The organism is Pseudaquidulcibacter saccharophilus, assembly GCF_019455445.1.
GTDB lineage: Bacteria > Pseudomonadota > Alphaproteobacteria > Caulobacterales > Aquidulcibacteraceae > Pseudaquidulcibacter > Pseudaquidulcibacter saccharophilus.
This window is the reverse complement of the sequence record NZ_JAHWUS010000005.1, coordinates 1-106791: the sequence shown is the minus strand read 5'-3', so window position 1 is coordinate 106791 and position 106791 is coordinate 1. Positions and strand designations below refer to the sequence as shown.

The following is a 106791-nucleotide window of genomic DNA, read 5'->3' as shown; positions in this document are numbered from 1 at the left end:
TTGAAGAATTCAGCGAGCTTGCGTCAAAGCATCCAAATTTTACTTATATCCCTGCGCTTTCAGATGCGGAAGGTGATGAAAGTTGGAATGGTGCAAAGGGCTTTGTCCATGATGCGGCGAAGGCACACTTTAATGATTTGTTTGCGGGACAAACCGCCTACCTTTGTGGTCCGCCACCAATGATAGATGCCTGCATCACCGCATTAATGCGTGGTCGCCTTTTTGAGCGCGACATCTTCACCGAGAAATTCTTAACTCAAAATGATGCCGCGCAATCAAAATCACCATTGTTCAAAAGGATTTAAAATGAGTGAGCAAAGATTCAATATAGATGTTGAAAATATCAATGCTGAATTTTGCGGCTCTTCAACCGGTTATGCCGATGAGCGAGTTCTAGTTTCTTTAGAGCGCGCCCAGGGGTTTGGTAAATTAAAAAACCTTCCAAAACGTCTTCCTGTCGGTTGTCGGCGGGGTGGATGCGGAATATGTCGCGCCCGCATTTTGGAGGGCAATTATAAGCGCGACCCCATGAGCAGGGAGTATGTGACACTAGAGGATGAGAAAGAAGGTCTTGTTCTTTTGTGCGCAATCTATCCGCTTTCAGACTTAAAAGTGCGCCTTGAACCCAAGTGCGTAAAAAACGTGGAAGCGAATAGCCAGTCTTTAGAAATTTAAAGGAGGAAAAAATGGCTTTAACTGGGGTATTAAGACCGGGATTTATTCAGCTTCGAGTGCTGGATATGGCGGCATCTGTTGAATATTATACAAAACGTATTGGCTTTCATGTTGTGACAAAGGGTGAAGATGGTCGCGTATATTTAAAAGCGGCGGATGAATTTGATCATCACTCATTGGTTTTGCGTCAGGCCGATACTGCTGGTCTTGATTTATATGCGTTCAAAGTTCGTAAAGATGAAGACCTTGATAGCTTTAAAAAACGCATCGAAGATTATGGCATTGAAGTTGATGATGTGCGCGCAGGTGAACAGCCTGGTATAGGCCGCCGTATCAGTTTTGTAATCGAATCTGGTCACCGTATTGAGCTTTATGCACAGGCTGAAATGTCTGAGCCAAAACCACTTATCCATAACCCTGATGTTTGGTCGGTTGAGCCGCATGGTATGCGTGCGCGCCGTATGGATCACGCATTGCTTTATGGTCCAAATATCGAAAAAGTTTTGAATTTCTTTGTAAAAGTTCTTGATTTTGAATGTGCTGAACGCGTTGATATGCCAGATGGCCTTTTGGCAATTTGGTTGACCGCGGGCATGAAGGCGCATGACATCGCATTTGTGAACCATCCAGAACCAGGCAAATTCCACCACGTGGCATTTGAACTTGAAGACTGGAAAGACGTTGGCAATGCGGCAGATATTATCACCCGCTACAATATTTCTATTGATATTGGCCCAACCCGTCACGGTATCACACGTGGTCAAACAATTTATTTCTTTGACCCATCTGGCAACCGCTGTGAAGTGTTTGCAGGTGGTTACACTTATTATCCAGATCACCCAACCCGTACTTGGGATGAAAAAGAAATCGGACGCGGAATTTTCTATTATGAGCGCCAGCTTAATGACGCTTTCTTGTCCGTAGTTACATAATTCACTAACCGCGCAGTCAGCAATGACCTGCCCGTTGAGGCTGACCGCGTACTCCCCCAAAATATAAATTTATCAAATAAAATAAGAATATGAGAGGAAAACCAAATGGCAATGACAGGTGTTTTAAGACCCGGATTCATTCAAATTCGCGTGATGGATATGGAAGCTGCAAAAGAACATTACATCAAAAGAATTGGCCTTCATCAAGTGATGGAAGGTGATGACGGTCGCGTATATCTTAAAGCTGCTGATGAATTTGACCATCACTCTATTGTGCTTCGCAAGGCCGATGATGCGGGTTGTGATTTGATGGCATTCAAAGTCTTGGACGAAGAGACTTTGGACGGCTTCAAAAAGCGCATCGAAGATTATGGCATCGAAGTTGACGAAGTTCGTGCCGGCGAACAGCCAGGTATTGGCCGTCGCATCAGCTTTGTAATTACCTCAGGTCATCGCATCGAGCTTTACTCAAATTGCGATCAATCTGATCCAAAACCAGGTATTTTCAATTCTCATATTTGGTCGGTCGAGCCACACGGTATGCGCGCACGCCGTTTTGACCATGCTTTATTCTATGGCCCAGATATTGATGGGGTTTTGGACTTTTTTACCAAAGTTCTTGATTTCAAATTGGCCGAGAAGGTTCAAATGCCGGACGGTTTGCTTGGCATCTGGCTAACTTGTGGCATGAAGGCGCATGATATCGCATTCGTAAAACATCCTGAACCAGGCAAGTTCCATCACGTTTCGTTCGAGCTTGAAAACTGGAATGATGTTGGTCGTGCTGCTGATATCATTACTAATTTCAACATCTCAATTGATATTGGCCCAACCCGTCACGGCATTACTTATGGTCAAACAATTTATTTCTTTGACCCATCTGGCAACCGTAACGAGGTATTTGCCGGCGGCTATACTTATTATCCAGACCTACCAACCCGTGCATGGGATGAGCGCGATGTTGGCAAGGCAATCTTCTATTATGAGCGTCAGTTAAATGAGGCGTTCTTGAGTGTTGTAACCTAAAGGAAATCAATATGGCTTTGTCTTTTGTACGAAATAATATCACGCTTGATACGGCAAATTTACTTGCCACGGCAGCAATCGAACACGCCCGCGAAATCGGTGCTAAAATGGTGGTTGCCGTTGTCGATACCGGCGGGCATTTGGTGGCCCTAAAGCGTGATGACAATGCTTTTGCGGCATCGGTTTCGATTGCAACAGACAAGGCCATAACTGGCGCAACATTTGGTCTTTCAACAGATGATTTATGCAACGCTTTGAAATCAAGCCCTACGGCACTTGATGGGATTTCACGCCGACCAAATACCATAATGTTTGGCGGCGGTTATCCAATAATTTTAAACGGCGAAGTCATTGGAGGTATCGGGGTTTCCGGTGGCTCTGAAGACCAAGACCGTGAATGTGCGCAAAAAGCGCTCGAAAAACTAAACTAAATTTGTGTGAAACCAATATCTGAAATAAACAGGAGAAAAAAATGACTGTCCACCAATCCAAACCCTTTGAAAGCCTAAGCATTGATAAGGCAAGACGGGATGCGGCGCATTTCATCAATGGTGAATTCACACAAGGAACGACGGGCAAGTCATGGACGAATTATTGCCCAATGGATAATAGCGTTATTGGGCAAGTCCCAGAAGGTGGTCGTGCGGAAATTGATGCCGCGGTAAAAGCGGCGCGTGAGGCTTTGGACGGACCATGGGGGCAAATGTCGGTTGTTGAGCGTACAAATTTGCTTGCCGAGGTTGCCGACGAAATTAACCGCCGCTTCAATGATTTTTTAGAAGCCGAATGCCTTGATACAGGCAAGCCAATGTCAATGGCGTCACATATTGATATTCCACGTGGTGCAGCAAATTTCAAGATGTTTACGGATGTTGCCAAAACCGTCGCAACCGAATGTTTTACAACGCCAACACCAGATGGCACCGGTGCTTTAAATTATGGCCTTCGTCGTCCGCGCGGCGTGATTGCGGTCATTAGCCCGTGGAATTTGCCATTATTGCTTATGACTTGGAAAGTTGGCCCTGCATTGGCGCTTGGTAATACTGTCGTGGTTAAACCATCAGAAGAAACCCCATTAACTGCAACACTACTTGGTGAAGTAATGCAAAAAGTTGGTGTTCCAAAGGGTGTTTATAATGTGGTTCATGGCTTTGGCCCGGATTCAGCTGGGGCATTTCTTACCGAACATAAAGGCGTAAACGGCATTACCTTCACAGGTGAAACCCGTACTGGTGAAGCAATTATGCGCGCTGCTGCTGGTGGCATCCGCCCGGTTTCAATGGAGTTGGGTGGAAAAAATCCGGCACTTGTTTTTGCTGATTGTGACATGGAAAAAGCCATCGAAGGCACAATGCGTTCTGTTTTTGCAAATTGTGGTCAAGTTTGCTTGGGTACAGAACGTGTATATGTTGAGCGTCCAATTTTTGATGAATTTGTAAAACGTCTAAAAGCTGGTGCTGAAAACCTTAAACTTGGTCGCCCAGATGACCCTACAACAAATCTTGGACCGTTGATTTCGCAAGAGCACAAACAAAAAGTTCTTTCTTATTACAAAAAGGCGGTTGATGAAGGGGCAAATGTTATAACTGGCGGCGGTGTTCCTGATATGGGTGACATGAATGATGGCGCATGGGTTGAACCAACAATCTGGACTGGTCTTGCTGACGATGCTGCTTGTGTTCAACAAGAAATCTTTGGGCCTTGTTGCCATATCCGCCCATTCGATACCGAAGAAGAGGCAATCAAACTTGCCAATTCAACAGATTATGGCCTTGCCGCAGCGGTTTGGACAGAAAATTCATCACGTGCGCACCGTGTAGCAAGCAAAATGGATGTTGGCATCTGTTGGGTAAATTCATGGTTCTTGCGTGATTTACGCACCGCATTTGGTGGCGCAAAGGCATCGGGCATTGGTCGTGAAGGCGGTGTCCACTCACTCGAATTCTATACTGAAATTACAAATATCTGCCTAAAATTATAGGATATAACATGAGCAAAGAAGAAAATATCAAAAAAGCTGCGGATCTCCTCTATGCAGCATCCACATCAGGACAGGCATGCGATCCTATCCGTACCCTGATTGATGAAGGCGACCTCGATGCCGCCTATAAAATTCAGGAAATTAATACCAAGCGCGGTCTTGATGCCGGTCGTCGTTTGGTCGGTCGTAAAATTGGACTAACCTCCAAAGCGGTGCAGAACCAACTTGGCGTTGGTCAGCCTGATTACGGCATGTTATTCGCCGATATGGCGCGTACTGAGGCTGAAGAAGTCAAGCTCTCCGACATTCTTCAGCCAAAGGTCGAAGCAGAAATTGCATTTGTATTAGGTAAGGATTTAGACAATCCCAATGCCACAATGGCAGAGGTTTTTCAGGCGATTGATTATGCTGTTGCGGCGATTGAAATCGTTGGTTCGCGTGTGAAAAATTGGGATATTAAAATTACCGATACAATTGCCGATAATGCTTCAAGCGGTCTTTATGTTCTAGGTTCAAGCCCTAAGAAACTATCTGATTTTGATCCACGTCTTTGCGGAATGGTGATGGAAAATAAGGGTGAGCCGGTATCGGTTGGTGCGGGTGCTGCATGTCTTGGTTCACCATTGAATGCGACATTGTGGTTGGCGCAAGTGATGGCAAAAGTTGGTTATCCAATGCGGGCAGGTGACACAATTTTATCTGGTGCCTTGGGGCCAATGGTTGCGGTTAAACCGGGTGATGTTTTTGACGTTAAAATTAACGGTTTAGGTCGCGTGTCGGCATTCTTCTCTGAATAAAGGATTGTATCATGAGCAAAAAAATAAAATGTGCGATTATCGGTTCGGGGAATATAGGAACTGACTTGATGATAAAAGTAATGCGCAATTCCCAAAATCTGGAAATGGGCGCAATGGTTGGGATTGACCCAAATTCAGATGGTCTTGCACGTGCAGCACGTCTTGGGGTTCCTATCACACACGAAGGTATTGATGGCCTACGTAAAATGCCAAACTATGATGAAATTGGCGTGGTATTTGATGCAACATCTGCAAAGGCACATATTTACAATAATGACCTTTTGCAAAAAGACGGCAAAAAGGTGATTGACCTTACGCCGGCTGCGGTTGGCCCATTCACAATTCCAGCAATCAATGGTGATGAACATATTGATGCGCCAAATGTGAATATGGTTACTTGCGGTGGTCAGGCAACAATACCGATGGTTTATGCCGTTAAGCGCGTTTCAAAGCGTGTACCATATGCGGAAATTGTGGCATCTATTTCATCGAAATCTGCGGGTCCTGGCACGCGTGCAAATATTGACGAATTTACCGAAACCACGTCATTGGCAATTGAAAAATTGGGCGGTGCAGAGCGTGGTAAAGCGGTAATTATTCTTAACCCTGCTGAACCACCACTTATTATGCGCGATACAATTTTCGTATTGTCACAAGGTGCAAGCCAAGAGGATATTGAAAAATCCGTGCTTGAGATGGTCAAAGACGTGCAGAAATATGTCCCTGGCTATCGCTTGAAACAAAAAGTTCAGTTTGAAGTTATCGGCGACAATAACCCAGTTCGTATTCCAAAAATCGGTTATTCAACAGGTCTTAAAACCACAATCATGTTAGAGGTCGAGGGCGCGGCACACTATCTCCCTGCATATGCCGGCAACCTTGATATTATGACCTCGGCGGCACTTACATCCGCTGATCATTGGGCAGCAAAACAACTTTCAAAAGAGGTGGCGTAATGGCTAGACCTAATCCAAATAAATTATATATCCAAGACGTGACTTTGCGTGATGGGATGCATTCATTGCGCCATCAATTTTCAATCGAAAATGTTAAAGCAATCGCCAAAGCATTGGATGATGCCAAGGTCGATTCAATCGAAATTAGCCATGGTGATGGTATCACGGGATCGACATTTAACTATGGCTTTGGTTCACACGACGATGTGGAATGGATTGCCGCAGTTGCCGAAGTTTGCAGCCATGCCCAGCCAGCAATTTTGCTTTTGCCAGGTATTGCAACCGTACATGACCTAAAAGAAGCACATGCAGCAGGCGCAAAAAGTGTTCGTATTGCAACCCATTGCACCGAGGCAGATGTTTCAAAACAACATATCGAGGCGGCACGAAATATCGGTATGGATACCGTCGGCTTCTTGATGATGAGCCATATGATCGATATTCCAAAACAAATCGAACAAGCGAAATTGATGGAATCTTATGGTGCAGAGTGTGTTTATGTCACTGATTCCGCGGGTGCAATGTTGCCGAAAGATTATTTTGAACGTGTAAAGGCGGTTCGCGAAGCGCTTAAACCTGAAACCGAAATCGGCGTTCATACCCACCACAATTTAACAATGGGTGTTGCCAATGCCGTTGCAGGTATTGAAGCCGGCGCGGTTCGTGTTGATGCTTCATTATCTGGTCTTGGTGCAGGTGCAGGTAATGCCCCACTCGAGGCATTGATTGCTGTCCTTGATAAAATGGGAATTGATACGGGGTGCGATCTTTTCAAACTTATGGATGCTGCCGATGATTTGGTGCGCCCATTACAAGATAGACCAGTAAGGGTTGATCGTGAATCTTTATCTCTTGGTTATGCTGGGGTTTATTCATCATTCCTTCGTCACGCAGAAAATGCGTCAAAAACCTATAATGTTGATACACGCACCATCCTTGCAGAGCTTGGCAAGAGAAAAATGGTTGGCGGTCAAGAAGATATGATTATTGACGTCGCATTGGATATTCTGAAACAACGTGGAGTGGACGCATGAGCCTGATTACTGATTTAGCATTATTTGTTGATAATGCCGCGCGAACTGCGACCGCAATTCCGCAATTAACTGATTCAAACCCTAATATTACTATGGATGATGCCTATGCGATTCAGGCATTGTCAATTGCCCAACGTCGTGCGCGTGGTGAAACTCGTGCCGGATATAAAATGGGTCTTACTTCGCGTGCAAAAATGGTGCAGGTCGGTGTTGATGAGCCGATTTGGGGTAGATTAACCAACCAAATGCGTGAAGTAGAAGGCGCGGTTTTATCAAAGAAAAAATACGTTCACCCGCGCGCAGAGCCAGAGGTCGCGTATCTTTTAAAGCGCCCTCTTGAAGGCAAGGTTTCAGCGCTTGAGGCACTAGATGCCGTTGAGGCGGTTGCACCAGCAATCGAAATTATTGACAGCCGTTATGCAAATTTCAAATTTGCCTTACCAGATGTAATTGCCGATAATTCATCATCATCTGGCTTCTATATTGGCAATTGGCATTCAAAAGCCACCGATGTTTCAAATCTTGGAATATTGTTAGAAGTAAATGGCCGCGCAGTGCAAATTGGCTCTACTGCCGCGATTTTGGGTAACCCTATTCGTTCGCTTGTTATGGCTGCTGACATGGTTTCCCGCTCTGGTGAGCGCCTAGAGGCTGGTGATATTATTCTTGCGGGTGGTGCAACCGCGGCCCACGCCCTTAGTGTCGGTGAGCATATTCGCGCAACATTTGAAAAAATGGGGCAGGTTGAATTTGTAGTGGGGGAATAAATGCCAATTATTAATATTATGCTAGTCGAGGGTAGAACCCAAGATCAAAAGCAAAAACTTGTAAGTGCGATCACTGATGCTGTTCACGAAAGCATTGGCGCACCAAAAGAGGCGGTTCGTATCATTATCAATGAAACTCCCGCCAATCATTTCGCCATTGGTGGCGAATTTAAATTCGCTAAAAAACAAGAATAGCGGATTACTTAGAGGAGGAAAGAGAATGAAAAAGATAAAGATAGCAGCGGTAGCGTTGCTTGCGGCAATGAGCTTTGCAGGAACAGCACAGGCTGGCTCAGAATTATTCCCAGGGATTTCAACCGGTATCCCATTGGGTGCGCCGTTGCCAGAAGGCGTTTGGGGCGTTGGTATCGGTACAACAGGAACCCGTGACTTGGGTGGTGGCGTTGATTTAAAAGTTAATGCAGCTGCGCCTTGGATTATATGGTCAACTCCTTGGAAAGTTGCGGGCGGTACATTGGTTCTCGATACCGTTACCCCTTATGTCAATGCCAGTGTTAATGGCAATGGTGTTGCATCTGGCTGGGCCAATACGTTTCTTGATGCACAAGTAAAATGGAATTTAGGCGATGGCTGGTTTGGCGGTTTCCAAGCTGGTGCATATTTGCCAAGTTCTTCTGATGTTGGTCGTGACTGGTCATCATTCCAAGGGATTGGTGCGATTTCATATCTTGGACAAGGTTATGACCTATCTGCAACTTTGGTTTATGGTACAGGTAAAGACAGTGCAGGTGCACCAGATTGGATGAACCTTGATTTAACTGCGACCAAGGCATTTGGAAAATGGGAATTGGGTGCAGTTGGTTTCATGTCACAAGATTTAAACAATGCGGCAGGCTTTAAACAAAGCCAGACAGCAATTGGTCCATTGGTTGGCTATGATTTTGGTGCCTTTAAGGTTCAAGCAAAATATACCCAAACAGTATCTGAAAAGAACTATGGCGGTGATGACAAGCGCTTCTGGCTTACCGTCATCAAACCTCTTTGGATGCCTAAAAAGTAAAGCAAACATACTTTTAAAGTAATTTACAATGAATATGGCGGGGTTATTTTACCCCGTCAAATTTCAATAGGGCATTATCATGCAAAACAAATTCAAATCCGCAATTCGTTCCAATATTCAATATGGCTTATGGCTGGCGTTGGCCGATCAATATAGTGCGGAAATATCTGCTGGTGCGGGGTTTGACTTTCTCTTGCTTGATGGTGAACATTCGCCAATAGATTTGCGGACTATTTTAGGACAATTACAGGCAATTGCCGCCTATGATATTGCGCCAATTGTGCGCCCACCAAAGGATGATGCGGTCTTAATCAAACAATTGCTTGATATTGGTGTAACAAATCTTTTGATTCCAATGGTTGATACACCTGAACAAGCACGAAATATTGTTGCTGCTACACGTTATCCACCACAAGGTATTCGTGGTGTTGGTGCCGGTATTGCGCGCGCTGCAAGATGGGGAAGTGACCCACAATATTTAATGCAGGCAAATGATAATATCTGCCTCATATTACAAATTGAAACCGTAAAAGGGCTTGAAAACCTTGAAGAAATTGCCGCAACAGAAGGCGTTGATGGTATTTTCTTTGGTGCAGTTGATTTATCAGCATCCATGGGGCTTTTGGGGCAACCAAATCATCCTGACGTAAAAAATGCGATTTTAAACGGCATAAAGTCGGTTAAAAATATTGGTAAATTTGCGGGCTTCCTCTCTGCTGATAATTTTGTTTCAAAAGAATATATTGCGTCAGGGGCAAATTTTGCGGCAATTGGTGTTGATACGCTTTTGCTTTCCAATGCCGCACGCAAGCTTGTTAGCGAATTTAAAAATCCTGATAATGAATTTACCGAAGGGGCATATTAATGGAAAAGTCACCTGAAATTGGTCGTGAAATTATTACCAAGTCCCATAAAAATAATGTCTTGGATTTTGGTGCTGGCGAAAATGTGATTTTTATTCATGGTTCTGGCCCAGGGGTTTCTGCATGGGCGAATTGGCGGCTTGTGATTCCTGAATTAAAAGATAAATATAGAATTATTGCCCCTGATATGGCTGGCTTTGGTTTTACAGAGCGTAAAGCGGGTGAAGTTTATAATCGTGAAAATTGGACTAACCAACTTGTCGAAATAATGGATGAAATGTGTGTCGAAAAAGCACATTTTGTCGGCAACTCATTTGGCGGCGCAATGGCGTTAGCGATGGCAATAGAACATCCAGAGCGCGTTGGTAAAATCGTGCTTATGGGAAGCGTTGGGGTTTCATTTCCAATTTCAAAAGGTCTTGATGATGTCTGGGGTTACGAGCCATCAATAGAAAATATGCGTAAATTGCTTGATATTTTTGCGTATGACCGTGGCTTGGTAAACGATGAATTAGCACGCCTTCGCTATGAGGCATCAATTCGCCCAGGTTTCCAAGAAAGCTTTTCATCAATGTTTCCGGCACCTCGTCAAAGATGGGTTGATGCACTAGCGTTTGATGATGAAAAGATAAAACACATCCCGCACGAAACATTGGTAATACATGGGCGTGATGATTTGGTTATTCCGCTTGAAAACTCAATACGTTTGAATCAATTAATTGATAAATCGCAATTGCATGTTTTTGGGCGTTGCGGGCATTGGACGCAAATTGAGAAAACCAAAGAGTTTTGCGAATTATTACGCGACTTTTTCGGTTAAAAATCAACTTCGTTGATTTTTATTGCTTTGGGCGTAATTTCAAATTCCATAAAACCATTTTTGCATCCACGTGCGCGGTATGATGCTGCCGATGGGGCGGTGATAAACAATGTGTCATGAATTTTTTGTGCCGCAGGTTTATGTAAATGCCCGCTTAGAACGAGATCTATTTTTGCCTGCCTGATTGCGAGAAGTGCAGCCTTTGCACCAAAAACCTTGTATTTGATTGGCGCATCTAAAACCCTATTAATTGGATGATGGGCAACAAGGATAATTTTTGATTTTGCATGCGTTTTACGAATTTGTAGTATCTTATTAATCTGCGATTTCGAAATTGCACCATTTGCCCAATTATTATCCGGCAGTATGACGCGCGCCGTATTAAGCCCGATAATAACCACATCATTATCAATTAAAATTGGCTCTAAATCTTGGTTGATGTGCCGCTTATATAGTTTGTACGGCTGTGTTATGCGCCTGAAAACTTCCCATTGGGGCATGTCATGATTGCCGGGTACAAAGAATTTCTTAATTGGAATTGATGCGAAATATTTTTCGGCGGCAATAAATTCATTTTGGTAGCCATTTTGTGTGATGTCACCGCTAATGATTAATAAATCAGGTGCAGATTTGATAATTTTGTCGCGTAATATCTCTAAAGTATTCTCGTTTGCCGCACCAAAATGTATATCTGATAGATGAATTATTCGCATTAATTACCCTTTGCCAGCGATTATAACATTTAAATTTGGTGTGGCACATAAGTTATATGTTTGTCTTGTAAGAATAAAAATAAAAAATCCATAAAGACGCATCTTTGAGTAGTTGATTAGTTTGACCTAAAGGTTAATAGTTGGTCACTGTTGAATTAATGGGCCGTGAAATGAAAGAAAAACGCAATACTATATTGATTGTCGATGATGAACCACAAATCCGCAAAATGTTGGACTTGTTCCTTACAGAAAGTGGGTTCAAAGTTATTGAGTGCGAAACCGGAAAACAAGCGGTACGTATGACGGCGTCAATAAAACCAGATTTAATTTTACTTGATCTTGGTTTGCCAGACATTGAGGGTAAAGAGGCATTGGAAACCTTCCGCCAATGGACCAATGCACCGGTTATTGTAGTTACTGCACGACCGGAAGAGGAAGAAGCCGTTGAATTGCTTGACGCCGGTGCCGATGACTATGTTACCAAGCCTTTCAATGTTGAGGTTTTGCTCGCGCGTGTGCGCGCGGCGTTGCGTAAAGCAGCCATCAAAGAAGTTGGCGATAGTGAAATTAAAAATGGTCCGATAAAAATTGATTTGGTTCGACATGAAGTTTTCTATGGTGATAATCTTGTTTCGCTAACCCCAAAAGAATATGATTTATTACGATTATTTATTACTAATCGCGGCAAAATGCTTACTCACCGAAATATTTTGAAAGATGTTTGGGGCTCTGCGCATACTGATAACGTTCAGTATTTACGCGTTTATATTGGGCAATTGCGTAACAAACTTGGTGCTTATGGCGATGTATCAGAACTAATAGTATCAGAATCAGGTATTGGCTATCGCATGGAAGTATTGAACGATTAATTTTTATCCATTTTTAATTTTATTACGAGTTTTAAATAATCGTAATTAAATCTAAAAAAAAATATTCTCCTATCAAATATTAGGAGTTTAAGATGCTAAACTGGATTATAACATTTTTCATTCTTGCGATTGTTGCCGGATTTTTCGGGTTTGGTGGTCTTGCTGGTTCGTTCGCCGCAGTTGCCAAATTTCTAACAGCGGTTTTTGTAGTGCTGTTTGTGGTATCACTGGTTTACCGAATGATTACAGGTAAAAGTTCTGGGGCACCGCTCTAACAATTTCATAATGATAAAATCTAAAATAAAAAGCACGGAATTTTCCGTGCTTTTTGTTATTTGAATAGCATTTCAAAAATGGCTCCACCTTTAGGGTGGTTTGATGCCGATATTTCAATATCAAGCAATTTACCAATTTCGCGTGCAATTGAAAGCCCAAGTCCCGTGCCAGTATTTTTTTTATCTGCTTGCTTAATGCGGGAATATTTTTCAAATATTTCGCCGAAACTTTCAAGCGGAATACCAACACCATAATCACGAATTACAAGAATTGATTTTCCATCTTTATTTTCATACCAAATATCAATTTTTACATTTTCGCCATCATTGCCGTCTGCAGAGTGGATTACGGCATTTTCTATAATTATATCAATCATTCGCGCCAAAAGTTTCAAATCAGAATTGATAATTGTATCATTATCAATATTCAAAAGATTGATTGATGCTTTGTGTTTGAGACGCCCAGCAAGCAATAATGCGTCTTCGATGGCTTCTTTTACATATATCTGTTCAATACGTTTAGTAACCAGCCCTAGTTCAAGTTTCGATAATTCAAGTATATTTGAAACATACCGATCTAAGCGGTGGCTTTCTTTTAATGAAGTTTCGATTAAAATATTACGTTTTTCTTCCGATAATTTGGTGTGCATCATGCTAAGCACTTCTAAAGAACCAATAATCGATGCCAAAGGTGTTTTTAAATCGTGCGAAAATGATGAAAACATTCGCCGTGTTAAATCATTATTATCGGACATTTTATTGCTTTCCAAGTTTTATGCGAAGGGTTTCAGGATCAATTGGCTTTGCAATAAAATCATCCATACCGCAAATTAAACAATTATCACGGTCACCAGCAAGACCATGGGCAGTTACCCCGTAAATTAAATTTTTGAAGCCTTTTTGTGCTTCAATAGCGCGAATTTTTTTTGTAGCTTCAAAGCCATCAATGCCGTCCATTTCAATATCCATTAATATGGCATGAAAGGGCTTTGAGCTGTTGGCCACCACATCGATTGCATCTTCGCCGGAATTCACTGCTTGGGTTGAATAGCCAAATTCTGCCAAAAGCATTTCGGCAACCATTACATTGGGAAGATAATCCTCAACAATTAAGACTGTGCCTTTATCATTTGTGTGATTATCTGCATCATCATTTATGGATTCAATATTCGCTTTATTTTTATCTATTTCAAGCGGTAGTGTGAGGGTGAAAATCGTGCCTTTTCCCAGCTTGCTTTCAACATTTAAATCGCCACCCATAAATTGCGCCAATGACCTTGAAATTGTAAGACCAAGCCCAGTGCCGCCATAGCGTCTTGTGATTGAGGCATTGGCTTGGGTGAATTTGTCAAAAATTTTCTCAAGATTTTCAGGTTCTATGCCGCTACCGCTATCTTGGAATTTAAGAGTGATGCCCTCTTCTGATGGCAAGCCGATAATTTTTATAAACCCATTTTCAGTGAATTTTATGGCATTCGAAACCATGTTGTTAACAATCTGCATTATACGAAACTTGTCGCCACAGAATGTTTGGGTTCCCAGTTTATTTTCAAGTATTAAATCAAGGCCCTTGCCACTTATCTGTGCGCCAAAAGAGTTCTCAATATTATCGAAAATTTCCGTAAATTGAAATAGAACCTCTTCAAGCTCGATTTTTTTATCCTCAATTTTAGTTATATCGAGGAGGTCATCAATTAGACGCCGCAATGCCTGTGAATTATTTTCAATAGTTTTTAGAATACGTTGTATTTCAGGGTCATCAAGTTTTTTAATCAAAGCATAGGTAAGACCGCTGATAACATTTAGAGGGGTACGTATTTCGTGGCTAATACTTGCCAAAAAAACTGTTTTTGCTTGATTGGCCGCTTCTGCAGCAATCATAGCTTTTTCAAGTTCGCCGCGCTGTCTTTCATTTTCTTTTTGCAGACGGTATTTAGTAAATGCCGAAGACATGATTTGTGGCAATAGTTCAAGATAAATTTGCGACACGTCCTTTACAGCATAATCGGCCGCACCAATTTGCAATGCCTCAATGGCAAGCCTTTCATCGCCACCAGCGGTGAGAAGGATTACGGGGATTTGGTTGCCATTCTCCAAAAATTCACGGATAAAATCAAGACCATCTTGACCTGGTAAATGATAATCAACCAAGATCAAATCAAACTCATTTTCACAAATTATCGCTTTTGCCGCTTCTGCGCTTTCTGCAATGGTTACTTCAAGATTATTACGGGCAAGTCGCTTTTGTAAAAGGCGGGCGAGGCCCTCATCATCTTCAATATAAAGAATTGATTTTAATGGTGAATTAGGCATTAACTTTTAATCGTGCTTTATGTTTGGTAGTTTAACAATTGCCAATAACAAACCAAGTTTTTGAATTGCTTCTGAGAAATTATCATATTCAACTGGCTTGGTTACATAAGCATTACAACCAAGCTCATAACATTTATCTACTTCGCGCGGGTTGTCCGTGGTGGTGAGAATTACAACCGGAATTTTATCTGTTCTGGTGTCTGATTTTAGCCGTTTTAAGATTTCGTAACCGTCAACCTCAGGCAGGTTCAAATCCAAAAGCACGAGTAATTTATCGGCATCCATATTGCTATCTTCATTAAAGAAGAAATCAAGCGCTTTTTGCCCATTGTCAAAATGCTGGATTTTATTGCAAATCCCTGCGCGTGCTAGATTCTTTTTGATAAGGTGGGCATGCCCCATATCATCTTCAATCATAATAATTTCAAATGCGGTTGCAGTACTGCTTAACATTTTCGCCTCTATATTATTTAAGTCTCAATTGCTTCAGGCGTTGTATCGCTTGAAGAAGTAATGAGTTTCTTTGGAATTGTGAAAATAAAATTTGTGCCTTCACCAACTTTGGAGGTGAAATCAATGTCACCTCCAAGGCGACGGATTGTTGCACGGACATATGCCATGCCAAGGCCTTCACCACGCACTTGGCCAACGTTTCTTGCGCGGCGGAAAAGTTCAAAAATTTTGCCCTTGTCGGCATCGTCAATACCGCGTCCATTGTCTTTTATTGAAAAACGATATTCGGAAGGGCCAGTGGTGCATGATATTTCAATTTTTGATGTAATATCATCGCGACGATATTTAATTGCATTTTCGATTAAATTGCCAAATATCTGGGTAAGTGCAACTTTATCAGAAACTACTATTGGCAAATCATGGACACTTAATTCAATGTTGTTTTCTTTGATTTCAAAACCCAAACTATCAACACAGGTTTCAACAAGTTGCTTTACATCAATTTTTTCTAACTTAATTTCATAGCGACCAATACGCGCCAAATCCAATAATGCCTTGGTAAGGTTATCCATTCTATCAACTGATGAGATAATGAAATTAACGCTCTCACCAATGTCTTTATGGATGATTTCATTGATTTGCTGTTGGTGATTTTTATCAATCTTGTCTGTGATTTTTTCTATCTCTTTATCAAGATCTTTTATCGAGAATTGTAATTCTTTTGAAAAGCCTTTGAGATTAACAAGTGGTGAGCGCAAATCATGAGATGTAACATAGGTAAAGGTTTCAAGTTCGGCATTAAGATGTTCAAGCTCTATTTCACGTTTCTTTTGCTCATCTATATTTACATTAATGCCAACAATTTTTGTAACGCGGTCGCTTGCATCTCTTAATGAGAATGTGCGCGACATATGCCAAACATATTCGCCATTGGCGCGCATAAGTCGTAATTCTGTTTGGTAAGAATTTCTTTCACCGGCAATCATCGCAGTTATTTGTTCGGCAAATTTTGGCATATCGTCAGGGTGAATATGGTGTGAATATTGTTCGGCATCTACACCACTTGCATGAAAATCATATCCCAATGCATTTTGATGGGCTTGTGAAAGAAAGATATTCCTAGTGTCAATATCATATTCAAATACGCCATCATTTACCGCATCAAGAACTGTGCGATATAAGTTTTCACTTTTCTTAATTCGCTCTTCCGCATGCATTAATGCCCGTTCTCGGCGTAAAATAAACATAAAGGCCCCAACGCAAAGGCCAAAGAACATAATGTTCCCAAAAATAATGGCGATTGAATAGTTGCGTGACAGTTTGTTATTTTCAATATAAGTTTTTTCAATCTCGGATAATTTGTTATTTATTCGGTTGCCTATCTGATCACGAAGCATATCCATTGATTGTTTTTGTTGAATTAAATCAGCTGCAGATGGAATGGCATCACGATAATTGTTTTTATTTTTAACCTGTGCATCGAGTAGGCTGGCGTAATTGATTATTGAATCTTCCCAATGTTCAATTTGTTGATATTCGCCAGGAATTTCTTTTGCTTTTTGTTTCGCAAGATCAAGGTCGTTTGTAAGTTTTGCATTTGCCGTTGTATATGGCTCTAGTAATGCTTGTGAGCCTGTAATTTGAAAACCGCGAACCCCAGTTTCCATATTTAATAGGTCAACATAAAGGCGGCGATATGCACGAGTAAGCTCGTATTCTTTTACCAGTTTATCGTCTGCGCTTTTGACCTTGTTAAAGGCGCCAGATAAAAAAAGCGAAAACCCAAAGAAAGACATGAAAAGCACAGTAATCATCAGCAATTGGTAATAAACCCTGCTTTGACTGTTATATTTCACGACTTTTAATGGTTTTCCCATTTTTACCTTATCTAATAAAATTGGTGTAATTGAACTTTTAGGTTCAATTACACCATAAACTTTAATTTATTCGTTTATTTTTTTGGTTTTGCTTCGTCCGCGGCGTGGGTAACTGCATTTCCTACGGCCGTCACATCTTTGCCAACACCTTTCACGGTATTACATGCAGAGCAAAGCATTAGGGCAGGAAAAGCGATAAAGATTACAAGTTTTTTCATTTTAACACCTATTTAGAAGACGCTTGATTGGGCGATAATAACCCGCGAAGGAAACTATGGGCAACATTTTGAATTTGATCGCCAATAGGAACCTGAAAGTTAAAGATATGCGCAATATTGTTTGATGTTTCAAGCCAAATATTTCGCATTAAAAGCACGGCAATCACCATCATTAAGATTACTGGTATAATTATCGCTGATATCGCCACATAAACCGGCGCACCATTGTGGATTAGGGTTAGGTAAATATAACTAAAGCCAAAGCCCATCAATCCAATGAACATCAAGATTGCAAACATCCCGAACAGAATAATTTTAGCAAGGTTACCGACAATATTTTTCAAATATGGCGACGATTGTGACAATCGTCCATTATTTAAAAGCAATTCAATGATTTGTGCTAGTTTAAACATATTCTGTTCCAGAGGTTTATGTTAAAGTTTAATTTGGTTTGCGGGTTAATAATGCGCCAATTACTACGCCAACACCTAGAGCAATCAATGAAGATTCAACGGGTTTGGCTTTAATTTGGCTTTCAACTTTTTTTGCATTATCTTTTGCTTGAACAGATGCATTGTCGAACCATGCACGCATTTGTTCGCCCAGTTTATTTGCGCCATCAGCAAGATCAGTCACGACATTATTATCATCAGTAACTTTTTCTTCTGCGTCATCGATAGCTTTTTTGACTTTGCTTCTAAGTCTTTTTGCGCCTTTTTCAATGTCGTGTTTTGCTAAGGCGGCTGTGCCTTTTGCGGCAAGTTCGGTTGCGGTTGAGAACATCACATAACTCCTTATTTTTGTTATATTCAAAACTTAGAGTGTCTGAACTAAGTATAAAATACCGCGCGCATGGCAAAAAATAAAAAAGTCGTAAAGATACTGTCTTTAAATAGGGGCGGGTGGGTTGTTATAACAAAAAAACTTGTTTATTTTACATCTTTTGGGCGGAGCAAAATGGCTGATAAGAATAAATTTAACTGGGAAGACCCATTTCTATTTGAACAACAATTAACTGATGAAGAAAAAATGATACGCGACAGTGCGAATGCATATTGCCAATCGGCTTTGCAACCGCGTGTTCGTGATGCTTTTCGTAAAGAATATACCGATCCGGCAATTTTTACTGAAATGGGTGAGCTAGGCTTGCTTGGCGTAACTGTTCCCGAAGAATACGGCGGTGTTGGCGCTTCTTATGTTTCTTATGGCTTGGTTGCACGTGAAGTAGAGCGTGTGGATTCTGGCTATCGCTCTATGATGTCGGTGCAATCTTCATTGGTTATGTATCCGATTTATGCTTATGGCTCTGAAGAGCAGCGTAAGAAATATCTGCCAAAACTTGCAACTGGTGAATATATCGGATGCTTTGGTTTAACTGAACCAGATGCAGGTTCTGACCCAGGTGGTATGAAAACCAAGGCGACCAAGGTTGATGGCGGTTACGTGATTAATGGCGCTAAAATGTGGATTTCAAATTCACCTATCGCCGATGTTTTTGTGGTTTGGGCAAAATCTGATGCCCATGATGGCAAAATTCGTGGTTTTATCCTTGAAAAAGGTATGAAGGGTTTAAGCGCACCAAAAATTGAAGGTAAATTATCACTTCGTGCATCTATTACCGGTGAAATCGTAATGGATAATGTTGAAGTACCTGAAGATGCGCTTTTGCCAAATGCAGAAGGTCTATCAGGGCCATTTGGCTGCCTTAACCGTGCGCGTTATGGCATTGCATGGGGTGTAATGGGTGCTGCTGAAGCTTGTTGGCACGCGGCGCGTCAATACGGCCTAGATCGCAAGCAATTTAATCGCCCATTGGCAAATAACCAGCTTTATCAAGCAAAACTAACTGAGATGATGACTGAAATTACCTTGGGTCTTCAGGCATGTTTGCGTGTTGGTCGTTTATTTGATGAACATAATATGGCGCCAGAAATGATTTCACTTATCAAGCGCAACAATTGTGGAAAGGCGTTAAATATCGCCCGCATGGCACGTGATATGCATGGCGGAAACGGCATCTCTGATGAATTCCCAGTTATGCGTCACATGGTAAACCTTGAAACCGTAAACACTTACGAAGGTGCTTATGATGTTCACACCCTTATTTTGGGACGTGCACAAACAGGCTTACAGGCATTTTTCTGATAATTTTCAAAGTATAAACAATTGTTGCTTTTAAAAAGCCCTGCAAATAAGCAGGGCTTTTTGTTTTAAATTCACAACAAATTACAATCTTTGATGTTTTATTTATGCAAATTAAACACATACGGCATAGGGTTTAGCTGTTTGTGGTATTTTGATGCGGCGTAAATATTTTATCTTATTGTTTTTACTAGGTGCTGCTTCGGCATTTTTGCTAAGTCAGCCGATAATTTATATCGCCTTATATTATGTTCTAATCGGAATATTTGTAAACCCGTTATTAATAGCAATTCCGTTTCTTTTTTCTATACTCTTGGGCGGCGTGTTGGCGTCATACATACTGCCTGACAGATTCAGTGAAGATGAAAAAGTGTTCGCTGGGGCTTTAATGACTTTTGGGCTATTAGTTACTTTGTCGCTGGTTTTGAATATAAAAATTGATTGGGATGCGAAAATTTCAACCAAAAGCGACATGAACCTAATTGAAAAAGGTGTAAAAATTAAAAACATTGCCGTTGTTAGTTACAATAGCCGAATTAGTAAAAAGGATGAAAGTTGTGACGGAAATTGTATTCGCGCTTTATTAAATCATCAGGTTGAAAAATATATTATCGCGCCAAGTCTTGAAGATGCAAATGCGGATGCCATAGGTTATTATTTTGAAAAACGTCAAAACTGCCCAGCAATTAATTATAGCATAGACTATGATGATAGGTATGCTGGCACATATGCATTGGCACAGGCTGCGGCGGGGAACTGCATAATTTCATATGAAACAAATTTGCGAGAAGCTGATTTCGTAATTGAAAAACTTGATAGCAGTACCATAGATCGAAAAGAAATAAGGCGTGTCTCGGCATTTACGCAAAGTGCTGGCAAATTAGAAAAAATTTATCAACAAAGCTTTCTTATTCAAGATATGGTCCTGTCTTTGGCTTTGTTCCAGATATTAGCGGTATGACAAGTGCGTCAACCGAACTATGGAAAATTCGTACAAAAATAGGCTCAATTGCGCAGGATGATTTAAGGGTTGAATTCAAAGATCTATTGGCGAAAAAACTTGGGCTTAATCTTGAATTAGATACTGCTGATATAGACGATTTACTTGATGCAAGTATAAAAAAGGTAATTGAAGGTAAGGTCGAAAACGCACTCGCGCAGCAATTAATTAATGATTATTTTTCGACATCTTTTCGCAAAGACAAGCTAAAAAATGCGGAGTTTCAGAATTTGCGCGTGAAATTATTAATAAAATCTCTATCTGATATGAATTACCTTATTCCTCTAGATGCATATACGATTATGAAGGGAAAAAAGGATCTAAGTTCGGAAACTTTACAGGCTATCGGAGATGCAATTTTCACAAGATTAGAAAACTATTATGACCGTGATTTTCGTATTAATAAAATGAGCGATGATGAACGTAAGCAATTTGATGCACTCGATAGTATAATTCATAATCTTCCGCCCAATGTTATTAAAAACCATGTTGCCGATTATAAGAAGATTATAAAAAATCGGGAATTACGCAAAAGCTTGGATTATTCTATGCAAAACATTGGTGATTTCGGCGATGACGGAAAAGAAATGATTTTCTATATTCTTGAGGATATTGCAATATTTGCCGAGGATCCGAAAAATAAGTATTTAGTTGATTCTCATAATTCGGTTTTGGAGAATGTTGGCTATGCCTTTTGCAAATTGGCAAAATTAGGTGATTTTGAGACAAGAACGAAATTTGAAAAATTTGCCGATTATCATTTATCAATGCAGGATAGCGTTGGTGTAGGTTTGTTGCGAAACGACAAATATAAAATCGGGATGGTAAAACTTGGAATGAATGAAGGGGATTTTAAGACACTTTTCAGAATCAAGGATGAACCTGGTAAAAATAAAAGGTTTTCTGATTTTAATGAAACTTATGAACAAGCTCAAAAAAACAATTGTGATTAAATCAAATTAATTTTCTAAAGACATAAAAAATTATGTCAATTTTTACGAAGCGGCGTATAATCAAGACATGGGACGGATTTAGTAAATTATAGCCAAAAAGGGGTGTATGATGTTAAATTCAAAAACTGGCATAAAGGTTTCTTTTGGCGGTGCAGTTGCACTGTTATTGACCGCTTCATTTGCGTATGCAAAGACCTATGACGGTTACTGCTATCAACCTGTAAATCCTAGTGACAATACAAAAACTAAAGGCACGATTATTGGAGCAGTTGCCGGCGCGGCATTGGGTAATGCAGTTTCTAAAAAAGGTAATAAAACCGGCGGCACGCTAATTGGTGCTGCGGTGGGTGGTGTTGCCGGAAGCCAAATTGGTGGCGTGGTAAAGAAAAGCAAAACCAAATGTTTGGAAGATAAATATTATATTTTATCGACATCTATGTATGCGAAACCTGCACCGGATGGCTATAAAATTGTTTATTACAAAACCCGCCCAACCAATATGGTCTATATTAGGCGCTAGCCACAGCTTGGTGCGGTTGCAATAAAGTTAGCGCACCTTTTTGAATGGTGAACTTGATTGGCGTTGGAAGTTCAATCAAGTCACCATCAATTGAAACCATTTCACGCCTTGATTTGGTGTTTAGGATAATTTGTTTGCCTTCCCATTTTTTAAGGCCTTCATCCTTTAACCAGTTTCCCAATAATAATTTTCCCAAAAAGCGTAGATGATCCCAAATATTCTGGGTTTTTGTGGCATAAATTGCTAATAAGCCATCGTTCAAAGAGCCGCGTTTAAAATTATCAAAGCTTGCACCTTCGGTTTCGGTAAATTTATTATTAGAAATTACGATTGCGGGGGAGCGAAATTTATATTTTCGGCCATCAACATTTAGATAAATTCGTTTTCTACTTAGTCGTTGGAATTCGCTTAATGTGTGCAAGAATAATTGTGGAAACATAATTATATTTGGAATTTCGCGATTTTCCTCACGAACTTGTGATGCTGATGGCATTGTTCCAATACTTGCCGCACAAAGATATAATTCATTATTTACAAAAGATGCATCAACAATTGCCTCATCATAACCTTGTTTATATGAGGCCAATGTTTCTTCTAATTGGGTTGGTATCCCAAGGTCACGTGCCAAAAGATTCATCGTTCCAAATGGAATAATCCCAAAAGCTTTCTTACGCGGCAATAATTTTGCCGCACTATAACGAATGGTCCCATCCCCACCACCAATTAATAATGGTAAGGGGGATGGGATAAGTTTTTCGAGGTTTTTATCCATATCCGTTCCTTCACAGAGGATTAATTCCCCATATTCAAGGCCGGAATTTTCTATCATTACTTTAAGATTTTCAGCACCCAAATTTTGTGCGGTTCCCGAAGCAATGTTCAGAATAATGTCGTATTTTGGCATTCATTCACTTATGTTTAATGTCTGTGGTTACCATGTCCATGTTTATGCTTTACATAATACATGCCCTGTGGACGGTCATAAAAATATGCAACACGGTAGCCTTTTGGTGGCGGAGGCGGCGCATAATATCCGCTATTATAAATATAATAACGGTTTGACATGCAATTGGCACGATTGGTTTCTTTTACCTGTGCCCCGACTTGGGAGCCAACAACACCGCCAACAACGGCACCTAATATTGAGCCTTCAGTTTTGTTACCATGCCCCGCTACATTAGAGCCAATTACAGCACCAGCAACCGCACCAATTACAGTGCCTTTTGTGCGCGTATTTGAATTTTTTTGATAGCAATAACCATCATAAGAACGTGCAGCCGCGGTTTGTGGCGCAAAGGCCGTGGCAATCGTGACAACAGTCAACGCAATCGCGCCACCTAATGAAGCCTGTCTTTTAATTCTTTCGCTAAACATATCGAATTCCTTTCAAACTGTTTTGCCACTTTCAAATTTTTTATTGCAAATTTTTAGTGGCAAAGTTTAGGTTTTATGGTTTTCGTCCCTAGTGAGAAGTTATTATCAATAGGATATGGCTTCTATATGGTGCTTAACCTAAAAAATAAAAAAGGAATAAATATTTCGTGTTCTAGATTCCAAGTCCAATAGGGCATGAAACGCCAGTACCACCAAGCCCGCAATAACCATCTGGATTTTTTGCCAGATATTGTTGGTGATATGTTTCGGCATAATAGAATGTGATGTCTTCTTTGATTTCTGTTGTAATCTGGCCAAGACCATGACGGGTTAATGCAACCTGATATTCTTCAAGTGCTTTTTGTGCGATGATTTTTTGCCCGTCTGTGGTTGGGTAAATGCCGCTTCTGTATTGTGTGCCAATGTCACCACCTTGGCGCATGCCTTGTGTGGGGTCATGGTTTTCAAAAAATACCTTCAATAATTCATTTAATGAAACTATTTTCGGATTATATACAACCATCACAAGTTCGGCATGTGCTGTGCCGCCTGTGCAAACTTCTTCATAGGTTGGGTTAGGGGTAAGGCCCGCACCGTAACCAACGGCGGTTACATAAACCCCGTCTTGTTGCCATAGTTTGCGCTCTGCACCCCAAAAGCATCCCATGCCAAGATATATGGTTTCTAGGCCTTCTGGAAATGGCGCAAAAATTGATTTTCCATTTACAAAATGGGTTGGTTCAACTGATAATGGGTTTGAGCGTCCGGCAAGTGCCTGTCCGGGTTCTGGCAATGATGTTTTGTTAAATAGCATTTTACCCTCGTATTTTTGTTGGCGTTTTTATTTTGGTTCGCAATGGGGATTTTCTTTTTAAAGTCGTTTTGGCCTTTAATGCCGATTTGGCTTTAATAGTTTTAGGTTTTTTATTTAATGTTGATTTTGCTTTTTTAAAGGGTGGGGCATCTTCTTCGCCTAAAGATTTTTTGCGGATTTGTTTTAATTTCAAGCCTTGGCGTAATGATAATGGTGCATTCATTGCACCCAAATCAGGATCATTGAATGCTTTGCCGTATTTTTCTAGGCGCTCATCAATGGATGATAAAAATTCCCCCTCCCATTCCGTAAGCTCGATATTATTGGAGGCAGACTGTTTCTTTACGCGGTTAATGTAAGACCGCGCACGTTTAATAAGTTTTTCGTCTTTTTTATAAAGCCCGTCTTCCATAGTAATAGTTTAGCGAATAAAATTATTATTGGAATATAGGCAAACACCACAATATATTTAGGATAAATATAATTTCACCCCGTAATGATACGGGGTGAAAATAATGCAATTTATTATATTTCACCAAGTGCGTGAAGATATAAATCAAGCATCATTTCTTCTTCGGCAACCGCTTTGGCGTCTTTTTTGCGACGTGCGATTACTTTGCGCAATGCCTTGGTGTCAAAACCAAGTGCCTTAGCATCGGCATAAACTTCTTTGAGTTGTTCTGCGATTTCGCTTTTTTCCGCCTCAAGATTTTCGATTTTAGAAACATAAAGTTTCAATTTCTCTTTTGATGACATATCAAGAGATTGTGGGGCGACAATATCGCTTTCTTCAAAACTCATGCTGGAATTCTCCTAAAATAATATCTGTGCGAATTGCACATTTTCTTGCCGGCTTGCAAGCTTTGGCAACAGATAATTTACATTATTACACCTTTGGTAAGCGTTTCAATGCGAAAGATGCCGCGCGTGGCCTCATCATAGTTCGGGTTATAATATGCCGAATTTTTATATGCGTTTAAGGCGTTTTTATAATCACCACGTTCTTCATAAATTGCACCTAATCCCGCCCATGCCGCAAAGTGTCGTGGTTCAAGCGCAACTGTTTTTTGTAAATCAACAAAAGCATCATCTTTTAATTCAAGTTGATATTCAACATTGGCTTTTTGGTTAAAGCCTTCGGCGAACATTGGCGCGCTTTGCGTTATTGTTTGCAGGGTTTCATAAGCGGTCTGTAAATCACCATTTTGATTATCTGTCATGGCCTCAACCATCAATAAATCAATTGATGGTGAACCAGATTTAGTGATTTCGGCAAAAAGCTGCATTTCAGCAGCCTCGGCATTTGTGGCATTGTCTGCGGCGCGCATTTGGGCGAATAAATCATCTACTGCTTGTTTGTGCTGTAAATCATTGTCAACTTTTAAAATCGTTGATTTTTCCCCGAAAAACATAAGACACAGCAACGATAGCCCTAAAAATAACAAGGGTCTGGAATATTTTGGCATGAAACCTTTTGTTTTAAGGTTTAGTTTCATCGTTTTACCGTTGTTTTGGCCTATAATTATGTATCTTGCCATTTCCAATATTGAATTAATAGCAACATTTAGTTATTAGGCATACAGGAAAAACACATGACAAATTCAACGCCAAAAACACTTTACGATAAAATCTGGGATAATCACTTTGTTTCTGCGACCGAAAACGGTGACGCATTGCTATTCATTGATCTTCACCTGATTCATGAAGTGACAACCCCACAGGCGTTTGCTGGCTTGCGTGCAAATAATCGCCCGGTTGCGCACCCTGAATTGACATTGGCAACAGCAGATCACAATACCCCAACAGAAAATCAAGAAGCGGGTATTGAAGGTGTTACCGACCCTGAAGCTAAATTGCAGCTTGAAACCCTTACCAAAAACGTTGCCGAATATGGCATTGAATATTTCCCGATGGGCGATATTAATAACGGCATAGTTCACGTTGTTGGCCCTGAACAGGGGCGCACACAACCGGGTATGACTATTGTTTGTGGTGATAGCCATACCTCAACCCACGGTGCATTTGCGGCATTGGCGCATGGTATTGGCACTTCTGAGGTTGAGCATGTTCTTGCGACCCAGACCCTTCGGGCGCGCAAAATGAAAAATATGGCAATCCGCGTAACCGGCGAATTGCAAAAAGGTGTAACTGCCAAAGATGTTGCACTCGCGATTATTGCCAAAATCGGCACTGCTGGCGGTACGGGTTCGGTCGTTGAATTTATGGGCGATGCGATTACAAGCCTTTCAATGGAAGGCCGCATGACGCTTTGCAATATGGCGATTGAGGCGGGCGCACGTGCCGGCCTTGTTGCGGCGGATGAAAAGACTTTTGAATATCTTCGCGGCAGACCATCTTCACCAAAAGCTGGACAATGGGATTTGGCGGTTAATCATTGGAAAAACATGCATTCCGATGAGGGCGCGCATTTTGATATTATTGTTGAACTTGATGGCAGCAAAATTAAGCCAATGGTTACATGGGGTACAAACCCAGAGCAGGCGATTGCGATTGATGAAATTGTCCCTACTGGTGAAAATCTTTCCGAGGGTGCCAAAGAAACATTTGATCGCGCAATTGAATATGTAAAACTTGAACGCGGGCAAAAAATCGAAGGTGTGAAGATTGACCGCGTATTTATCGGCTCTTGTACTAATTCGCGTATCGAAGATTTGCGCGAGGCTGCGGCAATTGCAAAGGGTCGTAAAGTTTCGGATGGCGTGCGGGCAATGGTTGTTCCGGGTTCTGGTCTGGTGAAATATCAGGCAGAAGAAGAAGGCTTGGACGAAATCTTTACCGCCGCAGGGTTTGAATGGCGTGAACCTGGTTGTTCAATGTGCCTTGGCATGAACCCCGATAAATTGAAAGCTGGCGAACGTTGTGCGTCAACCTCAAACCGTAATTTTGAAGGTCGTCAGGGCAGGGGGTCAATGACCCACCTTTGCTCACCAACAATGGCGGCATGGGCGGCGATTAAAGGCGAACTTTACGATTATCGTAAAGAGGGCTAATTCATATACTAAATGCTTTTAATAATACCGACTCATAATATCTTCTAACCAATAGAGGTGTTAAGTGGTCGAAAATTCCTTTGCAGGTCAGTGGATATCATCTTTTAATTTAAATGAAGATAGATATATGCTGGAGTTGGATTTAGTTAATGGCACACTTGAAGGTTATGGATATATGTTCCAAGCCGCAAATGGATTGCCAACATTTGTTTCTGAGCTAAAAAATATCAAAAATGAAAAAAATATTCATCAAAAATTTTCACTAAGGCCCATTGTCCTTAATCCAAACACGGGGTTGCCATTTAATTCCAATTCAGACGCTAAACTATTGTATCCTGATGCCTATTTGCCAGACGAGCTTGAAGGGACATTAATTTTTCTAAATGAGAATGATAGTATTCAAACACTGATGTTTTCTTATTTGCAAGCTGATAATAAGGTTGAATTTGTTATTAAGAGGAAACCTTTAGGACTTAATAAATCAAATATAAAAAGCAGAGATGATATTAAAAATTGGGATGAATTTAAACAATATGCGTTTTCAAGAGAAGCTGATGGAAAGATATTTCGAGGACAATCATCGGATTGGAAACTAAAAACTTCTTTTCACAGAACAAATCGCACTGACTTATGGAAATATATGGTAAAAGATATTCCACAGTTAGCAATACATTTTAGTTCTAACACTAATTTTTTATATGAAGTAACTAACTCAACACATTTAGCTGCCATTTTAAGTACAGCGCAACATCATGGTTACCCAACTCCACTATTAGATTGGACATTATCTCCATTTATCGCGGCATATTTTGCATTTTGTAATATCCAAGAAGAAGATTTTCGAGAACAAGATAATAAAGAAAGTAGCATAAGGATTTTTATTTTTAATATTCAAGAATGGCAAAATGAATTGCCTCAATTTTCAGATTTAAAAATAAGAAATCCGCATTTTTCGATTACTCAACTACAATCTTTTAATAATCCTAGATTTTTGGCACAGCAGTCTGTCTTAAGCCTTTGTAATATGGTTGATATAGAAGAGTATTTGCTATACCAAAATACTAATTTTGGTATAGATTTTATTGAGGCGATTGATCTTCCAAAGTCGCAATACAGAGAAATTCTTAGAGATTTAGAAAAAATAGGTGTTTCTTATGGGGCATTGTTTCCTGGATTAGATGGTGTATGCGGTACACTGAAACAGAAAAATTTCGAATATTAATATTCAATTTTGTATGGATTGTATAAAATTTCAATCATTGCATACGTAATTTTATGCTATATCTTTTTGTGGTAATCAAATTTGGAAAGTACCATGAGAAAATTACCTGCAAAATATAATTTCTTGCTTATGCCGTTTATCGTTACCTTCTTTATGACTTGTATCGTAAGCGCGGTTTCGATTTTAAAAAGCTATGGCTTTGGTGATGAGTTTATGGGTAAATGGATTACCGCATGGATGACGTCGTGGATTGTTGCATTTCCTGCGCTTTTGGTGATTTTGCCAAATGTTAAAAAGCTATTGGAAGTAATTACCGAATAAACCGCGACCAAAAGCACCCTTTAATTAGCGTTTTTATAAGCTATAAAGGCGGAAACGATTGGGTGCGATATGTTAAAATGCTTGGGCGCGATTGGAATATTGGTGATCGTTGGTGGCTGTTGTGAGCGTCCGACATATTATGCCGAAAATAACCCCGCAAAAACTGCTGCTGTAAAGGCAATGTGCGCCGTTGAGCAATCATCAGTTATTGAATTATGGAAATATCAATGCCGCAATCCAAAATTGTCGCGCGATGAATTATTGAAGCATGCTTCGGCAAACCTTCGCGAATATTCAAATCGTTATCAGCCGGCGATTACGCTATCTAATATCGAGATGGACGAAAACTGCACTAAGATTATTCAAAAACATGGTGGCTATTATGATTACGGCAAATCATTGGGCATCAAGGCCGAAAATTATTGCCTTGAACAAGGTGGCCTTAAATGGGGCAACCAAAAAACAATTTCATCGACTTGCCCAATTGGAAAGCCAATCGGGTTTTAATGGGCTTGCAAAGTTTTATTGTTTGCGATATTAAAATAACGTAACCCATTCAATCATATATTGGGTTTCCGTAAGCGTTTACGTTAATCAACGCATAACCTGTATGTTGCGGGCTATGCATTGGTTTGACCTGTAACTAATTTCTTACGGAGTAAAAATGAAAAAACTACCATCAAAATATGCGCCATTAATCATGCCATTAATCTTGTCATGCCTTATGACATGCGTTGTTAGTATGATTAGTCTTTTACGTGCAAATGGCTTTAACCAAAATGTATTTGACTATTGGTGTTCTGCATGGATGCTTTCTTGGGTAATTGCATTCCCCGTGCTTTTAGTAATTTTGCCAATAGTTAGAAAAATTGTCTCATTAATTGTTGAATAATAAAAAAGCCCCCTAAAAGGGGGCTTTGAATTATTTGTTTTTTGAAATGTAGTCTTGGTAGCGTTCAACACCTTCCAAGATAAGGTTCTTTGCAAAATCACGGTCTTTCCAACCTTGGATTTTGGTCCATTTGCCTGGCTCAAGATCTTTATAATGCGCAAAGAAGTGTTCGATTTGTGACAAAAGAATTGGTGGAACATCGGTATAGTTCTGTGTTTTGTCGTGGAATGCGGTAAGATCTGGAACTGGAACGCCAAGAATCTTCTCGTCGATACCTGCTTGGTCTTCCATCAAAAGAACGCCGATTGGACGAACGCGCAATACGCAACCAGGGATTAGCGGGCGACGGCCAACGCAAAGCATGTCAACTGGGTCACCGTCACCTGATAAAGTGTGCGGAATGAAACCATAATTAGTTGGATAGCGCATTGGAGTATAAAGGAAGCGATCAACAAACATCGCACCAGAATCTTTGTCAATTTCATATTTAATAGGTTCACCACCCATTGGAACTTCGATAATGACGTTTACATCATTCGGGACATCTCTGCCGACCGGAATTTTACTGATATCCATTGTATTTCCTTTTACCTGATAGTCTGCGGCGGGCAAAAACCTGCCGGTGCTTATTGTGCGTTTGCGAAAAGAGGCTTTAGGACAAAATTTTGATAATGCAAGCCCTATTTTAGGCTATGTGCGATTATTCCGCGATGATATGATGCTTCCGCTCGGCTTCTTCGCGTAAACCTTGCACTTTATCCTCTTCTGTAACGGTTGAAATACCCTTAAAGAACTTTCTAATCCAGTGGTCAAAATCATCGACTATGGTATAAACCGCCGGCACGAAAATCAAACTAAGCGCTGTTGAAAGCGTTAAGCCACCAATAACCGCAATCGCCATACCTTGGCGGAAAGCACCTGGCCCCGCAGATGTGAGCGCGTTTGGCATCATGCCTGCAATCATTGCAATCGAAGTCATAATAATTGGACGCGAACGTTTTAATGCGGCATCAATCAATGCTTCATAGCGTGGCATACCCTTGTTTATTGATTCAACCGCAAAATCCACCAATAGAATAGAGTTCTTGGTCGCAATACCAATAAGCATCAATAGGCCAATAAAGGATGTGATTGATAATGGTGCTTGTACCAAGAACAGCCCCAAGAATGCACCCGCAGGAGCAAGCAAGATAACCGATACAATGGTAATTGGTTGCAAGAAGTCTTTGAACAACAGCACCAACACACAATATACCAAGAATACGCCGAGTAGAATTGCGCCAAGGAATTGTGACATCATATCCGCCAAATCTTCGGCATCGCCACTATCTTTAATGCTTACACCTGGGCCTGGATTTTTATACCAGTCCTGCTTTTTGATTTTTTCAAACGCAGGGCCAAGCTGCATTTGGGCGCCGTTTTCATCGGTACCAAGACCAGCGGAGATTGTTACAACCCGTTGACGGTTTTCACGTTCAACGCGTGCTTGCCCGCCGCCATATTCAACATCTGCAACCGCGCTTAATGGTACGGATGCACCAGTTCCTGTGGCAACACGTAATGATTTGATGGATTCAATGTCGGCACGGTTTTCACGTGCAAGACGAACAAGAATTGGAATTTGACGGTCACCAGCATTGAATTTTGGCAAATTAGTCTGCACGTCACCATCTGTGGCAAGCCTAATGGCGGAGGCAATTGTCGCAACATTTACCCCAAGGCGTGCCGCCTCTTCACGGCGTGGAATGATATGAAGTTCAGGTTTGGTAAGGTCAGCAGATGATTTCAAATCCACTGCCCATTTAAATTTGCGCATTTCACCCATGATGCGTTTTGAGGCCGCCTCAAGTGCTTTGGGGTCGTTTGAAACGAGGCTGATTGAAACACCGCCGCCGCCAAAGCCGCCGCCAAACTGACTACGAATTCCTGGGATTTGTGAAATTTTTGAGCGCAATGCTGCTTCGTATTGTTTCTTTGTTACAGAGCGATCTTTACGATCAGTCATTGTGACGAAGAAACGACTTCCAGTTAGGTCGCCACGCGTTGATTGAACAACGTGTTTTGTGCCTTCTTGATCAAGGATGATTGCCGAAACTTCACGTGCCTTTTTATCAGCCTCCATCGGAGTTAGGCCGGGTGGCAAGTCAATTGAAATTTGTGTCAGTCCGTCATCAAGATCTGGCATAAAGGTTTTAGGTGTCATTGCCGCAGAAACAAGTGATACAAGCATGATTGCCATGCCGATACCAAAAGTTTTCCAACGGTTCGCCAGCGCCCATTTCAGAGTGTTGAGATACCATGTGCCAACCTTGCTTTCTTTATGTTCCTTTTCCTGTGGAACCATAAGATATGCCGCCATCAATGGCGTAATCAAACGTGCCACGGCAAGGGAACATAAAACGGCAACCGCAACGGTAATACCAAAGCTTTTGAAGAATTGCCCAACAATACCTGTCATGAAGCTAACTGGAACGAAAACAGCAACGATTGTTGAGGTGGTCGCAACCACAGCAAGGCCAATTTCATCTGCTGCTTCTAGTGCTGCAGGGTAAGGGCGTTTACCCATATCAATGTGGCGTTCAATGTTTTCAATTTCCACAATCGCATCGTCAACTAGGATACCAGCAACTAGGCCAAGTGCTAAAAGGGTAATACCGTTTAGTGTGAAGCCCATTAGCTGCATGACATAAAATGTCGGAATGGTTGATAATGGAATTGCCATTGCGGCAAGGAATGTTGCCCGCCCTTCTTTTCGCAATAATGCGAATATAGCAATCAAAAGCGTTAATAGTGCTAATACTGCTACTTCACCAACATGAATATGGAATAGCTTATCAAGTGCGAAAGACAGGGTAAATAATATTGCCCCAGTGATAACGGTAAAGGATATAATTACCCTCCACCCACCAAGGAATACCGAAACCACAAGCGTCGCTAATAATGCACCCTCTAACAATGATTGTAGTGATGAATCATAATCAGATTGAATGTATTCAGCAGGCGTATAGGCCGTTGAAATTTTAATGTCTGGGTGCGCTTTTTCAATTTCCGCAATTTTATCCATCACCGCATGATAGGTTTTTAGACCAGATGCAGATTTGGCACGCAATACTTGGAACATAATAACCGGTGAGTCATTATAACGCGCAATACCAGTAATATCTGATGCCCCATCACGAACATCGGCAATATCATCGAGGCGTAAAACACGGCCATTGCTTAGGGTTATTGGTGTTTTGCGTAATTCCTCAACCGAGCCAGCAGAACCAAGTGTACGGATTGATTGTTGTCCCGCACCAGTTTCCGCAACGCCCCCTGGGCTATCTATGTTCTGCGAACGCAAGGCACGTGAAACATCAGATACAGAGCCACCAAATGCATTAAGTTTATTGGGGTCAATGTCCACTGTGATTTGGCGGGTTGCGCCACCGAAACGGTTTACCTGACCAACGCCTTTAACACTTAATAATTGGCGTGAAATTTCATTGTCGATAAACCATGAAATATCTTCATCCGCCATTGTTGGTGCACGCAATGCGAAGATACCAACCGGGTCTTGGCTGTTAAAATCTACGCGTGATACGGTAGGCTCATAGATATCGGCAGGTAAATCAGAACGAATTTGCGCCACCGCAGCGCGCGCATCATCAACCGCTTTTGAAATATCGGTTCCAATTTGTAATTCCACAAAGGTGCTTGAATGGCTTGTTTGTGCGGTAGAGGTCATTTTTTTAACGCCCTCTATGCCGGTTAAAGCACCTTCAACCTTTTGTGTAATTTGGTTTTCAATTTCCGAAGGTGCTGCACCTGGCATTGAAATGTCCACACTAAAAGCAGGATAATCAATATCAGGGTTAGAGTTAATCGGTAATTTGAAAAACGCGCCCATGCCAAGAATAGTGAAGATAAAAAACAACACTATTGGCACAATCGGATTTTTAATTGCCCATGATGAAATATTGCGCATCTTTCAATTCCTTATTAATGGGCAGGCTGCGGCTTTTGTTGTGGTTTAGTTGCGGCAGGAGGGGCAAGCTTGTTGCCCTTGATATCAGTTTTAATTGGGTTGATTTTCTCATTTTCCGCAAGGAAAGATGCACCAGATGTTACAACCCAGCTTCCAGTTGGTGGACCGGTGATTAGTTCAACCAAATCGCCTTGACGTGCACCAAGAACAACTTTTTGTTTAGTTACACTTCCGTCTGGGCGCATAACAAATACTGATGAGCCTTCGCTATCGTACAAAATTGCTGATGATGGGATTGCATTCACCATTTTACTTTGTGCGCTGGCTTCACCAGTTAAAAACATTCCGGCACGCACGCTTGGTGATGTTTCAAGCGTGAATTTTGCGATACCTGTGCGTTTAGTTGGGTCAATTTGTGCCGGCATTTGACGCAATGTGCCAAAAACAGACGAGCCATCAGGCGCTTTGAATTGCGCAGCCATGCCAGCAGCAAGCCCGCCAATTTCGCTTTCCGCGATTTCGGCCCAAACCTCTAACGCGCCATTTGCAACGACAGTAAACATGGGGTTGGCAGAGCTTCCGGCAATGTCACCAACTTGGACATTGCGCGCGGTTACAAGACCCGCAACTGGTGATGAAATAATACCGTTATTTTGCATTGAATCCGATTTTGCTTTTTGTGCAACAGCAACTTCAAGGTCGGATTTAGCAGAGCTTACACGGGCTTGTGCTTGTTTAACGGTTTGACGTCGTGCTTCTAAAATGGCGGTTACGTCACCACGTTGGTTATCGAGGCGGGTTTTTGCTTGTTCATAAGCAGCTTTGCGGCGATCAATTTCTTCTTGTGATAAAGATCCAACTTTTTGAACTGCAAGCGCGCGGTCATATTGTGATTTTGCCTCATTAAACGAGATTTGCGCTTGCTCAAAAGATAGATTGGTTTCTTTTGGCCCGTTGATTGTGCGGTTCATAGTTTCATTTGCATTGGAAAGTGAAACTTCTGCCTCTGCTAGCGCCGTTTTTGCGCGACGAACCTGTGCTGCTAATAATTCGGAATCCGCGGCTACTTGGCGGCCGTCGAGGCGTGCCAAGGGTTGCCCAGCAGAAACATATTGTCCGGCATCAGCAAGAAGTTGAATAACCCTTGCGCCAGAAGAAGTTGGGTAAATACGTGCCTCGTTTTGGGCTTGTACTTGTCCCGCAATTACCACTTTTGGGCTAAGGTCGATTTGCGTTACCGGCGAAATGTTAACGGATTGGTTCGCGCGGCCTGGCCCTTTTTTCTCGGGTTCATTTTTCTTGTTCTTTGAACATGATGCAACACCCACCATGCTAAGTGCAATCATAACTGACGCGGCGACCTTTAAATATTTCTTATTCATCAAACTGCCCCCCCGGAAAACGGGTATTTTTAAAATCTACTATGCAAATTGGTTTCCCAAAATTATTTGAGACGTAATCTTTAGCTTCAGAAGTCAAATAGCGGCAGAATAAATTGCCAATCCATTTAACAGCTGTTTCTGATTTAAAATCACTATCAAAAGCCATCCTAAGCACCATACCATCGACAATGGCCATTAATATTGCTGCAAGCTCAAGAGTGTCTTGATCTTCATCAATTGCGCCTTGGTTTTTGCCAAGCTCGAGCAATTGTGCGAACAATTCTTGATATTCGATATATGCAATCGAGGCCGCATTGGCGAATTGAATATTGCGCATAGCCTCGGAAATTGATTCAGCGCATAATGCGCCTTGATCTTTTGAAAAGTTAGTTGCCGCAATTTCAGTCAATAGGCCGTGAATTGCATCCAAAAAATTGCTTCCATTTTTAACGTCTTCGGTTTTGGTGCGTAATGAATCAATTGCTTGGAAATTGGTTTCTTCGCTCATGGCGACGATGATTTCTTCTTTAGAAGAGAAATAACGATACAATGCGCCAGGCGACATTTCTGCACGCGCGCAAATTTCTGCCATCGATGTAGCATGAAAACCTTTTTGCTCAAAACAAAAGCGGGCGGCATCAAGAATTTGCCGTCTTCTGTTTTCTACTCTTTGTGGGTTGACTGTGCGCAAAATCACCTCTATTAAAAAAGCGAACGTTCGTTCTCTTATTAATAGGCGGAATATTAATATTGGAAGGATTGGTCAAGAGGAAAAAAACAAAATGTCTGAATTTTGTCACTTTCATGGTAATTAACACCGCGAACTGATAAAATCACATTAAGTTTTTGCAACAATTTGGGTAATTTAAAAATAAATCACAAGTCATATAATAAGGCTTATTGTTTAACGGTGTATATGATGTTTTCGTCTTTTAGGCATAAGTTTGCGTTAACCGCATCATTAATGGGCATTTTATCTCTTGGCGCATGCACGACCGATACGATAAAGGCAAATAAGGTTGTTAGTAAGGGTATAAAAGATAAAGGCGTTCATATTGCCGAATTCCGCGAAGATTTGACGGTACCTTCCGATTCCACTGTTGAATGGTGGCAAAAGTTTTCTGATGCAACGCTTGATAAACTTGTGCAAGACGCACGTGGTGAGAGCATTTCGGTACAAATTGCTGAGTCCCGCCTTAAACAGGCGCGTTCGCAAGGCGTTGCAACCGTTGCCGGCTATGCGCCACAGATTACTTTGTCTGATAAGGTTACTGGCTCAAAAGATGTAAAGGGTAGTGCTGATAAAACCAATACAGCAATTAATACTGCTAGCCTTGGCGCGTCTTGGGAGTTACCATTATTTGGTCGATTGAAAAATTCGATGGCTGGTGCAAAGGCAAACCGTGTTAATGCCGAACTTGGATTGGAGGCGGCAAAGATTGCAATGGTCTCTGATATTGCTGCCGCATATTTTGATTTACGTGCCTCACAAATTGCATTGTCGTATCTTGAAGATGATGCAGCGCGCGCCAAGACCCTGCTTGATATTTCTACGGAGCGCTATCGTGTCGGGTTGATTTCAAAAACTGATTTGGCGCTGACGCAATCGCAATATGCGTCTATTGCATCCCAAATTCCTGATGCCAAAATTCGACTTCGTGCCGCGCTTGATCGTATAACAATTTTGCGTGGCCTTAATCCTGGTGAACTTGATAGCTTCTTGGCACTAAAGGACGGTGACGGGTTTTTGTTTAAATCAAATGTTCCAAATGTTGTAAGTGTGCCGGCTGATTTTGTACGCCGTCGTCTTGACGTTCGTCAGGCAGAGCAACAGGCGATTTTGCAGGCCGCTAATGTTGGAATTAATCAGGCTGATTTGTATCCGCGCGTAACGCTTGGCGGTGCAATTTCGATTGCGTCATCTGCGGTTGGTAATCCGATGCCAGTTGATGTTACTACAAATTCTTATTTTCCATCAGTAAGCCTTCCTCTGTTTGACTTTGGTCAAAGGTGGGCGTCTGTTAAAGTTGCTGGGCAACAATTCCGCCAATCAATGCTTACCTATAAACTTACTGTCCTAAATGCCCTTGCCGAGGGACAGCAAGCCTTGTTGAATTATAATGAAGGTTCAGTTCGACTGGCCGCTAGTATGGATAATGAGCAGGCGGCAATGGTTCGCCTACGCGCGGCCGAAAAATCTTATGAAGTTGGTCTTATTTCGATGAAAGAGCGTATCGATGCCGAGCGGGATTATTCAAGTGCGCGTCAGCAAAGACTTGCTTCACAGGCAAAATATTCTGACACTGCAATCGGTATTTATCGCACCTTTGCCGGAAGCCCAGAAGTAGTGAAATAAAAACATAGTTTTCCCCGATATTTTGCAGCATTTGAGCCAAAGAATATTGAACTTGTGACAAAATTGGGTCTATTAATCAAAGATTAATTTTAAACAACGCGCAGGTGCGCGGGGCGGAGATATTTATGCGTCTTACTATTGAACGCGGTGCATTACTTAACGCATTGGGTCATGTCACAAATGTGGTTGAAAGACGGACAACGGTTCCGATTTTATCAAATGTTTTAATCGAGGCGCGTGATGGGGTTGCAACTTTTGCTGCCACCGACCTTGATATCGAGGTTATAGACGGTGCAAATGCCGATGTTGAACAAGTGGGTTCTTTAACAGTTCCTGCGCACACTCTTTATGACATCGTGCGTAAACTTCCAGAGGGATCACAAGTAAAGCTTGAACTTGCCAATGATAGTGGCCGTATTTCAATTACATCTGGTCGTTCAAAATACTATCTTCCAGTGTTACCGGCATCTGATTTCCCATCGCTTGGCGTTGGCGATTTTGATAAAACATTTGAAATTGAACTGCCTGCCTTGTCACGTTTAATCGATAAGACAAAGTTTGCGATTTCAACCGAAGAAACTCGTTATTATTTGAACGGTATTTATTTTCATGGTGCGACTGGTGATTCTGGTCCTTGTTTGCGTGCCGTGGCAACCGATGGTCACCGTTTGGCGCAGTCTGATTACCCAATGCCAGAGGGTGCAAATGATATGGCGGGCATTATTATCCCGCGTAAAACTATCCTTGAGCTTCGTCGCCTCCTTGAAAGCGAAGAAGAAGTGGTTGAAATTGCAACTTCGGAATCAAAAATTCGCTTCTCGCTTGGTCGGGCTACCTTAACCTCAAAAGTTATTGATGGTACTTTCCCTGATTATGAACGGGTTATCCCAAAAGAAAATCCGCATGTGATGACTGTTGATAATTCTGAATTTGCGCGCGCGGTTGACCGTGTAGCGACCATGGCGGTTGAGCGTTTGCGCCCAATCAAACTTGCGTTATCGCACGATAATTTAACACTAACATTCTCTAACCCAGAGGCTGGTGAAGCCCGTGAAGAGGTTGAGGTGCAATACGATGCACCTGAAATCGAAATCGGTTTTAATGCGAAATATCTTCTTGATATTGCAGGACAGGTTAGCAATCAGGCATTGTTCTATTTCCGTGATTCTGCTTCGCCAACCTTGGTCAAAGACGCAACGGATCCAAACTCACTTTACGTGCTTATGCCTTTACGGGTGTAGTTTTGAGTGCGGCGGATTTTTATGGTCTTAAACGGCTAATACTTACACAATTCCGCAATCACGCCCGTCTTGAAATAAGTCCAAAAGCAAGTGCTATTGCCCTTATCGGTCCGAATGGAACTGGTAAAACCAATATTTTAGAGGCAATTTCAACGCTTGGCCCTAATAAGGGTATGCGCGGCGCGGATTTATCTGAAATGTCGCGTATGGGCGATGATGGCGGCGCGTTTGCGGTTTCCGGTCTTCTGGGTGACGGTGGCGATGAACATCGCCTTGGTGTGGGCCATGAAAGTGAAAGCAATCGCAAAATAACGCGCCTTGATGGTCGTGAAATTCCCGCGAAGCAAACGCTTGATATATTGCGTATGATATGGCTTACACCGCAAATGGATAGGCTTTTTGCCGCCACCCAAAGCGAAAAGCGTAAATTCCTCGATCGTATTGTGGTTTCCTTCATGCCAGAAGTCTCGGCGCAGCTTGGTGCATATGAAAAACTAATGCGTGAAAGACAAAAATTATTAGAAGAAAATGTTCGCGATAAGGTTTGGCTAAAAACCCTTGAAGAGCAGGCGGCATCGGCGGCAATTGCGATTGCGGCGGCACGGATTGAAACCCTTGCGGCATTACAAAATGAAATTCTAAACCGACCAGATGGGGAGTTTCCAAAATCGCAATTAATTCTGCGTGGCGATATTGAAGAGCAGGTTTCACAAGGTGAAAGCCACATCAAAATCGAAAGCGCCATTGCAGAAAAATTACATGCAAATCGCGCAATTGATTCGGGTGCAAAACGTGCAGTTTTTGGGGTTCATAAATCCGAATTTTCGGCAATTCACATCCCGACCCAAATGGAAGCGCAAAATTGTTCAACTGGCGAACAAAAAGCCTTGATAATCGGGCTTATTCTCGCGCAAGCTCGACTGGTATCATTGGGTCTAAATAATAGTGAAAATGCTTGTTTTAAGCGCCCTAACGTGATACTCCTTCTGGATGAAGCACAGGCGCATTTTGATTCTAAACGGCGCGAAGCCTTGGCGCGTGAAACACTTGCTCTTAATGGGCAAATTTGGCTAACCGGAACGGATAAATATCTCTTTGAAGCATTTGACAAAAGTGGCGAATATTATTCTATTTCACCATCAAGAGCTGAACAAATAAACATTTAAAAATAAGAAGAAAATTGGAAAAATAATGAGTGAAAATCAGACTGAAACAACTGAAGTCACAAACGAATATGGTGCGGATTCAATCAAGGTTTTAAAAGGCCTTGATGCGGTAAGAAAACGCCCTGGTATGTATATCGGTGACACTGATGACGGTTCGGGTTTGCATCACATGCTTTATGAGGCGGTGGATAACGCAATTGACGAAACATTGGCGGGTCATGCAACCCATTGTATCGTTACATTGTTTGCCGATGGTTCGGCACAGGTTGAGGATGACGGGCGTGGTATTCCAACCGACATCCACAAAGAAGAGGGTGTTTCTGCGGCTGAGGTTATCATGACCCAGCTTCATGCGGGTGGTAAGTTTGACCAAAACTCATACAAGGTTTCTGGTGGTTTGCACGGCGTGGGTATTTCGGTTGTTAACGCACTATCAAACTGGCTTGATTTGACTATTTGGCGCGATGATAAAGAGCATTTTATCCGTTTTGAAGAATCTGAAACTGCAGCCCCGTTAAAAGTTGTGGGTGACGCGCCGGGAAAACGCGGAACCCGTGTTCGCTTTTTGCCAAGCCCAACAATTTTCACAAAGACCGAATTTTCCCGCGATACATTATTGGCGCGTTTGCGTGAACTCGCATTCTTGAACTCTGGCGTAAAAGTTATTTTTCATGACTTGCGTGGGCCAGAACCATTTGAGCAATTATTCTATTACGATGGCGGTTTAAAAGAATTTGTTCGTTATATCGACCGCGATAAACAAAGCCTTTTGGGTGGTGAGCCGATTTATGTTTCAGGCGAGCGTGATGGTATCGGCGTTGAAGTAGCACTGCAATGGAACGATGGCTATTACGAAAATGTTGGTTGTTTCACCAACAATATTCCGCAACGTGATGGCGGCACGCATTTGGCGGGCTTCCGTGCGGCATTAACCCGCGTAATCAATACTTATTTTGAAAAATCCGGCATCTCCAAAAAAGAAAAAGTCGGTATTGTTGGCGATGATGCACGCGAAGGTTTGACTTGTGTGCTTTCTGTAAAAGTGCCTGATCCAAAATTCTCATCACAAACCAAGGATAAACTAGTTTCATCCGAAGTTCGCCCTGTTGTTGAGGGTGTGGTTGGGCAAATACTTGGTGATTGGTTTGAAGAAAACCCTGATGGCGCGCGCTCCATCATGACCAAAATCATTCAGGCCGCAGCAGCACGTGAAGCGGCGCGCAAGGCACGTTCTTTGGTTCGCAAAAATGCGATGGATATTTCATCACTTCCTGGCAAACTTGCCGATTGCCAAGAACGTGACCCCGCAAAATCAGAACTATTCATAGTGGAAGGGGATTCCGCGGGTGGTTCTGCAAAACAGGGGCGCGACCGCGCCAATCAGGCGGTATTGCCACTTCGTGGTAAAATTTTGAACGTTGAACGTGCGCGCTTTGACAAAATGTTATCCTCCCAAGAGGTTGGCACATTAATCACCGCTCTTGGTACCGGTATCGGGCGTGATACACCGGAAAATGGCGGCTTTAATATCGATAAACTCCGTTATCATAAAATCATTATCATGACCGATGCGGACGTGGACGGTGCGCACATCCGCACCCTTCTTTTGACCTTCTTCTTTAGGCATATGCACGAATTGATTGATAATGGTCATATCTATATTGCCCAACCGCCGCTTTATAAGGCTGCAAAAGGTCGTTCTGAAACTTATTTGAAAGATCAATCTGCACTTGAAGAATACCTTATCAGTGAGGGAACGAACGAAGCTTCATTCAAAACTGGTGGCGGTGAAGTTCGCCTTGGTGCAGACTTGCTTGGCGTTGTAAAAGAGGCCGAACATTTTGAGGCCAATCTTGCACGTTTAACTGCACGTGTGCCGGCATTTGCTATTGAACAAGCGGCACTTGCGGGCGCTTTGACAATTGATATCACCCAAGAGATTGCCGATAATGCGGCAAAACGCCTAAATAGTCTTGCCCATGAATGGGAAGATAATTGGCATGCCGAAATTACCGAAGGCGGCCTTAAATTCCTACGTGAAGTTCGCGGCGTTACCGAGGCTATTTTGCTTGATAATGCTCTTCTTGCGTCCATTGATGCTAAACGTCTTTCTGAACGTGCCAAAGCGTTTGAAAACACTTTTGACAATGTCGGTGAATTTAAACGCCGTGATTTCATCGCCCAAATTTATGGCCCAAGTGATCTTCTTGAAGCGATTCGTTCGCAGGGTCGTAAAGGTATCTCTATCCAGCGTTATAAGGGCTTGGGCGAAATGAATGCGGAACAATTGTGGGAAACCACATTGGATAAAAATGCCCGCTCATTGCTTCAGGTTCGTGTGGAACATCACGATGCCGCCGATTCCATGTTTACCCGCCTTATGGGTGAATTGGTTGAACCGCGCCGTGAGTTTATTCAGGAATTTGCGCTGGAGGCGGATATTGATGCTTAATCAAAATCCCACCCTCGGCACTTCGTGCCTCACTCAGGATTTTGGGAATAAGGAAAAATAAAATCGGAAAGCGTGGTTTCCGATTTTATTTTGCAGATAATTTTAAAAGGCTTGGGGAAACCCAAGCCTTAACTGTTTCATGGGGGAGGGGTGCGAATTAATAATTCACCGCACTCAAATACAAGCCATCGGGTGGGGAGACTTGTCCGCATTTTGTGCGGTCTTTTGCATCTAATGCCGCCACCAAATCATCCAATGTCCATGCGCCGCGCCCAACCTCAACCAATGTGCCAACCATTGAACGTACTTGGCGGTGCAAGAAGCTTTGTGCCTTGAGATAACAATGGATTTGCTCACCATATGGGGTTTTCACACGTTTGATGTCAAAAATATCAAGGGTTTTAATCGGGCTTTTGGCCTGACATTCGGCATCCCGAAAAGTGCTGAAATCATGATTGCCAACAAGCAATTGCGCGCCTTTGTGCATTTTTTCAACATCAAGCGGCATTGGAACGCGCCATGCCAACCCCTTATTAACCGTCAAAAATGCACGGCGATTTTGGATTATATAAATATATTCGCGTGATTTTGCGCTAAACCGTGCGTCAAAATCATCGGGCATAGTTTCGGCTTTGGTAACGGATACCGCGCCCAAATTCCGAAGGTGCGCGTTTAATGCCTCAAGCAGCCTAAAATCAACCCAATCTTTTTGGGCATTGAACGATGCAACTTGTCCAAGTGCATGAACCCCCGCATCGGTGCGACCGGCAACGGAAACGCGGGTTTCAACCCCATCAATTTTGAAAATTGCGGTTTCAAGTGCATCCTGCACCCCGCATTTTTCGGGCTGCGATTGCCAGCCGCAAAAACCGCCACCATTATATTCAAGGGTTAATTTCCACTTAGTCAAAGCGTGTGCCCCTGTTTATAGCTTGGCTTTTTTGGAAATCCGTGGCGGATTGTGCGGGTTTGCCTTCGCGTTGCAGGCGTTTGATTTTTATTGCACCATCGCCACAGGCAATGGTTAAATTGTCATCCAAAACCTCGCCGGCATTGCCGTTACCAGTGGCAACTTCACTGTCAAGAATTTTAAAGCGCACCCCGTCCACCATTGTCCATGCTGCGGGAAGGGGGCTGAAACCACGGATTTTACAATCAATTTCATGGGCGGGTTTTGACCAATCAATTTGTGCTTCTTCCTTGGTAATCTTTTTGGCATAGGTTACGCCGTCTTCCGGTTGCGCAATTGGCTGTAAGCCGTTTGGAATTTCTACAAGCGTTTTTAAAACCAATTCCGCACCGATTTGCGAACATTTTTCAGATAAGCTGCCATAGGTTTCGGTGTCTGGGATTTCAAAATCCTGGCGCATATAGATTGCGCCGGTATCAAGCCCTTCATCCATCGCCATAATTTGCACGCTTGTTACCTTGTCGCCCGCCTCAATCGTGCGCTGCAACGGGGCGGCCCCACGCCAACGTGGCAAAAGTGAAGGGTGAATGTTCAAACAACCATATTTTGGCGCCACAAGGATTTCTTTTGGTAATAAAAGACCATATGCAACCACAATAGCAATATCGAGGTTTAGATCACGGAATTTTTGTTGTTCTTCTTCGCTTTTGAGGCTTTTGGGTGTGCGCACCTCAATGCCATTTTCTTCTGCCAAAGCATGGACAAGGGTCGGTTGTAGCTTTTGCCCGCGTCCCTTTGGGCGCGGCGGCTGGGAATAGACACAAACCACTTCATGCTCTGATGCAATTAATGCCTTGAGCGCGGGAATGGCAAAATCGGGTGAACCTAAAAACGCAATTTTCATGATTTGGCTTTTAGAATATTCTTGCAAGGCTGTGAAGTGGTTTGTCTTTCATGCTGTTTTTGTTCCCATTTAGATAATATTTGTCAATGTTTTTGCAATTTGTAACAATTGGTTTGGGCTATAAAACAATTATAAATCAATTGCTTGTGCATTTTTTTATGGTGCTTTTTGTAAGAATCCAAAAAATGTTGACATTTGTTGACATGCTGAAATCAAATGAACAGCCGCCAAAAAACCTGACATTTCCTGACATCACAAAGCCGCACTCACCAAAAACGTCATGAATATTAATGCCGTTTATTAACGCGGGGATAAGACCGCAAGCATTGCGCCCATCTCCTTCCCCAATATTGGGGAAGGGACGCGAAGCGTACGGAAGGGGGCTGCTTGCATAATATTTATTAGCGCGAAAAATCCGCTATTTAATCACCGTCTCGACCACTTCGGGCACGATTTCATTTTCAATAAAGCCCATTTCATCAATTTCGCAGCGAACAACATCGCCTGCTTTTAGGTAAAACGGCGGGTTACGCCCCATTCCCACGCCCGATGGTGTGCCAGTGAATAATAAATCCCCTGGCAACAAGGTCATTGCCTTGGTTAAATGTTCAATCATATCAGGGATTTTAAAGACCATATCTTTGATTTTGCCATCCTGCATCTTTTGACCATTTACAAAACAACGTAGCCCAAGCGCGTCCAAATCATTTACTTCATCTGGGGTTAAAACATATGGGCCAATTGGTGCATGGGTATCAAAACCTTTGCCCATATTCCACGTTTGCGAAGCCTTTTGCCAATCGCGCACCGAAAAGTCACAGCCAACCATATAGCCAAACACAACCTCCTGCGCCCGCTCTTTTGGAACATGTTTACAGGTTTTGCCGATAATAACCACCAACTCAACCTCATAATCCAGCATGTCCGAAACCACTGGCTTATTAACATTGCCATATGGTGAATTGATAGATGTTGGTTGTTTGGCAAACCAGATCTGGGTGGTTGGCACGTCCGAAGCCATTTCTTTGGCATGCTCGGCATAATTTTTTCCCATACCAAATACACGTGGTGGGTTGGGAATGGGGGCAAGGATTTTAACGTCCGCAATGGCAAGGGTTTTCGTGAATTCTTTTGCTTTTGCGGCATATTCAATTGATGAAAAATCAATATATTCGCTTGTTATTTTGACATTGTCGCCATCAATAACGCCAACATATTTTTTGTTTTCAAATTCAAAAACGCTAATTTTTGCCATTATGCTTAAATCCTTTTGGTCATAATCATGCTTACCGCTTTTTGTGGAACTTGTTGCCCAGATGTATCGATAAGGCCGAGTTTAATCGGAAGATTTGTATGCTTATCAATAAATATATATTTTGCCTGCTTGTCCAACATAAATTCATTGCCCCATTCCATCAATGCCAAAAATGCCTTGAATAGGCCGCGCCCCTTTTTTGTTAGGTGGTATGAATATCGTACCCGCGTGTTTAATTCACGATATGGGCGTTTTTCCATTATATTATTATCAACTAAAAGTGTGAGACGTTTTGAAAGTACGGATTTGGGGATTTGTAAATCTTGACGCAAATCTTCAAAGCGGATGACGTTAAAAAGCGCTTCACGCAAGATAAGCAATATCCATTTATCGCCCAAAATTTCTGCGGCAAGGCCAATGCCACATTGGTTATAATCAACCCTTGCACGACGCCTAACATTTGTACCATCTGAGTTTATCATACGAACCTAGCTGCCAAAATACCAGATAATTGTCAATATTTTTGTAAAAAATAGCAAAATATAGCGATTTAAGAAAATTATTCTATTGTAACGAAGGTATCATGGTTTTAAAGCGCGAATTCTGATAAAACTAAAATCGGGGATAAAAATGAAAAAACATCATCCAAATTATCGCAATTTTTTATCATGCACTATTGCTTTGGCGGTGTTTGCGGTTGCGAGCCACGCATATGCCGATGATGTTTTAAATGTTGATGAGCAAATCATTGTTATAGGCAAAGGCAAATCCGAAAAAATGCCACTTGCCGTTTCGGTCTATAATCAACAAAAACTTGAAGATAATAGCATACATCATCTTTCAGAATTGGTACAAATCACACCGTTTTTGCAATTACCGCAATCTGAATCGGCGTCATCAGTAACCGCCCGCATACGTGGTATCGGCACACAGGGGACGAATGTTGGCCTAGAGCCAAGCGTAGGCGTTATGATTGACAATGTATCGCGTGCGCGCACTTCGGTGGCGTTTGGTGATTTGGGCGAATTAGAACGGGTCGAAATCCTGCGTGGTCCACAAAGCACGATTACCGGACGCAATACCACAACGGGTCTTATTGCCATAAAAACCAAAGAACCAACCCAGACCACAGAAACTTGGGGTGAGTTTACAAAGGGTAATTATAATGCCACTGGGCTTCAAGCGGGCATTTCGGGCGGCATAAGCGAAAATATTGCCGCGAGTTTGTTTGGTGTGGTGCGTAACCGCGATGGATATTTCACGGTAAATGCGGGGCAACTCAATGAACGCAAGGATAATGATGTTAATTATTGGCTTTTGCGTTCGCAGGCGGTTTACAAACCAAATGATGCTTTGAAAGCACGCCTTATTTTCGATATATCTGAACGTAATGAGGCATGTTGTAATGCCTTTGTTTACGTCCCCGATAGTCGGGCACCGGTTAACACAACCACCATTCTAAACCGAATTGCGGCCAATGCCTTATCACCAAATAATACGCAAAATGAATATAGCGCCAGTGCGGATCGCTATTTTGACCAGATTGTGCATGACCGTGGTATAAGCCTTGATATTGATTATAATTTTGCCGGCAAGCACCTTAAATCCGTTTCATCATATCGCTATTTCCAATTTGCCTATGCCCAAGATGGTGAATGGTCGGGGGCGGATATTTTGTATCGTGATTTGTCAGAACGCCCTGGCAATAAAATAAAAGAATTTACCCAAGAAGTTTCTCTTGATGGCGAAAATGGCAAATTAAATTGGAAAGTTGGCGCGTTTTATAGCCATGAACAAACCAATTCGCACAATGTTTTCCGTTATGGCAAGGATTATGAAACCTATATTGGCGCATTGTTTTCGGGGGCGGGTGCTTTAACTAATCCGGTTTCTGGCTTTGCGCAAAACCTTCGTAATATTATATCTTCGGCAACGGGTGGTGTGTTTAATGCCAATTCCCAAGCCATGACATTGGGCGGCGGTTGGTCGGATTATTTTGAACAAAATGCCGATGCGCTTGCGCTTTATAGCCATAATATCTATGCAATTAATGATGAAGTTAACCTAACCCTTGGTTTGCGTTATAATCACCTTGAAAAAGATTTTTCCGCCAAATATGAAACCACGGGGTCGGCGGGATGTAAGGCAATCGAACAAGTTTACGGTTTTGACCCATCGGCAATTGCGCCGGCAAATCTTGCGGGTGTGGTTGGGACTGTTTGTGTGCCGTGGGCGCGTTCAGCACTTGATGGCTTAGATCATAAACAAAAATTCAATGATGACCAGTTTTCAGGCGTTCTTAGTATTGATTACCGCCCGAATGAAAAGGTTTTTGTCTATGCCACCTATGCCCATGGTCACAAGGCCGGTGGCTTTAACCTTGATCGTGTGATGTCTGATAATAAGGGATCGATTGTTTCGGGGGCGGTGGGTGCGCAGACAATTCGCGCGCCTGATACTTCATTCCCTGCCGAAGTGGTTGATAATTATGAAATTGGCATGAAAAATAATTGGCTTGGCGGCAATTTAAAAACCGCCTTGGCGATTTTCAAGGCCGATTATTCCGACTTCCAATTAAATACCTATAACGGTATTTCGCAAATTGTTGCCTCTGTACCAAAGGTTTATTCAAAGGGTGCGGAGTTTGAAATCGGCTATAAAACCCCAATCAAGGGTTTGCGTTATGATGGCGGGCTTGCCTATTATGACACCAAATATATGGATAATTTAGGGAACCCTGCTGATTTCTCGACTTTTCTTGGGCAAAACCTCAATCTTTATTTGATTGCCGGGCAGCAATTGACAGCTTCACCAAAATGGACGGCGACAAATAATGTTACCTATGAAAATGTGATTGCAGGGCATGATTACCGCATCAATTTCAATCATCGCCACACGTCTTCATTCAATGGTGGTTCAAACCTTGATGGTCGCAAAGTAACTCGTGAACTTGATTTATATAATGCGAGTATAACTTTAACGCTTCGCAGTGGGTTGGATTTGATGCTTTGGGGTAATAATCTATCTGATGAGCATTACGCGCAAATATATTTTGATGGCCCATTGCAAGGTGCAAGCCCGTTAATGTCAAAAAGCGGCACGGTGCGGGCGATTACATCGCAAATTGATGGTTTCCCAGCAGAGCCAAGAATGTACGGCGCAACAATTAGGTGGAAATATTAGGCTTTGTCAAAGCGGGCGGTAAAGTCTTTGATTAGTTCTGCGGCCTCATTGCCCAAAAGACCAACTTCGACAATAATACCCGCATCTTGCATTTTTTTGATGCCATTGCCGGCGGTGCGGGGGTCGGGGTCTTGCATGGCAATGATTACACGCGCGGGTTTGATATCAAGCATTACATCCGAACAATTTGGACCACGTTCGGAAATATGGGCGCAGGGTTCAAGCGTGACATAGACATCACACCCTTCGATACCATCAAAGCTTTCAAATGCGGTTTCGACCGCCTTATATTCCGCATGTGGTCGCCCGCTGTCTGCGGTTCTTTCGCAGGCAATAATTTTGCCGTCTAAAACAATCACGCAACCAACATTGGGGTTGGGGCCAGTTAGCCCAGCGCCGTCTTTGGCAACCCCAAGGGCGAGACGCATATAAAATTCATCCATTATATGCGCCATTTTTCACCTATTTAATTGCTGGTAATGGGTTTGCACGCGCTTCATCAAGATATTTCGCGCTGATTGGTTTTAAATTATCGTCCAAATCAATCAAAAGCGGGTTGCCGGTTGGAATTTCCACCTTCATGATTTCTTCTTCATCAAGACCAAAAAGGTTTTTAACAATTGCCCGCAGGCTGTTGCCATGCGCCGCAATTACAACGTTACCTCCTTTAAGCGCCGGTGCGATATCTGATTCCCAAAACGGGGTTACACGTTCCAATGTTGTTTTAAGGCTTTCGGTATCTGGAAGCTCATTTGCAGGAACATCTTTATAACGTAAGTCTTGTGATGGGTGGTTTGGATCATCTTTTGCAAGCGGTGGCGGCGCAATATCATATGAGCGGCGCCAAATGCGAACCTGTTCATCGCCATGTTTTTTTGCGGTTTCGGTTTTATCAAGGCCAGTAAGACCACCATAGTGACGCTCATTAAGGCGCCAAGATTTGGTTTCCGGTAAATAGCATCTGCCCATTGCCGTTAATGCAAGCCAAAGTGTGCGAATTGCGCGGGTTTGGAATGATGTAAAGGCTTGTGAAAATTCTATGCCAGTTGCTTTCAAAAGTTCGCCTGATTTAGTTGCTTGTTTTTCACCTTCTTCAGTAAGGTTGACATCAACCCAACCTGTGAAGCGGTTTTCAAGATTCCATTGTGATTGTCCATGACGAATTAATGCAAGTTTTGGCATGTTTTTCCCCGAGTTTTATAGATAGAAGCCATCTGATACCCTTAAAATGTAATAAAAACGAGTGCAGATATATTTTAATTGCAGTAAATTGCAGTCACAAAAAATAGCCAAAAAGGATAATATTTCCAAATATCGATGTATATTTGCACAAAAATTCGTCATTTAGGGGTCTGTATTGTGCAAATAGATTAAAAACAGCCTTGTATTGCGTTTTTGGATGCTGCACTTGCAAAAAATCATTTGCTTATTTTGCGCCTGCGAAGTATATATAGGTCATGACGCTTCGGCGTCTTTAGCCCTTTTCGGGCGTTTCCTCCCTTGTAACTTTATTTGCCCCGCTATCATGCGGGGCTTTTTTTGCTTAAATTTCTTGCATGAATGAAATTATTGCCTTGGCTATAAGGGCAGAAACGCTATCAAATTGGGGCGATTTCGCATATTTATCAGGCAGCATGTATAATTTGCGATTAATCTCAATTTGCACGGCCTGAATATTGTCTTTTGGCTTTCCATAGGTTTTGGTAATGTAGCCGCCAGAATAAATATGATTTTTGCGAACTTTTAGCCCTTGTTTGGTAAAATGACGTACAAGAGTGTCACTTAAAAGTGGGCTTATGGATGCGCCAAAGCAATCACCGATAATTATATCAATATCATCTTTGCCCAAGGCTTTTTGTGGCATTGAATGGCAATCGATAAGAATTGCCTTGCCAAATTTTGCTTTTATTCGCGCCAATTCATTAGATATTGCCTCGTGATAAGGCTTGTAAACAGAATTGATTCTATTGCGCGCTTCGGCAATGTGTAGTTTTTCCTTATAAATTGGCATGTCGGCGGCAATAAGGCGCGGAATAACACCATAACCGTTTTTAGTGTTCAAGCATGGGTTAAGGTTTAAATTATCTTTGAACAACAAATTATCAAAAGAATCGGGTGCGCGGTTTAAATCAACATATGCCCGCGCATAGTTTGCATTTATGTATGAAATTCCAGTTTTATCTGCAAATGAATATATTTCATCAACGAATGGATCTTCAAAATTCTGCAATATTTCAGTGTCATATTGCGATTGTTCTGTAAATTCTCGTGGATAAAAATGACCCGAATGCGGGCTTGAAAGCAAAAGCGGCATCGTTAATTGTGCCGGAAAATGGCACAAAAACGGCGGTTGACTATCTAAATATTCACTTGTGTTCATGTTTATAATGTAATTTGCTCTTGCTTTAATTGTTTTTGAAATTGGTTTTTTAGAATTTGTCAACTTTAGCCGTGCTATATAGCGCGCACTAGGTTTTATTTCAGGGGATATAAGTGGCAAAAATATTATTGGCAGAAGATGATGACAGCCTTCGCACCTTTCTTGCAAATGCTTTGGTAAAAGCTGGGCATGATGTTAGCGACTATCCCGATGGCGATCAGGCGTTTGATGCGCTTCAAGCGGTAAATTATGATTTATTGCTAACGGATATTGTAATGCCAGGTATTGATGGTGTCGAGCTTGCACGCAAGGCCAATGAGATAAATAATAATATCAAAATCGTGTTCATTACCGGTTTTGCGGCCGTTGCATTAAACCCTGCTAATCAGGCACCGCAACAAGCAAAAGTTTTATCAAAACCATTCCACCTTCGTGATCTTGTAAACGAAGTTGAAAAGGTTATGGCTGCTTAATCTCACAAACTCTGCTTGCGCTAAGTGATATTGATAATTAGTATTTTCTAATTATTGAATGTGTTAGAGAGGCATTTATGCAAATCAAAAATCTTTTTATTGCCGCTGCGCTGATTGGTGCGCCTTTGTTGTCGTCATGCGCGCCGCAAGAAATGGTGCAAGCACAAAGCATAAAAACAATTGATGCCGCAAGCGCAAATACGCTTATTGCCAATAATGCAAAAGTTACGATCATTGATGTAAGAACCCCCGAAGAGTTTGCGGGTGGGCATGTTCCGAATGCGGTAAATATTGATTTTAAATCGCCGGAGTTTGCCCAAAATCTGAAACGCTTGCCAAAAGAGAAACCATATATTGTTTATTGCCGCACGGGGCACAGAAGTGGTTTATCAATGGATGCGTTCAAACAATTGGGCTTTAAAGATGTTTATAATGTTGCCGGCGGTATTACCGCGTGGCAAGGTGCGGGAATGCCCAAATAGATAAAAGCCGCCGAACCATAAGGCGAGGCGGCGTAAAGCTTTAAAATCAGAAACTTATTGTATGCCGAAATTAATGAATAAAATTAATGAATACTGGCGCTAAAGGCGACAATTGCCATCAAAAATGTGAAAAATGCGGCTGCAACAATGCTCTTGCGTGAAAGACTGGTTTTGTACGTCATTTTAAACCCTAAAGACTTTGTCGCGCGGAAAATTTTTTCACTTGAGACAATTTTTACCTGAGATTCTTATTTATACTAAAGTCTCATATAGATATTCATTGTGCGCCGCAACAAAAATGAGCGGTTTTATTTATTCGCTTTTGCAATGCTGCATTGCATTAACACGCTATCTAGCCATTTGTTAAACTTGAAACCTACCTTGGGCAAAAGGCCAACATGGTAAAAACCACAAGATTTATGAAGCGCAATTGATGCCGTATTTGCGCTGTCACCAATAACCGCAATAATCTCGGTAAAGCCGCGGGTTTCACATTCATTGACTAATGATTTCAAAAGTGCTTTGCCAACCCCAATGCCTTGATTTGTTTTGCTGACATATATGCTATTCTCAACGCAGAATCTGTACCCAATGCGCGGGCGATAATGCCCAGCATAGGCATAGCCTAAAACCTCGTCACCCTTTACCGCGACAAGATATGGAAAATTTTCTGATAATAAAGCGTCATAACGTCTTTGCATTTCTTGCAATGTCGGCGGATCATATTCCCAGCTTGCGGTATCTTCGATAACCGATTGGGAATAAATTGCATGGATTTGTGCAATGTCGCCAATATTGGCATCTCTTATGATGAAATTAGTCATTTTGGTTCAATCAAGTCCCATTTATTGCCGTAAATATCCTCGAATACCACTACCTTGCCATATTTTTCATTTCTTGGAGCTTCGTGAAATTTTACATTGCCAGACAAAAGTTTTTGATATGTGGCATCAAAATCATCGGTTTTAAGGAATAATCCAACCCGCCCGCCGAATTGATTGCCAATTGCTGCTTTTTGCATTTCATCAGATGCTTTTGCGAGAATAATCTGAGCGCCAATTTCGCCGGGTCTTAACGCAACCCAACGCTTTGTATCGCTAATCATTGTATCTTCAAGCAGCGTAAAGCCCATAACATCACGATAAAAGGCAATGGCCTTGTCATAATCATCGACAATAATTGAAATTTGGAAAAGCGAAAGTGAAAGCATTTGATTTCATTATTCTATGTTTTGAATGCTTGCAATGTCAAATATAATTCAATAAACGCATTCCACGCTGAACGGGCGCATAGCTCAGCGGGAGAGCACTACATTGACATTGTAGGGGTCGCAGGTTCAATCCCTGCTGCGCCCACCATTTTTCCTCAATAAAAACAAGTAATTATGGTGTGTTTGCATTTAGCTGCAAAAACTTCAAATAATTTCCGACACCAAATAGACACCTTGAGATTAAAATTAGAGCCTAATCTGGGCTTTGTTTTAGGATTAAGTTTAACAAGTTGTAGATTTGCCATGTCATGTAATTAGGGAAAACCATCCACCCTAATTCAGCAAGTTTAAACCTTGAGTTTTTGTCAATTTTACCAACAAGGATTTCAATGTTCTGTGTCGCAAAAAGTTCATTAGGGTAGAAAAATTTTAGCGCGACATCTGAATTATTTTCCACTGCCTCTTTGAATCCACCGCAAATTTGAACCAGATTACATCGAAACCGCTCATGTTCAACTTGCAAGGCGGGTTTCATGGCTGTTTAACATTTCATGACGGATTGAATATAATTCTATTCGGAAAAGCGATATTGGACGGGGCATGAACCCGCTTTGATGTTGCTCAAGTTCATTCTGGTAAATGCGGGCTGTTTCCAAAGCCCCCATGCGTTCAATTGATTTTATCAAGCCCCATAGCACACAATAGTCATAATTATTCATGTTTCACCCATTGCAGCCCCAATAGAACATAACAAGAACATTATTAAAAAAGAGTCAAATTAATTTTGTATTTTGCCGTGCATTGAAAACAGTTTTCTTAATTATAAAAGCCCTTAACGTGCGCGCGTGCGCGTTTAATAACGCCTCACGCTTGATAAGTAACGATAAGGTCACCTAACATGCGCGCGTGCGCGTTTAATAACGCCTCACGGTTGTCAAGTGACGTCAAGGTCACCTAACATGCGCGCGTGAATAGCCTCCAGTTGTTAAATGTTGTTACTCAAAAACCGAACAATACGCGCGCGTGTGTAATAAAGTTATTCGCTTTAAGCTGTGGTTTATTATTCCCTGAACAATAAACAAGCTAAAGGTTTCTTGTTTCGCGTATGATGGAAAAAGATGGAATTTATAACAAAATGCGAGTGAAAAACCTTGCGTTTTGCGAGTCCCTAAAAAGACAACAAATGACAACATTTCCACCGCAAAATTTATTTCACGGGTAAAGAATAGATACCCGTAAATGCCACAACGGGTAAAAAATAGAACCAGTGCAAATTTAAAAATGGCAAAATATGGGGTCACGGGTAAAAAATAGATACCCGTAAACGCCAATTATGGAAGGTCACGGGTAAAGAATAGATACCACTATTATATATTACCATATAGGTAAGGTTTATTATTCGTCTTGATATTGGTTTAAATCATCATCAAAAACCTTTTTGGGGTCATAAAGTCGCCAATCGTTTGTTGGTAATTTACCCGTTGCATGGCATTTGAAAAATGTAAGCCTAAATTCAGAGGCAAGGCGTTGTTTACAATTAAACGTGCCTTTGCTTATGACTTCGATAAATCCGATTTGTTCAAGTCTTTCTATTGTTTTTGAGACTGTGGGGCGGCTTATATGGCATTCTTTGGCAAGTTCTCTATGGCTTGCCAATATCTTTCCATTGTTACTTTCATCAATGTTAAGCCTAAGCCAAATTTGAATTAGAATTGCTTTTTCGGTGGCTCTTAATGCAAGCCATGCTTCTGACTTTGTAATGTCGTGACGCAACATTGTAAAAGTGCCTTTAAAGTCCTTGTTACGTCCGTTTTTATATATCTTTTTCTTAGACATGGGTCATCATTCGCGTTTTTCACGCGCCCTTAAAATGTTAGGAAAAGTTAGCAAAAAAAATGCACGGAAATGAACAGTTTTTGACGGGTATATTCGGGGGCTTTAAACCCCCGAACATCAATCAATTTTCAAGGGGTAATAATTTTTTACCCTGCAAGATTAATTCGCCAACCAGTTCAATTCTATCCGCTTGGATCGATATGCCCTTTGGTGTTGCAACATATTCGCCATTTTTATTCTTGGCATAAATGCGCAAATCAAAGAGCCTATGCCCCTGATATTCAGTTAATTGAAACCTGTATATTTCGCGGGCATTTTTTGACGTTTCGCCGATTAAAATAGAACCAGTCATTTTATGCCCCCGATATTGGTTTCAATGATTTCAATGGGTTCTTCTAGTCTGTATCTTGAAACGTGCGCCCCATCGTTTGTAGGCTCTAGGGGGCTGCTTATATTAAGCCCCATGCGTCTTAGGTCATGAATATAACTAGGGACGCTGCGCGCCCACCCTGCGCGTGTAAATTCAAGGCGGGTCGCGCCGCGTGCGCCAACCTTGTTAAGAAATGTTAAGGTTTGGGCGGGGCGGTCATAAATTGTCTTTAGGCTTTCATCTTTTCGCTTGATAATTACATAAGGACGTGATTTATAGGCGGTGGCTTTTGAAGTCTGCCCCTCGCTGCAACGGGGGGCGTTTTCATTCTGGGGCGTTAAATTGCGTTCCATTTACGCCCCCATTTGTGAAGTGTTTTCAAAAGTGCGCGCGTCAAGATAGGCTTCAAGGTCTGATTGACGGTAACGCACTAAACGCCCCACCTTAACATATTTTGCCCCACTGCCTTTTATGCGTTGAATGCGTAAAGTTTGCTCGCTTAGTTTCAAGATTTCGGCGGCTTCTCGCCCCGTAAGTAGTTTTTCAATTTCTGCCATGTTTGCAGTTCTCCAAAGACACAAGCCCGAACGATTCGGTGCTTAACTGCGCCTTGGAAAACTAGATAATGCGATAAAAAACGTGAAAAAATGTAAACTAGGTTTGTTTATATGTTTTTGGTCTACCGTTTGGCTTAATCGGTATCAATCCCATTTGTCGCCATTTTCTAATGTTATATAAAAGAGCTTCAAATGTCTTTGGAAACTGTAGTTTTGTTTTGCGTTTTTGATTGAAGCAGTTGTTCCAAATGTTTAAACGACTTTCCAATTCGTCGCAAAGTTCTTCGTTGCTCAGGTTAGGGTTTTCATTACAAAACTTTTGAAACTCTAGCCCTATTGATTGCTCCCACAATGGAATAAAATTTTGTCGCGCATCTGAAATATTCGATTGGCTTCGATAAGCTCGACTAGCGTCAAAAGTCCAATCGTAAATAAAATCTTCGAGCAATTCAGTATAAGATATATTCAATTCGTTGAACTTATCGAATTGTTCAGAACTTGTATTTACGAGCCAAAGCGGGTCAATTCCAAAACCAATTCTCTCGTAGTTATTAACAAATTCTCTTAATAAATAAGCTAAGTATTCTATGTTGTCGTCTTTAATTTTCTGGATAGATTCACTTAATGAGCAAATTTGAGTAAGGCGTCGTTTCAAAATAATATCAATAGCGCCCGCACCGAATGATTGCGATTTATATCGCTTGCGGTTTTTCAGCATAAGTCGGTAAAGTTCACCAGATAAAGGGAAACCATAGCCGCGTATAATTCTGTTCGATTGTTCGTAAAAGTTTCTTGATTGTTCTTCCAGTCTTTCGAGAAACACATTGTATGAAAGTCCGAAAGGCGCGCAGTGCCTAAACCGCTTCTCTCTCCCACTTTCTCTTAACCACTTTTCATAAAGTTCAACGCCTTTAGAAAAGCAATTAGCTAATTCTGAAAAGTTTGAGCCATAAAAGCAAATGCCTTTGGGATATTCCTCCCAATATAAAAATCCGTAGAACAATTTATCTGCTTCATCGAAAAACAATTCAACTTCATATTCATCAATTTTTGTTAATATCCCCATTATTCAATATTCTCTCAAGTCAGCTTAACTACTTTCTCACCGCCTTCAACCTTACCATTTGTTACCGCAAATCGTTTGCCGATTTTCTCAACGGCACTTTGCAAGGGGTCGTTTGATAGGTGTGCATAGCGTTCTGTTACGCGGGTGTTTGAATGCCCCAATAGTTTTGACACAAGGAAAAGGCTTGCACCGTCTGCAATGGCGAAACTTGCGAAACTGTGGCGTAAATCGTGAATGCGCAAGCCATCGATCCCCGCTTGTTCAAGAACGCGGTTAAATGCCTTCCTTAGCCCGATTATTGCCTGTCCTGTGCGCGTGCTTTTGAAAACATAGTTTGAGGTTTCGGGGGCTTTTAATTTTGCTTCGCGGTGGTCATCGAAACGCTTGCTTAAAATCTCTAATGCGGCTGGCATTAGGACAATGTTTCTTTCCCCCGTTTTATTTCCCGATTTGCTGCGTTCGGGTGGTAGTCTTAGAATGCGGTTTTCAAAGTCCACTTCATGCCATTGCAAGTTTGCGATTTCACTTTTGCGCGCCCCCGTTAGCAAAAGGATTCTAAAAGCGTCTGCAAAGGGGCTTGAAAGCATTTTTTGGTTCTCAAGCGTGTTGATTGCCTCGACAAGCTGATTTGCCTCTGTGGGGCTTAAAAAGCGTTCCTTGGATTGTTTTTCAGTAAATTTAATTGAAGTGAACGGGTTTGCTTTTACGTCCAAATATTCCTTGCCCCAATTAAACATTGCGTTCACCGTTGCAAGTGTTCTGCGTGCCGTGCCTTCGCCCCCCGTTACGATTGAAAGCCCGCGCGGTTTTTGCCCTGCTTCGCGTCTTTTGGTTTTCCCCTCCGTGATTGCATTGATTGTTTTGTGCGCAAGAACCTTTGTAATATCATCAATTCGCATTCTGCCGATTTGGGGCAAGATATGCACGGCAATGCGTCTTTCATCACCTATCCAAGTGCTTTCACGTTTGTTCTTTTGTGTAATTCTGCCTTGTGTGAAATATTGGTCTGCCAAATCTTGAATAGTGATTGCGGTTTTTATTTTGTGCTTTTCAAGTGCGGTGTCTGTGCCTAGGGTTGCCTTGGATAATATTTCCTTTGCGGCTTCCCTTGCTGTTTCGGGTGTGAAAGTGCCATGCGCGCCTATGGTAAACGTTCTTTGGGTTTTTCCGAATTTGTATCTTACAATATAGACCTTTCGTCCTGTGGGATATGCACGCACGCAAAAGCCCTTTAGTTCGGTGTCAAAAATCCGTGCTTCATTTTCACCATTTGGGCAAATCAAAGCGTCAACATTCTTCTTTGTGATTTTCGCGGTGGTAGTAATCATTTTTGCCCTATTAGGTGTCTATATGGTGTCGGACGCTAAAATCTCCGACACTAAATAGACACCACAAAACAGAAACAAAGTAAAGCAAAAAGAAACAAAAACCGCTAAAAACGTATTAAAAACAGTAACTTTAGCGAAACAATGCGAAACAAGTTAAGTGTTTGAAATATAAGGAAAAACAACTTAACCACTACATTGACATTGTAGGGGTCGCAGGTTCAATCCCTGCTGCGCCCACCAGCCTTCGCCCTACGGGCTACGGCTCGGCAAGCCACAAAGGCACAAACTAAATATTACCCTACACGATTAATATATAAATTGAAGGCTGTCGCGCCAAAGCCAAAGGCGTAGGCGGACGAATGCCATGCAATTTGCCTTTGCGTTTCGACGGAGCATTTTTGCAATTTTTCTTTATTGTTTGCATTGCTTACAAGGGATTGGTTCAAAGTTTACCCGCAATAGCCCCCATATTTCATCCTCAGTCTCAAGCTTTGTAACATATTTGTCATATATTTTTGCAAACAATTTAATCATACTACTTGTTGAATTGGTTAATTTTTATTTGAAAGCGAATTTTTCGTTATAACATTTAAATTTTATTTGACCGCCATAGCATTGAATATAGCCTCAAAGAATTGGGTGGTGAAAATTTTTTACCCATGCCCAATTTAAACCAATCGGGGGCATTATGGCTGAGGCAGAAATAAATGATGATGTGAAAACCCTGCATTCAATGGGGTATGCACAAGAACTTGCAAGAACAATGGGGCAATTTTCAAACTTTGCCATTTCATTTTCAATTATTTGTATTTTATCAGGTGGTATCAACTCATTGGCACAAGGGACATCCGGTGTCGGTGGTGCGGCATTATCAATTGGTTGGATCGTTGGCGGCGCGTGCGCATTATTATTTTCTATGGGCATGGCACAAATCGCGTCCGCATTTCCTACGGCAGGCGGCCTTTATCACTGGTCATCAATTCTTGGTGGACGTGGTTGGGGTTGGGCAACCGCATGGTTCAATCTTATCGGTCTAATTACGGTTCTTGCTGCGATAAACGTCGGCACATTTGGCTTCTTTAATGGTGCCTTTGGTGCGATGCTTCACATTCCTACTCCCAAAGATGGTGCATTATTTTTTGAAACACCACAGTTTTGGTTCGTGGCAATAATGACGGCAACCCACGCCCTTATCAATCACCTTGGTATTAAACTAACCACCAAATTAACTGATTTATCGGGATATTTAATTTTGGGTGGCGCAGTATTATTGGCGGGAACGTTGTTTTGGTTTGCCGGAAATGATCCTGGTGAAGTTCGTGATTTTTCACGCCTTTGGACTTTTAAAAACTATTCTGGTGCTGTGGGTGGCGATGTTTGGCCTGAAAGCAAAAGCATTTTGATGGTATTTGGTCTTGGACTTTTGTTGCCGATTTACACCTTAACTGGCTATGACGCATCGGCACATACGTCAGAAGAAACAGTGGATGCCGCAAGACGCGTTCCACGCGGGATTGTTCATTCTGTATTTTGGGCAAGCTTGTTTGCATTCATATTCTCTTGTTCGTTTGTTGTTGCCATTCCAAATATGGATGAGGCCGCAAAGCAAGGTTGGAATGTCTTCTTTTACGTTATGGATGCACAAGTTCCAGCGGGCTTGAAATTCTTTATTTATGGTTTGATTTTTGTTGCGCAATACATTTGCGGCTTGGCAACCGTCACCTCTATTTCACGCATGATATTTGCATTTGCGCGTGACAAAGGTTTGCCATTCTCTGAAATATTATCAAAAGTTAGCCCAAAATGGCGCACGCCGGTTGCGGCAACCTGGGTTGGTGCTGGCCTTGCGGTTATATTCGTGGCGTGGGCGGATGCATATTCGGTTGCGGTTGCGGTAACATCAATCACGCTTTATTTGTCTTATTGCATGCCTATTGCGGCTGGTATGTTGGCATTTAACAAAAGCTGGAAAACCTTTGGGCCATGGAACATTGGTGCAAAATTCCCGATTGTTGCAATGTTTTGTATTGCGATTGCGGCGGTTATTTTCTTCATTGGCGTACAACCACCAAATGACAAGGCTTTATTGTTCATGGCGGTAATCATTGCCGTAACAATTGCTGTTTGGTTTGGTATTGAACGTAAACGCTTCCAAGGGCCACCAGTTGGCGCAGATATTGAGGCGCGCGCAAAAGCCATCGCAGAGGCAGAACATGCAATTCATGTCGCATTAGATTAAATTTTAAAGCAAAACATAAAAAAGACGCCGCATGAAAATTGCGGCGTTTATTTTATTTGGATTGTGTCTGCATCACTATCAATATAATTTGTTGGATATGCCTCTTTAAGGCCAATACCTGTGAGACCGATTTTCAATGCCTCATTAACAATCCAAGCAATTTTCTTTGCCGCATCTATTGGTAACAAGCCGTGATTATGAATGTTGGAAATGCAATTGCGTGCCGAATCCGGTGTTCCCACCGATGCACCATAAGTAATATAGGCGCCAAGTGATTCCGCCGATGAAAGCCCAGGTCTTTCACCAATCAAAATAATTACAATTTTTGCGCCAAGGCCTTGTGCAATCTCGTCACCAATCGCCACCCGCCCCTGATTAACCAAAACCACAGGCGCAATCTTTAGCCCATTTAAAAGAGGGATAGTTTCATTAACAACATTGGCCGAATACTTCTGCACTGCAAAGGCTGAAAGCCCATCGGCAATCACAAATGCAACGTCATATTCACCAAATTCTAGCTTGTTTGCTTCGCCTTCGGAAAGACGCCTTCCCAAATCTGGTCGCCGAAGATAAACACCCCGATCAATGGCGGCACTTTTTAATTCAATTGCATCTATATCAATCAAGTCATTGGCAACATCATTAAAATTAACGCGCCCATGCACGGCATCTTTTGCCATTGCGTGCGCCATTTGCAATTCCAACATAGCCTTGGTTGGAATGGCATCACCAACCCGCCCAAGTGCAACCCGCGCGCGCGTATTATTGCGAAGGGTAGTGAAGGGGTCTGTTTTTTCCATAATCACCCCTCTGATAATAGCTGTTTTACGGCATAATTATTGAATTGTAGTGGTGGAACCTTACCCTTTTCATCGGCGAGGCGCATTTTAATCAACCACTCCTCAAACTCTGGTGCGGCACGTAATCCCAATAAATGCCGCATCCGTAATATGTCGTGGTTTGAAAGGCTTTGGTAATGAAGCATGATGTCGTCCGCACCCGGAACCGCAATCATGAAGTTAACGCCGGCGGCACAAAGAAGAATGCCAAGGTTGTCCATATCATCCTGATCCGCCTCGGCATGATTTGTATAACAGACATCGCACCCCATCGGCAGCCCAAGCAGCTTGCCACAAAAGTGGTCTTCTAAACCGGCGCGTATAATTTCCTTTGAATCATATAGATATTCAGGGCCAATAAAACCAACAACCGTGTTTACCAACAAGGGATCAAACGCACGGGCAACCGCATAGGCGCGCGCCTCAACCGTTTGCAAATCCATATCGTGATGCCCATCAGATGAAAGTGCTGCACCCTGTCCAGTTTCAAAATACATCACATTTTGCCCAATTGTGCCACGTTTCAGTGTGAGTGCAGCTTCTTGTGCTTCTTTCAATACGGATAATGAAACCCCAAAGCCATCATTGGCCTTTTGCGTTCCCGCAATTGATTGAAATACTAAATCGAGTGGTGCACCACGATTTATAGCCTCAATTGATGTTGTTACATGGGATAATACGCATGATTGCGTTGGGATTGCGAATTTTTCACGCAAAGCATCAAGCATGGTCAAAAGCGTTATACAGGCATCAACATTATCGGTAGCAGGATTAATTCCAATTACCGCATCACCAATACCATATAACAAACCATCCAATGTTGCCGCCGCGATTGCCTTTGGGTCATCGGTTGGGTGGTTGGGTTGTAAACGTGCCGAAAGCCGCCCCGCAAGCCCAATTGTTGTGCGAAATTTTGTAACAACCCGAATTTTTGATGCGATTTGAATTAAATCGCCATTGCTACATATTTTTGAAACTGCCGCCGCCATTTCGGGCGTAATTCCCGGTGCTGCCGCACTAATCATTGCACCATCAGTTTCCCAATCAAGCAGCCATTCCCGAAACTCACCAATTGTAAAGGATGAAATAGGTTTAAACGCATCTTTATCATGGCTATCAAAAATAAGCCGTGTAACTTCATCGGTTTCATATGGGGCAAAATCTTCGCTTAGAAAATCTTTTAATTCTATATCAGCCAAGGCATAACGCGCGGCAACTCTATGTGCGGCATTGGGTGCGGCAACGCCCGAAAGCTGGTCACCAGAACGAAGTGGTGACGCATACGCCAACACCTGTTTAAGTGATGAAAAACCATATGTTTCATTGCCAATTTGCGCGCGATATTTTCCCATTCCCAAAGAATAATAAAAATATTGGTATAATAAAAGTGATTTATAAAAATTATCGCGCAAACGCCCTAGTAAATTCACTTTATTAGGCATTATTGCACGAGATTGCACAATAAAATTTATCCAAATCTTTCATGCTTATACCCGATTATTCCGTTTATTTTTCGATGGTTTATTTACTAATTCCAAATTGCCTGATAGGTTTTGATTTGGGGTAGGAAATGGAAATAAAACAACTAAAACATTTTGTTACAATTGCAGATGAAGGAAATATCGGGCGGGCCGCACAGATATTGAACATCTCGCAGCCGCCATTGACCCGTCAAATGCAACAACTTGAACAAGACCTCGGGCTGCAGCTTTTTAAAAGAACTGCCAAAGGGGTTGAATTAACCGATGCCGGTAAATCATTGTATGCCGATGCGGTAAAAATCCTATCCTTAGCAGAAGATGCAACCGCGCGTGCCAAAAGTGCGGCAGAAGGAATTGTCGGTCGCCTTGATATCGGAATATTTGGCTCTGGCATTTTTGAAGTTGCACCCCGAATGTTGCAAAGATTTCGTTTTGCTTTCCCTAATGTGCAAATTATCCTGCACACCATGAATAAAAGCGAACAAATCGAAGCATTACGCCAAAAACGTATTAGCATTGGTTTTAACCGCCTTATACCGCAACATAATGACATCCTTACCAAAACTGTTGCGACCGAAAGGGTGGTGGTTGGACTTCATACTTCTAACCCATTATCAAGGCGTAATGTCCTTACGTTTCAGGATTTGGTTACAGAGCCAGTGATTTTATTCCCCGATGCAGCACGCCCGAATTTTGCGGATTTTATTACCGGGCTTTTTCATCAATTCGGGCTTAACCCCAATGTTGCACAAGTTGTCGGCGATGCGGCAACCGCAATTGCGCTGGTTTCATCGGGTTTTGGGATTTGTTTTGCGCCGGAATCAGCAACCCGCTATGCGGCATCTGATGTAAAATATGTTGCGTTAAAAGGCTCTCCGCCAATTACAATTGACATTAGTTGTATGTATCTAAAAGATGACAGATCCCCAATTTTAAAAGTGTTTTTGGGGACACTTGATAATTTCCGTCAAGAAGTTGGGCTGGCGGCAAAAAAATAGATTAAAAGAACCTGTCGTAATGAACCTGATTATACGGAACACGTTTTTCAATCATCAATAATTCCTGAATTGCCTGCAACATTAATGTTGGGCCAGCAAAATAGAAATCATAATTTTTAAAATCATCTTCGATAAGTTTTCGAACCGCGTCATGGGCAAAACCAGTTTCACCATCCCAATCACCAACACCGGGGACAGAAACAATCGGAATATATTTTATCGCGTCACCCATTTCCAATTCACGTAATAATTCTTCACCGCACACATCGTCTGGGGTGCGCGCACCATAAAAGAAATATAGTTTACGGTTTTTCAAAATACCGGAATTTGCCGCACCACGCGCAATTGAAACCATTGGTGCAAGGCCTGAACCTCCGGCAATGCAAATAATATCGCGTTGTGTATCTTCTCGTAGCCATGCCAAACCATACGGGCCATCAATTTCAATCTCACCACCAATTTTAAGCGTATTGAAAAGGTATGATGTCCCACGCCCATTTTCGACATAACGTATCTGGAAGTGCCATTCATTTTCATCATTACCAATGTTGGACATTGAATATGCACGCGATGAGCCAACCCCCGGAAGTTCAAGCATGGCAAACTGCCCAGGAAGGAAATTTGCGCTGCCCTCTGACTTAAAGCGAAATTCGCGAATATCTTTGGTAATATCTTTTACACCAATAAGGCGGGCTTTCTGGCGAATTGGCGGAATTATGGGCTTATATTCAGGGCTTGTTGTCGCTTTTATTTTTATATCGCCGCGCGCCCGACATTGGCAGGCAAGGTGCCGGCCACGCGCACGGTCACGTGCGGTTAGGCCGGGCGCATCTTCCCAAAGGTTCTCAATTTCGCCTTCCACAAGTTCGAATTTGCAGCCGCCACATCCGCCGGAATTGCATTCATATGAATATCCAATACCAGATCGTAAAGCAGCACGAAGAATTGTATCTTCGTCATTTTGAACGCACTCACCACCATCTTTCAGATTGTGAATTACAGCCGCAGTATCGATGATGGTTCTTCCATCTTGTAGTTTGTGAACGAGAATTTCACCCATGTCTTTAACATGCCCTATAAGTCCTGTCCGCAATATTCAATGCCTTACGGACAGGAAGATTATATACAAATTGTGAGTTTAATTACAAACCAAGCGAAGCACGGAAATCGCGCGTTGCTTGTTTTGCCTTGGCTGCCGCATCAGGAACGTCCGGCAATTTTGATGCGTAATCATCAATTGCTTTATCAGCAAGTGGTTCCCATTTCGCAATCCATTTTTTGATAAGTTCAAGATTGCCTTCGGTTTCCAATGCCATTTTTACCCATGCCGCCTGCCAACGACGATGACGCGAAACATCAATCAATTGGGCATCCGTTAATAACCCAAGCAGAGTATCACCATTGTGACGTGCCGCTTCACCCAATTTGCGCATAACAACTTCGTCAATTGCAGGTTTGGCAATGAGGTTGACGACAACCATTGCTTCGCCCCAATCCCAAACGGTTAAGGCCTTTTCCATTAATTCGCGATAACCCTGCCAAATGGCATCTTGTTCCCAATATTCGCGTTCATCTGTACCAAAACCTTTGTCAGGGAACGTTAGTGACAGTTCTTTTGTGCGATATGCGGTATGGCTTAGCCAACGCATCGAATCCGCCATTTGGAAATAATTGCAATTGGTAATCGTACTTGCTGGGGAAACTTGCCCGATATATGCGCCCGCCATTTGAAGCGTATGGAATAAATAGCGCAAAGGTGCATAAAAGCGTGCCAATGTTCCCGCCCAACGCGCATCCAATGCTTTGTCGTGTTCGCGCTCATTAAATTGGTCGAGCAGACTATAAACATAGGTTTCTTGCCCATCTTGCATAAGGTTGTATGTGCGGTAAACCACTTCATCAGGATCGCGGAAAGCGTTCCAATCGGGATGCTTTAATTCGGTGCCAAAAGTATTCTTTTTGTACCATTCATTCATGAACATATTTGGTGACAATTCGTAAGGCGCGTTGGCATCACGATTATTGTAATGCAAATTCACGCTTACAATTTCATATTCACTTGGCCGACGACGGCGCGCCGCAAGGTGCGTCCATGTTTTTTGTGGCTGTAAAACTTGTGTTTCGGACATTAAAGTCTCCCTTTGTTTGCGGCTCTTTGTGGCGCTATTTTAAACTTTGGTTTTGAAATAAAAACGGATTGAATCGTTACGGGTCTCAATTTGTCCCGCAAATGAACTTAGATCGACTTCAAGGTCATTCATTTTAAATGGACGACCTAATTCCGCCTCGATAGTTTCGCGGTTTAGTATCATTTCGTGTTCAGTGTGAATTCGAATATAGGCACGCTTGTCATCGACAAAAACTTCTTTTTCTGGATTATCAATTCGTGCCGCTTCGATGATGGCAAGTGCCAAATCACCCGAACGCATAACGGGCCCAACCATATTGTTATGATATGCCTGCCCTGAATTTACTGCGTTCATTTCGCTCTCCTTGTTTAATATATTTTTGCGCTTAGCTATGTGCGAAAAGCGGTACAACGCCTGCAGTATCGACATAGATATCTTCGCCATCTACCTTCACCGGATATTCGGCCAAGGCACAATCATCGGGATTTATTCCTTTTCCTGTGCAGGCATCAAATTGCCACGAATGGGCACGGCAAATTACTTTTTCGCCATCGAATTTACCTTCGACTAATGGAATATCTTGGTGTGGACATACGCCTTGAAACGCCTTGACTGCGCCGCCATCGGCACATACCAGCAATATTTCATGCCCATCAACGGTAAATGCCTCCATTTCGCCTTCCCAAACATCATCTAGCGTACATACTTTTTGGAATGCCATTCTGTTCTCCTATTCATGGCAACTTGTTGCAAATTGTTGCAAATCTTTTTTAATTTACGTGGTTTTTTCCCATATTATTTCAATGGTTTCAGTTGGCATAAGCCCAGAATCCGCAACCTTCATATCGCGTGGAAAAAACTCGGTTGCGCCCTGTTTTCTTACGCGCATAATGCAGTCGGGGCGCGGTCTTACGCGGCGGTTAACTGAATGAATTGCGGCAGCGGCGGCAACTTCATCCATTGTATTTTCTGTGTCGATTGCGATTAGTTGCAAAACAAAATCGCCCTCAAAATTTGAACCTAAAGGAAATAAAGCCATTTTAATTCTCGTTTTTTGAAAAATTTAAAGGAAGGCTTGCGGCACTTATGCCGCAATTTACTAACCTGCTTTTTTGTTTGCTCTTAGGGCGCGATAAACCTCTGCCCATGCGTAATTATGGGCATCATCACCACATTAGCCAGGTGCAATATTCATATATTTTAGCGCACCTTCTAGGTTCATTGGTTGTATCATCCCTGCAAGGAAACGATCAACAATGCTTAGGTGTCCGGCGTAGCGCTCTGGATCTTGTTCAAAGCACCAACGGTCAACTTCTGAACCAAAGTGATAAAGGCGACCATTATATTCAAGCGGGTAGTCTTTTACATTCCACTTTTTACCCGGCACGCCCAAAATCGGAAGTTGGCACATATTGCAAACCATTGGCAAGGTTTCAGGATATGCAAGTTCCATTTTGCCATCAACGACATTGTCGATGAAAACGTCCCAACATTGACCCCATGTATCGTTCCAACCCGGATATTTTTCTTCTAACCAGTCACGTTCTTCTGGAGTTATCCCTGCCGCAGGGTTCCACCATACGGTTGGGCGCCAATAATAAGAACCAAGGTGCATACCATGATGCGTATCTTTTAAATCTTCTAGGAAAATGTCCCAATACCAAGGCAAATCAAGCCCCATATCGGTAAGTGCACGTTCAAACTGTGCCACAATCCATTCTTCCATAAATTCTTTGAATGATTGTTTGCGGTGCTCAAGTGGGGTGTAATAATCCATAATCGGACCAGTAAGCACCGAGAATAGTTTCCATGCACCCCAAAGCGCAACATCAACCCGCTTCTGTGCCTCTTCCTTTTTCCCATTTTCAATAAGAACTTTTAATGCCGGACCACCAATTTGTGCATGGCGCGATTCATCGGTTTGAATGCTTGAAATAAGGTTGGCAAAGGTGTGATCCCCTGCTTCTGCGGCATCGGCGGCAAGCCCCAAAAATTGCATATTGGTAAAGCCAGTTTCAAAGCTAAAGGTAAGCATGATCGAAACCGAAATCGCATCGCGCGTCATCATAATATCGTCAAAGAAGTGACGTGCCGCAATCATTGCCCATTCATTCGTGTCATAAGCCTTGAAAGCCCAATCCATTTGGCGGTCTTTTGAAACGTGCTCATGTGGGAAATATAATTGCATCTGTCCGTGGCGGATTTCATCCATACAGCCAAGTGTTGACATATTGCGCATACCTGGGGCTTTGGAAAAGCGCATCATGCGCGCTTCGGCACTTGCGGCGGCATATTCACCGCGGGCAATTGCACCGTAATGCGCCTTCATAACTGACTTCCAACCCGGATCGGCATTTTCGAAAATCCGGCTACGCTCTAGCGCTGCTTTGACAGAATATGCACCCGCATCCTTTTCACGCTGAACCTTTACATATTCGGGATAGGTCTGTTTATAAGGCTCATCATAATTTTCCCATGCCTCTTGTGGTAAACCAAAACCACCTGACAAATCCGGCGGGAATAGTTCATCTTCGGTAACGTAATTCGGTGTCCAGTTTGTGGATCTGGCTAAATCATACCAGTCCATGCGATTAAGCACAGCCATATTTCTCTCCGCTTGTAATTCGATGAATTATTCACCGAAACCCTTGTTTTAAATTTTTGAAGTTTTGTTTTTTGTTTGCGTTGAAAAATTTATACGTTGGTATTTTTATAGCTTCCAATACTATTTGAACGCAAACTCGATACGTTTTTTGCATGATGCATGCGCGAACAATACCAAAAATGACGCAATGCTTAATATTAAAATACCCGCCTTTTAAAAGACTGGTATTTGTTTTATATGATTAAATTATAATTTAAAAACAGTTGGTTATGTTTTGCTATAAGCTTTTTCGCCCGCGATATAGGCCGCAGCAACATCAAAATCATCACTCATGATAATAAAATCGGCTTTGCTATTTAATTTTAATTGCCCAATTTCATTTTCAAGACCAAGGAATCTTGCGGGGTAATAAGTTGCCATTTTAACGGCCTCTATTTCATCAACCCCAAGGGTCTTAATCGCAAACTTTAATCCCGCCGCCATATCAAGATCAGAACCAGCAAGCGTACCATTATCATCCATGCAAACGCCGTTTACGACCTTTATATGTTTGCCACAAAGTTCAAATTCCTTATTCGCCGACCCAACACTTGGCATTGCATCGGTAACAAGCATGAAATTTTCTGTACCATGGGCGCGTATTGCAATTTTCGCCGCAGTTTCATGGACATGATGCCCATCTAAAATAATACCGATATAAATATCTTTATTTTCCAGTGCCGCCCCAACCAGACCGGGGTCACGGTGCATTAATGGTGACATGGCATTATAGAGGTGGGTTACACCCTTTATGCCGGCATTAAACCCAGCCTTTGCCTGCTCATAATTGGCATTTGAATGACCCGCACTTATGATTATGCCCGCAGCGTCCAATTCAGAAATGTCGGCAATTTGATTTTCTTCGGGCGCAAGTGTCAAAAGCATTTTGCCATTTTTAAACGACTTTAAAACTGCCTTGGCAGCATTATTGATTGATTGGAACACGCTTTCATCATGAATGCCTTTTTTGGTTTTCGAGATGAACGGACCTTCGATATGAATGCCAATAATACCATTTGTTTTATTGGCAATCGCATCATCAACTACCGCGATTGCTTTTTCAATTACAGGCACATCAGAACTAATAAGGGTTGGCAATAGTGAAGTTGTGCCATATTGCAAATGGGCCTTGGCAATCTTGTTAAGCGCGTCAATGCTAATGTCATCATTAAATAAAACACCGCCGCCGCCATTAACCTGTGTATCAATAAGACCAGGAATTAAATAACCACCCATAAGGTCAATCGAATTTGTATTATCTGCTATATTGGTTTCAATTGCGGTAAAAACCCCATTTTGAATTTTGAACGATGCCGAATTTGTAAACGTATCGCCAACTAATATTTTGCCATTGGTAAAATTTAATATTGTCTCATTCATAATTCATATCTTCTTTTTAAATTGGGATTATTAGGCTTTATCAATTAGCAAATGATATTTACCGTTTTGAGAAACCACCCACTTATTCTTTGCAACCTTATCAATATCCGCAGTTTTTACCAATCCATTGTCGATTGGTTGTAAAATAATACGGCCTTCGCGATAAATTATTGGTGCAAGGTTTTGTTTGCCACCGAATGCCGCAAGTATGGCGTCATCTATTTTGAACTGGTTTTTATTTGGCTCAACTTCTTTTGAGGTTGCCGGCGCATTTAATTGCCCCAATTTACCTTGCAAAGATGCGCGAATTTCACCCGCAATTGCATCCGCTTTTGGGCCAATAACAACTTGAACCGTATTTTTATCAAGCCGCATAACCGCAATCGCACCGATTTCTTTTAACGCTTTGTCGTTTACATCGGCATTATCATTTACTTTTAGCCGTAGGCGCGTTGTGCAGGCGTCAACTGTTACAAGGTTCTTTGCACCGCCCAAAGCCGCAACATAGCTCTCGGCGATAGATGAATCATCATGCGATTTTACTTGTGTATTTTCACCATCATTACTGTCAATCTCGCGCCCTGGGGTCATAAGATTGAATTTTCTAATAAAGAAACTGAAACTGAAATAATAAATTACCGAATAAGCCAAACCGATTGGAATTAGCATCAATGGCTTGGTTGCTAGTTTAAAGTTTAGGACATAATCAAATAGCCCCGCCGAAAAGCCAAAGCCAAGGCGAACCCCCAATATATCCATTATCGCCATTGAAATACCAGTAAGCCCCGCGTGAACAGCATATAATGCCGGCGCCAAAAACATAAAGGTAAATTCAATTGGTTCAGTAACACCAGTTAAAAATGAGGTTAGCGCAAGTGATATAAACATACCCGCAAGACCGCGCCTTTTTTCTGGCAATGCCGCACGATACATGGCAAGGCACGCCGCGGGCAGACCAAACATCATAACCGGGAAAAAGCCTGACATGAATTTTCCGGCGGTCGGATCACCGGCAAAAAAGCGGTTCAAATCACCGGTAACGCCATTATAGTCGCCAATAATAAACCATGCCAAATTATTTAAAACATGGTGTAATCCCGTAACAATAAGTAGGCGATTTAAAACACCATAGGCAAAAAGACCAACTGGCCCCGCTTTTACGACCCACTCGCTTAAAGCATCAATGAATTTTTCAAGATATTCAAAGCCAAAGCCAAATAGCATCGCACCCAAAATTCCGGCAAAACCTGCCGCAATCGGGACAAACCTTCTGCCACCAAAGAATGCCAGATATTCAGGAACTTTGATATTATAATAACGATTATATAAAAATCCGGCTGTTAAGCCTGATAAAATACCGGCGGGAACAGAGAGTTTTGCAATCTCTTTATTTTTCCACGCCTCTATTAATGCCTTGGATATATCGGGACTGGTTGCAAGTTTGGTAACATCTGCTGGTGCTGACAGAAGGGTTTTTGCCCCCTCGGTAAGCACAACAAAAGCAACCGCACCTGCAAGACCTGCTGCACCGTTATTTTCCTTGGCAATTCCAACCCCGACCCCAATCGCGAACAATAACCCCAAATGACTAAAAATCGCATTGCCTGCGGCGGCAATGAATGGGATATTTAATAAATCAGCCTGTCCAAGGCGTAACAATAGACCTGCCACTGGCAAAACTGCAATCGGAAGCATAAGTGCGCGACCAATTGATTGGAAATTGGCGAGTAAATTACTAAATATTTTCATGATTTACCTCACCTAAATTTCCTTTTGCCAAAACTTGTCTAACCTCGTCTGCGGTGGTTGCTTTTAATGCCCTTTGTGCGATTGCAACGCATTCAGGCATCTTCAACTCTCTTACCCGCTTCTTTATTTGTCTTATCATTGAAATTGGCACTGATAATTCAGTTATACCAAGCCCAATCAATATGGGAATTGCCAAAGGTATGGATGCCACGCCGCCGCAAACCCCAATCCATTTATTATTTGCTTTTGCCCCCTGTGCGGCAAGCGCAATTAGATTTAATACCGCCGGATGAAGGCTATCCGCACGCGATGCCAATTGTGGATTTCCCCTATCAATCGCCAATGTATATTGCGTAAGATCATTACTCCCGACCGATAAGAAATCAGCTTCTATTGCCAAATTTGACGCCATAACCGCAGCGGATGGGGTTTCAACCATAATGCCAACCGATATTTTTGATTGAATGCCGCATTCCAATGCCACTTCGTCAATAATTTTTCGCGCGGCACGGAATTCAAAAACATCAATAATCATTGGCAACATGATACGACATTGTGTGGAAGGTACAGATTTAATGATGGCGCGAATTTGGGTTTTGAATAATTCGACATTTTCAAGCTGATAGCGAATTCCGCGCATTCCTAATGCTGGGTTTTCCTCAATTGGGAATGGCAAATATGGAATTGGCTTATCGCCACCAATATCAAGAGTGCGTACGATTAATGGGCGATTATCCAATGATTTTGCAATTGCCGATAATGCCGCCATTTGTTCGGATTCATTTGGTGCGGTATCGCGTTCCATGAATAGAAATTCGGTACGCAATAGCCCGCAGCCTTCCGCGCCATTTTCAACTGCTTTGGTGGCTTCTTCAGTTGACGCAAGATTGGCAAAAACTTCAATCCTTGTGCCGTCTGCCATTACGCAATCAATTTTCGCGTTCTTTGCCTCTAGTTCGGCATTTGCTTCTAATTCAGCAATTATTTTGCGGGCAGATTTGATTTCATCTTTTGTTGGGCTTGGGTTTAAAAAACCTTCATCTGTATTAACAATAATCAATTGCGAATTAGCGATATTGGATAATTTATCGCCAATTGCCACCAGCATTGGAATGCCGAATGAGGCTGATAAAATTCCAACATGGGCGGTTGGGCCGCCGAATTTAGTGCAAATTGCTTTGATATTTTTATGGTTTAAGCCCAAGAATTGTGATGGCAATAAATCATCGGCAATCAGGATAATTTCTTTGTCATCAGGGATTTTTGCAGCTTTTGTGGTTTCGCCACAAAGTGCATGAATGATTTGATGTTCCAAATCTCGTAAGTCTGATGCCCGTTCACGCACTTTTTGCGATTCTGATGCTTTGAAGGCATCTTCTTGTAGGCGTGATGATTTGCGCCATGCCTCAGGCGCACTCAAACCATTATTTAAATATTTATCGGCAGTTTCATTAAGTTCTGGATCTTGAAGAATTTCAATATGCGCCAAAGCGATTGTTTTCGCCGGCCCTTTGTATGATTTTACATTGGCTTCAAGTTGATTAATAACCGTATTAATTGCGCTAGTTAAATTATCACGCTCAGTCTGATAACCTTTACCATTTTCATCAAATACATTTTCGGCTTCGCCAAAAACAAACGCCTCACCAATTGCATAGCCGCTTGCAGCGCTTACGCCATATAAAAAATTAGGGTTTTGATTTTCGGGTTTTTCTTGACGTGATGCGTGTTGTATTTCTTCGCTATCTTCTGTGATGCCATGTTTAATTAGTTCAATCATTGCCGAGAGGGCTTTTGGGGAATCCGCGCCATTGGCAATAATTTCAATCTCGTCACCATTTTTTGCATTCAATGAGATAAGTGCAACAATACTATTGGCGCGTGCCGCTTTTTGGTTAGCTTGAATTGTGATTTCAGATTTAAACTGGCGCGCCAATTGCGCGATTGTGCCCGCTGGTCGTGCATGAATACCATGCGGCAAAGACAGAACCACCTTCTCGCTTACGGCATTATCTTGATTTAATATCTTTTCGCCGGTGGTATTTTCACTTGTTGAATCTTCAAACTCAAACAAGGCGTCACCTGCCGCAATTTGGCAATTTGTTTTTATGTTTTTTAGTTTTGCCTGCGGATCCATAACGATTATTGGCGTAATAAGGCTAGGCGCATTTTCGCCAACAAAATCCATATCAAAGGTAATTAGTTTTTCGCCAGTTTTAACATTATCGCCAATTGCCACATGGGTATTGAACCCAGCACCTTTTAACCCAACAGTATCAATCCCGATGTGAATTAATATTTCATCGCCGGTTTGGGTTTTTAAAATTATTGAATGACCTGTTGGCGCGACATTTGTAATCACACCATCACACGGCGCGTATAATTCATTGTCTAGCGGCTCAATAGCGACACCTTTGCCCATTAATTCTTGCGCAAAGGCGGCATCCGAAGTTTCACTTAATGGCCTTACCCACCCTTTAAATGGCGATTTAATTATCAAATCACTATTCCTTATATTTTTTATCGAGCCGGATTGTTTAACGAGATACACTTTAATGTATGTTATAAAACTATAAACATAATTTCATACCATTGCAATACCATTTTGATTTAATTAAATACAGTTTTAGGGAAAATATTTTTAAAACATAATCAATAAGAATGTTATTATGTATGAATATCGGTGCTATATGTGCTGCACAGAAAATAATTAACCGCCATGCACTTGAAATTGGTTATTTATTGGTTATAGTATGCAAATCACGATAGTAACGGATTAACAATGGCAAGCAAAATGAATTTCTCACAAACCATTGGCAAGCAAATAATTAAAGGCAAAGCGCCATTATATTTGCAATTACAAGAAGCCATTAGGACGGCAATTAATGACAAGACCCTTTTGCCACGTGAAGCTCTTCCTCCGGAGCGCGACCTTGCCGAAGAGCTTGGTATTTCTCGTATTACTGTTCGCAATGCCATAAGCGGCCTTGTAAAAGATGGCCTTTTAGCGCGCAAACAGGGTAATGGAACCTTTGTATCGAGCCGAGTGGAAAAGCAATTTGCCCTTCTTTCCTCATTTACCGAAGATATGGCAGGGCGCGGCCTTGTTGCCGACAGCAAGTGGCTATTAAAAACCAAAGGCCCAGTTACACCAGATGAAGCGCTTTTGATGGGGCTTCGCCTTGGTGCGCAAGTTTATCGTTTCAATAGGTTGCGCCTTGCTGATGGTAGCCCAATGTCAATTGAACATTCGCTTATTTCTGCGGACGCATTACAAAGCGAACTTGACGTTGTCGATTCACTTTATAAGGCACTTGAAGCAAGCGGGCATCGCCCCGTGCGCGCGTTACAAAGACTGCGCGCATTACATTTAAACAAAGACCAAGCCGAGCTTTTGGAAACCGAACCAGGCGCAGCAGGTCTTTTCGTTGAGCGTCATGGCTATGATTCCAATGGCTCAACGATTGAAATCTCAAAAAGCTGGTATCGTGGTGATTCCTATGACTTTGTGGCGGAACTAAATGCATAAAAAAACAATCAATCCAAACACAACATTAATGTTTAAAGAGGCCGAAGAGGCAAACCAAGCTGTTGCGCACCAAATTGCCAACAACAAAGAAATTGTAAAACAAATTGCGCAAAAATATTCAAATAATTTGCCTGAATTAATTGTTACATGTGCGCGCGGCAGTTCTGATCATGCGGCAACATTTGGTAAATATGTTTTTGAAACCAGATTGGGGATTTTGACATCTTCATTAGCGCCATCAGTTTCATCAATTTATAAAAAAGAGCTAAGCATTAAAAACGCGCTTTGCATTGCAATATCGCAATCTGGCAAAAGCCCTGATTTATTATCGGTTATGAATTCATCGAAAGAGCAGGGGTTGGCAACGCTGGCGCTGGTTAATGATACTACCTCCCCACTTGCAAGCCTTTGTGACGATACATTCCCGCTTTGTGCCGGCCCTGAAAAAAGCGTTGCTGCGACCAAAAGCTTTATCGCATCACTTACCGGGGTTTTGGAAATTGGTCAGGCATTGAACCCAGATGCGTTTAAAGACACTGACATCGCATCAATACCTGCATTATTAAAGCAAAGTTTTGAATGCGATTGGACGCCTTTATTAGAAGCCTTAAAAGATGCCGAGGGTCTTTATACAATTGGTAGGGGGCCAGCATTAGGGATTGCCAATGAGGCGGCATTAAAATTCCAAGAAACATGTGGCCTACATGCGCAGGCGTACAGCTCTGCAGAAGTGCGTCACGGTCCAATGGCTTTGGTGAAAGAAGACTTTCCAGTTATTGTTTTCTACCAAGATGATGAAAGCGCGCCAAGCGTTAAAGAAAGCATTATTGAACTTGCAAAATATAGCAAAAAAATCTTTGTCATTGGTACAGAAATCGAAGGCACGCATACTTTGCCTTCAATTAAATCATCGCCACTGATTACACCAATTTTGCAAATTCAATCACTTTATAAAATGATTAATTCACTTTCTATTGCCCGTGGTTATGATCCCGATCGACCAGTAAGCCTAAAGAAAGTTACCGAAACGATATAAATTATTAGGATTTGTGGCATGGCTATTAAACCAATTCATAGTGCATTTTCATTGGTATTATTAGCCTTTGCTTGTGGTTGCGCTAGCGTGCCAAGCCCTAAAGAATATATAAAAATTATGTCGTTTAATATCAGATGCGGGGTATGTGAGGACGCAAACGACCCCAATAACTGGTCAAAGCGCAAGTTTTTGGTTGCCAAAATTCTTGATGAAGAAAAACCAGATATTATTGCAACCCAAGAAGCCGAAGACTACCAAGCGGAAGATATGGCAAAATTTGCCAATTTTTCACATTATGGCATTGGACGTGAAGAGGGCGAAAAGGGGGAAAGAAATGCAATATTATGGAACCCCAAACGCTTCACGGCATTAAAGACCCAAACTATTTGGTTAAACCCAAATGGCGATAAATTTAAACTTGGGTGGGATGCGGATTGGGTTCGCACACTAACCATGATTGAGTTCCAAGATATAAAAACAAAAACGACATTTTGGGTATTTGATGCCCACCTTGATAATGAAGGTAAAATTGCCAGAGTTGAAGGCGCAAAAATAATTATTGAACAAGCAAAAATTCGCGCGCCAGAACCAATAATCTTAATGGGTGATTTGAATGATGTTGCCGGCTCTGATGCATATTTAACCCTTTCCAGCACCTTGCACCCGATTACAAATTATGCACCAGACGATTACACCTTTAACGGATTTGGTAAAGATGCCAAAAAAGGGTTTGCAATAGATCATATTTTCACAAATTTTGATGCGCAGGAAAATGGTTTTAAAATAATTACCAAAAACTTTAATGGGCTATACCCGTCTGACCATTTCCCAATCGTTGTAAATTTGAAAATCGATTAAAGTTCCAGCGATTGGTATTATTGCAAAATTTGTCGATTTTATAGTGTCTGCGATAGTATGGTTAAGTGCAAAACCATATTAATTCTTTGGGTTTTGTGATGGTATTTATAGTGTCCTCACGTTTCCATTTATAAATATTGTTATAAAACAATAAATTATTGGTGCATCTGGGTGCTTATATCAAATCACTACACTGGTTAAATTTGAGAATTAAAGGCACTGATTTTTAGAGTGTTAATTTTATTGCAACGTCAAATCTGCGCAGTTCGAAAAATGCTATAAATTGGTATTATATTCCCATTACCACCATTGATTGATTTTGGAGAAATCGGGGCGGATGTTTGGCATAAAAAAGTGGCAATACCAATTAATTTTTAGGCAATCGTGAATTTATCATTTTATCCAAATGGTGAAGTAGGTAAAGGCTTTGTTTTTATTAACATTTTTAAAATTACTGCCTGTCAAACTATTTCAATATTGTTGAATATTTCGAAAAAATGCAAAAAAAATTGGTATTGTAATGGTTTTAAATCTTGACGATTTTGGTTTTATCATGTTAGCATCAATCATTCTTTATAAATTCAAAGAATGACGAGTTGAATGGTCTTATTCGCTATGTCGTCGGGGGAAAGAAGATGAGAAAGTATAATCTAATCACAAACAAACAAAGCAGATCAAATGCTTTAATTAACGCAACCTCAATTCTCGCATTGTCGCTTTCTGCGGCATTAGTTGGCGCACCAAATCTGGCACTTGCACAAGATGCAACCAAAGACACAAAAACCGAAGCCGTAAAAGGCGATACCACAAAAGACGATACAGTCGTTGTCGTTGGTATTCGTAAAAGCCTTAGAAAAGCAATTTCTTTAAAACGCGCTAACCTTTCAGTTGTTGAAGTTGCCACCGCTGAAGACATCGGCAAACTTCCCGGCATTTCAATTGCAGAAACCCTTTCACGACTTCCTGGCGTTGCCGTTCAGCGTGTTGATGGGCGCTCACAATCAATTTCAATCCGTGGTATGGGGCCAACATTTGGTGTTACCCTATTGAACGGCATGGAAATGGTATCAACGGGTGATGACCGCTCATTTGAATATGACCAATTCCCAGGCGAATTAACAACTCAATTAACGGTGTATAAAACCCCAGATGCCGCATTAGGCACACAAGGTCTTGCCGGAACAGTTGATATTTCAACGATTGACCCGCTTTTGACAAGTGGCAAGAAATTTAACGTAAGCGCACGTGCCGAGCTTAACTCATATGATAAACTTATCCCTGGCACAAAGAACACTGGTTCACGTTTTTCTGCATCATATATTGATAAGAATGAAGACGGCACATTTGGCGTTGCACTTGGTTACACACGCCTAGATTCGCCAACCTTAAAGAAATATTTTAACCCATGGGATTTTGGTCCTGCTGGATGGTGGCCTGTGGTTGGTGTTCCAGAAGATCAATTGGTTTATGATGGTTTTGAAACCGGCGTCATGGCATGGGATGGCGTTCGTGATAGCATGATGGGGGTTTTTGAATTTAAACCAACCGACAATTTCAAAAGCAAGCTAAATATTTTCCATTCACAATTCAAACAGGATATGAATGGCCGTGAATTAGCGGGCGTTTTGGGTGATTGGGGTCTTGGTAATGTTCCCACTAGCGTCACGCAAAACAATGGTGCAGCTGGCCTTACCGTTCAAAACGTTGCCGCAGCGGTTACAATGCGTGAAGATCATCGCAAAGATGATTTAGATGCCATTAGCTGGACCAATGAATATTATGTTGGCGGTTGGAAATTGCAGGGTGATTTAGCGTATTCAAAAGCAACACGCAAACAAAAAACCTATGAAGTATATGCGGCAACCAAAGATCCAATAACTATGACTGCGGATATTAATTCTGGTTTTGATGGTTTTGGTCAACTTTCTTCTAGCTTTGATTTCGGTAATATCGCAAATTATAATTATGCCTCATATTGGTGGGGCGGCGGCGGCGGATATATTCAAGACGCCCTTATTAATGACGAAATGAAAAATGCCAGATTTTCTGCAAAGCATGATTTCCACTATGGCATTTTCAAAGATTTCGAAGGCGGCATAATTTATTCCGACAGAACAAAGAAGGTTGATTATGTTGGCACTACGATGTTGCTAACAAACCCAACCCAAGATGGTTGTATCCATTATTATGGTGGAAGCTCTGATGGTTGTATGGCAATTCCTGCAAGCATAGTTCAGTCGCCGGTTAACCTTGGTTTCTCTGGCATTCCAAATCTAATAAGCTTCGATGCATCTGATGCCTTAAGCGGTTCTGAATTTATTGCGAGTACGGAACAAAATAAAAACCCGTACTGGAACTATAATATCAACGAAAAAATCACCACCGCCTTTGTAAAATTTGGCCTTGAATTTGATGCTGTAATTCCATTCACTGGAAACATTGGCCTTCAAGCAATTCATACAGAGCAAAGTTCAATTGGAACCAATGACAATGGCGATGGCACAAAATCACTAGTAAGCGTTAAGACAGATTATACCAATTATCTTCCAAGCCTTAACCTAACAGGTGATTTGGGTAATGGTCTTTATCTAAAACTTGCGGCAGCAAAAGTTCAAGCCAGACCGCAATTGGAAATGATGCGTGCCAACTTCTCTGCTGGTGTTGATAATACCACTAAAAAGTGGAGCGGTTCTGGTGGCAACCCAACTTTGGAGCCATGGCGCGCAAATGCCTATGACATTTCATTGGAAAAATATTTCACCAAAGGAACATATTTGGCAATTGCAGGCTTTAGAAAAGACCTAACAACTGCTGTCTTGGAAAACACTATTGAATTTGATTTCAGCGGCTTTAACAACCCAACCTCCATTACGCCAATCAGCAATATCGGGCTTTTGACCGCACCAGCAAATGTGAAAGGTGGCTATATTCAAGGTGTTGAATTTAGTGGTGCAATGGAACTTAGCATAATCGATAAGGCATTTGACGGCTTTGGCGTTCTTGGAAGCTTCTCAAATACAAAATCAAATGTTCCGGGTACGGATATTGATGGTAAACCAACCAATCAACCACTTGATGGTTTGTCTGGTCAAGTTGCCTCTTTGAGTGTTTATTACGAAAACAATGGTTGGCAATTCCGCGTTAGTGACAGGTATCGTTCAGAATTCTCGGCAACACGTCGCAATTCATTCCATGCCGTAATTGATACTATTCGCCCTGAAAATCTTGTTGAATTACAAGCCGGATATACATTCCAAAGTGGTCCACTTCAGGATTTGAATATCCTATTCCAAATCAATAACCTTACAGATGCCGCTTATGTTACTTCACAAACTGCTGAAGGCGTTGAGGCATTAAAAGAGTATCATAAATTTGGACGTCAATATTTGTTGGGCGTAAGCTATAAATTCTAGCTGCTTTAAACTATATAATTAACGCCTGTCTTTCATGGCAGGCGTTAATATAATTATAAAACAGAAGGGAATGGCAATGGTAAGACGTTTATTAATCACAACCGCGATAATTTCGCCGCTTGCCATAATCCCTACAATGTCATTGGCACAAGATATTAACATTGGTGTCGAATGGCAGGCGCAAAAATACGTAACCGAAAATAATCACCATTACACAGAGGCGGCCTTTATAATTACCAATAAGGGCAAACTCCCGATTAATACGAATGATTGGAAACTTTGCTTTTCATCAATTATCGGCGCGAAAACCCTCGCGAATTCGGATATAATTATTGAACCCGTTGCCGGCCCATTATATTGCGCCCGCTTTGTAAATTCTTCAATGCAAATCCCCGTGGGCGCATCGCAGACCATGCGGTTTGAGCATACAGAAACAGTTACCAAAATCGAAAAAGCACCCGTTGCGCCCTATATTGTTTTTGATAATGCGCCCAATAATGGGATTAAAATTCACGATTATAAAACCGCCCCCATAGTGCGCACCAAACAAATTGAAGGTGCAGCAATTGGCACATCAACCATTTTTACACCGCAAGATATTTACATAAAAAACCAAAATATCATCGATATTCCCAAATCAGAATTACCAGCAATCTTTCCATCGCCAAAGGAAAGTGAAACATATGACGGTGAGTTAAGGCTTAATGGCGCACCCACAATTATTGCATCCCCAAAATTAAAGACTGAGGCGGCGTTTGCGTCAAAAATTCTCAAATCTTCATTTAATAAGGATGAGAAGACACAATTCATCAAGCTTGAGATTGCAAAACTAGCCAACCAAAATTCACCCGATGCTTATGAATTGGATATCGATCCCAAAAGTGGAATTAAAATAATTGGTAACAGCCCAAGCGGGGTTTATTACGGCTTACAGTCACTACGCCAACTATTGCCAAATAGCCAAACCGCCCAATATACCCTCCCTGCGCTAAAAATTATTGATGCGCCAGATTTTGAATATCGCGGGCTTTTGGTTGATGTGGCACGCAATTTTCAACCCAAAGAACAAATTCTGCGAACCATTGATATTATGGCGCGCCTAAAACTAAACAAGTTGCACCTACATCTTGTTGATGACGAAGGTTGGCGCCTCGAAATAAAACAAATCCCGGAATTAACCCAAATTGGTGCAAAACGTGGCGAAGGTTTGTGGTATAAAAACCTGCCGTCTGCTTATGGCTCTGGCCCCGATATCAACGACCCACATGGCAGCGGTTTTTACACCCAAAAAGATTTTATTGAAATCTTGCAATATGGGGCAAAAAATCACGTTGAAATCATTCCCGAAATTGAAATGCCGGGGCATTCACGTGCCGCCGTTAAATCAATGGAAGCACGCGCCTTTTTACTTAAGCAAAAAAAATCAAAAGATGCTTCTAAGTTTTTATTGAGCGATCCAGACGACAAATCACAATATCATACCGCCCAAAACTATACCGATGACGTGATGAACCCTGGGCTTGATTCAACATATGTCTTTATAGATACGGTGATTAGCGAGATTGCGGGGCTTTATAAAAAAGCGGGTGTAAAACAGAATATTCTTCATATTGGGGCCGACGAACTTGCGGGTGGCGCATGGGAAAAATCACCAATTGCCATCAATAAAATGAAGGAATTAAAACTTAATTCAACCAATGAATTATGGGACTATTTTTATGACAAGGTAACGAAATCACTTATCAAAAATGGTTTCAAAATTGGGGCATGGGAAGAATTAGGGGTTAAACGCGAAAATACATATCCAATAAACCCCAAATTTTTAGAGCGTAAACCAACCCTATATGTATGGAATAATCTTGAAGGATCCGAAGATCTTGCATACCGTCTTGCAAATGCTGGATATAAAATAGTTTTGGGACCAGTAAGCAATTTCTATTTTGACATGGCCTATAATGAAGACGTCCTAGAGCCGGGGCATAATTGGGGCGGCTATATTGATTTAGAAAAGGCATATGCCTTTAACCCCTATGCCCTTCAGGGAACTGACAAAGAAAACAAAGTCAAATTAAACGATAATGCCAAAGCAAACATTGTCGGTATCGAGGCTATGATGTTTTCTGAAACCATGCGCGACCCTGCACGGATTGATTATATGATGGCGCCGCGCATATTTGCATTGTCGCAAAACGCATGGGCAAGACACGACAATAGTGATGCTAAAAAATGGTCAGTCTTCGCAAATCAATTGGGTAAAAACATTTTACCACAAATTGACGCGCAATTACCGGATTTTTATTACCGCATTGCCCCACCGGGTCTTATGGCCGAAAACAATATTGTATCGGTAAACTACCAATTACCGGGTTTTGAATTGCGCTATACTACCGATGGCACCGAGCCAACAATCAATAGCCAGATTGTAAAAGGCCCAATTACCGATCGTGCCATAATTAATGTATGTGCATTCAATAAAATCGGCAGAAAAAGCCGAACCAGTACAATAGATAACAGGTAAATTATGAGCAAAAACCAATTACAAAATCGCTATTTGGCGATTGATGTTATGCGTGGCATGACTGTGGCATTGATGATTGTGGTCAATATGTCGATTTCAAGCCAATTGTCATATTCACAACTTCTTCACGCCACATGGTTTGGCTTTACATTAACCGATGCAATCTTTCCGACTTTTTTATTTGTTGTTGGCTCATCAATGGCATTTACTATGCCACGCTACGAAAATGGCAACGGGAATGAGCTTTTTATAAAAACAATTAAGCGGGCATTTTTAATTTTTCTGTTCGGTTTTATTGTTTCCAATTTTCCATTTTTTCATTTGAAAAATGGTGAAATTATACTCCAAAGTTTTGACAATTTGCGTTTTCTTGGGGTTTTGCAAAGAATTGGTATTTGTTTTGCCCTTGCCACTTTAATCATTCATTTTACGGGCAAAAAGGGCGCGTTGATTTATTCGATATTATCGCTACCAGTTTATTGGTTTTTGATATCGCAATTTGGCGATTACAGCCTTGAACATAATGCGGCATTAAAATTAGATTTGGCAATCTTTGGCGCAAGCCATCTTTATAAGGGTGAAGGCATCCCATTTGATCCAGAAGGACTTTTGGGAATAATCCCGTCATTGGCAAATCTATTATCGGGCTATTTGGTGGTTAATTTCCTGCGCAACGCCAGTGACAAAAAAAATGCCAATTTCAAAATAATTACTTTGGGAATATTTTTAATTATAATTGGTAATATATGGGCACAATTTTTCCCAATATCTAAAAAGCTATGGACATCATCCTATGTTTGCTTAACCATTGGGATTGATTGTTTGGTATTGGGGCTTTTGGTATATTTTATTGATATATGCGACCTAAAAAAAGGAACATATTATTTCGAAGTATTTGGAAAAAATACTTTATTCATTTATATTTTCGCCGAAATTTTGATGTCCATCTTATGGACAATTCAAATCAATGGCACAGAATTAATGATGGTTATTTATAATGATATATTTGCCAAAGTTGCGCCGATTAAAATTGCATCGCTACTGTTTTCGCTGATGTTCATGCAATTGTGTTGGTTTATCGCATATTGGCTTGATAAAAAGAAAATCTATATCAAAATATAATTTATATTGCGGTTTAGAGACACAACTGACGAACATTCAGAAATGTCATACCTGCCATAAGAGTGCGCAAAATTTTCAAGCAAAACCCCAAGCGGCAATACCGCAAAATGCGTTTTGGCAATTTCGCTTAGCATATCAAAAGATTTTTAATTAATTTTATCCCCATAATTCGGCAATTGGTGGATATACCATTCCATCTTTATAAACCATGCCAAAATCTCTATCCTTTGCCAGAAGCATTGGCCCATCAAGATCGACAAAGCGGGCATATTGCGCAATTAAATGGGCCGGCGCCATCGCAAGTGAGGTTGCCGCCATACAGCCAACCATAATCCCAAGCCCGGCATCCTTTGCGGCATTAACAAGCGCCAATGCTTCGGTAAGGCCGCCGGTTTTATCAAGTTTGATGTTTATATATTGATAGCGCCCCAAAACATATTCCAATGACGAACAATCAAGACAGGTTTCATCGGCACATAATGGAACCGGACTTTTGAAACCCAATAATTCCTTATCCGCGCCAAATAACAACGGTTGCTCAATAAGCATTACATCAAGTTCAGATAATTTATCGGTCATTTTCCGAAGCAATTCCAAATCCCAACCGCCATTGGCATCCACAATCAATTCAGCATCAGGGCGCGCAGCGCGAATTGCGCGAACTCGTTCAATATCAAGGTCGGCCTCGATACCGCCCAATTTAATTTTAAAGCGTGACCAGTCATTTAGGCGCGTCGCTTTTTGCGCCATATATTCGGGTGTTTCTATGCTTAGGGTAAAAACTGTCGGTAGTGGTTTTGGTGTCGCAAGCCCCGCAATTTCCCACACCCTTTTACCGGCCTTTTTTGCGAGCAAATCCCACAGTGCGCAATCAAAAGCATTACGAATTGGGCCTGATGGCAATAATTTATTTAATTCGACACGTGTCATGCCATTGGTGAAATGCGGTGCAAGGCTTTGGGCATATTCAACCGCCTTGTTTAATTCACCTTCATCATATTCATGGGGTTCTGATTCACCGCGTCCAACAAAACCATCAGATGACAATTCAACCACCATCATTTGGCTATGGGTAAAACAATGGCGGGAAATTCGAAACGGTTCTTCTAGCAAATAGCGTTCGGCATAAGCTTTTACTTTTATTGAACCGTTCATACCTTCTCCCTTTATTCGCCGTTTTTATTGCGCGGCGTACGCACGAAACCCGTGAATTCTTCATAAAGTTGGCTAACATCTTCGAGGCGTTTTTCAACATCACGTCCACCGCTATGGCCAACAACGTCATTCACCAACAAATTAACCAAGCCAACCATCGGCACAGCAGAGTGCCAGAATAAATAACCATCGGCGTCTGCGGTTAGAACGTGTTTTGTATAATGTGACGCCCAATCGCATAATGTGTCAGTGATAATAATTAACGGCAAACCGGCCTGTTTTGCCTTTTTTGCTAGGGCTTGTGATTTGCGTGAATAACGGCGAATATCAATAATTATAAGGCAGCGATTTTCAGTATCTTCAAGCAATATATCAACGTAATTGCCTGATGCCCCCTCAACCAATTCTACACCAGGGCGCACATATTGTAATTGATGGGCAAGCAAGGTCGCAATACCGCGTTCGGTTTGAAAACCAATAATTTGCACCCTTTTACTTGATGCGATCTGTGCGATTGCATCACGCCAAACCGCATTTTGCGAACGTTCATAAACGCTTACAAGTAATTCAATTTCGCGTTCAAGGGTTTTACGACGTTTATCACTATCGGTAAAACCTTTGAGAAATTCTTGAAAATCATCGCCCGCCAACCATGGTAAATTTGCCGAACCACGTAAATGTTCTTTTAAATCGCGAAAATGCCTAAATCCAAGCATTCGGCAAAAACGACCAACCGTAACCGAACTTACATCCAAACGTGCCGCGATAGAGGTGGCGGTTTCAAATGGTATCATTTCGCGATTATTTAGCAAAAATAAAGCAATTTGCCGTTCGGAATGCGTGTATTCGTCTAATTCTTCTTCTAATCGCTTTAATAAATCAACCATATTTAATTCCCTTATAAAAGAAATATGCGGTTAATTTACAGATATTTTTCGAGATAGTCCACAATCGCCCCCGCGCCAAAGCGTAGGGGATCGCATGCCGGAAGCCCAGCCTCATCTTCGGCACGTTTTAGTGCATCACGAGCCGCATTTTCATCAAGCAATGAAGTATTCAAACTTACGCCAACGCCGCGCGCTGCAGGATTGGTAAGACGCGCCGCATTAACATGCACTGCTAAGGCATCGGTCAATGATGGGCATGCAAAATCCCCCTCATAACCCACCAATTCTTTGCGACCCTCTTCATGACAAACTACGATTGCATCTGGCTGTGAGCCATGAACCAAGCCCAAAGTTACGCCAGCATAGGCAGGGTGCAGCAATGCACCCTGCCCCTCGATTATGTGCCAATGGTCATCACTTGCCGCCGGTGACAACCACTCGGCTGCACCTGAGATAAAGTCCGCGACCACTGAATCGATTGCTATACCCCGTCCCGTTATCATAATACCGGTTTGTCCCGTTGGGCAGAATGTGGCGTTCAAGCCACGTGCAGTCATTTCTTTTTCAATGCTTAGAGCAGTGTATTTTTTACCGACCGCACAATCAGTTCCGACAGTAAGCAGGCGTTTACCGCTTCGTTTAACGCCTGTACCAGGGCTGAATTTGATATTAGGGCGACGCAAATCATAAAGCGTTACGCCGCTTAATTTTGCTTGGCCTGCGATTTCTTCATTATCGGCAAGACGTTCGTGCAGACCAGCAGCAACATTTAAACCAGCTTTTAAAGCCGCAATAATATGGGGTATCCATTTTTCGGCGATAAAACCACCATCATTGGCAATGCCAATAACCATAGTTTTAATTCCTTTTGCCACCGCCTCATCAAAGCCAAGATTTGGTAGTCCTAAATCAACGCCGCAATTTTCAAGGCGGTATTGACCGGCGCAATCTTTTGCGCGCCATTCAGCAAGCCCAGATGCAGTTTTCGCCCAGCTTATATCAGGTGCATCACCTAAAAATAAAATATATGGTGCTTCCATAAAATCCCCCGATTTATTTAGTATTTAAATTATTTTGTTCCAACACGACGAATAATTTGCCCCGGTCTTTCGCCTGTTGGTTTGCCGTCTTTGAAAACGGGTGTGCCGTAAACCCAAACCTCATTCACACCATCGGCAATTGCCGCAGGATTTTGAAAGGTTGCGTTGTCTTTAATTTTCTTTGCATCAAATAAAACTAAATCAGCGACCATACCTTTTGCGATTTTACCCCTATCTGTAAAACCCATATGAGCCGCCGCAAGACCAGTCATTTTATACACTGCTGTCTCTAGGCTCATTTGCTTTCTATCTCTTACGAGCCATGCAATTACGCGCGCAAAAGACCCTGAACCACGTGGGTGCATATCAACAATACGACCGTCGGAACAAATATTTGAATATTTCCAACCAATAAGTTTTGCCACGTCATCATCACTCATGGCGCGCCCCATTACGCCAGAGCCTTTGCCCATTGCAGCCGCCTCAATATTCAAATCAAGGAAAGTTGTAACATCATCTTTGCCACGCAATTTAGCAATATCGGCAACAGATTTACCGATATAGGATTGGTCTGGTGGGAAATTGGTGATGATTAAACCGTCTGGTTTAGCAAGGTGAGTTAATGCAAATTCTGCGGCCTTGCGATCTGTAAAGTCGCGCTGTGGCAACAATACATCAAGGCTAGATTGCCAATAAGTATATGGGTAAACATCGGCGGTTATATCAATGCCTTCGGCACGCGCCTTGTTTAATTTAGCGATAACTTTATCGGCCTGTCCCCATTTATCGACCATAGCAATCTTTAGGTGGGAAATTTGCACGGGTAATTTTGCCTGACGACCAATTTCAATTACTTCGTCAATTGCTGCGTCAAGCTCGACATCTTCACTGCGCATGTGGCTTATGTAACGACCACCATATTTGGCGGCAACTTTTGCCAATGCGATAACCTCTTCATGGGTGGAATAAATTCCGGGATCATATTCAAGACCAGTTGAAATCCCCAATGCCCCTTCTTTCATTGCGCCTTCGACAAGCGCTTCCATCTTTGTAATCTCTTCTGGGGTTGCCGCACGTTTATAATCAGCACCCATAACAGCACCGCGCACAGTGCCATGCCCAACATAACTTGCAAAATTGATAGTTGAGGGATTGGTTTTGCGGGCATCAAAAAATGTACTTAAAGGAAGCGCGCTATCGCCATCTTCACCAACCACAACGGTTGTTACACCCTGATTAATTGCGGCAAGCGCATCAGGTCGTTTATCAACGTGTCGATCGTGGTGGCTATGAGTATCTATAAAGCCAGGGGCAAGTGTTAAGCCCTTGCCATTAATTATAATATCATCTTTGTTCGGGGTGCATTTGCCAACGCAGATAATATGACCATTATCAATGCGCACATTGCCAACCCGCGCTTTTGCGCCCGTGCCATCAACAATGCTTGCATTTACAATTGATGTCGCGTTTTGCGCCATTGCAAAAGAGCCACAAGAAAGCACTATTGCCATACTTATTAAACTAGCAGAAATACGCATTTCACACCTTCCACGAAACGCAAAAGCAAAATAATCAACAAATTAATTATAATGTTAGTTTTCTGTCATGGATTCAAAAAATGCGCAAGTAAATATTGCTGCATACGAAAAATATGTAATTTTTACATGGTTTTAAAATAATGATTCTTTTGGTGGCAATCAGCTTTTTTGCTAGGCAAAATTCAAAATTTAATTGTTATTGCTAAACGCTAGCATTTATTTTTATAAAATCAACAGTTTTTCAATCTCAATCTCGGGACAAGACAGCTGAGACCGATAGTCGCAGATAAGAAATTGGAAAAATTTAAAACGAAAAATTTCCATATAAAAATAATGGAAATTGTCAAATATTTCGCATTGCATTCAATGAGTTATGCGAATTCAGCACGGCTAAATTCTTGATTATGCATAAGTTTTTTCTAATATTATTATAAAAGAAAATCAATGTGCATAGCGTTTGCTAAACAAATCTTTCTTTGCATAATCGCGCAAAATTTAAGGGGGCCAAAAGATGCCCTCTATATTAGGAGGAAGTCTTGACGCACCTCACATTGTCGCTTGTTGAAATTGCTACCCCGATTCTTGACCGTCACCACAATGACCCGACAAGATTATTACAAATATTGCACGATATACAGGATGAATTAGACTATATTTCACCTGAAACCATGGAATATCTTGCGAATAAATTAGAAATTCCAATAACCAGGGTCCAAAGTGTTGTTGAATTTTATTCATTTTTCCATGCAAAGCCGAATGGAAAATTCCGCATTCTATTTTCCGATAATATTACCGACCGCATGCTGGGCAATAAGGACTTGTTTGACCATATGCTTAACCGCCTCCACCTTGAGCCAGATACAGTTTCTGAAGATGGCCTTGTAAGTGTTGGTATGACATCATGCACCGGTATGTGCGATCAAGGCCCCGCGCTTTTGATTAACAATATGCCGATTACCCATCTTACACCGCGCCGTATTGACGAAATATGTGACCTTGTAAAAAGCGGACTTCCTGTTTCAAACTGGCCATCACATTATTTCAAAGTCGATAATAATATTCGCCGTGCCGATGAATTATTGGCAACCGCATATAATATGGGCGATGCCATCAAGGCCGCAGTTGCCAAAGGCGCACAAGGAATGCTTGATGAAATGAAGCGTTCAAACCTTCGTGGTCGCGGTGGTGCAGGTTTCACAACAGGTGTCAAATGGGAATTATGCCGTAATTCACAAAGTGATGAACGATTTATTGTTTGCAACGCCGATGAAGGTGAACCTGGCACATTTAAAGACCGTGTATTGCTACAATCATTTGCGGGTCACGTGTTTGAAGGCATGACAATTGCCGGATTTACCACAGGTGCAAAACAAGGGTTTGTTTATTTGCGCGCCGAATACAAATATCTTGTAAAATCTTTGCAAATATTCCTAGAAAATATGCGCGCAGCAGGGTTTTTGGGGCAGAACATTCTTGGAATAGATGGTTTTGATTTTGACATTGAAATCCACCTTGGCGCCGGCGCATATGTATGCGGCGAAGAAACCGCACTTATTGAATCCTTGGAGGGGAAAGCAGGGCGCCCAAGAATTCGCCCACCATTCCCCGTGACTTGTGGTTATAAAAACAAACCAACCGTGGTCAATAACGTTGAAACCCTTTGTAAAGTTACAGAAATCGCAAGACGTGGCGGTGCGTGGTATGAGGGTCGCGGCACACGCCAATCAACCGGTACAAAACTATTGTCGGTTTCTGGTGATTGCGCCCGTCCGGGAATTTATGAATTCCCATTTGGGGTTAGAATTTCCGACGTCCTTGAAGAATGCGGCGCAAAAGATGTTATTGCGGTGCAGATAAGTGGTGCGGCGGGTGTATGCCTAGCACCCCACGAATTCCACCGCCGCATTGCCTTTGAAGATGTGCCAACCGCTGGCTCATTCATGATATTTGGCAAAGACCGCGATATGTTTGAAGTGGCACTAAATTTTGCCGAGTTTTTTGCCCATGAAAGTTGCGGTTTCTGTTCACCATGTCGGATTGGCACTTCATTGGTCAAAGACATGATGCAAAAAATTGCCGTAGGACGTGGAACAAAATACGAAATCAACGAAATTCAGCGCCTACGCGATCAAATGAAGAATTTCGCCCATTGCGGTCTGGGGCAAACGGCGGGCAATGCCATTTGCGACTGTATTACTAAATTCCGTCCGGCATTTGATAAACATCTTTCTAGCCGCGATTTCTTACCAGCCTTTGATTTGGAATTATCACTTGCCCGTTCCCGCGAGGTAACGCACCGTGACGATGCCGATGCACATCTTGGAGCAAAATAATGAGCGAGATTGCAAATACATTCACCCTTGACGGTCAGATTGTTCAATTTACGCCAGGGCAAACAATTTTAGAGGCCGCACTTGATGCCGGTCTTTATATCCCACACCTTTGTTTTAATCCTGAGTTAAAACCACATGGTAGCTGTAAATTATGCACCGTCATTGTTAATGGTCGTTCTGGCTCTGCCTGCACCATAAAGGCAATGCCCGGCCAAGAAGTACAAAGCAGCACACCAGAATTAGACGGCAGACGCAGATTGCAATTGCAAATGATTTTTGTCGAAGGCAACCACTTCTGCCCCGGATGCGAAAAAAGCGGAAATTGTAAATTACAGGCGGTCGCATACGACCTTGAAATGCTAAACCCACACTTCCCGCATTTCTTTCCAGAGCGTCCGATTGATGCCTCGCACCCTGATGTAATGATTGATTTCAACCGCTGCATCCTTTGCGAACAATGCGTGCAAACAAGCCGCGATGTCGATGGCAAAAATATCTTTGCTTTGGCGGGACGGGGGATGAAATCACACCTCGTTATTAATTCGCCATCTGGCAAATTGGGCGATACCGATTTCGCATTAACCGATAAAGCGGCACATGTTTGCCCCGTTGGTGCAATTTTGGAAAAACGTGTCGGTTACGCGAAACCAATTGGTGAACGTAAATATGATGAACAAACCATCCGTGAACAAATCGCAGCGGATGCAGAGGGGGGATTATAATCATGGATACACAGGTTTCTTCCCAACCACAAAAAGTTGCAAAACGCAAAATCCGCGTGGCGACAACTTCTTTAAGCGGTTGCTTTGGTTGCCATATGTCATTGCTTGATATTGATGAGCGGATTTTACAATTAATCGAAGTTGTTGAATTTGACCGTTCCCCAATTACCGACATTAAACATTGCGGCCCATGTGATATTGGCCTGATTGAAGGCAGTGTTTGCAATTCCGAAAATGTTCACGTGCTTCGTGAATTTCGCGATAATTGCAACGTGCTGATTGCCTTTGGCGCATGCGCGGTGGCCGGTGGTTTACCGGCGCAACGTAACCACCTTGATATTGGTGATGCATTGCGTGAAGTTTATTGCGACCGTACTGGCCTTGGCAAACAAATCCCAAATGACCGCGAATTGCCATTGTTACTCGACAAAGTGCATCCGATTAATGAGGTGGTACGGGTTGACTATTTCATTCCCGGTTGCCCACCATCTGGCGACACAATCTGGAAATTCGTTACAGATTTAATTGCCGGACATATGCCACGTCTTGAGCATCCATTACTAAAATTCGATTGAGAGGAAACAATAAGATGTCCTATTTGGAAACCGCCGAAAGTCCGGAAAAACTTCGCCGCCTCGTCATCGATCCTGTTAGCCGTGTTGAAGGGCATGGAAAAGTTACTATCCTTTTGGATGACGATAATAAAATTCATCAAGTGCGTTTGCACATTGTTGAATTTCGTGGGTTTGAAAAATTTATTGAAGGTCGCCCTTATTGGGAAGTGCCGGTTTCGGTGCAAAGACTTTGCGGTATTTGCCCCGTAAGCCACCAATTGGCTGCAGTGAAGGCAATGGATATCATTGCTGGATATGGCGCAATTACCCCAACCGCAGAAAAACTGCGCCGCCTTATGCATTATGGGCAAATTGTGCAATCACATGCCGTGCATTTCTTCCACCTCGCATCACCTGATTTATTATTGGGTTTTGAAAGCGATGTTGCAAAGCGCAATATTATTGGTGTTGTTGCCGCACACCCAGAAATCGCAACCCAAGGCGTTTTACTTCGTAAATTTGGTCAAGAAGTTATTCAACATGTTGCGGGTAAAAAAGTACACGGCACAGGCGCAATCCCGGGCGGTATGAACAAGGCGCTTACAATCGCTGAACGTGATGCCATGTTGGCCAAGGTTGATGATATGATTGCATGGTCAACCGCCGCAATCCATATGCTTAAGAAGTTGCATGAAAGCGACCCTGATTTTTATAATAAATTCGGGGAGTTTGATTCAAACATGATGGGCATGGTGCGCGGTGATGGTGCGCTTGATTTATATCATGGCGGCTTGCGCGCCAATGATGCGAATGGCAAAAACATTTTTGACCATGTCGATTATGCAAATTATGAAAGCGTTTTTGACGAAGAAGTGAAGCCTTGGTCATATATGAAGTTTCCGTTCATTCGCTCGCTTGGTCCTGAAAATGGCTGGTACAAAGTTGGTCCATTGGCGCGTGTACAAGTTTGTGACTTTATTCCGACCCCACTTGCCGAAAAAGAGCGCCAAGACTTATTGGCAATTGGCAATGGCCGCCCTAGTCACGGTGCATTGTTGTTCCATTGGGCAAGGATGATTGAGGCACTTCACGGGGTTGAGGTTATTCGAGATTTATTGAATGACCCTGATATTCTCGGCACTGATTTAATTGCCGATAAGGGCGCAAGGAAAGAAGAAGCGGTTGGCGTTATCGAGGCGCCACGCGGCACATTATTCCACCATTACCGCGTTAATGAGGATGATGTTGTTACATTCTGTAACCTTATTGTTTCAACCACAAACAATAATCAGGCAATGAATGAGGCAATCCGCTCTGTGGCAACACGGTTTTTAAATGGTCGGGAAGTTACCGAAGGGCTTATGAACCATCTTGAAGTGGCGATACGTGCCTATGACCCGTGCTTGTCTTGTGCAACACATGCGATTGGTAAAATGCCGCTTGAAGTTAGTTTGACCGACCTAAACGGCAAAGTAATTGATACACGCTTTAAAAACATGAATGGTATGTAGTCAATGAATGTGGTGGTATTCGGATATGGCAACCCTTCGCGCGGCGATGATGCAATTGGGCCATTTTTATTGGGCCGAATTGATGAAGAGAACCATGCCAATATCACCTGCATTGAAGATTTTCAGTTACAAATCGATCATGCACTCGATTTAAACGAACAAGATTTGGCATTATTCATTGATGCCGGAATTGATACACCTGCACCATTCGCATTTTATGAAATCGAACCGACAGGGGAATTAAGCCATACAAGCCATGCCTTGTCGCCGCAAACCGTGCTTGATGTCTTTGTTAAAATTAATGGGAAGGCACCGCCGCCATCATTCATATTATGCGTAAAGGGAAAATCCTTTGGCTTGGGTGAAGACATAAGCGAAATTGGCACAAAAAATTTAGAAGCAGCATGGACATTTTTACACACCATTTTAGCGAATTCTAATGTTGATAATTGGCGAGAAAAGGCGCAAGCTAAGCCAACAGAAGAGGAAGTATTATGAAAAAATCAATATCAATCGCATTGCTTGCTTCTTTAATCGGCACTGCGGCAATGGCGCACCCTGGGCATGGTGCAATCTTTACCTTTTCCGAAGGTTTGGAACACCCAGCCGCAGGTCTTGATCATATTTTGGCAATGGTCGGCATTGGTCTTTGGGCATCATTTTATAAGGACCTTAAGGGGCTATTGCTTCCAGTTGGGTTTGTAAGCGGCATGTTGCTTGGGGTTACTTTTGCTTTTACTGGTATTGCCCTGCCAATGGTTGAAAATATCATTGCCCTAAGTGTGATTATAATTGGTTTGGCATTGGCATTTAAAGACAAAGTTCCGGTTTATGCCGCCGCATCACTTGCACTAATTGCCGGCACATTCCACGGTTTTGCCCACGGTGCCGAGGCAAGCAATATTGCGGTTTCATATGTTGCAGGCTTTATGATTTCAACCATTTTTATGCATGCAATTGGCGGCTTTGCTGGCTTGAAGTTCAAAGCACTTCGTGATGCTGCACCATATTTTGGTGGCTTTATGGGGGTTGCCGGATTGTTGATGTTGGCATCGTAATATGCATGAAATGTCGATATGCGAATCTGTTCTTGAGCATATCGAGGCGATTTGCAAACGTGAAAATGCCACCAAGGTAAAAAAAGTAATTCTTGAAATCGGCTGTTTTGCGGGCGTCGAAAACGACGCCCTGCATTTTTGTTTTGATGCCATAAGCAATGGCACAACTGCCGAAGGCGCAACGCTTGAGATAATGGATCAATGCGGGAGTGCCACTTGTTTTGAATGTTCGGAAAATTTTGAAACTAATGATAGATTATCACTATGCCCCAAATGCGGAAGCGGCCGAATAATGGTAAATGGAGGCGATGCATTAAGAATAAAAAATCTTGAGGTTGTTTAAATGTGTGTTGGCATTCCCGGGCAAATAAAATCAATAAAGGACCATGCCAAATCAATTGCCATTGTCGAATTTTCGGGTGAATTACGGGAAATTGATTTGACCTGTGTGGCCGATGATAATCTTGATAAATTAATAGGGCAATGGGTATTAATTCACCTAGGTTTTGCGATGGATTTAATTGATGAGGATGAGGCAAGAGAAACCCTTGCCGCATTCAAAGAACTTGATGCCATTAATCAATCATTATAAAGCAAAACCATTATTTGCCCCGCGTGCCAGCAATAAAGCACCACCGATGGCATCTTTGATGGGTTCAGCAATAAATTGCCTAACATCATCAGGTAACCAAGGGCGCAATGCCGCCGCCATACCACCCAACATACAAATTTTTGGCGCACCAATTTCATTAAGACGCAATATATAAAGCCCGATTGTATGCGCCGCCTTTTGCATAATCTCGGTGGCAATAATATCGCCGTATTGCGCAAATTGGGTCACAAGCGGCGCAAATGTACCAAAATCTTTTGGCTTTGCGCCGGTTACAAATTTCACAATATTTCGTGGGTTACCGTCAAATTTTGCAAGGATTTCTTTACTAAGGGCAGTGTGTGGACGGATGCCATCATAACATAATAAGGTCTCATGTAATGCTTCGCGCCCGATTATTGCGCCTGAACCATCGTCACTAATTTCAAAACCCCAGCCGCCGATTTTGTGGCTTTTGCCACCAACAATGGCATATCCAATACTGCCAGTGCCACTAATTAAAATCGCGCCATCTTTTCCGTCATATGCCCCTAGACAGGCGATATGCGCGTCAGATGCCACATTAACAAAACCAAAGTCCGAAAATATATTGATAATTGCGTCCGCATCATTTTGGTTTGCAAGCCCCGCAAGACCAATGCCCAAAGCGCAGGATTTTGCGATTTGTTTGTTTAGCCCCGCATTTTCAAAGGCAATATCAATTGCGGAATTGATGCTTTTGACAACCAAATCAAGTCCAAGGCGGACATTCGCTTCGCCGCCAATTCCTTCACCCAAAATAATATTATTGTCATCAAAAATTGCGGCATGGCATTTTGTGCCACCGCCATCAATTCCGATAAAATATTTAATATCTGAAGCCATTATTTTCCCTGATTTATATCGCACTTACCCCGGCGCCACTTAATTTACTTTTGCCGCCAGAAATTGGGGTGACTTTTATTTGAGTCGTGATTTTTTCTTTCAAAGCGGAAACGTGGGAAATAACCCCGATTAATTTACCGTTTTGATGCAGGCGTGACAGGGTTTCAAGCGCGGTTTCCAAAGTTTCTTCATCCAATGTGCCAAACCCTTCGTCAAGGAATAAAGAATCAACCCGCACTTTTGAACTTGCCATTTTTGATAAGCCAAGCGCCAAAGCAAGACTAATAAGGAAGCTTTCGCCACCCGAAAGGTTTTTAACCGGCCGCAACTGCCCCGCTTGAAAATTATCAATCACATTTAGTTCAAGCGGTTTGCTTTTGTCATTTACATCACGTGCCAACAAATAGCGTTCGTTCATTTTCATTAATTCTTGGTTGGCATGGGCAACCATTATGTCAAAAGTTAAACCTTGGGCAAAATTACGGAATTTTTTACCATCCGCCGAACCAATTAAATTATTTAGCATTTGCCATTTTGCGCATTCATTTTTTTGTTTTTCGATTGCCGTATATTTATCTTTTAAAGCAAGTTTGGATTTTTCATTGGCTTCAAGCCTTGTTCTTATCGTTATTATTTTTTCGGCAATTTCCATGAAATTGGCATCAAGCATGGCAAGCTTATGTTCCACTTCAACTTGGGTTCCATCACATAGTGAAAGAGCGATTTCTTTTTCAAGTTTTTTTAGTGCATCTTGCAATAATGATTGGGTTTTGATTTCTATCGCTTCAAGTTCACGAGAATATTTTGCAAGTTCAGTTCGTTTTGATTTATCCAAAACGGCATTTTTATATTCTTCTTCACTGCCAAAGCCTTTGGTTTCAAGGGCGAGGACAAAGCCGCTTTCTGTCTGTTTCAATTGTTCTTCTTGATCAATCAAAATGACTTTTAGACGTTTGTTTTCGTCTTCATAATGTGTGATTGCTTGCAAGGTTTCGTTAAGCTGTGCAATTGATTTTGTATTTTTTTCGCGGGCTCCTTCAAGTGATTTATTTATATTTTGGCTTTCTATTATTGGATTTTTATCGCCAAAAAGTTCTTTACGTTGCCGCTTGATTTCATCTAAGTTTTTAACAAATTCAACAAGTTTGGTTTTTTCATTTTCAAAAGCTTGATTTTGCTTTTCAAATTCATTGACCAAGGTTTCAAACCTAATTTGCATAGAGTTCAAATCAATTTGACAATCTTTAAATTTTTGTTGTGTTGCCTCAAAAACATTAAACCGCTCTCGTAGTTGTTCAACAACATTTTCAGAAACACCTAATTTAAATCCGGCAATGATTTCCGAAAACTCGCTTTCAAGTTTCTGCAAACTTGATTGTTCCAAATCGATTTCATGAATTAATTGTGTAATGGATTTCTCAAATCCAGAAATTATTGATGTTTTCAACAATATTTCGGAATCAAGTTTTTGCAAGGCAATGGTTAAAGAAGTTTTTGTATCATTTAGCTTCTTTAATTCGCCCTCAGCTTCGTTAATCTTCTCAAGCAAGGTTGATAAAAATTTTATTTCATCATCAAGCCCATCAGTTTTTGGGATGTTTCCATTGGCATATGGATGGTCGGTTGCACCACACAGCACACATGGCTTGCCATCTTCAAGTTTTGCACGGTGTTGTTCCAATGTCGCTATGATTTGGGCATTGGTTTTCTTTTCGGTGACAAGTTCTTTTTCAAGTTCTATTTCTTTACGCGTTCTACCATCAAGCAATACAAATATTTTTCCTGAATAATGCGCAATTTTGTTATTAACTTCAGTTTCATCATCAACATGCTTGGTGTGATTTTGCTTTAAATCATCAAGGTTATTTTTTTCGTTTAAAACCGTAACTTGCAGACCCGCTAACGCCTTTTGTTGTTCATCTATTTTATTACGAGCGGTTTTTATGCTCGTACCCTTGCCCTCTAACACAACGAGTTTTTCACCAATTTTTGCGTCTGCATCATGGGTTTTTAAATATAGGCTTAATTCCTCATATTTTTTGTTTTGTTCTTTAATTGCGTCTTCAAGATTTTTTTTATTAATTATATTAGCGTCTCTATCGCTTTCAATTGACGACAAATTGCTTTGTAATTGTTGCAAACTTTCTTCTTGGTGTAAAATTGTGGCATCAATTTCAATAGTTTTGTGGATTTTGGGGGCAATGGTCGCTTGATATTGTTCTGTTTTTTCAAAATTTTCTTGTGCATTAGCGGCTTCGGCACGCAAATTTAATTCCGTTTTGGCAAGGTTGGCAATTTTTGCGTTCAAATCCGATAATTGCGTATTAATTTCGGCAAATTTAATGCGCATAGTATTTAAACCAACAAACTCCCCTTCAAATTCTTGCGCCAAATTTGCTTGCCTTAGTAATTCCATCTTTGGCGCAAATTCTTGTTTTTTTTGCGCAATATTTTCCAATTCAAGTTCGGCATTTATTTTATCGTTTTGCAGAATGGCAATTCGCGCAAACCAATTTTTTATTTCGCGCTGTGCCTTAATCTCTGTATCAATTGCTTGTTTTTGTATTTCAAATTCATTGATTTGTTTGCGAAGGGTATCTTCTTCATCAGGCTGTAAAGTATCAATCCCTTGAATTTCAGAATTTAACTTATCAAGTTTTTGATTTTCAAATTTTGCTGTTTCAAAAACCTGTTTTGAAATCTTAGAATAAATATCTGTGCCAGTAATTTGTTCAAGGATTTCTGATTTTTCTTCGGTTGGCGCTTTTAAGAATTTATCAAACCCGCCCTGTGCCAATAACATTGATTGTGTAAAACGGGCGAAATCCATGCCGGTAATTTCAATTATTTTATCAATCACCAACGAACGTTTATTTTCAATCAATTCGCCATGCAAATAGGCGACTTCGTGCTTATAATCTTGTAATTTTCCATCAATACTATTACGGGCGCGGCGTTGTGACCAAGTGGCAATGAATTGCCCTTTTGCGGTTTCAAAAACCACCTCAGACGAGCATTCACTTGTATGACGTGACATGAGGTTATTAACATCGCCGGCAATTTTGCCCAATCGTGGGGTCTCGCCATAAAGTGCCAAACAAAGCGCGTCCAAAATTGTCGATTTACCTGCACCAGTTTGCCCAGTAATTGCAAAAATTCCATTTGCAACAAATTCATCAGACGTAAAATCGATCGCCCATTCACCATAAAGCGAGTTCAGATTTTTAAAACGGAGAGATATTATTTTCATTTATTGCTCGTTCAAATCTGTTTCTTTTAAATTGTGAAGGATTTGTTGATATGCTGTCTTTAGCGTTTCATTATCGGCCGCCGCAATATTATTTATTTCGAGGAATTTATCAAAAACCTCTAATTCATTAAGCTCATCAAGATTGGCCGAAAAATCATATTGGGTAATAATATTATTGAACGCCCGCTGATTTTTAATGCGCAAAATTTCCAATTCTGTTTCGGCAACAAGATCCCCAATGATTTGGTTTAAATCATTGAAAATTTCATCGCCAATATATTCAATTTCAAGCCAAATGTTTTTCTTTTGCTTGATTAGTTCATTAATCTCATCAGTGATTTTTTTAATATCACCCTTGATGCTTTTTAGTGCCTGAAACTGCGGGATATTAATTTCACGGATTTGGGTTTTTATACCATTATCACCCGCTTCAAAATCAATGATTATTACCTGTTTCTGTTGTCCGGCTTCACCAAAACCCATTGCAAGCGGGCTGCCTGAATAACGGATTTTATCAAACCCACCGACCTTTTGTGGAACGTGTAAATGCCCCAAGGCCACATAATCCACAAATTCTGGAAATATATCTGCGCCAATTCCGGCAAGTGAGCCGATATAAAGTTCTCTTACGCCATCTCCATCAATAGTCTGCCCACCAGATGCAAACAAGTGACCAGTGGTAACAATCGGTATATTGCCACCCAATTCGTCACGCTTTTGTTTGGCAATATTGCAAATTTCTGCATAATGACGGCGGATGCCGTCAATTAGTTTGGCGTCTTTTTGTTCAAAACTTTCGCCGGTTTCAACCTGCCTAATATCACGATCGCGCAAATATGGTACGGCGCAAATTATTGCCAGTGGCTTTTCACCATTCTTCAAAACGATAACATCATCACCCATGTTTTCCGAAATTGAACCAACCATAAAAATATTCAATGCTTTTAAAAGTGCTGATGGCGCCTTTAAAAAACTCGGGGAATCGTGGTTGCCGCCAACAAGAATAATATTTTTGCACACACCATTTGTAGCAAGATTGGTGAGGAAATTATAATATTGTTCTTGCGCACGATTGCTTGGAAGGCTTGAATCAAAAATATCGCCTGCAACGATTAAAATGTCGATTTTTTCGACCGCAATTGTTTCTGTTAGCCATGATAAAAATGCGTCAAATTCCTCATAACGGCGGCGGCCAATCAATGAACGCCCCAAATGCCAATCAGATGTGTGTAAAATTCTCATATTAAGCCCCAAGACCCCATAACATCATCTAATGACAATTTCGGACATATGAAGAATGCCGACTGCATCGCAATATAATCAACCTATAACATGCGGCATATCACCCCGCCATAAATAAACTATACGCAAATACAGGAATCTATTCTATATCTGATGTTTCAATAACTTGATTTTTTGGCATTTATGGGCTGATTAGGGCTATGGAAAATATTGCATTACAAGATCTTAAATTACCACTTCGTATTGGTGCGCGTGGCTCCCCATTATCTATTGCCCAAACCAAATGGTTGCGCGGTGAACTTGCCAAAAAGCTTGGTATAAATGATGCGGATATTGAGGAAAAACTGCCAATAATCCCAATCACTACCCAAGGCGACAAAATCCAAGACCGCGCACTTTTAGAGGCTGGTGGCAAAGGGCTTTTCACCCGTGAGCTTGATGATGCATTGCTTGATAATCGTGTTGATTGCGCCATCCATTCGATGAAAGACGTGCCAACTATACTACCTGAAGGCATTACATTATTGGGAAGCCCGCCACGTGAAGATCGCCGTGACGCACTGATTACCAAAGACGGTATTGAATTTGACGCTTTGCCAAATGGCGCGAGCTTAGGGACGGCTTCATTGCGCCGTTCATCACAATTTCTTGGACAGCGCCCTGATTTGAAAATTGGGCTTTTGCGCGGAAATGTTGGAACTCGTCTCGGTAAAATTGAAGACGGTAGTTTTGATGCAACCATTTTGGCAATTGCTGGCTTGAAGCGTCTGGGCAAGGCAGATGTGAAACACACATTGATTGACCCTATGAAAATGCCGCCTGCAATTGGACAAGGCGCATTGGCAATTACCGCACGCACTGGTGACAATGCCATTATAAACGCGTTCAAACTTATTGAATGCCAAAATACTAGCCTGGAGGTCCATGCAGAACGCGCGTTTTTACGTGCGCTTGATGGCTCTTGTCGCACACCAATTGCCGCTTATTGCTATTTTGAAGGCGATGTGATGCACTTTGTTGGCGAATATTTTAAAGATGACGGCACAGCTATAAGAAAAGTTACAAGTCTTGCAAAACCTAATATGGAAAAAGCAGGACAATTGGGTTATGATTGTGCGCAATCTATTCTGTTGGAAGTTGGTGGAAAATAGTTTTGAGCATTAATGAGACGCCAAAACACATAATTATAACCCGCACAAAACCAGGGGCGGTCAAGACGGCTTTGCGCGCCGAAAAAATGGGGCTAATCCCCATTATCATACCCGCCGCAGAAGTTATCGCCAAAGATTTTGATGTCGATATCGAAGGGGTGCAAGCATTATTAGTAACATCTTCAAATGCCCCACAACTTGCAAATTTTGATGAGCATTTATTATCAATTCCAATTTATGCCGTAGGTGATGCAACCATGGAAGCATGTATCACACGCGGCTTTACACAAGTGATTTCTGCCGGCGGTGATGCAAGCGCGCTTGCGGTTTTGATTGCCGATCGCCTAAACCCTGAAGATGGCAAATTAATGCATTTACGCGGCGATGATGTTGCGGGGGATGTCGGCGGTCTTTTGCGTGCCTGTGGTTTTGAGGTTTTAAATGCGGTTTGCTATGCAACCGTCGCAAACCCTGAATTCATTGCAAAAATAAACCCAACAATGCAGGAAAATAGCGGGTATATTATGTTTCATTCGCCCAAAGGGGCCGAAAGATTTAACGCGGCAGTTACGGAACATAATTTGCAAAATTGGTGCGCAATCTGCATCTCAGAAGCGGCGGCCCAGCCAATTATTGCCGCAGGCTTTCAGGAAATCCGTATTGCATCACGCCCCAATGAAGATGCGATGTTTGACATCATTACGCCCTAATTCACCATTAATTAATCGTAATAATTAAAATGCAATACATTTGAGGGGAATGGTTTATGCAAAATAATGCATTGTCAAATCGTCAGGTCTTTATTCTTCGGGTTTTAGTTGGTCTTGTATTTGGTCTTATCTTATCATTCTTAAAACAACCCTCAGCTTATTCTGAAGATAAAAGCTTTTTGCCATATATATGGAATAATGTTGTCTATATTGGGCTTTTCTTTTCTGCCTTTATCATCTGGGCAGCAGCAGGAACAATGCGCACCATAAGCCTTGGCATTTGGTTTGCCGTAGCATTTATTTTAATTGGGATTATTGCTTGGCATAATTTCAATATCTATTTGGCCCCCAACAGCTATTATATTGATAAGATATTTTGGCTTTTCCCGCTTGTTTTCATAATGAATGAATTAATTATGTGCGCCGATATCGCACATAAACCAATTGCGCCATACCAAACTTATTTTGATGAAACCTGGAAACGTGGGGTGCAGCTTGGGCTTGCACTATTATTCACTGGATTAATGTGGATTATTATTTTTCTGGGTGCGGAATTATTAAAAGTCATTGGTTTTGATTGGCTTGATAAATTAACCCATAAAAAATGGTTCAACCTACCGCTAAGCGGGATTGCGATGGGGATTGCGGTTCATTTGGGTGATGTGCAACCCAAATTACTCGCGAATGTGCGCAATTTGGTTTTGAATATATTATCGTGGCTTTTGATTTTAATTACCGCAGTTGGGGTGATATTTGTTTCAAGCCTGTTCTTTAGCGGTCTAAAACCCCTTTGGGATACAAAATCGGCAACTGCCTCACTGCTGGCAGCATGCGTATTTTTGGTTTTATTGACCAATGCCGCATATGGGCAAGGCGAAATTGATGGAGAAGATGGTAAATCTATTAACAAAGCCCTTAAGATTTCAATTCGCATTGCATCGGTTCTAACTCTTATACTTTCATCAATTGCGGCATACGGGATTTATTTACGGATTAATCAATATGGTCTAACTTCGGATAGGGTTTTTGCGGTCGTTGGCGTATTAATTGCCCTTGCCTTTGGGGTTTCATACACTTTTGCAAATTTTGGCAAAAATGGCTTTATGCCGAAAATTGCCATGGCAAATATATATCTTTCAATTTTTGAATGCTTGATTTTTGTTGCCCTCATGACGCCACTTGCGGCACCAGACAGACTTGGGGTTAATTCACAAATTTCAAGACTTGTTTCGGGTAAAACCACAATCGATAAATTTGATTGGGAATATCTAAAGCTAAAAAGTGGGAAATACGGGGCTGCGGCAATTGATAAGCTTACCAAAAATCCTAAGTTTGCATCGATTGCAACAGAGGTTAAAAACATTAATCGCGATGAGTTTTATCAAAGTAAGTTTAGCAATAAATCCAACGAGCAAATTGTACAAAACCTGCCTAATCCACAATTAATTGATACCACAAAAAGCAAAAAACAGCTTCCGGAAAGTTTCTGGAAACAAGCATTCAAAACCAATGTTTACAATGTCCCTAATTGCCTGCGAAATCCAGAAAGTGCAAAACAAAATGATGAAAAATGCTTTGCCCAAACAATAGATTTGAATCACGATAATATTGATGAAATTCTATTTGTTGAAAACAAACAAGCCTATCTTTTAGTGTTTAAAAACAATGTTTGGACGCCGCTTTTCATGAATGGTGACAGATTATCCAAAGATGAATATGCAAAACTTAAAAATGGTGACTACACGCTTGCAAAGCCTCTTTGGGATGATGTTATTATTGGTGATACACGTGTAAGAGTTGGTGAATAATTTAATTATTCGCCAGCAAGTACTGGCCTAAGAAAGTGAAGGATTTTATCGGCGTATTCTTTGCGGCAAATCAAGAGGTCGGGCACGAATGTATCTTTTTGATTATATGTTATTGGCGAACCGTCTAGGCGAGAACAATGAAGCCCATGCGCCAAACAAACCGCAACCGGTGCGCAATTGTCCCATTCGTGTTGACCACCAATATGATAATAAATATCGGCATCACCATTAATTACGGCCATTGCTTTTGCGCCTGCCGATCCCATTGGTAAAAGCTCTGCACCAAGAAAGTCCGCTAATTCTGCGGCATATTTTGGCTGGCGGGTGCGGCTGATTAGGATTTTTGGGTTTCGCGCCAATGGTTTTAATTCGCAAATATCGCTTGATGAATAGGTTTTCTTAAGCCCCGGAAGCGCAACAACGCCCATTGTTGGAATGCCATTGGTGCAAAAGCCAATATGAACCGCCCAATCATCTCGATTTTCTGAATATTCGCGTGTCCCATCGAGAGGGTCGATAATCCAGACGCGCTCTTTTTCAAGACGATCAAAATTATCTTTTTCCTCTTCAGATAAAATTCCATCATCGGGGCGCAGGGTTTTTAGGGAATTAATAATCGCCTGATTGGCGGCATAATCACCATTTTTGCCTTTTTGCTTATTATCAACGCTATTATCAGCTTGCAAAGACAAAAGAATATTGCCCGCCTCCTTGGCAATTTGGCGGGCAATTTGGATATCTGTCAAAGCATTTGTCATATTATAGAATTAATATTTTGGGTTATCTTGCCATGCTTTTGCCGATTTTATGATGGTATCAATATCGGAATATTGTGGCTTCCAATTAAATTTGCTTAGGATTTTTGTAGGATCAGCAACCAAGATTTTTGGATCCCCCGCACGGCGTGGACCATAAGAATGCGGAACGCCATTTTCAAAATGTGCATTTGCCGCCTCAATCGCTTCTTTAACCGAAATACCTTTGCCGGTGCCAACATTAAAGACGTCGCTTTCACCACCCGACAGTAGGTATTTTACGGCCTCAATATGCGCATTTGCCAAATCATAAACGTGAATATAATCACGAACCGCCGTGCCATCCGGGGTTTCATAATCGGTTCCAAAAACCGTCAAAGGTTTAAACTTGCCCAATGCTGCCTTGCAAATAAGTGGAATAAGGTGGGTTTCTGGGTTATGGCTTTCACCAATTTCCACATCAAAATCTGATCCCGCCGCATTGAAATAGCGCAATACAACATGTTTCAAACCATAGGCATTATCAAACCATTTTAAAGCGCCTTCAAAGGCAAGTTTGGTTGCGCCATATGGGTTTATTGGCTCTTTTTGATGGGTTTCCGCTATTAATTCGGTAACAGGATTACCATAAACCGCAGCGGTTGACGAAAAGACAAGTGCCTTCACGCCACCTTCGACCAAGGCATCGGCAAATTCAGACGCCGCACCAACGTTATTATCATAATATTTTTTTGGGTTAGACACACTTTCACCAACCAGTGAAAATGCGGCAAAGTGAATTGCCGCCTTGATGTCATACTTTTTAATGGTTTCAAGTATTAAAGCGCGGTCACGCAAATCACCTTTTACAAACGGGCCATAAATAACCGCTTTTTCATATCCGGTTGATAAATTATCAAGGGTTATAGGATTGAACCCTGCTTGCGCCAATAATTTACATGTATGCGCGCCAATATAGCCCGCACCGCCAGCAACCAATACGTTAATTTTGCTCATCCAAAAGTCTCTTTACTGTATCGCGGATTTCACCGCCAATTTGTTTATCACGCAAAGCATAGGCCAAGAAGGCTTCGGTATAACCGGCGCGTGAGCCGCAGTCGAAATCAGTTCCTTCAAACTCAAAGCCATAGAATGGTTGGGTTTGGTGAAGGGTGTGCATCGCATCGGTAAGCTGAATTTCACCGCCGGCACCGCGCTCTTGGGTTTCCAAAATTTCAAATATTTCTGGCTGAAGGATATAACGACCAGTAATTTTCAAATTGCTTGGCGCTTCTTCTTGTTTTGGTTTCTCAACCATATTGGTGATTGGCA

Annotated in this window: 106 protein-coding genes, 1 tRNA gene and 1 pseudogene; 52 read left to right on the top strand and 56 right to left on the bottom strand. The window is 41.8% G+C overall.

The window, feature by feature from the left end:
- The 14 genes and pseudogenes from KXV15_RS12525 to KXV15_RS12460 all read left to right on the top strand — a co-directional run.
- Positions 1-305: pseudogene (locus KXV15_RS12525) on the top strand (phenol hydroxylase); the annotation flags it as partial.
- 1 nt (position 306) lies between these two features.
- The gene (locus KXV15_RS12520; RefSeq protein ID WP_240008552.1) at positions 307-675 is read left to right on the top strand and encodes a 2Fe-2S iron-sulfur cluster-binding protein; all 369 of its coding nucleotides are present in this window, start codon (positions 307-309) and stop codon (positions 673-675) included.
- Positions 676-686: 11 nt separating this feature from the next.
- A complete protein-coding gene (locus KXV15_RS12515) occupies positions 687-1607 on the top strand; it encodes a catechol 2,3-dioxygenase (protein ID WP_240008551.1) in 921 nt (306 codons plus the stop codon).
- Between the two features lie 105 nt (positions 1608-1712).
- Positions 1713-2633, top strand: coding sequence for a catechol 2,3-dioxygenase (locus KXV15_RS12510; RefSeq protein WP_240008550.1), 921 nt, complete (start codon positions 1713-1715; stop codon positions 2631-2633).
- Between the two features lie 11 nt (positions 2634-2644).
- Entirely contained in the window at positions 2645-3064 is a 420-nt protein-coding gene (locus KXV15_RS12505; protein ID WP_240008549.1) for a GlcG/HbpS family heme-binding protein, read from the top strand.
- A gap of 41 nt (positions 3065-3105) precedes the next feature.
- On the top strand, positions 3106-4614 hold the full coding sequence (locus KXV15_RS12500; RefSeq protein ID WP_240008548.1) for a 2-hydroxymuconic semialdehyde dehydrogenase: 1509 nt from the start codon (positions 3106-3108) through the stop codon (positions 4612-4614).
- An 8-nt stretch (positions 4615-4622) separates the two neighbouring features.
- Positions 4623-5411: a 2-keto-4-pentenoate hydratase gene (locus KXV15_RS12495; protein ID WP_240008547.1), complete on the top strand. Its 789-nt coding sequence runs from the start codon at positions 4623-4625 to the stop codon at positions 5409-5411.
- A gap of 11 nt (positions 5412-5422) precedes the next feature.
- Positions 5423-6367, top strand: coding sequence for an acetaldehyde dehydrogenase (acetylating) (locus tag KXV15_RS12490; RefSeq protein WP_240008546.1), 945 nt, complete (start codon positions 5423-5425; stop codon positions 6365-6367).
- Entirely contained in the window at positions 6367-7401 is a 1035-nt protein-coding gene (gene dmpG / locus KXV15_RS12485) for a 4-hydroxy-2-oxovalerate aldolase (RefSeq protein ID WP_240008545.1), read from the top strand. Before KXV15_RS12490 ends, dmpG begins: the two co-directional genes overlap by 1 nt.
- Positions 7398-8168, top strand: a complete 771-nt coding sequence (locus KXV15_RS12480; RefSeq protein WP_240008544.1) for a 2-keto-4-pentenoate hydratase — start codon at positions 7398-7400, stop codon at positions 8166-8168. Before dmpG ends, KXV15_RS12480 begins: the two co-directional genes overlap by 4 nt.
- Positions 8169-8363 (top strand): 2-hydroxymuconate tautomerase, encoded by a 195-nt coding sequence (locus tag KXV15_RS12475; RefSeq protein ID WP_240008543.1) that lies wholly within the window; start codon positions 8169-8171, stop codon positions 8361-8363.
- A 25-nt stretch (positions 8364-8388) separates the two neighbouring features.
- Positions 8389-9189 (top strand): transporter, encoded by an 801-nt coding sequence (locus tag KXV15_RS12470; RefSeq protein ID WP_240008542.1) that lies wholly within the window; start codon positions 8389-8391, stop codon positions 9187-9189.
- Positions 9190-9268: 79 nt separating this feature from the next.
- Positions 9269-10054: an aldolase/citrate lyase family protein gene (locus KXV15_RS12465; protein ID WP_240008541.1), complete on the top strand. Its 786-nt coding sequence runs from the start codon at positions 9269-9271 to the stop codon at positions 10052-10054.
- Positions 10054-10872, top strand: coding sequence for an alpha/beta fold hydrolase (locus KXV15_RS12460; RefSeq protein WP_240008540.1), 819 nt, complete (start codon positions 10054-10056; stop codon positions 10870-10872). The genes KXV15_RS12465 and KXV15_RS12460 overlap by 1 nt, the downstream gene beginning before the upstream one ends.
- Here the strand turns inward: KXV15_RS12460 and KXV15_RS12455 are convergent.
- Positions 10869-11585, bottom strand: a complete 717-nt coding sequence (locus tag KXV15_RS12455; RefSeq protein WP_240008539.1) for a metallophosphoesterase family protein — start codon at positions 11583-11585, stop codon at positions 10869-10871. The two genes, KXV15_RS12460 and KXV15_RS12455, sit on opposite strands and share 4 nt — an antisense overlap.
- A gap of 170 nt (positions 11586-11755) precedes the next feature.
- Here KXV15_RS12455 and KXV15_RS12450 point away from each other — a divergent pair, with 170 nt between their 5' ends.
- Together KXV15_RS12450 and KXV15_RS12445 are read left to right on the top strand one after the other, a co-directional pair.
- Positions 11756-12454: a response regulator transcription factor gene (locus KXV15_RS12450; RefSeq protein WP_240008538.1), complete on the top strand. Its 699-nt coding sequence runs from the start codon at positions 11756-11758 to the stop codon at positions 12452-12454.
- Positions 12455-12546: 92 nt separating this feature from the next.
- Complete coding sequence (locus KXV15_RS12445; protein ID WP_240008537.1) at positions 12547-12729, top strand: DUF1328 family protein; 183 nt, start codon at positions 12547-12549, stop codon at positions 12727-12729.
- Between the two features lie 56 nt (positions 12730-12785).
- On the opposite strand, the gene KXV15_RS12440 is transcribed toward KXV15_RS12445, so the two are convergent.
- The 7 genes from KXV15_RS12440 to KXV15_RS12410 all read right to left on the bottom strand — a co-directional run bounded on the left by KXV15_RS12440 (position 12786) and on the right by KXV15_RS12410 (position 18373).
- Entirely contained in the window at positions 12786-13484 is a 699-nt protein-coding gene (locus KXV15_RS12440) for a sensor histidine kinase (RefSeq protein ID WP_240008536.1), read from the bottom strand.
- Between the two features lies 1 nt (position 13485).
- Positions 13486-15042, bottom strand: coding sequence for an ATP-binding response regulator (locus KXV15_RS12435; RefSeq protein ID WP_240008535.1), 1557 nt, complete (start codon positions 15040-15042; stop codon positions 13486-13488).
- A 6-nt stretch (positions 15043-15048) separates the two neighbouring features.
- The gene (locus KXV15_RS12430) at positions 15049-15495 is read right to left on the bottom strand and encodes a response regulator (RefSeq protein ID WP_240008534.1); all 447 of its coding nucleotides are present in this window, start codon (positions 15493-15495) and stop codon (positions 15049-15051) included.
- 17 nt (positions 15496-15512) lie between these two features.
- On the bottom strand, positions 15513-17372 hold the full coding sequence (locus KXV15_RS12425) for an ATP-binding protein (RefSeq protein WP_240008533.1): 1860 nt from the start codon (positions 17370-17372) through the stop codon (positions 15513-15515).
- Between the two features lie 74 nt (positions 17373-17446).
- Positions 17447-17590, bottom strand: a complete 144-nt coding sequence (locus tag KXV15_RS12420; RefSeq protein WP_240008532.1) for an entericidin A/B family lipoprotein — start codon at positions 17588-17590, stop codon at positions 17447-17449.
- 8 nt (positions 17591-17598) lie between these two features.
- A complete protein-coding gene (locus tag KXV15_RS12415) occupies positions 17599-18003 on the bottom strand; it encodes a hypothetical protein (RefSeq protein WP_240008531.1) in 405 nt (134 codons plus the stop codon).
- A 28-nt stretch (positions 18004-18031) separates the two neighbouring features.
- On the bottom strand, positions 18032-18373 hold the full coding sequence (locus KXV15_RS12410) for a hypothetical protein (RefSeq protein WP_240008530.1): 342 nt from the start codon (positions 18371-18373) through the stop codon (positions 18032-18034).
- A gap of 174 nt (positions 18374-18547) precedes the next feature.
- On the opposite strand from KXV15_RS12410, the gene KXV15_RS12405 reads away from it, so the two are divergent.
- The 4 genes from KXV15_RS12405 (at position 18548) to KXV15_RS12390 (ending at position 22205) form a co-directional block, all read left to right on the top strand.
- Positions 18548-19735, top strand: a complete 1188-nt coding sequence (locus KXV15_RS12405) for an acyl-CoA dehydrogenase (protein WP_240008529.1) — start codon at positions 18548-18550, stop codon at positions 19733-19735.
- Positions 19736-20120: 385 nt separating this feature from the next.
- Positions 20121-20693, top strand: a complete 573-nt coding sequence (locus KXV15_RS12400) for a hypothetical protein (protein WP_240008528.1) — start codon at positions 20121-20123, stop codon at positions 20691-20693.
- Positions 20690-21685, top strand: a complete 996-nt coding sequence (locus KXV15_RS12395) for a hypothetical protein (protein WP_240008527.1) — start codon at positions 20690-20692, stop codon at positions 21683-21685. The genes KXV15_RS12400 and KXV15_RS12395 overlap by 4 nt, the downstream gene beginning before the upstream one ends.
- 109 nt (positions 21686-21794) lie before the next feature.
- Positions 21795-22205, top strand: a complete 411-nt coding sequence (locus KXV15_RS12390; protein WP_240008526.1) for a glycine zipper 2TM domain-containing protein — start codon at positions 21795-21797, stop codon at positions 22203-22205.
- Here the strand turns inward: KXV15_RS12390 and KXV15_RS12385 are convergent.
- From KXV15_RS12385 to KXV15_RS12360, 6 genes are all read right to left on the bottom strand, one after another.
- Positions 22195-23109 carry a diacylglycerol/lipid kinase family protein gene (locus KXV15_RS12385; RefSeq protein WP_240008525.1) on the bottom strand — a complete coding sequence of 305 codons (915 nt, stop codon included), beginning with the start codon at positions 23107-23109 and terminating at the stop codon, positions 22195-22197. The genes KXV15_RS12390 and KXV15_RS12385 overlap by 11 nt on opposite strands.
- A 14-nt stretch (positions 23110-23123) precedes the next feature.
- Positions 23124-23579, bottom strand: coding sequence for a glycine zipper 2TM domain-containing protein (locus tag KXV15_RS12380; RefSeq protein WP_240008524.1), 456 nt, complete (start codon positions 23577-23579; stop codon positions 23124-23126).
- Positions 23580-23751: 172 nt separating this feature from the next.
- The gene (gene msrA / locus KXV15_RS12375) at positions 23752-24393 is read right to left on the bottom strand and encodes a peptide-methionine (S)-S-oxide reductase MsrA (RefSeq protein ID WP_240008523.1); all 642 of its coding nucleotides are present in this window, start codon (positions 24391-24393) and stop codon (positions 23752-23754) included.
- A 1-nt stretch (position 24394) separates the two neighbouring features.
- The gene (locus KXV15_RS12370; RefSeq protein WP_240008522.1) at positions 24395-24805 is read right to left on the bottom strand and encodes a hypothetical protein; all 411 of its coding nucleotides are present in this window, start codon (positions 24803-24805) and stop codon (positions 24395-24397) included.
- A 113-nt stretch (positions 24806-24918) separates the two neighbouring features.
- Positions 24919-25194 (bottom strand): DUF2312 domain-containing protein, encoded by a 276-nt coding sequence (locus KXV15_RS12365; protein ID WP_240008521.1) that lies wholly within the window; start codon positions 25192-25194, stop codon positions 24919-24921.
- Positions 25195-25271: 77 nt separating this feature from the next.
- A complete protein-coding gene (locus KXV15_RS12360; RefSeq protein ID WP_240008520.1) occupies positions 25272-25805 on the bottom strand; it encodes a tetratricopeptide repeat protein in 534 nt (177 codons plus the stop codon).
- Positions 25806-25985: 180 nt separating this feature from the next.
- On the opposite strand from KXV15_RS12360, the gene leuC reads away from it, so the two are divergent.
- From leuC to KXV15_RS12335, 5 genes are all read left to right on the top strand, one after another.
- Positions 25986-27404 (top strand): 3-isopropylmalate dehydratase large subunit, encoded by a 1419-nt coding sequence (gene leuC, locus KXV15_RS12355; RefSeq protein ID WP_240008519.1) that lies wholly within the window; start codon positions 25986-25988, stop codon positions 27402-27404.
- Between the two features lie 64 nt (positions 27405-27468).
- Positions 27469-28626 (top strand): FRG domain-containing protein, encoded by a 1158-nt coding sequence (locus KXV15_RS12350; protein WP_240008518.1) that lies wholly within the window; start codon positions 27469-27471, stop codon positions 28624-28626.
- A gap of 93 nt (positions 28627-28719) precedes the next feature.
- On the top strand, positions 28720-28947 hold the full coding sequence (locus tag KXV15_RS12345; protein WP_240008517.1) for a DUF2798 domain-containing protein: 228 nt from the start codon (positions 28720-28722) through the stop codon (positions 28945-28947).
- 69 nt (positions 28948-29016) lie between these two features.
- On the top strand, positions 29017-29454 hold the full coding sequence (locus KXV15_RS12340; protein WP_240008516.1) for a hypothetical protein: 438 nt from the start codon (positions 29017-29019) through the stop codon (positions 29452-29454).
- Positions 29455-29611: 157 nt separating this feature from the next.
- Entirely contained in the window at positions 29612-29839 is a 228-nt protein-coding gene (locus tag KXV15_RS12335; protein WP_240008515.1) for a DUF2798 domain-containing protein, read from the top strand.
- Between the two features lie 30 nt (positions 29840-29869).
- On the opposite strand, the gene ppa is transcribed toward KXV15_RS12335, so the two are convergent.
- The 4 genes from ppa to KXV15_RS12315 all read right to left on the bottom strand — a co-directional run bounded on the left by ppa (position 29870) and on the right by KXV15_RS12315 (position 35879).
- A complete protein-coding gene (gene ppa / locus KXV15_RS12330; protein WP_240008514.1) occupies positions 29870-30415 on the bottom strand; it encodes an inorganic diphosphatase in 546 nt (181 codons plus the stop codon).
- A 124-nt stretch (positions 30416-30539) separates the two neighbouring features.
- On the bottom strand, positions 30540-33806 hold the full coding sequence (locus tag KXV15_RS12325) for an efflux RND transporter permease subunit (RefSeq protein ID WP_240008513.1): 3267 nt from the start codon (positions 33804-33806) through the stop codon (positions 30540-30542).
- 14 nt (positions 33807-33820) lie between these two features.
- Positions 33821-35188, bottom strand: coding sequence for an efflux RND transporter periplasmic adaptor subunit (locus KXV15_RS12320; RefSeq protein ID WP_240008512.1), 1368 nt, complete (start codon positions 35186-35188; stop codon positions 33821-33823).
- Positions 35181-35879, bottom strand: coding sequence for a TetR/AcrR family transcriptional regulator (locus KXV15_RS12315; protein ID WP_240008511.1), 699 nt, complete (start codon positions 35877-35879; stop codon positions 35181-35183). Before KXV15_RS12315 ends, KXV15_RS12320 begins: the two co-directional genes overlap by 8 nt.
- A gap of 273 nt (positions 35880-36152) precedes the next feature.
- Here KXV15_RS12315 and KXV15_RS12310 point away from each other — a divergent pair, with 273 nt between their 5' ends.
- From KXV15_RS12310 to gyrB, 4 genes are all read left to right on the top strand, one after another.
- Positions 36153-37544 carry an efflux transporter outer membrane subunit gene (locus KXV15_RS12310; RefSeq protein ID WP_240008510.1) on the top strand — a complete coding sequence of 464 codons (1392 nt, stop codon included), beginning with the start codon at positions 36153-36155 and terminating at the stop codon, positions 37542-37544.
- Between the two features lie 125 nt (positions 37545-37669).
- Complete coding sequence (dnaN, locus tag KXV15_RS12305) at positions 37670-38785, top strand: DNA polymerase III subunit beta (protein WP_240008509.1); 1116 nt, start codon at positions 37670-37672, stop codon at positions 38783-38785.
- 2 nt (positions 38786-38787) lie between these two features.
- Entirely contained in the window at positions 38788-39951 is a 1164-nt protein-coding gene (gene recF / locus KXV15_RS12300; RefSeq protein WP_240008508.1) for a DNA replication/repair protein RecF, read from the top strand.
- Positions 39952-39976: 25 nt separating this feature from the next.
- Positions 39977-42403, top strand: a complete 2427-nt coding sequence (gyrB, locus tag KXV15_RS12295; protein ID WP_240008507.1) for a DNA topoisomerase (ATP-hydrolyzing) subunit B — start codon at positions 39977-39979, stop codon at positions 42401-42403.
- A 157-nt stretch (positions 42404-42560) separates the two neighbouring features.
- Here gyrB and truA read toward each other — a convergent pair whose 3' ends face one another.
- From truA to KXV15_RS12275, 4 genes are all read right to left on the bottom strand, one after another.
- Positions 42561-43313 (bottom strand): tRNA pseudouridine(38-40) synthase TruA, encoded by a 753-nt coding sequence (truA, locus tag KXV15_RS12290; protein ID WP_240008506.1) that lies wholly within the window; start codon positions 43311-43313, stop codon positions 42561-42563.
- Entirely contained in the window at positions 43306-44217 is a 912-nt protein-coding gene (gene fmt / locus KXV15_RS12285) for a methionyl-tRNA formyltransferase (RefSeq protein ID WP_240008505.1), read from the bottom strand. The genes truA and fmt overlap by 8 nt, the downstream gene beginning before the upstream one ends.
- A gap of 418 nt (positions 44218-44635) precedes the next feature.
- Positions 44636-45472: a fumarylacetoacetate hydrolase family protein gene (locus KXV15_RS12280; RefSeq protein ID WP_240008504.1), complete on the bottom strand. Its 837-nt coding sequence runs from the start codon at positions 45470-45472 to the stop codon at positions 44636-44638.
- A 5-nt stretch (positions 45473-45477) separates the two neighbouring features.
- The gene (locus KXV15_RS12275; protein WP_240008503.1) at positions 45478-45954 is read right to left on the bottom strand and encodes a winged helix-turn-helix transcriptional regulator; all 477 of its coding nucleotides are present in this window, start codon (positions 45952-45954) and stop codon (positions 45478-45480) included.
- Between the two features lie 148 nt (positions 45955-46102).
- Between KXV15_RS12275 and KXV15_RS12270 the strand changes: the two genes are divergently transcribed.
- Entirely contained in the window at positions 46103-48655 is a 2553-nt protein-coding gene (locus KXV15_RS12270; RefSeq protein WP_240008502.1) for a TonB-dependent receptor, read from the top strand.
- Here KXV15_RS12270 and KXV15_RS12265 read toward each other — a convergent pair.
- The 3 genes from KXV15_RS12265 to KXV15_RS12255 all read right to left on the bottom strand — a co-directional run bounded on the left by KXV15_RS12265 (position 48652) and on the right by KXV15_RS12255 (position 51035).
- Positions 48652-49098, bottom strand: coding sequence for a bifunctional diaminohydroxyphosphoribosylaminopyrimidine deaminase/5-amino-6-(5-phosphoribosylamino)uracil reductase RibD (locus tag KXV15_RS12265; protein WP_240008501.1), 447 nt, complete (start codon positions 49096-49098; stop codon positions 48652-48654). The genes KXV15_RS12270 and KXV15_RS12265 overlap by 4 nt on opposite strands.
- Positions 49099-49117: 19 nt before the next feature.
- Positions 49118-49837: a 2,3-diphosphoglycerate-dependent phosphoglycerate mutase gene (gpmA, locus tag KXV15_RS12260; protein ID WP_240008500.1), complete on the bottom strand. Its 720-nt coding sequence runs from the start codon at positions 49835-49837 to the stop codon at positions 49118-49120.
- A 361-nt stretch (positions 49838-50198) separates the two neighbouring features.
- Entirely contained in the window at positions 50199-51035 is an 837-nt protein-coding gene (locus KXV15_RS12255; protein ID WP_240008499.1) for an N-formylglutamate amidohydrolase, read from the bottom strand.
- A 113-nt stretch (positions 51036-51148) separates the two neighbouring features.
- Between KXV15_RS12255 and cpdR the strand changes: the two genes are divergently transcribed.
- The gene (gene cpdR, locus KXV15_RS12250) at positions 51149-51508 is read left to right on the top strand and encodes a cell cycle two-component system response regulator CpdR (protein ID WP_240008498.1); all 360 of its coding nucleotides are present in this window, start codon (positions 51149-51151) and stop codon (positions 51506-51508) included.
- A 77-nt stretch (positions 51509-51585) separates the two neighbouring features.
- Complete coding sequence (locus KXV15_RS12245) at positions 51586-51990, top strand: rhodanese-like domain-containing protein (RefSeq protein ID WP_240008497.1); 405 nt, start codon at positions 51586-51588, stop codon at positions 51988-51990.
- 308 nt (positions 51991-52298) lie between these two features.
- Here the strand turns inward: KXV15_RS12245 and KXV15_RS12240 are convergent, their stop codons facing one another.
- Entirely contained in the window at positions 52299-52814 is a 516-nt protein-coding gene (locus KXV15_RS12240; protein ID WP_240008496.1) for a GNAT family N-acetyltransferase, read from the bottom strand.
- Positions 52811-53200 carry a VOC family protein gene (locus tag KXV15_RS12235; RefSeq protein ID WP_240008495.1) on the bottom strand — a complete coding sequence of 130 codons (390 nt, stop codon included), beginning with the start codon at positions 53198-53200 and terminating at the stop codon, positions 52811-52813. The genes KXV15_RS12240 and KXV15_RS12235 overlap by 4 nt, the downstream gene beginning before the upstream one ends.
- Positions 53201-53273: 73 nt before the next feature.
- Here KXV15_RS12235 and KXV15_RS12230 point away from each other — a divergent pair.
- Positions 53274-53348: transfer RNA gene (locus KXV15_RS12230), tRNA-Val, on the top strand.
- Positions 53349-53453: 105 nt separating this feature from the next.
- Here KXV15_RS12230 and KXV15_RS12225 read toward each other — a convergent pair.
- From KXV15_RS12225 to KXV15_RS12190, 8 genes are all read right to left on the bottom strand, one after another.
- Positions 53454-53657: a hypothetical protein gene (locus KXV15_RS12225; RefSeq protein WP_240008494.1), complete on the bottom strand. Its 204-nt coding sequence runs from the start codon at positions 53655-53657 to the stop codon at positions 53454-53456.
- 55 nt (positions 53658-53712) lie between these two features.
- Complete coding sequence (locus KXV15_RS12220) at positions 53713-53919, bottom strand: hypothetical protein (RefSeq protein WP_240008493.1); 207 nt, start codon at positions 53917-53919, stop codon at positions 53713-53715.
- A gap of 676 nt (positions 53920-54595) precedes the next feature.
- Complete coding sequence (locus KXV15_RS12215) at positions 54596-55036, bottom strand: helix-turn-helix transcriptional regulator (RefSeq protein WP_240008492.1); 441 nt, start codon at positions 55034-55036, stop codon at positions 54596-54598.
- A 121-nt stretch (positions 55037-55157) separates the two neighbouring features.
- Positions 55158-55388: a PC4/YdbC family ssDNA-binding protein gene (locus KXV15_RS12210; protein WP_240008491.1), complete on the bottom strand. Its 231-nt coding sequence runs from the start codon at positions 55386-55388 to the stop codon at positions 55158-55160.
- On the bottom strand, positions 55385-55759 hold the full coding sequence (locus KXV15_RS12205; RefSeq protein ID WP_240008490.1) for a winged helix domain-containing protein: 375 nt from the start codon (positions 55757-55759) through the stop codon (positions 55385-55387). Before KXV15_RS12205 ends, KXV15_RS12210 begins: the two co-directional genes overlap by 4 nt.
- The gene (locus KXV15_RS12200; RefSeq protein ID WP_240008489.1) at positions 55760-55963 is read right to left on the bottom strand and encodes a helix-turn-helix transcriptional regulator; all 204 of its coding nucleotides are present in this window, start codon (positions 55961-55963) and stop codon (positions 55760-55762) included.
- A gap of 97 nt (positions 55964-56060) precedes the next feature.
- Positions 56061-57029, bottom strand: coding sequence for a hypothetical protein (locus KXV15_RS12195; protein ID WP_240008488.1), 969 nt, complete (start codon positions 57027-57029; stop codon positions 56061-56063).
- A gap of 14 nt (positions 57030-57043) precedes the next feature.
- Complete coding sequence (locus tag KXV15_RS12190) at positions 57044-58357, bottom strand: tyrosine-type recombinase/integrase (RefSeq protein WP_240008487.1); 1314 nt, start codon at positions 58355-58357, stop codon at positions 57044-57046.
- A 688-nt stretch (positions 58358-59045) separates the two neighbouring features.
- On the opposite strand from KXV15_RS12190, the gene KXV15_RS12185 reads away from it, so the two are divergent.
- Complete coding sequence (locus KXV15_RS12185) at positions 59046-60596, top strand: amino acid permease (protein WP_240008486.1); 1551 nt, start codon at positions 59046-59048, stop codon at positions 60594-60596.
- 47 nt (positions 60597-60643) lie between these two features.
- Here KXV15_RS12185 and eutC read toward each other — a convergent pair whose 3' ends face one another.
- Positions 60644-61396 carry an ethanolamine ammonia-lyase subunit EutC gene (gene eutC, locus KXV15_RS12180; protein WP_240008485.1) on the bottom strand — a complete coding sequence of 251 codons (753 nt, stop codon included), beginning with the start codon at positions 61394-61396 and terminating at the stop codon, positions 60644-60646.
- Positions 61397-61398: 2 nt separating this feature from the next.
- On the bottom strand, positions 61399-62877 hold the full coding sequence (locus tag KXV15_RS12175) for an ethanolamine ammonia-lyase subunit EutB (protein WP_240008484.1): 1479 nt from the start codon (positions 62875-62877) through the stop codon (positions 61399-61401).
- 128 nt (positions 62878-63005) lie between these two features.
- Here KXV15_RS12175 and KXV15_RS12170 point away from each other — a divergent pair, with 128 nt between their 5' ends.
- Entirely contained in the window at positions 63006-63914 is a 909-nt protein-coding gene (locus KXV15_RS12170) for a LysR family transcriptional regulator (RefSeq protein ID WP_240008483.1), read from the top strand.
- Between the two features lies 1 nt (position 63915).
- On the opposite strand, the gene KXV15_RS12165 is transcribed toward KXV15_RS12170, so the two are convergent.
- The 9 genes from KXV15_RS12165 to ptsP form a co-directional block, all read right to left on the bottom strand.
- Positions 63916-64974: a 2Fe-2S iron-sulfur cluster-binding protein gene (locus KXV15_RS12165; protein WP_240008482.1), complete on the bottom strand. Its 1059-nt coding sequence runs from the start codon at positions 64972-64974 to the stop codon at positions 63916-63918.
- Positions 64975-65056: 82 nt separating this feature from the next.
- The gene (locus KXV15_RS12160; protein WP_240008481.1) at positions 65057-66043 is read right to left on the bottom strand and encodes an aromatic/alkene monooxygenase hydroxylase subunit beta; all 987 of its coding nucleotides are present in this window, start codon (positions 66041-66043) and stop codon (positions 65057-65059) included.
- 39 nt (positions 66044-66082) lie between these two features.
- The gene (locus tag KXV15_RS12155; RefSeq protein ID WP_240008480.1) at positions 66083-66397 is read right to left on the bottom strand and encodes an MmoB/DmpM family protein; all 315 of its coding nucleotides are present in this window, start codon (positions 66395-66397) and stop codon (positions 66083-66085) included.
- A 31-nt stretch (positions 66398-66428) separates the two neighbouring features.
- A complete protein-coding gene (locus KXV15_RS12150; protein ID WP_240008479.1) occupies positions 66429-66764 on the bottom strand; it encodes a monooxygenase system ferredoxin subunit in 336 nt (111 codons plus the stop codon).
- A 54-nt stretch (positions 66765-66818) separates the two neighbouring features.
- Complete coding sequence (locus KXV15_RS12145; RefSeq protein WP_240008478.1) at positions 66819-67082, bottom strand: toluene-4-monooxygenase system B family protein; 264 nt, start codon at positions 67080-67082, stop codon at positions 66819-66821.
- 135 nt (positions 67083-67217) lie between these two features.
- Positions 67218-68648, bottom strand: a complete 1431-nt coding sequence (locus KXV15_RS12140; protein ID WP_240008477.1) for an aromatic/alkene/methane monooxygenase hydroxylase/oxygenase subunit alpha — start codon at positions 68646-68648, stop codon at positions 67218-67220.
- A gap of 267 nt (positions 68649-68915) precedes the next feature.
- Entirely contained in the window at positions 68916-70067 is a 1152-nt protein-coding gene (gene nagA, locus KXV15_RS12135) for an N-acetylglucosamine-6-phosphate deacetylase (protein ID WP_240008476.1), read from the bottom strand.
- Positions 70068-70097: 30 nt separating this feature from the next.
- Positions 70098-71816: an N-acetylglucosamine-specific PTS transporter subunit IIBC gene (nagE, locus tag KXV15_RS12130; protein ID WP_240008475.1), complete on the bottom strand. Its 1719-nt coding sequence runs from the start codon at positions 71814-71816 to the stop codon at positions 70098-70100.
- The gene (gene ptsP / locus KXV15_RS12125) at positions 71803-74316 is read right to left on the bottom strand and encodes a phosphoenolpyruvate--protein phosphotransferase (protein WP_240008474.1); all 2514 of its coding nucleotides are present in this window, start codon (positions 74314-74316) and stop codon (positions 71803-71805) included. The genes nagE and ptsP overlap by 14 nt, the downstream gene beginning before the upstream one ends.
- A 282-nt stretch (positions 74317-74598) precedes the next feature.
- Between ptsP and KXV15_RS12120 the strand changes: the two genes are divergently transcribed.
- The 6 genes from KXV15_RS12120 to KXV15_RS12095 all read left to right on the top strand — a co-directional run bounded on the left by KXV15_RS12120 (position 74599) and on the right by KXV15_RS12095 (position 84292).
- Positions 74599-75345, top strand: a complete 747-nt coding sequence (locus tag KXV15_RS12120; RefSeq protein WP_240008473.1) for a GntR family transcriptional regulator — start codon at positions 74599-74601, stop codon at positions 75343-75345.
- Positions 75338-76381, top strand: a complete 1044-nt coding sequence (locus KXV15_RS12115) for an SIS domain-containing protein (protein WP_240008472.1) — start codon at positions 75338-75340, stop codon at positions 76379-76381. The genes KXV15_RS12120 and KXV15_RS12115 overlap by 8 nt, the downstream gene beginning before the upstream one ends.
- A gap of 18 nt (positions 76382-76399) precedes the next feature.
- The gene (locus KXV15_RS12110) at positions 76400-77239 is read left to right on the top strand and encodes an endonuclease/exonuclease/phosphatase family protein (RefSeq protein ID WP_240008471.1); all 840 of its coding nucleotides are present in this window, start codon (positions 76400-76402) and stop codon (positions 77237-77239) included.
- A gap of 635 nt (positions 77240-77874) precedes the next feature.
- Positions 77875-80652 carry a TonB-dependent receptor gene (locus KXV15_RS12105; protein WP_240008470.1) on the top strand — a complete coding sequence of 926 codons (2778 nt, stop codon included), beginning with the start codon at positions 77875-77877 and terminating at the stop codon, positions 80650-80652.
- 76 nt (positions 80653-80728) lie between these two features.
- A complete protein-coding gene (locus KXV15_RS12100) occupies positions 80729-83170 on the top strand; it encodes a beta-N-acetylhexosaminidase (protein WP_240008469.1) in 2442 nt (813 codons plus the stop codon).
- Positions 83171-83173: 3 nt separating this feature from the next.
- Positions 83174-84292, top strand: coding sequence for an acyltransferase family protein (locus KXV15_RS12095; protein ID WP_240008468.1), 1119 nt, complete (start codon positions 83174-83176; stop codon positions 84290-84292).
- A 156-nt stretch (positions 84293-84448) separates the two neighbouring features.
- On the opposite strand, the gene dgcA is transcribed toward KXV15_RS12095, so the two are convergent.
- The 4 genes from dgcA to KXV15_RS12075 are packed head-to-tail and all read right to left on the bottom strand — an operon-like array spanning position 84449 to position 88885.
- On the bottom strand, positions 84449-85447 hold the full coding sequence (gene dgcA, locus KXV15_RS12090; RefSeq protein ID WP_240008467.1) for an N-acetyl-D-Glu racemase DgcA: 999 nt from the start codon (positions 85445-85447) through the stop codon (positions 84449-84451).
- 11 nt (positions 85448-85458) lie between these two features.
- Complete coding sequence (locus KXV15_RS12085; RefSeq protein ID WP_240008466.1) at positions 85459-86334, bottom strand: MurR/RpiR family transcriptional regulator; 876 nt, start codon at positions 86332-86334, stop codon at positions 85459-85461.
- Between the two features lie 35 nt (positions 86335-86369).
- Positions 86370-87374, bottom strand: a complete 1005-nt coding sequence (locus tag KXV15_RS12080; RefSeq protein ID WP_240008465.1) for an N-acetyltransferase DgcN family protein — start codon at positions 87372-87374, stop codon at positions 86370-86372.
- A 29-nt stretch (positions 87375-87403) separates the two neighbouring features.
- Positions 87404-88885 carry an N-acyl-D-amino-acid deacylase family protein gene (locus tag KXV15_RS12075; RefSeq protein WP_240008464.1) on the bottom strand — a complete coding sequence of 494 codons (1482 nt, stop codon included), beginning with the start codon at positions 88883-88885 and terminating at the stop codon, positions 87404-87406.
- Positions 88886-89448: 563 nt separating this feature from the next.
- On the opposite strand from KXV15_RS12075, the gene KXV15_RS12070 reads away from it, so the two are divergent.
- The 8 genes from KXV15_RS12070 to KXV15_RS12035 are packed head-to-tail and all read left to right on the top strand — an operon-like array spanning position 89449 to position 95682.
- The gene (locus tag KXV15_RS12070) at positions 89449-91245 is read left to right on the top strand and encodes an NAD(P)H-dependent oxidoreductase subunit E (protein ID WP_240008463.1); all 1797 of its coding nucleotides are present in this window, start codon (positions 89449-89451) and stop codon (positions 91243-91245) included.
- Positions 91245-91967 carry a 2Fe-2S iron-sulfur cluster-binding protein gene (locus tag KXV15_RS12065; RefSeq protein WP_240008462.1) on the top strand — a complete coding sequence of 241 codons (723 nt, stop codon included), beginning with the start codon at positions 91245-91247 and terminating at the stop codon, positions 91965-91967. Before KXV15_RS12070 ends, KXV15_RS12065 begins: the two co-directional genes overlap by 1 nt.
- Positions 91968-91969: 2 nt before the next feature.
- On the top strand, positions 91970-92542 hold the full coding sequence (locus KXV15_RS12060) for an NADH-quinone oxidoreductase subunit B family protein (RefSeq protein ID WP_240008461.1): 573 nt from the start codon (positions 91970-91972) through the stop codon (positions 92540-92542).
- A 14-nt stretch (positions 92543-92556) separates the two neighbouring features.
- A complete protein-coding gene (locus tag KXV15_RS12055) occupies positions 92557-94032 on the top strand; it encodes a Ni/Fe hydrogenase subunit alpha (protein WP_240008460.1) in 1476 nt (491 codons plus the stop codon).
- A gap of 3 nt (positions 94033-94035) precedes the next feature.
- A complete protein-coding gene (locus KXV15_RS12050) occupies positions 94036-94530 on the top strand; it encodes a hydrogenase maturation protease (RefSeq protein WP_240008459.1) in 495 nt (164 codons plus the stop codon).
- Entirely contained in the window at positions 94527-95090 is a 564-nt protein-coding gene (locus KXV15_RS12045; protein ID WP_240008458.1) for a HupE/UreJ family protein, read from the top strand. The genes KXV15_RS12050 and KXV15_RS12045 overlap by 4 nt, the downstream gene beginning before the upstream one ends.
- Positions 95091-95100: 10 nt before the next feature.
- A complete protein-coding gene (hypA, locus tag KXV15_RS12040) occupies positions 95101-95433 on the top strand; it encodes a hydrogenase maturation nickel metallochaperone HypA (protein ID WP_240008457.1) in 333 nt (110 codons plus the stop codon).
- Entirely contained in the window at positions 95434-95682 is a 249-nt protein-coding gene (locus KXV15_RS12035) for a HypC/HybG/HupF family hydrogenase formation chaperone (protein WP_240008456.1), read from the top strand.
- Here KXV15_RS12035 and KXV15_RS12030 read toward each other — a convergent pair.
- The 3 genes from KXV15_RS12030 to KXV15_RS12020 are packed head-to-tail and all read right to left on the bottom strand — an operon-like array spanning position 95677 to position 101056.
- Positions 95677-96564, bottom strand: coding sequence for a glucosamine kinase nucleotide-binding domain-containing protein (locus KXV15_RS12030; protein ID WP_240008455.1), 888 nt, complete (start codon positions 96562-96564; stop codon positions 95677-95679). The two genes, KXV15_RS12035 and KXV15_RS12030, sit on opposite strands and share 6 nt — an antisense overlap.
- A gap of 13 nt (positions 96565-96577) precedes the next feature.
- Entirely contained in the window at positions 96578-99814 is a 3237-nt protein-coding gene (locus KXV15_RS12025) for an AAA family ATPase (protein ID WP_240008454.1), read from the bottom strand.
- The gene (locus tag KXV15_RS12020) at positions 99815-101056 is read right to left on the bottom strand and encodes an exonuclease SbcCD subunit D C-terminal domain-containing protein (RefSeq protein ID WP_240008453.1); all 1242 of its coding nucleotides are present in this window, start codon (positions 101054-101056) and stop codon (positions 99815-99817) included.
- 200 nt (positions 101057-101256) lie between these two features.
- Here KXV15_RS12020 and hemC point away from each other — a divergent pair, with 200 nt between their 5' ends.
- Genes hemC through KXV15_RS12005 form a run of 3 tightly spaced genes read left to right on the top strand, consistent with a single transcriptional unit; the run spans position 101257 to position 104725 of the window.
- Positions 101257-102207 (top strand): hydroxymethylbilane synthase, encoded by a 951-nt coding sequence (gene hemC / locus KXV15_RS12015; protein ID WP_240008452.1) that lies wholly within the window; start codon positions 101257-101259, stop codon positions 102205-102207.
- Positions 102208-102209: 2 nt separating this feature from the next.
- A complete protein-coding gene (locus tag KXV15_RS12010; protein ID WP_240008451.1) occupies positions 102210-102917 on the top strand; it encodes a uroporphyrinogen-III synthase in 708 nt (235 codons plus the stop codon).
- 56 nt (positions 102918-102973) lie between these two features.
- Positions 102974-104725 carry a DUF4153 domain-containing protein gene (locus KXV15_RS12005; protein WP_240008450.1) on the top strand — a complete coding sequence of 584 codons (1752 nt, stop codon included), beginning with the start codon at positions 102974-102976 and terminating at the stop codon, positions 104723-104725.
- A 5-nt stretch (positions 104726-104730) separates the two neighbouring features.
- On the opposite strand, the gene KXV15_RS12000 is transcribed toward KXV15_RS12005, so the two are convergent.
- The 3 genes from KXV15_RS12000 to KXV15_RS11990 all read right to left on the bottom strand — a co-directional run.
- The gene (locus tag KXV15_RS12000) at positions 104731-105483 is read right to left on the bottom strand and encodes a 3'(2'),5'-bisphosphate nucleotidase CysQ (RefSeq protein ID WP_240008449.1); all 753 of its coding nucleotides are present in this window, start codon (positions 105481-105483) and stop codon (positions 104731-104733) included.
- A gap of 9 nt (positions 105484-105492) precedes the next feature.
- A complete protein-coding gene (galE, locus tag KXV15_RS11995) occupies positions 105493-106476 on the bottom strand; it encodes a UDP-glucose 4-epimerase GalE (protein ID WP_240008448.1) in 984 nt (327 codons plus the stop codon).
- Positions 106463-106791, bottom strand: a 329-nt coding sequence (locus tag KXV15_RS11990) for a sugar phosphate nucleotidyltransferase (RefSeq protein ID WP_275671632.1), incomplete at its 5' end; no start/stop codon positions are given. The genes galE and KXV15_RS11990, both read right to left, overlap by 14 nt.

Coding starts and splice junctions, on each gene's coding strand:
- KXV15_RS12520 (WP_240008552.1), top strand. CDS start 307: ATGAGTGAGCAAAGATTCAATATAGATGTTGAAAATATCAATGCTGAA.
- KXV15_RS12515 (WP_240008551.1), top strand. CDS start 687: ATGGCTTTAACTGGGGTATTAAGACCGGGATTTATTCAGCTTCGAGTG.
- KXV15_RS12510 (WP_240008550.1), top strand. CDS start 1,713: ATGGCAATGACAGGTGTTTTAAGACCCGGATTCATTCAAATTCGCGTG.
- KXV15_RS12505 (WP_240008549.1), top strand. CDS start 2,645: ATGGCTTTGTCTTTTGTACGAAATAATATCACGCTTGATACGGCAAAT.
- KXV15_RS12500 (WP_240008548.1), top strand. CDS start 3,106: ATGACTGTCCACCAATCCAAACCCTTTGAAAGCCTAAGCATTGATAAG.
- KXV15_RS12495 (WP_240008547.1), top strand. CDS start 4,623: ATGAGCAAAGAAGAAAATATCAAAAAAGCTGCGGATCTCCTCTATGCA.
- KXV15_RS12490 (WP_240008546.1), top strand. CDS start 5,423: ATGAGCAAAAAAATAAAATGTGCGATTATCGGTTCGGGGAATATAGGA.
- dmpG (WP_240008545.1), top strand. CDS start 6,367: ATGGCTAGACCTAATCCAAATAAATTATATATCCAAGACGTGACTTTG.
- KXV15_RS12480 (WP_240008544.1), top strand. CDS start 7,398: ATGAGCCTGATTACTGATTTAGCATTATTTGTTGATAATGCCGCGCGA.
- KXV15_RS12475 (WP_240008543.1), top strand. CDS start 8,169: ATGCCAATTATTAATATTATGCTAGTCGAGGGTAGAACCCAAGATCAA.
- KXV15_RS12470 (WP_240008542.1), top strand. CDS start 8,389: ATGAAAAAGATAAAGATAGCAGCGGTAGCGTTGCTTGCGGCAATGAGC.
- KXV15_RS12465 (WP_240008541.1), top strand. CDS start 9,269: ATGCAAAACAAATTCAAATCCGCAATTCGTTCCAATATTCAATATGGC.
- KXV15_RS12460 (WP_240008540.1), top strand. CDS start 10,054: ATGGAAAAGTCACCTGAAATTGGTCGTGAAATTATTACCAAGTCCCAT.
- KXV15_RS12455 (WP_240008539.1), bottom strand. CDS start 11,585: ATGCGAATAATTCATCTATCAGATATACATTTTGGTGCGGCAAACGAG.
- KXV15_RS12450 (WP_240008538.1), top strand. CDS start 11,756: ATGAAAGAAAAACGCAATACTATATTGATTGTCGATGATGAACCACAA.
- KXV15_RS12445 (WP_240008537.1), top strand. CDS start 12,547: ATGCTAAACTGGATTATAACATTTTTCATTCTTGCGATTGTTGCCGGA.
- KXV15_RS12440 (WP_240008536.1), bottom strand. CDS start 13,484: ATGTCCGATAATAATGATTTAACACGGCGAATGTTTTCATCATTTTCG.
- KXV15_RS12435 (WP_240008535.1), bottom strand. CDS start 15,042: ATGCCTAATTCACCATTAAAATCAATTCTTTATATTGAAGATGATGAG.
- KXV15_RS12430 (WP_240008534.1), bottom strand. CDS start 15,495: ATGTTAAGCAGTACTGCAACCGCATTTGAAATTATTATGATTGAAGAT.
- KXV15_RS12425 (WP_240008533.1), bottom strand. CDS start 17,372: ATGGGAAAACCATTAAAAGTCGTGAAATATAACAGTCAAAGCAGGGTT.
- KXV15_RS12420 (WP_240008532.1), bottom strand. CDS start 17,590: ATGAAAAAACTTGTAATCTTTATCGCTTTTCCTGCCCTAATGCTTTGC.
- KXV15_RS12415 (WP_240008531.1), bottom strand. CDS start 18,003: ATGTTTAAACTAGCACAAATCATTGAATTGCTTTTAAATAATGGACGA.
- KXV15_RS12410 (WP_240008530.1), bottom strand. CDS start 18,373: ATGTTCTCAACCGCAACCGAACTTGCCGCAAAAGGCACAGCCGCCTTA.
- KXV15_RS12405 (WP_240008529.1), top strand. CDS start 18,548: ATGGCTGATAAGAATAAATTTAACTGGGAAGACCCATTTCTATTTGAA.
- KXV15_RS12400 (WP_240008528.1), top strand. CDS start 20,121: ATGACTTTTGGGCTATTAGTTACTTTGTCGCTGGTTTTGAATATAAAA.
- KXV15_RS12395 (WP_240008527.1), top strand. CDS start 20,690: ATGACAAGTGCGTCAACCGAACTATGGAAAATTCGTACAAAAATAGGC.
- KXV15_RS12390 (WP_240008526.1), top strand. CDS start 21,795: ATGTTAAATTCAAAAACTGGCATAAAGGTTTCTTTTGGCGGTGCAGTT.
- KXV15_RS12385 (WP_240008525.1), bottom strand. CDS start 23,109: ATGCCAAAATACGACATTATTCTGAACATTGCTTCGGGAACCGCACAA.
- KXV15_RS12380 (WP_240008524.1), bottom strand. CDS start 23,579: ATGTTTAGCGAAAGAATTAAAAGACAGGCTTCATTAGGTGGCGCGATT.
- msrA (WP_240008523.1), bottom strand. CDS start 24,393: ATGCTATTTAACAAAACATCATTGCCAGAACCCGGACAGGCACTTGCC.
- KXV15_RS12370 (WP_240008522.1), bottom strand. CDS start 24,805: ATGGAAGACGGGCTTTATAAAAAAGACGAAAAACTTATTAAACGTGCG.
- KXV15_RS12365 (WP_240008521.1), bottom strand. CDS start 25,194: ATGAGTTTTGAAGAAAGCGATATTGTCGCCCCACAATCTCTTGATATG.
- KXV15_RS12360 (WP_240008520.1), bottom strand. CDS start 25,805: ATGTTTTTCGGGGAAAAATCAACGATTTTAAAAGTTGACAATGATTTA.
- leuC (WP_240008519.1), top strand. CDS start 25,986: ATGACAAATTCAACGCCAAAAACACTTTACGATAAAATCTGGGATAAT.
- KXV15_RS12345 (WP_240008517.1), top strand. CDS start 28,720: ATGAGAAAATTACCTGCAAAATATAATTTCTTGCTTATGCCGTTTATC.
- KXV15_RS12340 (WP_240008516.1), top strand. CDS start 29,017: ATGTTAAAATGCTTGGGCGCGATTGGAATATTGGTGATCGTTGGTGGC.
- KXV15_RS12335 (WP_240008515.1), top strand. CDS start 29,612: ATGAAAAAACTACCATCAAAATATGCGCCATTAATCATGCCATTAATC.
- ppa (WP_240008514.1), bottom strand. CDS start 30,415: ATGGATATCAGTAAAATTCCGGTCGGCAGAGATGTCCCGAATGATGTA.
- KXV15_RS12325 (WP_240008513.1), bottom strand. CDS start 33,806: ATGCGCAATATTTCATCATGGGCAATTAAAAATCCGATTGTGCCAATA.
- KXV15_RS12320 (WP_240008512.1), bottom strand. CDS start 35,188: ATGAATAAGAAATATTTAAAGGTCGCCGCGTCAGTTATGATTGCACTT.
- KXV15_RS12310 (WP_240008510.1), top strand. CDS start 36,153: ATGGGCATTTTATCTCTTGGCGCATGCACGACCGATACGATAAAGGCA.
- dnaN (WP_240008509.1), top strand. CDS start 37,670: ATGCGTCTTACTATTGAACGCGGTGCATTACTTAACGCATTGGGTCAT.
- gyrB (WP_240008507.1), top strand. CDS start 39,977: ATGAGTGAAAATCAGACTGAAACAACTGAAGTCACAAACGAATATGGT.
- fmt (WP_240008505.1), bottom strand. CDS start 44,217: ATGAAAATTGCGTTTTTAGGTTCACCCGATTTTGCCATTCCCGCGCTC.
- KXV15_RS12280 (WP_240008504.1), bottom strand. CDS start 45,472: ATGGCAAAAATTAGCGTTTTTGAATTTGAAAACAAAAAATATGTTGGC.
- KXV15_RS12275 (WP_240008503.1), bottom strand. CDS start 45,954: ATGATAAACTCAGATGGTACAAATGTTAGGCGTCGTGCAAGGGTTGAT.
- KXV15_RS12270 (WP_240008502.1), top strand. CDS start 46,103: ATGAAAAAACATCATCCAAATTATCGCAATTTTTTATCATGCACTATT.
- KXV15_RS12265 (WP_240008501.1), bottom strand. CDS start 49,098: ATGGATGAATTTTATATGCGTCTCGCCCTTGGGGTTGCCAAAGACGGC.
- gpmA (WP_240008500.1), bottom strand. CDS start 49,837: ATGCCAAAACTTGCATTAATTCGTCATGGACAATCACAATGGAATCTT.
- KXV15_RS12255 (WP_240008499.1), bottom strand. CDS start 51,035: ATGAACACAAGTGAATATTTAGATAGTCAACCGCCGTTTTTGTGCCAT.
- KXV15_RS12245 (WP_240008497.1), top strand. CDS start 51,586: ATGCAAATCAAAAATCTTTTTATTGCCGCTGCGCTGATTGGTGCGCCT.
- KXV15_RS12240 (WP_240008496.1), bottom strand. CDS start 52,814: ATGACTAATTTCATCATAAGAGATGCCAATATTGGCGACATTGCACAA.
- KXV15_RS12235 (WP_240008495.1), bottom strand. CDS start 53,200: ATGCTTTCACTTTCGCTTTTCCAAATTTCAATTATTGTCGATGATTAT.
- KXV15_RS12220 (WP_240008493.1), bottom strand. CDS start 53,919: ATGAATAATTATGACTATTGTGTGCTATGGGGCTTGATAAAATCAATT.
- KXV15_RS12215 (WP_240008492.1), bottom strand. CDS start 55,036: ATGTCTAAGAAAAAGATATATAAAAACGGACGTAACAAGGACTTTAAA.
- KXV15_RS12210 (WP_240008491.1), bottom strand. CDS start 55,388: ATGACTGGTTCTATTTTAATCGGCGAAACGTCAAAAAATGCCCGCGAA.
- KXV15_RS12205 (WP_240008490.1), bottom strand. CDS start 55,759: ATGGAACGCAATTTAACGCCCCAGAATGAAAACGCCCCCCGTTGCAGC.
- KXV15_RS12200 (WP_240008489.1), bottom strand. CDS start 55,963: ATGGCAGAAATTGAAAAACTACTTACGGGGCGAGAAGCCGCCGAAATC.
- KXV15_RS12195 (WP_240008488.1), bottom strand. CDS start 57,029: ATGGGGATATTAACAAAAATTGATGAATATGAAGTTGAATTGTTTTTC.
- KXV15_RS12190 (WP_240008487.1), bottom strand. CDS start 58,357: ATGATTACTACCACCGCGAAAATCACAAAGAAGAATGTTGACGCTTTG.
- KXV15_RS12185 (WP_240008486.1), top strand. CDS start 59,046: ATGGCTGAGGCAGAAATAAATGATGATGTGAAAACCCTGCATTCAATG.
- eutC (WP_240008485.1), bottom strand. CDS start 61,396: ATGGAAAAAACAGACCCCTTCACTACCCTTCGCAATAATACGCGCGCG.
- KXV15_RS12175 (WP_240008484.1), bottom strand. CDS start 62,877: ATGCCTAATAAAGTGAATTTACTAGGGCGTTTGCGCGATAATTTTTAT.
- KXV15_RS12170 (WP_240008483.1), top strand. CDS start 63,006: ATGGAAATAAAACAACTAAAACATTTTGTTACAATTGCAGATGAAGGA.
- KXV15_RS12165 (WP_240008482.1), bottom strand. CDS start 64,974: ATGGGTGAAATTCTCGTTCACAAACTACAAGATGGAAGAACCATCATC.
- KXV15_RS12160 (WP_240008481.1), bottom strand. CDS start 66,043: ATGTCCGAAACACAAGTTTTACAGCCACAAAAAACATGGACGCACCTT.
- KXV15_RS12155 (WP_240008480.1), bottom strand. CDS start 66,397: ATGAACGCAGTAAATTCAGGGCAGGCATATCATAACAATATGGTTGGG.
- KXV15_RS12150 (WP_240008479.1), bottom strand. CDS start 66,764: ATGGCATTCCAAAAAGTATGTACGCTAGATGATGTTTGGGAAGGCGAA.
- KXV15_RS12145 (WP_240008478.1), bottom strand. CDS start 67,082: ATGGCTTTATTTCCTTTAGGTTCAAATTTTGAGGGCGATTTTGTTTTG.
- KXV15_RS12140 (WP_240008477.1), bottom strand. CDS start 68,648: ATGGCTGTGCTTAATCGCATGGACTGGTATGATTTAGCCAGATCCACA.
- nagA (WP_240008476.1), bottom strand. CDS start 70,067: ATGAATGAGACAATATTAAATTTTACCAATGGCAAAATATTAGTTGGC.
- nagE (WP_240008475.1), bottom strand. CDS start 71,816: ATGAAAATATTTAGTAATTTACTCGCCAATTTCCAATCAATTGGTCGC.
- KXV15_RS12120 (WP_240008473.1), top strand. CDS start 74,599: ATGGCAAGCAAAATGAATTTCTCACAAACCATTGGCAAGCAAATAATT.
- KXV15_RS12115 (WP_240008472.1), top strand. CDS start 75,338: ATGCATAAAAAAACAATCAATCCAAACACAACATTAATGTTTAAAGAG.
- KXV15_RS12110 (WP_240008471.1), top strand. CDS start 76,400: ATGGCTATTAAACCAATTCATAGTGCATTTTCATTGGTATTATTAGCC.
- KXV15_RS12105 (WP_240008470.1), top strand. CDS start 77,875: ATGAGAAAGTATAATCTAATCACAAACAAACAAAGCAGATCAAATGCT.
- KXV15_RS12100 (WP_240008469.1), top strand. CDS start 80,729: ATGGTAAGACGTTTATTAATCACAACCGCGATAATTTCGCCGCTTGCC.
- KXV15_RS12095 (WP_240008468.1), top strand. CDS start 83,174: ATGAGCAAAAACCAATTACAAAATCGCTATTTGGCGATTGATGTTATG.
- dgcA (WP_240008467.1), bottom strand. CDS start 85,447: ATGAACGGTTCAATAAAAGTAAAAGCTTATGCCGAACGCTATTTGCTA.
- KXV15_RS12085 (WP_240008466.1), bottom strand. CDS start 86,334: ATGGTTGATTTATTAAAGCGATTAGAAGAAGAATTAGACGAATACACG.
- KXV15_RS12080 (WP_240008465.1), bottom strand. CDS start 87,374: ATGGAAGCACCATATATTTTATTTTTAGGTGATGCACCTGATATAAGC.
- KXV15_RS12075 (WP_240008464.1), bottom strand. CDS start 88,885: ATGGCAATAGTGCTTTCTTGTGGCTCTTTTGCAATGGCGCAAAACGCG.
- KXV15_RS12065 (WP_240008462.1), top strand. CDS start 91,245: ATGAGCGAGATTGCAAATACATTCACCCTTGACGGTCAGATTGTTCAA.
- KXV15_RS12060 (WP_240008461.1), top strand. CDS start 91,970: ATGGATACACAGGTTTCTTCCCAACCACAAAAAGTTGCAAAACGCAAA.
- KXV15_RS12055 (WP_240008460.1), top strand. CDS start 92,557: ATGTCCTATTTGGAAACCGCCGAAAGTCCGGAAAAACTTCGCCGCCTC.
- KXV15_RS12050 (WP_240008459.1), top strand. CDS start 94,036: ATGAATGTGGTGGTATTCGGATATGGCAACCCTTCGCGCGGCGATGAT.
- KXV15_RS12045 (WP_240008458.1), top strand. CDS start 94,527: ATGAAAAAATCAATATCAATCGCATTGCTTGCTTCTTTAATCGGCACT.
- hypA (WP_240008457.1), top strand. CDS start 95,101: ATGTCGATATGCGAATCTGTTCTTGAGCATATCGAGGCGATTTGCAAA.
- KXV15_RS12035 (WP_240008456.1), top strand. CDS start 95,434: ATGTGTGTTGGCATTCCCGGGCAAATAAAATCAATAAAGGACCATGCC.
- KXV15_RS12030 (WP_240008455.1), bottom strand. CDS start 96,564: ATGGCTTCAGATATTAAATATTTTATCGGAATTGATGGCGGTGGCACA.
- KXV15_RS12025 (WP_240008454.1), bottom strand. CDS start 99,814: ATGAAAATAATATCTCTCCGTTTTAAAAATCTGAACTCGCTTTATGGT.
- KXV15_RS12020 (WP_240008453.1), bottom strand. CDS start 101,056: ATGAGAATTTTACACACATCTGATTGGCATTTGGGGCGTTCATTGATT.
- hemC (WP_240008452.1), top strand. CDS start 101,257: ATGGAAAATATTGCATTACAAGATCTTAAATTACCACTTCGTATTGGT.
- KXV15_RS12005 (WP_240008450.1), top strand. CDS start 102,974: ATGCAAAATAATGCATTGTCAAATCGTCAGGTCTTTATTCTTCGGGTT.
- KXV15_RS12000 (WP_240008449.1), bottom strand. CDS start 105,483: ATGACAAATGCTTTGACAGATATCCAAATTGCCCGCCAAATTGCCAAG.
- galE (WP_240008448.1), bottom strand. CDS start 106,476: ATGAGCAAAATTAACGTATTGGTTGCTGGCGGTGCGGGCTATATTGGC.